The sequence below is a fragment of the Burkholderia cepacia genome, assembly GCF_001039005.1.
GTDB classification, from domain to species: Bacteria; Pseudomonadota; Gammaproteobacteria; order Burkholderiales; family Burkholderiaceae; genus Burkholderia; species Burkholderia theae.
Window position 1 is genome coordinate 1 of sequence record NZ_LDWR01000031.1, and the last position, 109,858, is coordinate 109,858.

Genomic DNA, 109,858 nt, shown 5'->3' on the forward strand with positions numbered 1-109,858 from the left:
TCTGAATCCGGGTATGACATTGCTGTAGGTCCCAAGTTCAGATGTCGCGTTTCCGCTAAATAAAAATGTCGTGTTTTGGCCTGTAGGTTGATCGCCGACACCCCTCAGGGAGCGCTGGCGATGAACGCGACTGGGACGATCACGATGACGATGCATGAAGTGGATCGGCTGAAGGTCATTGAGGCGGTGGCCGAGTGCCGGCTCAAGCCCGGCCAGGCAGCCGAACGGCTGAGTTTGAGCGTGCGGCAGGTTGAGCGCCTCGTGTTGCGCTATCGCGCGGCTGGCGTGGCGGGACTGGTGTCGGGTAAGCGTGGGCGCCCAAGCAATCATCAGTTGCCTGCGGGCAAGGCTCAACGGGCGCTGGCGCTGATCCGCGAGCGTTACGTCGATTTCGGCCCGACGCTGGCGTGCGAGAAGCTGCGCGAATGTCACGGCATCGAACTGGCCGTCGAGACAGTTCGTACACTGATGATGGCCTCCGGCCTGTGGATTCCGCGCAAACAGCGTCCGCCGAAGGTCTACCAGCCACGGAATCGCCGCGCGTGCCTCGGCGAACTGATCCAGATCGACGGCAGCGACCATCGCTGGTTCGAGGAGCGTGCGCCAGCCTGCACGCTGCTGGTGTTCATCGACGATGCAACCGGACGGCTGATGGCGCTGCATTTCACGGCGAACGAGTCGACGTTCAGCTATTTCGAGGCGTTGTCGAAGTATCTGGGTTCGCACGGCAAGCCGGTGGCGTTCTACAGCGACAAGGCGAGCGTCTTTTACGTGAAGAAGCGCTCCGAGACCGCGGGCAAAGGCGTCACGCAGTTTGGCCGGGCTCTGTATGAGCTCAATATCGACGCGTTTTGTGCAAACACGAGTCAAGCCAAGGGGCGTGTGGAGCGGGCCAACCTGACACTGCAGGACCGGCTCGTCAAGGAACTCAGGCTGCGCGGAATCAGCACGCGCGAGGCAGCCAATGCGTATGCGCCCTCCTTCATCGCTGACTTCAACCGGCGCTTCGGCAAGCCGCCCAGGAGCGATCACGATGCGCATCGATCGCTGCGCGCGGACGAAGATCTGAGGCAGATACTGTCCTATCGCGTGCCGCGCAGAGTATCCAATGCGTTGACGGTGCAGTATGACCGCGTGATGTACCTGCTAGCCGATTCGGTGGCCAATCGGAGTCTCGTGCACGAATACATCGAGGTCGTCGAATATCCCGATGGCGTGATCGAGGTGCAGGCCAATGGCGTGGTGCTGCCGTGCCAGCAATACGATCGCATCGCGTGCATCGATCAAGGCGCAGAGGTCGAGAACAAGCGGCTGGCCAGCGCACTGGAAGTCGCCCGGCGCGTCCAGACCATACGTGATGATCGCCGTGCATCCGGTTCACCGTCCCGCACCCATAGCGGTGAAGAAGTTCGAGCGAAGAAGGCGCTCATTGGGCTGAAGAAGCAGCGTGCACTCGAGGTTGCTGACCTGAATCAAGCCATTCTCGGAGTCAGCGTCGAAGGAATCAGAGAACGGGGGGGCGGCTTCGCCGCCCCACCCCAACACCTTAAACAAGGACAAGAGAAAGCCCAAACACCGCGACATTTCAATTTAGCTGGCGCCACGACATCTTGAAATGGCTACGACATTGCTTGCGACGGCTAAGTTGTAATGTCCGCTTCGGGGGTGCGGCGGTTTGGACTGCCGGAGCGCATCGTGGACCATCCTGGACTGATCACCATGAGCATGCGTGAGCTGGATCGTCTCAAGGTCGTGGAAGCCGTGGTCGAGCAGCATCTGATGCCTTGGCGAGCCGCGGATGGCCGGTGCGCTTCAACGGCTATGCCGATCAGATGAAGCGCATAGGTGACGCCGAGTACGCTTTTTCGCACGTGGTATCGACGAATTTGACCGATGCGCGTTCCCTCCATTAGCTGCCTAGCCGCGCGTTCTCAGTCGATCATCTTTGACAGGCGCTGCCTGACAATCTGCTCGGCCTCGCTCATCACTCGACGGATCAGTTCGGCAACGCTAGGAACGTCTTGGATGAGACCCGCGACCATGCCGCAGGACCACGCGCCAGCATCGAGGTCACCGTCTCGCATGACACGCGGGTAGACGCCTGCCACTTCGTCCACAATGTCATCGAAACGGATATCCGCGCCCAGTTGCCGCTCTTTTTCCAGCAGGCGATCGACCCCCGCATTGCGGAGCACACGCTCGGTATTTCGCAGCGGCCGCATGACCAGACGCGTGTCCAATTCACTGGCTTGGACGATCGCTTCCTTCACGCGCGGATGCACTGGCGCTTCCCGGGTCGCCACGAAGCGCGTGCCCATATTGATGCCGGCGGCGCCGAGAGCCAGAGCGGCGACCAGCGAGCGGCCATCTGCCATGCCTCCGGATGCCAAAAACGGGATACGCAGCTCGTCGGCAGCACGCGGCAGTAAGATGAAATTGGGCACGTCGTCTTCGCCGGGATGACCGCCGCATTCGAAACCATCCACGCTGACTGCATCGCAGCCAAGCGCCTCGGCTTTGAGCGCGTGGCGCACTGAAGTGCATTTGTGAATGACCTTGACGCCGGCCTTATGCAACTCCGGTAACCATTTCTGAGGATTGTTCCCCGCCGTCTCCACGACCTTGACGCCGCCATCTACGATCGCTTTCACGTATCCGGCGTAGTCCGGCGGCGTGCGCACTGGAAGAAAGGTAAGGTTCACGCCGAATGGCTTGTTGGTGAGCTCGCGGCAGCGACGGATCTCGTCAGCGAGAGCCTGCGGCGTGGGCTGCGTCAGCGCCGTAAGGATGCCAAGCCCCCCCGCGTTAGAAACCGCGGCGGCCAGTTCGGCCAAGCCAACAAAATGCATGCCGCCCTGGATGATGGGGTGCTCGATGCCGAGGAGCTCGGTGATTTGCGTTTTCATAATTCGCCTAGATCGTGTTTACACTGTTTGCCCGAAGTGATGCTTCGGAGACAGAAATCAGCCACCTTAGTGACTGATATACCAACTATCCGTTGTGGTCGTCGACGGCTTTCCCATCGTCCGCGTGCGCCTCGGCATACACGGATCGGTCAGCAATGTGTGTGGGGCGTGCAACGATGTGCAGCATTCACATGATTTCCGTGGACATGCTGCCTTTGAGAAATCAAGCTTTTTTGCTATACGCACTACACCAACCCTTGGCCGCAACTTGCTTGCCGCCGAATATTGGGCACGGGGCAAACGGATCATTCGGTTTTCCCTGGTATAACGTGCAGTTCCGACAGTCCTCTCCCGCTGCGTATTTCGAATACTTCGCCTTGTTCACCCGGGTCGCGTCGGCCAAGTAGCCGAGTGCGACCGCCGTCGAATCGGCTTCCGACACCTTAGCTGCATCTGCAAACGCAACGCGTGACAGCGCTAGTCCCGAAGCGATGCCTGCGGACGTGATCATAAAATTGCGGCGGGACTTGATCATACAAATACTCCTTTATTGTGAAATAGCGGGTCATCCTGACTCTGGGATACCCAATAAATAGATTGATGAGCTGGTCAGATCGCCAGCATGCCGAAAACCTCGCTGAGCATCGACTTCGCGTCGCCGAACAACATGCGGTTGTTGTCCTTGTAGAACAGCGGATTGTCGACGCCCGCATAGCCCGAAGCCATGCTGCGCTTCATCACGATCGACGTCTTCGCCTTCCACACTTCCAGCACCGGCATGCCGGCGATCGGGCTCGTCGGGTCGTCCTGCGCCGCCGGGTTCACGATGTCGTTCGCGCCGATCACCATCGACACGTCGGCCTCGGGGAAGTCGCCGTTGATCTCGTCCATTTCGAGCACGATGTCGTACGGCACCTTCGCTTCGGCCAGCAGCACGTTCATGTGGCCCGGCATGCGGCCCGCGACCGGGTGAATCGCGAAACGCACGTCGACGCCCTTTTCACGCAGCAGCTTCGTCAGTTCGAACACCGTGTGCTGGGCCTGCGCCACCGCCATCCCATAGCCGGGTACGATGATCACGCGTTTCGCCTCGCGCAGCAGTTCGGCCGTTTCCGCCGCGCTCACCGCGACCGCCTCGCCGGCCGGCTGCGCGCCGCCGCCGGCTGCCGCCGGGGCGCCTGCGCCGCTGCCGAAGCCGCCCGCGATCACACTGATGAAGTTGCGGTTCATCGCGCGGCACATGATGTACGACAGGATCGCACCGGACGAGCCGACCAGCGCGCCGATCACGATCAGCAGGTCGTTGCCGAGCATGAAGCCGGTGGCCGCCGCCGCCCAGCCCGAGTAGCTGTTGAGCATCGACACCACGACCGGCATGTCCGCCCCGCCGATCGCCATCACCATGTGCACGCCGAACAGCAGCGAGATCACCGTCATCACGACGAGCGGCAGCATGCCGTCCTGGATGCTTTCCGCATGCAGGAACGCGCGGCCGAAGTAGATCACGATCAGCAGTGCGGCCAGGTTCATCCAGTGCCGCGCCGGCAGCAGCACCGGCTTGCCGCCGATCTTGCCCGACAGCTTGCCGAACGCAATGATCGAGCCTGCGAAGGTGACCGCGCCAATCAGGATGCCGACGTAGATCTCCACTTCGTGGATGGCCTTCTCGGCGCCAGTGAGCTGCAGCGACGTGTCGATATAGCTCGCGAAGCCGACCAGGCAGGCTGCGAGACCGACCAGGCTGTGCATCAGCGCGACCAGTTCCGGCATTTGTGTCATCTGCACCTTCTTCGCGGCGTACAGGCCGACCGCGCCGCCGACGACGAGTGCGACGACCACGTACGGAATGCCCGCGGCCGACACGCGCGGACCGGCCACGGTGGCCAGCACCGCGATCAGCATGCCGATCATGCCGAGCAGGTTGCCGCGGCGTGCCGTTTCAGGGTTGGCCAGCCCGCCGAGGCTGAGGATGAAGAGGATCGCGGCGCCGATATAGGAGACGGTAGTCAGGTTTGAAGTCATTGTTGTCGTCCCCTTATTTGCGGAACATCGCCAGCATGCGTCGCGTGACCGCGAAGCCGCCGAACATGTTGACGGCCGTGAGCGTCAGCGCGCCCACCGCCAGGCCGAGGATCAGCCCGGACGGGCGATCGCCCGCGTTGGCCAGTTCACCGAGGGGCGGCGCGACCTGCACGAGCGCGCCGATCGCGATGATCGACGAGATCGCGTTGGTCACGCTCATCAGCGGCGTGTGCAGCGACGGCGTGACGTTCCAGATCACCATGTAGCCGACGACGCACGCGAGCACGAACACCGTGAAGTGCGACAGGAAGCTCGCCGGCGCGAATTGGCCGACGAACAGGAACACCAGCGCGCCGACCGCGAACACGATCGCGAGCGACTTGGCCGACATCGGCTCGCCGGCATGGCCGTGGCCCTTGGACTTCGCGGGCGCGGCCGCTGCGGGCGCCGCCTGGGGCTTGGGCGCGACGACCGCCTGCTTGATCGGCGGCGGCGGCCACGTGACGTTGCCTTCCTTGATGACGGTGAGGCCGCGGATCGCGTCGTCGTCGAAGTCGACGTTGATCGTGCCGTCCTTGCCCTTGCACAGCTCCTCGACCACGCGCAGCAGGTTCGTCGCATACAGCGTGGACGACTGCCGCGACAGGCGCGACGCGAGATCCGTGTAGCCGACGATCGTCACGCCGTGGCGCACGACGGCCTCGCCGGGCACCGTGAGTTCGCAGTTGCCGCCCTGTTCGGCGGCCATGTCGACGATCACGCTGCCGGGCTTCATCGACTGCACCATCTCGGCCGTGATCAGCTTCGGCGCGGGCTTGCCGGGGATCAGCGCGGTCGTGATGATGATGTCGGCGTCCTTGGCCTGCTGCGCGTACATCGCGCGCTGCGCCTGCTGGAAACCTTCGCTCATCACCTTCGCATAGCCGCCGCCGCCCGAGCCTTCCTCCTCGTAGTCGACCTTGACGAACTCGCCGCCCAGCGACTTGACCTGATCGGCCACTTCCGCACGCGTGTCGTTCGCACGCACGATCGCGCCGAGGCTGGCGGCCGTGCCGATCGCGGCGAGGCCGGCCACGCCGGCACCGGCGATGAAGACCTTGGCCGGCGGAATCTTGCCGGCCGCCGTGACCTGGCCATTCAGGAAGCGGCCGAATGCGTGCGCGGCCTCGATCACCGCACGGTAGCCGCTGATGCTGGCCATCGACGTGAGCGCGTCCATCTTCTGGGCGCGCGACAGCGTACGCGGCAGCGAATCGATCGCCAGCACGGTGGCCCGCTTGGCCGCCAGTTGCTCCATCAGTTCCGGGTTCTGTGCCGGCCAGACGAAGCCGATCAGCGTGCCGCTCTCGCGCATCAGCGCCACTTCGTCGCTGGTCGGCGGGCGCACCTTGAACACGATGTCGCTGCCGGACCAGAGCTCGGCCGCTGTCGCGGCAACGCTCGCGCCGGCCGCGCGGTAGGCGTCGTCGTCAAAGTTCGCGCCGGCACCGGCACCGCTTTGGACGACTACCGAAAACCCCAGCTTGATCAGCTTCTCGATCACTTCGGGTACGGTCGCTACGCGCCGTTCGCCGGTGGCGGTCTCCAGAGGAATCCCAATCTTTAATGTCATCAGCAGTTCTGTTTCTCAGATGGTATCGTTCATCGCATGGATTGCGGGCCCGATGGCAATAACGAAGTCGGCTAGCCGAGCGACCTGTCAGTCGTCCGCGCGGAAAATCGTCGGCGTGATATTGGTGAAATTTTTCACGTCACTCATCACCTCACGAGTTTCGGCGGAAGAGAGAGTCATGTCGATTCCAACCTGATCACTGAAACGCAGTATCGCAACGCATACGAAGGGTTGCTGGGTAGATGAAGGAAACAAGACTTCGGTAGATTGCAGACCGAATTTGCTCCACGCCGTGCCGACAAGTCGACCGTGCCTCGAGAGGTAATACTCGCGGTCAAAGATCGCTCCTTCCGTGCTTGGGTAGCTCACGATCAGGGTAGACATATTCAATCCTCTATGGAGATGTGTTCGAGCGTTGCATTAGGCGGTCGCGCCAGCACCTTGCACGCGTGCCGGAACTTTTCGTGCACGGCGAAGCAACTGCAAGCCGAACCACAACATCCACAACGGCAGCAGGAGGACGACGACGATCTCGCTCGCACCCGTCACGGCTTCGAACTCCGGAAAGAATCCCGACACAAAAATGACCGCGAAAAACCATGCGGTTATCTTCAGCAGGAACGACCCGTGCCATCCGGCCTTTTTCAGCTGATTGGCGACGATCGGTGCCCAGAAGAACACCAGCGGGCCTTCTGACCACCACAACCCGCTTTGCGTGCCGTTGGCGACTGTCGTCCATGCAGCCGCCGCGGCGGCCCTCGTTGCGTCGTCTCCGCCCGCATACATTTGCGCCAGCGGGTTGAGCACCGACAACTGGAGTGCGGCGCCCGTGATGCCGAGCACTGCGTACGCCCCGATCCCGAACGCGATCATGTAACTCAGCGCGCCAAGTTCATCCTTGAAGGTATGCAGGAAGTATCCGCCGATCACGAGCACCGCGAGATAGAAGCCGAACACGTCGACCAGCATCGATAAGCGAAACAGGTCGCGCGTGTCGGACGGCAAGCTCAGCATGGTCGCGCCGTGCAACAACATGCCGGCATCCGTGCCGGCTACCATCGACACAAGCCCCACGTTCGCGTAGGCCAGCAGGCCACCGATGATCGCGCTCCATGCCGTGAAGCGCATGACCTTGTATGAATCGTTCCTCATTCTCTTTCTCCGTACACCATGTCCGACTCCCGCGCAGGGAACCCCTCGATAACAGTGACCGACCCGATCGGACGACTTCGCAAACCGGGCCGTCCGATTGATAGTTCACATTAACAATGATAGGTCGTCATGACAAACACAAAATCGACGCAACACATGAGGAAATTCCCTCATGACTGCTTCATCCAGGTCGACGCGTAACGCGTCGCGGGTCAGTCACACCACTGCGTTTCCTTGAGCCGCGGCCGTCGCGGCCTCCTCCCTTTCCTGCAGTTCCCGCCACATGATCTTCCCGGATCCGGATTTCGGCAGTGCATCGACGAATTCGACGATGCGCGGAACCTTGTAGGACGCCATATGATCGCGCGCCCATGCAATCACGTCGTCGGGAGTCACCCCGTCGGGGTACGCCGGATCCAGCACAACGAATGCCTTGACGGTCTCGCCTCGATGCGCGCTGCGCGTGCCGATCACGCACACTTCCTTGATCGCCGGATGGCGGTACATCATCGTCTCGACTTCGGCCGGCCACACCTTGTAGCCCGATGCGTTGATCATCCGCTTCAGCCGGTCGGCCATGAAGAAATAGCCGTCCGCATCGACGCGGCCGAGGTCGCCGGTGCGCAGGAAGCGCTTGCCGTCGATCTCGACGAATGCGTCCCTCGTGGCATCCGGATTGCGCCAGTACCCTTGCATCAGTTGCGGCGCATTCATGACGATCTCGCCCACCTCCCCTTGCGGCACCGGCTGGAACGTAATCGGATCGACGATCCGCGCATCGACGTCGAACACCGGAATGCCGAGACACTGCGGCTTGGGGCGTGCCGGCGGATTGATGTGCGTTGCGGCAATCGTTTCCGACATCCCGTAGCCTTCGACGTAATCGAGCCCGACCGCGTCCTTGAGCTTCCGGGCGATCGCGTCCGGCATTGCTGCGCCACCGCCGCGCAACGAGCGCAGGCTCGACAGGTCGTATTCCTGCAAGTTCGGATTCGACAGGAAATCCACCATCATCGTCGAGATCGACTGCCACACCGATACGCGGTTGCGGCCGATCGCGCGGCCCGCGGCATCGCGGTCCCATCGCGGCAGCACGACGACGGTCGACCCGCGGTACAGCGGGCCGTTCAGCCCGCCCTGCATGCCGGTGACATGGAACAGCGGCAGCACCGCCAGGTGGATCGCGTCTTCAGGATCGTCGAACCAGTCGACGAAGCCCGCCGCCGTACACATGACGCTTCGATGCGTATGCACGCAGCCTTTCGGCTTGCCCGTCGTGCCGGACGTGTAGGGCATCAGGCAGATGTCGTCCGGGCCCGCCGTCAGTTCGCCCGGCGCCAGTTCTGCAGCGAGCGCATCGCGCCAGTGGACCACGCCCGGCCCGTCGACGTGGCGCGGCGCGGCCACGAAATCGGGCAACGCGACGGCCGAAGGTTGCGCCACGTAGTCGCCATACGTCGCCACGACGACGTTCGCGAGGCCACTCGCGCCGCCCACGAGCGGCGCGATGCGCGGATACAGGTCCTGCGCGACGAACGCCGTGCTCGCACCGCTGTCCTCGATGTAATGCGCCAGCTCGTCGGTCATGTTCATCGGATTGACCGGAACGACCACTGCGTTCGCACGCAGGATGCCGTAATACGCGATCATCCATTGCGGGCTGTTCTGCATGTACAGCAGCACGCGGTCACCCGCCTTCACGCCGCACCGTTGCTGCAGGAAGCCTGCCACGTGCTCGGCTTCGCCCTGGAAGCGCGCGAACGAGACCGGTGTGTCATAGAAAAGAATGAACGGCTTGTCGGGATGACGCGCCGCCGCGGCCTCCACGTGACGAAACAGGTTGGTCGCGGGCGGCACCTGATGCGCGGCCAGATGCGCGGGCCAGAATGGCGATCGGATGGCAGACATGATTCGGCAACTCTTCGTCAAAACTGCGGGTGATAAATGGCATCGACGGGACCCGTCGTCCCGACGCTGCATGCACGCATTCGCTTGGTCGCGTGAAAGTCCGACGCTGACGACAATCTGACTTTCACCGTGATCGGACTTTCACGCTATCGGCCGGCCTCGATGCCCGACGTCGTGACCCGGCGCGTTTCCGCCGCTTCCGAGCGCGCCGCGGACGCCACCCGGCTGACGCCGAGCATCATGTCGACCGCCTTCTCCGCGATCATGATGGTGGGCGCATTGGTGTTGCCGCCGATCAGTGTCGGCATCACCGATGCATCGACGATGCGCAGCCCGTCGATACCATGCACGCGCAACTGCGGATCGACCACGGCCATCGCGTCCTGCCCCATGCGGCAGGTGCCGACCGGGTGATAGACGGTATCCGTGCGCTTGCGCAGCACTGCCCGGATCTCGTCGTCGCTGTGTACGTCGCGCGTGAACATGTCCCGCGTGATCCACTCCGCGAGCGCGGGCGCGTTCATGAGGCCGCGCGTGATCTTGAATCCCGCCACCATGTCCTCAAGGTCGCGCGGATCGTCAAGGAACGCGGGATCGATCAGCGGCGCGGCGGCCGGGTCGCGGTTGAGCAGCGTGACCGAGCCACGGCTGCGCGGGCGCAGCAGGCACACGTGGCAGGACAGCCCGTGACCCAGGTGCATGCGTCGCGCGTGGTCGTCGACCAGCGCCACCAGGAAATGCAGCTGGATGTCGGGCGCGTCGAGGCCCGGTTGCGTCTTCAGGAACGCGCCGCCTTCGGCGAAATTCGACGTCAGCATGCCGCGCCGTTCACGGCGAAAGCGCATGATCTCGCGCAGCATTCGCGCGCTGCCGCCCAACGAGATGCCCATCGTATCGAGGCTGCGCGTGCGGTAGCTAAAGATGAAGTCGGGGTGATCCTGCAGGTTGCGGCCCACTCCGGGCAGATTGTGCAGCGTCTCGATGCCGACGCGCGCGAGCTCGCCCGCAGGGCCGATACCGGACAGCATCAGCAACTGCGGCGTCTGCAGCGCGCCCGCTGCCAGCACCACCTCACGCCGGGCGCGGAATGTCTTCAGCGTGCCTTTCTGCAGCACTTCCACGCCCACTGCGCGCTTGCCCTCGAACAGGATGCGCCGGACCTGCGTGTGAGTTTCGATGGCCAGATTGGTGCGTTTGCCGAGGTGCGGGAACAGATAGCCGCGCGCCGCGCTCCACCGCTCGCCCTGCTTCTGCGTGACCTGGTAGATGCCGACGCCTTCTTGCTGCCCGCCGTTGAAATCGTCCGTCAACGGCAGGTCGGCCTGGCGCGCCGCCGCCAGGAAGCGCGCCTGGAACGGGTTGTCGGAACGCAGGTCGCTTACCCACAGCGGGCCGTCCTGGCCGTGCCACTCGTCGTTGATGCGCTCGTTGTGCTCGCTCAGACGAAAGTAAGGCAGCACTTCGTCGTACGACCAGCCGGGATTGCCGAGCGCGGCCCACGTGTCGTAGTCGCTGCGGTGGCCGCGAATGTAGACCATCGCATTGATCGCGGACGAACCGCCCAGCGCCTTGCCGCGCGGCTGATATCCGACGCGCCCGCCGAGCCCGCGTTGCGGCACCGTATCGAACGCCCAGTTGTTGAGGCGGGTCGGCAGCATCGCGACCGTGCCCGCCGGGATGTTGATCGCCATGTCGTTACCGCTGCCTCCCGCTTCCAGCAGGCAGACGGTGATGTTCGGGTCTTCGGTCAAGCGCCCTGCTACCACGCTGCCGCCTGAGCCTCCGCCCACGACGATGTAGTCGAACTGATGATTCATGGCATTTCTCTCGATACAGGATTCGGAGGTCACGCAAGACGCGACAGCGTGCGCAGCAGCAAATCGAAGACACGACCGTACGGCGGATGGAACAGCACGGCGCCGTTCAAGCGGGTCTGGTGAAACACCGGCTTCAGTTTGCTGAAGGTGTCGAAGCCCCACTGCCCGTGATAGGCGCCCATGCCGCTCTGCCCGACGCCACCGAACGGCTGGTTTTCTTGCACCAGGTGCCACAGGCAGTCGTTGATCGTGACGCCGCCGGACACCGTCTCGCGCAGCACGCGGTCGCAGCGCGACGCGTCTTCGCCGAACCAGTACAACGCCAGCGGACGCGCGCGGTCCTGGATGTAGGCCAGCGCATCGTCGAGATTCGCGTATTCGACGATCGGCAGAACGGGGCCGAAGATCTCTTCGTTCATCAGCCGTGTATCGGGCGGCGCGCCGACCACGATCGTGGGCGCGAATTTGCGCGACGACGTGCCGAACGATTCGCCGGCCGGGTTGACTTCGAGGATGCGCGCGCCCGCGCGACGTGCTTCATCGACCATGTCGGCGAGGCGTGCGCGGTGGCGTGCGCTGATGATGGCCGTGTAGTCGGGATTGGCGGCGAGCGTCGGATACAGGCGCGCGACGGCCCGCGACAGCTGCGACGCGACACGGTCGGCCATTCCGGTGGGCACGAGCAGGTAATCGGGCGCGACGCAGGTCTGGCCCGCGTTGAGCAGCTTGCCGAACGCGATGCGCTGCGCGGCAATCGCGACGTTGCACGACGCATCGAGGATGGCCGGCGATTTGCCGCCGAGCTCGAGCGTCACGGGCGTCAGGTTGGCCGCGGCCGCCTGTGCGACGACACGCCCCACCTGGGTCGAACCGGTGAAGAACAGGTGATCGAACGGCAGGCCGGCAAACGCCTTGCCCAGTTCGACGTCGCCCACCACGACGTCCAGTTCGTCCGGCGCAAAGGTTTCGCGCGCCATCGATACGAGCAGGTCGGAGAGCGCCGGCGTAAGCTCGGACGGCTTGATCAATACGCGATTGCCGGCGGCGAGCGCCGCGAGTGCCGGCCCGAGCGAAAGCTGCAGCGGGTAGTTCCACGGCGAGATGATGCCCGTCACGCCCAGCGGTTGCGGCACGAGCCGGTTGTAGCCGGGACGGAAATGCAGCGCGGTCGGCACGCGGCGCGCCCGCATCCAGTGCTTCAGGTGCCGGCGCGCGTGCCTGATGCCGGTGCGCACGATGAACACCTCCGCCAGCCGCGTCTCGTGAGCCGAGCGGCCCTGAAAATCGGCGTCGATGGCGCGTACGATGTCGTGCTCGTGCGCATCGAGCCACGCAGCCAGCCGTTCGAGGCGCGCCAGCCGGGTGGCCAGCGCCGGGTTCGGCTCCAGTGCGAAGGCGCGGCGCTGGCGCTCGAAGCGCGCCGCAAGGTCGGTTGGGTAGCCTTGATGCATGGTGTCTCCTCCGGCTTGTCGATCGTGCGATCGCGTCGCGTCACGACGACAAGCGGCTTGCAAAATGTTCCTGGTTCTCACGCGGCGACGGGCCGGTTCGGTGGCCGGCGATGGCGTGAGCGCTGCGTCCCGGCGTCACGCGCGGATCGCCTGCCGCAAGCGAGCCGGCTCACGCAATGTGCCTGCCGGCGCGTACGAGTTCCGCGGTAGCGCGTGTCGCACGGCGCCGGATATGACCATCGATCAGACTCGTCAGCAGCGGCACGACGCCATCGGGAATGTCATGCCCCATGCCGCGCACCGTGACCATGTCGGCACCCGCGATGGCTGCGGCGGTCGCGACGCCGCCGCTGGGCGCGACCAGCAGGTCGCGATCGCCGTGCACGACCAGCGTCGGCGCCTGGATTCGCCGGAGTTCGTCGGTCCGGTCTCCTGAATTGATGATCGCGCCGATCTGGCGGGTCGTGCTCTCGTGGTCGCGCGCCTGCTGGCCGCGATCCCACGCCTGGGCCGCGTACGCGCGTCGTGCGACGTCATCCGCGGGATACGCCTGCGTGCCGATGTGGGCCATGATGCGGCTGTACTGCTCCACCGCCGCTTCGCGCGTGCGCGGCGGCGGCGCGGTCAGCATCAGCATGCTGGACATGGCCGGCTGTCCGACCTCGCGCGCGCCGGTCGTGGAAATGATGGAGGTGAGCGACAGCACGCGTTGCGGATAGCGCGCGGCGAGCACCTGGCCGATCATGCCGCCCATCGACATGCCGACGACATGCGCGCGCGCCACCTGCAGGCTGTCGAGCAAGCCGATCGTGTCCTGCGCCATGTCATTCAGGTCGTAGCCGTCCTTGACGGGCCGGCGCAGGAATTGCTGGAGCACACTCGGCCCCGGCAGCGGGATGCGGGACGAGCGCCCGACATCGCGATTGTCGAACACGATCACGCGATAGCCGCATTGAATCAGCGCGCCGATCAGCGCAGGCGGCCAGAAGGTCAACTGCAGCGTCATGCCCGCGATCAGCAGCAACGGCTCGCCGTCGTCGGGCCCGTAGGTGCGATAGCAGAGGCGCACTCCGCTCGACAGATCGCAGAACGCGTCCTGGATCTCTTCCATGGCGTGGATCGTCATGATCAGGCTCCGACGGCCCGACGGGCCTCGACGCGATCCGTTCCGCCCGCTGCCTGCGCATACCGGAAGCGCAGGCACGGATCTTCGATCGGGCCATGACGCAGAATCTTGACATCGACGTGATAGTCCATCGACATGATCCACGGCGTGCCGGGGCCCTGGCGCGGCAGGCCGCCGATCGCGCGCTGCACGTACCCGGCACCGAAATCGAGCAACGGGCGCGTCGGCATGTCGCTGTCCGGCAATTCAGGCATGCAGACCGCGTAGCCGCCGCGCTCCATATGCGTCAGCAAACGGCAGAAGTGTTCGGCCAGCAGCCCGACCTTCATCGTCCACGACGAATTCGTATAGCCGATCGAGAACCCGAAATTCGGCACGCCGCTGAGCATCATGCCTTTGAAAGCCACCTTGCTGTGGAGATCGACCGGCTCGCCGTCGACCGTCAGCTTGATCCCGCCGAAGAACCTGACGCTGAGCCCGGTCGCCGTGACGATGATATCGGCCGGCAATGTCTGCCCGGATTCAAGCACGATGCCCGTTTCCGTGAAGGTCTTGATGCGGTCCGTCACGACCGACGCACGGCCATCGCGGATCGACTTGAAGAGATCGCCGTCCGGCACCGCGCACAGGCGCTGGTCCCACGGGTTGTACGGCGGGTTGAAGTGGACGTCGACCGGATAATCCTTCGGCAACTGGCGCTTGTTCATGTAGCGGATCAGGCGCCGTGCAGCCTGCGGACGCGACCGGCAGAAGCGCCAGATGAAGCGGGAAATCGCGACATTCTTCCGCCGCACGATCGCGTAGCCCCACTTGTGAGGCATGATCTTGCGCAGCGTATTGGCAATGATGTCTTCCGACGGCAGGCTCACCACGTAGGTCGGCGTGCGCTGCAGCATCGTCACGTGCCCGGCCTTGCCGGCCATCGCCGGCAACAGCGTGACGGCTGTCGCGCCACTGCCGATCACCACCACGCGCTTGCCGCCGTAGTCGAGATCTTCCGGCCAGTGCTGCGGGTGAACCACCGGGCCGCCGAAGTTCTCGATTCCGTCGAGTTTCGGCGTGTAGCCTTCGTCGTGGCGATAGAACCCTGCGGCGCTGAAGAACCACTTGGCCAGGATCGTCTTGCGTTCGCCGGTATCGAGGCGCTCGACTTCGACGCTCCACAGAGCCTGTGCACTCGACCAGCTTGCCTGGATCACCTTGTGATTCATGCGGATGTGACGATCGATCCCGTATTCGGCTGCCGTCTCTCTCAGGTACGAAAGGATCGCATCCGCTCCGGCGATCGCCTTCTTGTCGGCCCACGGCTTGAAACCGTAGCCATAGGTGTGCATGTCCGAGTCGGAGCGGATGCCCGGATAACGGAACAGGTCCCACGTGCCGCCGGTCGCGGCACGCGCTTCCAGAATGAGGTACGTCGTGCCGGGGCGGTCCGTCTCGAGTTGACGCGCAACGCCGATACCGGAAAGGCCGGCGCCTACGATGAGCACATCCACATGCTCGGTGGACGGAAGAGGGTGTACGGTCACGGCTTGTCTCCAGATCGCGTCGAAATGCGCTATGTGGCGTTATTGTTATCAACCGGATTGGACCAAACAAGGTGTCGAACGCACAGTACGCGACTACAATTGGTGCAACTTGCACCTCTTCGTTTGCGTCTTGCCTGCCATGTCCCAGAACCTCCCCCCCGTTACCCCGCCGCCATGGCCGATGCCGTCGCCCCGCATCCGGGAATTGATGCGCCAGGGTGCCGAGATCGCGCTGAATGTGCAGACGGAATGGCTGCAGGAACTGGACAAGGAGAACGTGGCGGCCAGCACGACGATGAGCGACCCCGTGCTCGCGGCGGCCGTACGGCGGATCAACCGCAACGGGCTGATTCACTGGGCAACCTCCAACCTCGAGAACCCTTGCGCGCCGGTCTCCCGCTTTCTGTCCGCCGACATGCTGAGCAGTGCGCAGGAACTGGTGCGGCGCGGCCTGACCGACCTCGTGTTCGTCGCGGCCCGTTCGTCGCAGAGCGTCGTGTGGCAACGCTGGATGGAGCTCGCGTTTGCGTTGACCCAGGACCCGGAAGAACTGCGCGAATTCCTCGCCGTATCGTCACGTTCGATCGCGACTTTCATCGACACCAACATGGTGGGCATGGCGGAGTTCATGCGCGCCGAACGCGAAGCGCGACTGCGCGGCACCCACGCCGACCGTCGCGAACTCGTCACGCAGATCGTCGAAGGCGCAACCATCAGCGCGCAAGAGGCCAGCCGGCGCCTGGGCTATACGCTGGAGCAGCGCCATCACGCCGCGATCGTCTGGAGCGAGGAAGCGGATATCGAGCTGGGGTTGCTGGAACGGGCAGCCGATGCGCTGGCCCAGTGCGCGGGCACGCGCAATGCGCTGGTCGTCGTCGCGAACACGGCGACGTTGTGGGTCTGGACGTATCACGACGGCAAACCGCTCGAGATGCTTTCGCTGCAGCGTGCGATCAAGCTGCTGCCCGGCGTGCACATGGCCGTCGCAACCGCCGGGAGCGGCATGGAAGGATTCCGGCACGGCCACCTGGACGCCCTGGCGACACAGCGGTTGCTCGGCAGGCTCCATGCCGGCGTCGGCGTGGTACACGCCGACAGCATGAGCCTGATCGCACTGATGACGAACCATATGGAATCCGTACAACAGTTCGTCACCAATACGCTGGGCAACCTGGCCACCGCCGACAAATCGCTGCGCGCTGCGCTGCGCGCGTTTCTCGCGGAAGGCTGCAGCGTGACCGACGCAGCCGAGAAAACCCATGTTCACCGCAACACGCTGCTGCGCCGGCTCGAGCGCGCCGAGTCGCTGCTGCCCCGCCCGCTCGCACAGCAGCGTCTGCACGTCGCGGCTGCGCTGGAGGTGCTGTACTGGATCGCCAGCGATCCGGATTGATTGCGGTGAATGCATCGAGACCGCTCTTCACATGCGGACGACGTATGCAAACGGCCGGTGACGCGTAACGGGCAGCTGCCGTCAGCTCAACACGTCTCTGCCGCTATCGCACGGTCCCGGCCCGGTGCACCCGGCACGATATCGCGCAACCGCACCGTGACCGGCGGCGCCTACTCGCCACGCACCGTCACCGCGGGAGGTTGCCTCAAGGTCGCTTTCCGTAGATGAGGCAATGGGCCGTCTCCATGAACATCGCATCGAGCCGCTGCGTAAATCGCGCTGACCCGGATTGCATCGTCAGGCCGTCGGCGGTCGCAATCAACAGCGTGGCAACGTGCAGGCCGTCGGCCGCGTCGAACGCCGGATTGACGGCGCGCAACAGCGCCGCGATCTCGCGCGTCAGTGTGTCGTACCATCCGTCGAACAGCTTGAGACACTCTGGATCGATGGCGGCGAACGACAGGAAATGCCTGAACAGCGCGCCGTATTGCGCATCCTTCGCATCGCTCAGCGAGCGTGCCAGCACGCGTTCGAGCACGTCGTCCGGCGATGCATCGCTATCGAGCACGCGTTTCAGCTCGACCAGGTACGCATCGATGACCGGTTCGATCACGGCCCGCAGCACGGCCAGACGGGTCGGGAAGTAGTACTGCAAATTGCTCACGCTGATTCCGGCACCGGCGGCGACTGCGCGTTGCGAGAAGGTCAGCGGGCCACCTTTCAGCAGGAGTTCCCGCGCGACGCGAACGATCGTGTTACGCGTACGCAGGCCCTGGGCCCGCAAGCCGTCGAGATCGCTGCCTGACGAAGCGGCACGCGTCGGGCGCCGCCTTCTGCCACCGTGGTGTGCTTTGGGTTCGGTCATCGTGTTCGGTCCGTCGTGACGATGTCGCGCGACGCTATCCGCGATCCGCGTGGCGATTCACGCGCTCGTCGAGCAAGTTCGCGACGCCCAGCACTGCCTTGATCGAGCACCAGCGCAGCGGCTCCGGCGGTAGCGCGGGCGTGCGGTGCGTGAGCGTCGTGAGCAGTGGCGACTCCGCACCGCTGATCCGGTCGGCCAGCACCTGCCCGATCAGCGACTGCGTGCCGACGCCGTGCCCCGAGCATCCAGCCGTGTAGAACACGTTGCCGTGCGTGCCGGTCGCGCCGACCACCGGCAGTGCATCGCTGGCAATCGAGATATAGCCGCTCCAGCACGCACGCACCGGCTGGTTGCCCAGTTGCGGAAAACGCGCGTGCAACGTCGCGAGCAGTGCGCGATAGGCCGCTTCATCCGCTACGTTCGGCGTACGCGATCCATAAACGTAATCCAGCCGCTTGGTTGTCACCAACAGCGTATTCCGCGCAGTGAGCCGGTGGCTCTCCATCGTCAGGTGCGGCGTGACGATTCCCTCGCGATTTGGCCAGCCCAGTGCCGCCAGTTGCGCATCGGACAACGGCTCGGTTTCGAGTGCGGACACGCGCAGCGGCATCACCTTGTTGCCAAGCAAGCCGAGTTGCGGCGTATACGCATTGGTCGCGAGCACCATGACAGGTGCGCTTGCGCTGCCGCGCGCCGTCCGGACTCGCACGGTCTCGCCCGCGTCGAAGTCGAGCAGCGCGGTGTTCTCGTAAAGCCTCACACCCGCCGCGAGCGCCGCGCGCCGCAAGCCCGTCACGTACTTGCCGGGGTCGAGCGTGCCGCCGCCGGGGATGTGGCAGCCGAACAGGAACGCGGGTGGAATCCCGCGTGCGCGCATCGCCGTACCATCGAGATACTGAGCGGGCGAACCAAGCGCGATGCCGGCCTCCATGTTCTCGCGCAAGCGCTTCTCCTGCGACGGATGCACGCCGGCGCGGACGATGCCCGACGCGCGGTAGTCACAGTCGATCCCGTATTCGACGAGCTTGCGTTCGACGTAGACCACGCCCTCGTCATAGAATCCGACGATTCGTTTCGCCTGCTCGTGCCCCACGCGTTTCACGAACAGCTCGTATTCAAGCCCCTGCCCGCCCGCGAGATAGCCGGCATTGCGCCCGCTCGCGCCGAAGCCCGCGAACTCGCGCTCGATCACGACGACGCTGGCGCCGCGCGCGGTCAGCTCCAGCGCAGTGGACAGGCCAGCGAAGCCGGCGCCCACGACGACCACGTCCGCGCGAACATCGCCTTCCAGCTGAGGCTGGATGTTGTCCGGCCGCTCGATCCACCCGCCGATGGGCCGGTACATTTGCAACGCACGATCTGCGCGCGATGCATCGAACCGCATGGCATTGCCGGTCGATTCATCCCGAATCCTGTACTGCGAATCGCTCATGTTTGCCTCCATCACTCAGTTTTGCCAATAAAAATTCCGTGCAACTCGAGTTGCAATCAAGGCGAAGTCAACACGCCGTCCTGCGAGAACAGCATTGGCGTGCCGCCCTTGCCGGGCAGCGCGGCAGTCAGCGTCGCACGATCCGGTCGCTGCGCGACCTCGACCGTTGCGGCCCCGGCCCGCTGCTTCAACACCAGGCCATCGAGCCCGACGCCGACCAGGCCGTCGCCTGCCGCCATCAGATCGGTGATCGAACTCCGCGTGCGACTGTCGACGGCCGTCCAGCTCGCGCCGCCGTCGCTGCTCTGGTACAGGCTGCCGAGCAGCCCACCGACCACGATCCGGCCATCGGGCATCGCGACGCCCGACCACAACGTGCCCTTGCCGCCGGTCGGCAGATAGGTCCAGTTCGTGCCCCCATCGGCCGACTTGAGCACCATCCCCTGTTCCGACGCGACGTAAAGCGCGTGTGCGGCGTCGGCAAACACGTGATAGAGATTGCGGTCGGCCTTGCCGCCGCCGGGTGGTTTCGGCAGCGTCGTACGCGCCCACGTCTTGCCGCCGTCATGGGTCTGCAGCATCAGCGACCACAGGCCGACCGCAATGCCGTCCTGCGCATTCGTGAACAGCACCGAGAACAGCGGCTGGTCGACCGACGTATCGAGCCGCTGCGTGACCCACGTATCGCCGCCGTCGTCGGTCGCGAGAATCACGCCCCACTGGCCGACGGCCCAGCCGTGCTTCGCATCCGCGAACGACACGGCCGACAACGTCGCCGACACCGGCACGCGTCGTGCCTGACGCCAGGTCTTGCCGTCGTCATCGGACAGCAGCACGATGCCGTGCTCGCCGACCGCGACGACCCGCGACCCGGCACGCGTCGCGTCCATCAGCATCATGTGTGTCGGGGCGGCCCACGTGTGCGCGGGCTTCGCGGCCCAGGCCGCTACTGTTCCGTCCTGCGGTTGCGCGAAGACCGTCGCGGCGGCGCAGAGCGCGGTACAGCCAACCAGCATCTTGATCATGGTGAATCTCTGTAGTGTGTGCGGGCATCAGTGGTTGAACAGCGACGACCAGCCGGCATTCGCTTCGTGAAGCACAACGACCGGCGGCTGGTCGGCACCCGGTGCGACCGCTGCCTGTCGCTCGGCCTTGCCGTCGTTCGACGACGTCGCGACGCCCGTTTCCCCGGCTGCGGCATGGCGCACACCGGTGCGTGCCGTGTCGGTCGCGAACGCACGAGCCGGCGCGGTCGGGCTTGCGACGGTTTCATGAAATCGCGGGATGGCAACCGCGACGATGCAAAGTGCGGCGCAAGCAGCCAGGGTCTTGACCATGCGGGAATCTCCGTCAGCGTGTTCGCAAGCTTCAGTGGCTGAACAAACCCGGCGCGCGGGCCGGTTTGCGGCGGGGGAACCAGCGTTCGAGCAGCGACGCGAGCGCGGGCAAAGCGGTCATCGCCATCACGAGGTTCACGATGAACATGAATGCGAGCAGCTTGCCCATGTCGGCCTGGAACTTGAGCGCGGAGAAGCTCCACGTCGCCACGCCGATCGCGAGCGTGATCGCCGTGAAGATCGTCGCGACTCCGACTTCGAGCATCGCGTGCTGCACCGCCTTCACGATCGTCTGCCCGCTCGCGAGATGCACCTGCAGCCGGTTGTAGATGTAGAACGCGTAATCGACGCCGATCCCCACGGCCAGCACCATCACCGGCAACGTTGCAACCGTCAGCCCGATCTGCAGTTCCTTCATGAACCAGTAGCCGATGAAGGTCGCGACCGACAGCGGTGCACAGCAGGCGATCATCGCGCGCCAGTCGCGATAAGCGAGGAACACGAGGATCAGGATCGCGCCGTACACGTACAGCATCATCGGCAGCTCGCTGCCCGCGACTTCCTCGTTGGTCGCCGCCAGCACGCCCGCGTTGCCGGCCGCGAGCCGCACGGCGATGCCCGGGAACGGATGCGACGCACGATACTGCTTCACGTCGTCGAGGATGCGGTTGATCGTCGTCGCCTTGTGGTCGGTCAGGAACAGGTGCACGGCCGACATCGTGCAGTCGGCCTTCATGAAACCCTTCACGCGCCCGACGTCGACCGATACCGCCCCATAGTTCTCCGGGTCGATCGGCACCACGTTCATCTTCGGATAGTCTTCGTTGTAGCCTTGGTTGTACGCGCGCAGCATGCCCGAGTACGACTGCACGGACACCACGCCCGGCTCGGTGCGCATGGCCGCCTCGAAATCGTCTTCGTACAGCCCGACCGCCGGGTTGTCGCAGCCCTTGCCGGCCGACTCGATCGCAACCGTCAGCCAGTCGAGGCCCATATCGTAGTTGCCGGCGATGGCCGTCGCGTCGCGATTGAACCGTGCGTCCGCGCGCAATTCCGGCGCGCCCGGCTGCAGCGTGCCGATCACGCGATCGCGGCTTTGCCACGCGGCCATCGCGAACACGACCAGCGTCAGTGCGACTGTCGCCCCCGCATACTTCGGCTGCGCGACGCGCGCCAGCGGGCGCAGCCATGCCGAGCGCCGCTCGCCGCGCTTGAGCGCGCTGTCCGCGTAGCGCTTCGTGAAGTTGAAGCAGGACGCGGCCACCGGCAGCAGGATCAGGTTCGTCACGATCTTGTATGCCACGCCGAGCGACGCGGTGATCGCCAGTTCACGCACCATCGGGATCGGGATCAGCAGCAGCGTGATGAACGACACGAACGCGGTGATCAGCGCCAGCACGCCCGGAATCAGCAACCCGCTGAAGCTGCGGCGCGCCGCCTCGTACGAACTGTGCCCGTGCGAAATCTCGCGCACGATGAAGTTCACCTGCTGCACACCGTGCGAAACACCGATCGCGAACACCAGGAACGGCACCAGCACCGCGAGCGGGTCGAGGCCGAAACCCAGCAGCTTCAGCGTGCCGAACTGCCAGACCAGCGACGTCAGCGAGCACGCGATCAGCAGCACCGTGAAGCGCAGCGAATGGCAATACCAGTACACCGCAAGAGCGGTCAGCAGCAGCGCGATCGCGCAGAAGCCGAGTACGCCCTTCGCGCCGTCCGCGATGTCGCCGATCTGCTTCGCGAAGCCGATGATCTGGACTTCGTAGCCCGCATCCTCGAACGGCTGGCGGATCTTCTGTTCCAGCAAATGATTGAAGGCGACGTAGTCGAGCACCTTGCCCGCACTGTCGCGTTCGTTCAGTTCGGCCGTGATCATCGCGCTATCTTCGCCGTGCGACACGAGCGTGCCGACATAGCCACCCAGCGTCGTCGCTCGACGGATCTTCTCGACGATCTCCGGCGTCAGCTGATCCGGCGTGATCGTGCCGGAAATGATCGGCTCCGCCCGAAACCCTTCATCGGTAATTTCATTGACGAACGCGTTCGACGTCCACAGCGAGCGCACGCCGATCCGGTCGACGTTCGGCAGGTAGGTCACTGCCTGCGTGACCTTGTACAGCCGCGTCAGGCCGTCTGGCGTCCAGATCGAGCCGCGCTTGGCGCGCACGACGACAGTGATCCGGTTCGCGCCGAGCAGGTCGTTCCGGTACTGCTGGAACGTGCGGATGTACTCGTGCCCGATCGGCATCTGCTTCTCGAAGCCGGCGTCCATGCGCAGTTGCATCGCGAACACGGCCATCACGACGGTGAACAGGCCGATCGCCGAGAGCACGATCGCGCGATGACCGAAAAAAAGCCTTTCAAGGCGGCTGACCAGACGATTAAGCACTGCATGACCCCTTCATGTTTTCCGGCGCTGCCCGACACGCGCGCTCGCTTCCGCTTGCACCCGTCAGAAGTTCCGGGTAGCAAACACACCGACGAAATTGCGGTCCGAATACGGGTTCCCCACCGACTGATGGCCGCCGAAGAACGCCGCGAAGTTGATGCCCGCCTGCCACGTCGGCGGATTCTGGTTGAACAGCACGTAGACGTTCACCGACTTCGCGCCCTGCATGTAGTTCGCGGTGAAGGTCGGCGTGTACCCGTAGAGGCCGGTGCTGAACGTCACGCCCGGTGTTACTTGCCAGCCCGGAATCAGCGAGCCGTCGTACGTCCAGTTGAAGTCGATCGTCGCGCCCACCGAACTCGACGTGCCCTGCCCTTGCGCGATCGGATAGCCGAGCCCCGAGTTGTTGTTCAACCACGGGAAATAGCCGGTGGCCGGCACCTGCGTGACCGGCTGCCCGCCCACCGTGCGCGTCACGTCCGAACCGAGGCCCGGGTAGTAGATCCACGTGAGTTCCCAGGTCAACGCGGCGGAATCCGCCGCGATCAGCTTCAGGAACGGGTACTCACTGCGCGTCAGAGCCAGCAGCCCGTTCACATCCAGCTGGAACTTCTTCTTGTCGGCCCACTGCTGGCAGTCGACACCTTGGACGCCGTTCGTAATCAGGTCGGTCGGGCCGCCCGCGCCGTAACAGCTCGACAGCGCGACCGCATCGCGCGGCCGATACGACAGCTCGGTGCCGATCGCCCACGGGCCGACCCCGAAGTTCGCGCTCGCGCCGAACAGTTGCCGGTTCTGCAAATACGACCACTGGGCTGTACCGTTGGCCAGCGTCGACAGCACCGGCGACTTGTCCGTGTAGTTCAGGTAGTAGAACGCGAAGTTCGCATCGAACGAGCGCGGCGCGTAATTGAACTTCACGCCGAACTGCGGCCGGTATTTCGCGGGCAGCTGCGTCGAAACCGGAATACCGATGTCGTTGAACGGCGGCCCGGCGAACGCACCGTTCACCAGCCCGTTCTTGATCGCGGTCAGCGTGTCCTGGTTGCCCGCCGCGGCCCCGCCGCCGATCGCATTGGCGATCGTGCCCACTCCCGGGCCGGCCAAGTTCGGGTTGTTCGCGTTGATCGTGAATGGTTCGGCGCCGCGGCCGATGACGTTCGCCAGCGACCAGTACGACCCGACCGGCGGGATGCGGTTGCCGTTCCACTGGAACTGGTAATACGCTTCGGTGCTGAAGCCGTGGGAAAGATCGGCGGCGAGGCTCAGCATCGGCGCCGGCAGCAGCGCCTGCTTGAGCTGCGAACCCGGGATCAGCAGCTTCTGCACATCGATCGAATTGGTCGCGTTGATGCCGCTCTGCGCGTAGATGCTCTCGCCCCAGTTAATCACCTGGTTGCCGAACCGGACGTGCGCGTTGCGCCCGCCGATCGTGAAATCCTTCTGCGCCCACAGATCGAGTAGCTGCGTGTTGTACACCACCTGCGCGGCAGCCGTGCTCGACAGCGGCGTTCTGGCCGTTCTCCCGGCGAAGAAGTCGTACATGCCCGTGCCGCGCACCATGAACTTGAGCCCTTCGCTCGGCATCTTCAGCAGCAGCTCGCTGGTCGCGCTCACGTAAGTGCTGAACGGCTGCCCCTTGCGGTAGTTCAGATCGCCGTTGTCGCCGTAACCCCACTGGTTCGTATTGGCGGCCGCACCACATCCGTATGCGTTCGGATCGCCGGTCAGCGAGCAGCTCGGACTCTTGGTCCGGATCCCGCCGCCCGCCGTGAGATTGCTCACCCACGACCCCTGGACGACTCCGTCCCCGAGCGTGAACTCGTACCCGTACGCAGTCGACGTTGCCGCGCCCAGCATTGCAATCGACACCGTAGTACTCTTGACGATATTGCTTGCTTTCATCGCACCACCCACCCATCTCCAGACCGGATGCCGACGGCGCGAGCGCGCACGTCGGGCCTGTTTTGTTTTTTTTATTACCGCAATCAGCGTTCGCTGACCGATCTCAGCGATTCCGCCGAGTAGAAATCGGACTTGAAGCGCGGATCGTTGATCTCCTGATACCAGCGGATATCCTTGCTCTGGCCGATCGTCGACGAATCGAATACGTAACGCCCGTTCAGCACGTCGTACTGCGCCATCGGCTCGTTGTCACAGGCACCGCCCAGCTCCCATACCGGAATCGGGTAGCTCTCGCGCACCTTCCACAGCTTGCCCTGCGCGTCGTAGTCCTCGCCGACGAGCGCGAGCCAGCTGTCCTCGTCGAGGTAGAACACCTTCTTCGACGCGACGTGGCGCGCGCTCGGCTTGACCGTCGCCTCGACGACCCATACGCGATGCATCTCGTAGCGGCGGTTCGCCGATGCGATGCCGTCCGGGGTCGCGACGTCGTGCAGCTTGCTCTTGAACTTGTACATGCCGAATGCGTTGTACGGAACGAGCAAGTCTCGCTTGCCGACGAGCTTCCAGTTGAACCGGTCGATCGAGCCGTTGAACATGTTGGCTTCGTCGATCAGGTACTGGTTCTCGAAGCCGATCAGCGGCGCGTCATGCGTATAGGCCGGCATGCGTCTCACGCGGCGCTGGCCCGGAAAGTAGTAGTAGGTTTCCGAGTCCTTGTTGAAATACTGGCGCTGCACGAATGCCTGCCCGGCCAGCGCGGCCGGCGAAGTGGCCGAGAAATAGGCGGCCAGGCTGAGCTGGTCGACATCCTTCGGCCCGCTCTTGCCCGATTTGCCCGACGGGAAATAGAAGACCTGCGGGCCGATCCCGTCGATCCATTCGCCGCCGCCCGGACGCGGAGAGATGGACGTGACGACCAGCGGCCATTCGATACCGATACCCCGATACCGGTTCTCGTAGTTCAGGATCGCTTCGGCGCCGTTTTTCGGCTGGGGGAACAGCACGCCGGGCAAGACGCCCGCTTCGAGCGTTTCTCCATCCGACGCGAGCTTCGCGGCCGTGAGGTTGGCCTTCGTGTTCTGCTCGGCAAATTCCGGCATCTGGCACTCGCGGTGCGACGGATAGACATCCATCCGGTAACCCTTGCGCTGCTTGATCAATGCGATCTGGCCGGGCGACAGATTGCTCGCGTACTTGTCGACGTTCGCGGCATCGATCGAATAAAGCGGCTTCTCGCTCCGGTGTTTCCAGAAATCGCCTCGCGTCTTGCCGTATTCCCAGCCCGACTGCGGCTCCTGCTTGCCGGCGAAGGCCGGAATGGAGCCGTCCTTGCTCGCGCCGCGTTCGGCTCCTGCGGGGGTGAGGTCGTCAGCCACGGCGCTGCTGGCCATCACCAACAATGCAGCCGCGATTGCGGACACGGTTCCGATCGTGTGCTTCTTCATCATGTTCTCCTTCCGAGACTCGGCTTTCATTCACCGGTTGTGCGGTTGACGGGCGACAGGCGTTCAATCCGTTTCGTGCGGCTGGCACGCCGCTTCATGGAAAGCCATCGCGCGACCTCCGCGACCGCGAAACGCTCGACATCACCGGCCGATGCGCTCTACGTTGTAAGTAATACGAAATATTGTCGGTATTCTTCTGCCGGATGTGGCGGCGTCGAACACCCTCTTGCGTCGACGCCGCGCCGGCCGCGCGAACGGCCGGGCGTCCGCGTCAGGCAGCGCCGGAACCGGCCACCGCCACCGCCCGCACTTCGACACACAGCTCGGGCAGCGCGAGCTGCGTCACCCCGACCGCCGTCCACGACGGATACCGATCCGGGAAGTATTCGTCCTTCACGGTGGTGAAGGCTTCTACCTCGGCGCGCAGATCCGTATGAAAAGTCGTCAGTTCCACCACGTCGGCAAGACTCGCGCCCGCCTCGACCAGAATCGCCTTCAGCGATTCGAACGCGATGCGCGCCTGCGCCTGCACGCCGTCGCCCGGCCGCATGTCCGCGCCGATCCCGACCTGGCCGGAAACCCAGATCGTGTCGCCCACACGCGTAGCCGGGGCGAAATGGTAAGTGTCGTACCACGCCTTGAACCCGGGTGGAATGATCTGTTGCCGCTTGCTGGTTGTTGCCATGACTGGAATCCTCCGGATTCAGACGAGTTGACGGAAGCACGGCGCGCGAAACGGGTCGCCCGCCTTCAAGGACGCGAGCTCGTCCACGAACAGCACGCCGGCCGGCGTGAAGCCGGATGCGCTGTAGTCCGGCAGCGGGCTGAACGTGGCGTCGTCGCCGAAGAAGCGCAGCACGAGCGTGTGGCGATCGGGAAACGCCGGATCGACCACGCCGCCGCCGTGCAGCACGCCGGGATGAAGCAGCAGGACGTCGCCCGGCTTCGTGGCCCACGAGATGATGTCGTACTTGCCCGGATCGGCGCGGCGCTCGGCTTCGATGTCCGGCATCCGCGGCCAGACGCCACCGCCATGCAGCGGCTCGGTGGGATCGTCGACGTTCTGGAACGTGGTGCCGTCGTGACGCACGCCGCGATGCGAACCCCGGACGATCTCGAGCGCGTTGCGCTTGGGAACGGCCTCGAAACTGATCCACGCGTTGCCGAAGTGCATCCCTGCCCACGGCAGGTACGAGGTGTCCTGATGCCACAACGAGCGTGCGCCCTTTCCGCCTCGCTTCAGGAACAGCTCCTCGGCGAAGAACCACGCGTGCTCCGATCCCCACAAGTCGGCAAACAGGCGACCGAGCGGCAGCGTGGCGACCAGCTCGTCGAGCCGTTCCTTCGCATACGGATTCGCGTTGTCGACGTGCGACCGGAATTCGGTACCGTCGAGGATGCTCGACGCCATCGGCCCCGGGTTTTCAATACCCCAGTCGAACGCGAGCCGGCATCGGGCCAGCTGTTCCTCGTTCAACACACCTTCGATCAGAACCGCGCCGTCTTCCGCGAAAGCCTTGCGCTTGACATCGTCCATCGGTCACCTCCTGTTGGTTCGCCCGCGCCCCGCTCGAGGGTGCGCTGTACCGTCTTGACTGTAGAACGGAATAACAATGTTAGGTAATGATGATAAATTTAGAACAAAATAAAAAGAGAGGGTATTCCCGGTACGAATTCAATGCGTGGACAAATCTGGATGCCTGCATGGCAGCCGATCCCCCAGCCGGGCATGCGAAGCCGATCACGGCGGCGCGCCTGCCGGCGCGCCGCTTGGCACGTGCGACGAAAGGGCACGCGAAGGGCTAGTGCCCCCTCTTTCCTGCGACGATTGTTCGACGGCCTTCACGTGTCGCGGTCAGCACCGCGCGGACACCCCGCCATCCAGAACAAGCCGGACAACGAGACGCTCGGGTCGTCGACGGATCGATGTCGACACCGCCCGACGAAGGCCGGTGAATATGCGACGGCCGATGCAGGCAAGCCGCGCTCCGGCACACCGTGACTCACGCGCGCGATCGGCCGCGGTGAGTCACAGAGGCGATTCGACCCTGCGCGACACGACAGCCGTCTCCGGCGCGTGTCTTCGATCGACGCGAATGCTCCGATGCGCGTCGCCACGCGCTTACGCGAGGCGACGATCCCCGTTCCGTGGCGAGCGGAACCGGCTGGCGTCATGCGTCTGACCTGCGCGCTCCAGCGCGCAATAGGCGTAATACAGCACGACCGTCATGTACGACCACGTCACCAGCGCGAGTACGAAGAAGTTGAGCACGACGTTGTGCTCGTCTCCCGGTATCGGATAGAAGTCGTAGATGCACGCGATCACCATCGAGGTCACTGCCGCGACGGTCGTCGTCATCGCGTGAAACCGCTCGCCGGCCGCCAGCAGTTTCCGCACGAAACCCGCGAGGTAAATCGTCAGCCATGCCCATGCCGCGACATAGAAATACGGTTGCACTTTCGCGATCAGGCCGGACACCAGCACGACGGTGCCGACGGTGGAAATCCCGAACAGCAAGACATCCTGACGGCCCGACGGCCTGTAGCCGCGCGTCACGGCCATCAGGCCCGCGACGGCGACGAGCGGCATCCCGAAGCCCCGGGAAAACGCATCCAGGACATGCGACACGAGCCCCGAGATCTCGAAGCGAGTCGCGAAGTAGATCAGCGCGTTGGTCGAAGAGACCGTGACGATGAGCCACTCGATTCCGAGCAGGAAATTGCGCCGCTTGAGAAACTTCCAGCCGTACGTGGCCGTCGTGGTTGCCAGCAACGCACTGGCGAAGCAAAGTACGAGCGATCTGCTGTCCATGATCAAACACTCCATTCCGATTGCATACGGTTCATCATTCCTTCTCCGGATTCAAACTCGCCAGGTACTGGGCGACGGCCTCGCGGTCTTTCGGCGACAGCGCGGCGGCGACGCGCTGCATCGTGCCGGTCGCTTCGGTTCGCGTGCCGGCGGCAAACGCCTCCAATTGCTTCAGGAGATAGTCGTGCCCCTGGCCCGCCAGTCGCGGGAACTTCGCCTGGCCCGTCAGGCGGGCGCCGTGACACGCGGCACACGTCCCCTTCTCGACCAGTTGCCTGCCTTGCGCCGCCAGCTGCGGATCGGCTTCGAAGTAGCGGTTGCTGCGGGCCGGCTGCCGCGCGTAGTACTCGGACAGCGACTTGATTTCGGCCTCGCTCAGACTCATCGCCAGCGGCGCCATGTTCGGGTTGGCGCGCTTGCCGCTCGCGAAGTCGTGAAGCTGGGCCGCCACATAGGACGCCGGTTGCCCCGCCAGGCTCGGATAACCCTGGTCGACCGACGTACCCTTGACGCCGTGACAGCCGAGGCACGTGTCGGTCTGGTGCGGCCACGGTCCGCCGTCGGCGCGGTACGCATCTTCCGACGCGGACACGAACTGTTGAAGGCGGTACAGATTCAGCAACGTCGGCCCGAAGACGACGAGCGATACGGCGACGAGCCCCGCAATGGCGAGCAAGATGCGTTTTTTCATGATTGCTCTCCTATGCGCGACGCAGGCCGTTCAGCGCCTGCAATGCACCCTGATGGCCCGAACGCACGGCGCCATCCATGTAGCCGGCCCAGATGTTCGCGGTTTCGGTCCCCGACCAGATCAGATTGCCGCACGGCAAATGCAGTCCCTCGCCGTGCGCACTCCAGAAGCCCGGTGGAATCGCGGACACACACGTGATCGTCCACGGGTCGGCGCGGCTCCAGTCATGGTCGTGATACGACACGGGCGACAGCGCGTCGTCACCCCACGCCTGCGCGTAGATGTCCGTGAGCATGTGTTGCGCGGCCTTCCGGTCCGTCGGCAACAGCGCGTTCCGGACGAACGCATTGATGATCCCGATCTCGCCGCCCGGCGGGGAGTTGTCGTACGCCCAGATGATCGGCCCGCCGACCTGGAAGATATGGCCGTTCAACCCCTTCTCGCGCCAGAACGGACGGCGATAGACCATCGCCGTCTTGCGCGCCGGCGAGTGAGCGGGCCACGCACGCTGCAGCGACGCCCGCTTCTCGGGTAACGCCGGCTCGAACTGCACCTGGTTGCAGAGGGCCGGGTGGATGGCCATGATGACCTTGCGCGCACGCACCGCTCCACGATCGGTATGCAGCGTGACGATGTCGCGATCCCAACCGGAGATCCGGCGCACCGGGGTCGACAGGCGCACCTTGTCACCCAGTTGCCCGGCCATCTTCGTGCAAAGGATCTGCGAGCCGCCGATGAAGCGCGTTTCCTGTGCGCTGTGCTTGATGGAGTCGAGTTGCGTGAAGTCGCTGGACGCCGAATTGATCATCGACAGGAAGTGCAGCAGCCCCATGCTGACCGGCGGAGCGCCGCCGCTCAGCGTGCACGAGCCCTCCCAACCCACCCGGTCCTCGGGCTTGATGTCCTGCGTCACCAGCCAGTCGGCCACCGACAGCTTGTCCAGCTCGCCGGCCCGGGGCGACGTCCACGGCGCGCCCGACGGCACGTCCCGCGACATCTTGCTGAGCTTCGACGATATGGCTTCGTCGGTGCCGAACGTGCCTTTCAGGTCGGCCGTCGCGCGGCCGTCGCCGCCCAGGATGACCGTCTTGCCTTCGTAGTAACTCGGGAACGTGCCGACCTCCAGTTCGCGGGCAAGATCGGCGACGGCGGTCTGGCCCGGTCCGATCCATTGGCCGCCGACCTCGGTGACAAATCCGCCTTCCACGTTGTAGTTGAGTGTCCGGCCGCCGACGCGGTCGCGCGCCTCGAGCACCACGAACGATTCGCAACCGGCCTGTCGCAAGTCGCGCGCGGCCGTCAGTCCGGCCAGCCCCGCGCCGATGATGACCACGTCGAGCACGTCGCCCGGCGTGCCGGACGTGTCGCCTTCGCCGGCGCTCGCCTGCCGCGCGCCGATCGCAAGCGTGCCCACGGCGGCGGCTGACGCGCCCGCATACTTGAGCCACTGCCTCCGATGCAAATCGGCTGCTCCATTGGGGAAAGACTTCTTTGGCATTTTGTCTTGGCTACTGCAATGAAAGTCGCTCGGGAGCCGTCCATCAGGATGACGAACGATAGGCGGCCCGTTCGGCACGTCGTTCCAGACCGATCGGAGTGCGGCCGCTACTCCCGCCCCGCTCGTAGCGCAAGGCAGTCGACGAACCATGCAATCCATTTGTAGGAATATGTGACAAACGTAGGTCATGATACATATAACAAGAATAAAAAAAAGACGGGGGATTACCCTGCCTTCGGAGGACCATCGGACGCGTGCAGACGACGATGCGCGAAGCAGGTCATTCATCGCACGAATGCATGCCGATTCACAAAATAAACTTCAATGCGGCGCACGTGCCCGCTATGCTCGCGGTCGCGAATCCTCGCAAGATATCGCATCGATCCGCCGGCAATGGCATTGCCGCATGGCATTCACACGCTCGATCACGGCAACCCATGCGCGGTAGCGACTCGCGTGCACGTCGCGGTGCGCGTGCCGCTCAATTCGATTCCCCATCCCGTCGACGGGGCATGGCTTCACAGGAACAGGAATGTCAGGCGCCTGCGTGGAAATACCCGTCGATATCTCGTCTCGATTCAACGTCCTCGGCTATCCGAACGGGGGGTACCTCACTAAGCTGGCAGCCGAGACGCTCGCCAACCGAAGCGCGCACCCCGACCTGCTGTCGATCAACGCGAGTTTTCTCGGCCATCCCGTTTCCGGCCCTGCAACGGCCCGCATCGTCGAATTGGGATCGACGAAAAGCCCGTCGCGCGCGACGTTGTCGCTGATGCGGGAAGACGAACTCAAGGCGTTCTGCGTTGCGACGTTCACCGACTTCTCCCGGACAATCGGCGCAACGGCGTCGCACTGCGCGGGACCGCAGCTGCCGGCCACGCCTTGTCGCGCGTGCGTGAGCATCGACACGCTGGCGATCCCCGATCCGATGCGCTCGTTCATCTCGCAGTTCGACCTGCGTCTCGCACCTGGGGCATTGCAGAACAGCGGGCCGCAACACGCCGCGACCATCGAGGGATGGATTTCTCTAGATGACGAATCATCACCGACGCTCGCGTCGCTGGCCCTCTTCGCCGATGCGTTCCCGCCGCCGATCTACAACGTCATTGATCGGGCCGAGTGGGGATCGGTGCCGACGATCGAAATGCGGTACACCTCACGCCCGGCCCCGGGCCGATCCACGCACGCTTTCTGACGAAGGAAGTCCGCAATGGCCTGCTGGTCATCGATGGTGAATTGCGGGATACGGGCGGGCAGCTCGTGGCGGAATCGCGCCAGCTCGCGAAATTCCGCGGAACGCTTGGCAACACGCGTCCGGCAAGCTGAATGCCCACCCCGCGAGTCGCCATCGCCAGACGCGGCGCCCGCCACGCGGTATCACGCGCGGGGGCAAAAGAAAAAAGACAGGGACATGCCCTGTCTTCTCGTGTCACCTGGCCAGGCTGCGGCCGCTATCGGCTCTTGCCGCGGGACGCCTTGCCCTCCACCAGGCTGTACGCCGACGCCAGGAACCTCGCATCGAGCCCCTCCGTCTGCCGCCCCATCGTGTACTGGAGCGCCAGCCCGTCGGCCATCGCGACGAGCAGCATCGCGACGTGTTCGCTGTCGGCCGCCTTGAAGCCCGGATTCACCGCACGGACGAGCGCGGCAATGGCTTGCGTCAAGGACGCATACCATTCGTCGATCAGCCGCGCGCATTCGGGATCGATCGATGCGAACGAAACGAAGTGGGCCCACAGGGCCGTGCCCTTGACGTCCTTCGCATTCTCGAGCGCCATACCGAGCAATGCATCGAGCGTTTCACGCGGCGGCGCGCCGCTTTCGAGCGCGCGCTTCAGCGCGCTCAGGTATGCCTCGATCTCGGGCTCCATGACTGCCCGCAGCACGGCAAGTCGCGTTGGAAAGTAGTACTGGAGGTTGCTGACACTGATGCCGGCACGCTGCGCGACCGCACGCTGGGAAAACTCCAGCGCACCGCCCTCGAGCAAGAGTTTCCTCGCCACGCGCACGATGAGTTTGCGCGTACGGACGCCCTGGGCCCGAAGGCCTTCAGGCTGCGCGCCGGTGGGTGCAGCACTCGATATCCGCCGTTTCCTGGTCGGTTGCTCAATAGGCACTGTCATCGCTTCCGTCGTGATCTGGGCGTTCCCGCCTTCCTGATGTGATAGGACCGGCGTTTCGCCGGTCGCGAACGACTATACCCGATGCCGACACCAATTTCCATCCGGGGCGCCGCCGGCCAGCGGCTCGCGGCCGCTGCCTCCGTTCGTCGCAGCGTGTGTCGCGCGCGACGTGTCGCGGCCGCCCCGTGCCTGCCTGCTCCACGTCGGCGCTGGCGTCCGCCCGCGCCGTCGCCACAAGCAGGCGGGATCGCCTCTCCGGGCGTTACCTCACACCGCCGTCGCGCCGGGAAGACACGTTGGCCAGGTAGTACGCCACGGCACGGATGTCGTCGCCGGACAACCTGGCGACAGCGGCATGCATCGCACCGGCCGGATCGGCACGATTCCCGGTCTTGATGGCCGTGATCTGCTTCACCAGATCCGCCTCGTCGTGATTCGCGAGGCGCGGCGCATGATCCGTCGATGCGGCCGCGGCATGCATCGGTGCGATACCCGCAAGGTAGTGCGCGACGGCCCGGATGTCCTCGTCCGACAATGCGGCGGCCACCCCATTCATCGCGCCCGTCTCGTCGTGCCGCCTGCCTGCCCGGAACCCGACGAGCTGGTCCGCGAGATAGGCCTCGCCCTGCCCCGCGAGGCGAGGCGCGCGCTCGTTGCCCGTCAGGCCCGCGCCATGACACGCGACGCAGCTCCTCGTCTGCACCACCGACATGCCGCGCGCGGCGAGCGCCGCGTCGACGCGGATCTTCTCGTTCTGGACCGGCGCCTGGCGCGCGAAATACTCGGCCAGCAGCTTCATCTGTTTCTCGTCCATGCCGCGCGCAAGCGGCCCCATGTACGGGTCCGGCCGGCGGTCGCGGGCGAACGCGCGCAACTGGGCTTCGATGTAGGCCGCCGGCTGGCCTGACAGCGCCGGATATCCGCCGTTACCGGATTGCCCGCGCGGGCCGTGACAGATAAAACACGTCTCCTGGGGCTGAGGCCACGGGCCGGCATCGACCCTGAGCGTGTCGGCCCCGCCGTCCAGCGCCTTCCCGAAGCGGTAATAGCCGTACAGATCGCGCCCGAACAGTACGCCTGCCGCCGACACGGCGGCGACCACGACAACACCGATGATCCATGCTCGCTTCACTCAAGCCTCCGTCGTCCGATGCGCGAGCGCACCCAATACCTGCAGTGCGGCGCGATGCCCCGAACGCACCGCGCCATCCATTGCACCGGCCCAGATATCCGCCGTCTCCGTTCCTGACCAGATCAGCCGCCCGGCCGGCGGGTGCAGGTACTCGCCCCACTTCGTCCAGAAGCCGGGCGGAATCGGATGGATGCAGGTCAACGACCACGGGTCCACCTTGCCCCAGTCGAAATCGTGGAACTGTGTCGGGCGCAGCGCCTTGTCGCCGAGCGCCTGCGCGTAGATCGTGGAAAGCGTCTGTTCCGCCACCTTCGCGTCGCTCGCGAGCGCGCCCGGTGCGATGAAGCCGTTGATGACGCCGATCGAGGCGTCCGGCGGCGAGTTGTCATAGGCCCACAACAGCGGACCGTTGACCGGGATGACCTGCCCGTTGCACCCGTCGTCGCGCCAGAACGGCCGGTCGTAGACGTGAACCGTCTTGCGCATCGGCGCGTACGCGGGCCACAGGCGCTGCAACTGCGCGCGGCCGTCCGGCAGCGGCGGGTCAAATACGAACTGGTTGCACAGCGCCGGATTCAACGCGACGATCACGCGGCGCGCACGTACGACGCCCTGGTCGGTATGGAGCTCGACGACCTCGCGATCCCAGCCGGAAATCCTGCGCACCGGGCAGGACAGCTTCACCCGTTCGCCCAGTTCGTTCGCCATCCTGATGCTCAGCACCTGCGAACCGCCGACGAAACGCGATTCCTGTGCGCCCCCCTTGATCGACTCGAGCTGGTCATAGTCGCTGTTCGCGCTGTTGATCGTCGCCAGGTAGTGCAGCAAGCCGAGCTGCGCCGGCGCCGTGCCGAGCGACAAACGGGCCGCCAGGCTGAACGAGAATTTCTCCTCGTTGGTCAGGCCTTGCTGCGCGAGCCACGCACCCAGCGACAGTTTGTCGAGCGCCGCCGCATTCGGCGCTTTCCACGGTGCCGCCGAAGGCACGTTCTTCGCCATCGCGTTGAGCCGTGCCGCGATCGTGCCGTTGCCGCCCACCGTGCCCTGGGTGTCCTGGGCCACCCGCGCACCGTCCGCCAGATACACCGTCTTGCCGGCGTAGTACGTATCGAAGGAATCGACGTTCAGCTCGCGCGCGAGATCGACGATCGCCGTCTGGCCGGGGCCGAACCACTGCCCTCCCGCCTCGGAAATTCTCCCGCCGCCGAGGTCGTGGTTGTAGGTTCGCCCGCCGACGCGATCGCGCGCCTCGAGCACGACGAACGATTCACATCCGGCACGCTTCAGGTCGCGCGCAGCGGTCAGCCCTGCGAGCCCGGCGCCGATGATCACGACGTCGAGCACGCCGTCGTTCCCGGTGACTGCGTCGGCTGCATGCGCGAGCGACACATCGCCGGCCGCGAGCGACGCCGCGCCCACCGCTGCGAGGCGCAGTATGTTGCGCCGAGTCTGTGCATCCGGCCTGGGTTTGCGATTCATTTTTATGTTCCTTCCGTCCTCGTCAGTTTGTCCTTCCACCGGTACACCGCAATCGCGCGGTCATTCCATCGACTCGTCGTACGGGCTGATCGCGAACACCCGCGTCACCGCCGCGTCGACCCATGCGTCTGTCAGGTGCCACCGTCCGCTCGCGTCGTCGGGCAACACGTCGTCGCCCAGCCCCGTCAGGCCGAGCGTCAGCAACTCGATCGGCAAAGGCAGCCGCGCATCGGCGCACGCCGAGCCACGATCCCGCTGCTCGTTCAGAAATGCAGAGAATTGAATGCGGAACGGCTGGTCGTGCACGGACAGGAGCGCCGCTTCCATCCACAGGACGCAGGCGTCTGGCTGGCGATAGCGTTGCCTGAAGTACGCGTGCATCGCGCGCTCCGTGACCTCGCGGTCGTTGCGCGCTTCTACGATGCGCATCAGTTCACGCTCGACGTCTTCGTGATCACGCTTTAGCAATTCGAGCAGCACGATCGTCTTGTCGCTGAAATTCGAATAGAATGCGCCGCGCGTATAGCCCGCCGCAACGGCGATGCTCTCGATGCTCGCCGCCGCATACCCCCTTTCGGCGAAGATCGTGCGTGCCGCTTGCAGCAAACGCTCCCGTGACTCACCATCGCGTTTCCTTCCGCGCCGAGGCGTCGGCTTCACCGCCTGTCCCGCCTGATCCGCGCCGGGTGTTGCATACTCTTTAAGATCCTCATTCATTTCAGGATTCCTATTCGAATGAGGTAAATTCACGCCATCGGAGCATGCCTGCAGCCCCGGCCGTTTCGACATGACGCTTCCGTTCCAGCGCGCAGTACGCGTAATAGATCGCGACCGCGAAATATGACCACGTCAGCAGCGCCAGCACGGGAAAACTGAATACGGCGCCGTGCGTATTGCCAGGCATCTTGTATAGGTCGTCGACGTACGCGACGACCAGCGACAGCACGAGCGCCAGCGTCGTCGTCGTCGCATGCAACGCTTCCCCGACGCGCAATAGCCGCACGACGAAATAAACCAGATAGAGCGCCAGCAACACCCACATCGCTACATAGAAATACGGCAGGACGATATCGACGAACTCGAGCGTCATCAGCACCATCGTTCCCACCACGGCCATCCCGAACAACATGACGACCTGCTGGGCCATCGGCCTGTATTCGTGCGTGACGGCCATCATGCCGGCAGCCGCGATCACCGGGATGCCGAACCCCCTCGTGAACATGTCCAGGAAGTGCGCTACGCCGGACGAGCCTGACCAGCCAGTCGCCATGAAAATCAGCGCGTTGATGGCGGACGCCGCAACGACCCACCAGGCGGCCCCGAGCAAAGGGTTACGCTTCCGGACGAACTTCATGCCATAGGTGCCTGTCACCCACGCCAGCAAGGCAACGGACAACGCGATGTTAGGAGATCTGAAATCCATCAAGAAACTCCCTGTACCGATTCGGTTCGACGCTTCATTTGTTCTCCGGATCAACGCTCGCCCGACGCGATTGCGCACACCCATCGGTGTGCTCATGTTTCCCGCTCGCACCGGCAGCGAAACCCCACACTTCCTCGATCCTCGCCTCTTCCATCGAATCCGGCCGGATCAAGCTGGCCGGGACATTCAACAGATAGAAAATTGTGACTAATGTAGGTCATGATACACAATAAATGACCACAAGAAAAAGGCAGGGTATTCCCCTGCCTCGAAAGCGCGTGAATCGCGTGGGATCATCCGGCAGGCATCGAGCCAGACGATGGCTCAACACCCCTGCCGACCCGCGCCGCGCGGCACTGCCAGCGTCGCTCGTAATCCAACGCATGCCGAACCATCGTGTCATCCGGTAGCCAATTTCGTGCGATAACATTGCGATTCGATGGAGTGAATAGCAAAAACAAAAGCGGACACCATGACTGAAGAATCCATACCGTCCCACGCGAGTCGAGCCGTTCGGCCGCTGTCTCTGTCGGTCGGGAGCGATCCCATTGATGCAAGCCCGGCCCTCTCCGGTCCCGGGCACCATGACATCTCCGGCACACCTGCAGCCGGGAGCCTCGGCGCACCGAGGCGCGCCGCCGCCTTCCGCACTGCTGCGGCAGCCCCTGACCGGCACACCGCTCGCCCGCCCCCGTCACGTATCTCCGCTGATGCCACGGCAATCAGACCGCGCAACTTTCCCGTCGTGAATCAACCCAACGCCACGCTTGGGAGCACGAAATGAAGCTCGGAGGGCTGGGCCGCAAGATTGCGGTGTCGATGGCGGAGCTGGCGCTCGGCGTCACGTTGATCGTCGTGCTGATGCTCTATGCGTTCTACTACGTGATGCTCCGGCACTGGAGCGACGTTTGCTACCAGGCGACCTGGTTTCCGTCGAACCCCGAGTGGATCTGGCTGGGCATCACCATCGTGACCGGCCTGGCACTCGCGATTGTCGTGTCGGCGCGACTCGCGCACCGGATTCTGGTGCCGCTCAACTCCGTCGCGGACAGCATTCGCCGCGTCGCCAAGGGCGACCTGACCGCGCGCGCCGTCGCCGGCGATCGATCGATGCGCGAAGCCGCGCTGATTGCGGATGACTTCAATGCACTCGCGGCCCAATTGCAGCGCATGACGGATGAACAGGCATTTTGGAATGCCGCGATCGCTCACGAACTGCGTACGCCGGTCACGGTTCTGCGCGGGCGGTTGCAGGGGCTGGCGGAAGGCGTCTTCCAGCCGGGCGAGGCGCTGTTTCGAAGCCTGTTGACCCAGGCGGAAGGACTGACGCGCCTGATCGAGGATCTCCGCGTGATCAGCCTCGCTGAAAGCGGGCATCTGAGCGTCAGCATCCAGGAGACCGACCTGGCGACGCACATCAACGCGGTCGTCGAGATGTTCGAGGATTCACTGGCCGCGGCCGGTCAACACATGGTGCTCGATCTCGATACGCGGCCCATGCGCTGCGACCCGTTCCGGATGCGCCAGGCGCTGCTCGCGCTGCTGGAGAATGTGCGGCGCTATGCGGTACCCGGCGCGATACGCATTCACACGCGCGTCGAAAACGGTGCGTGTCGCTTGCTGGTCGAAGACGAGGGGCCGGGCATCCCGGCCGATTGTGCGGCCCGGATTTTCGATGCATTCCGGCGCGTGGACGATACGCAATCCAGCCAGAAGGGCGGCAGCGGCCTGGGGCTGGCCGTGGTCGCGGCCATTGCGCAGGCGCACGACGGAGAGGCATCGTGCAGCCCGACAGCATGCGGCGGCACGGCGTTCGAGTTGCGCTGGCCCGACAGCCCCGCATCGCCGCGCATCGCGACACCGGACCGGAAGGACGTGACGTCCGCCACGCAGCGCTCCGTCGATACCGATCCGTGCTGAATCTCCCGGCGAGCCGTCGACGCGCCCCGCGCCGGCCTGCCGCCGCGCCTCGTCGCGCACACCCCCGCCACCGCTGAACGGGAGGTGCGCTCGCCGTCCACGCCGATGCGATCCTCGCGATAACAACACCCGGACCGCTGGGCCGGCGATGCCGATGGCATGCGCGGCCACCGCGATTTCGTCAGATGATTTCGGCATTCCGGGATTCCCGCACTGCCATCTTCGGGCTTGGCCCGCCGCCGCATCGCCCTCCTGTCATTCTTTCGCACCCTCCATCAAACCTCCATTTTTACGCACAAAAAACTCCATCGGGCGCACGCACACTGCGAACCGAAAATGCGGGCCATTGGGTGCCTGCGTCCCAAGGAGTCCACATGAAGAATCAGAAACGAGCCTGCTACGGCGCTGTGTGCGCGCTGGTGGCGGCGATGCTGGCGGGCTGCGGGCCCTCCGAACAGCAGGCCGCCGCGCCGGCCATCCCGGTTGCGGCGATGACGCTGGCGGCCTCGCCCCTCGACCTGACCGAAGACCTGCCCGGCCGCGTCGCGGCCCACCGGATCGCCGAGATCCGGCCGCAGGTCAGCGGCATCGTGCAACGACGGCTGTTCGAACAGGGCTCGGAAGTGCGAGCGGGCGAGCCGCTGTTCCAGATCAACCCGGCGCCGTTCAAGGCCGAAGTGGACACGGCCGCGGCGGCCCTGCAACGTGCGGAAGCCGCGCTCGAACGGGCCAAGGTGCAGACCACGCGTCTCAAGCCGCTGGTCGAGGCCGACGCGATCAGCCGGCAGGTCTACGACGACTCGGTGTCGCAACGCGACCAGGCTGCCGCCGACGTCGCGCAGGCCCGCGCGACGCTCGCACGCCGCCAGCTCGACCTGAAGTTCGCGACCGTCGAGGCGCCGATCACGGGCCGCATCGACCAGGCCCTCGTGACCGAGGGTGCGCTGGTCGCGAGCAGCGACAGCCAGCCGATGGCACGCATCCAGCAGATCGACCAGGTCTATGTGGACGTACGCCAGCCGGCTGCGTCGCTCGATTCGCTGCGCGGCGCGCTCGCGGGACAGCCTGACGCCGCGGGCAACGGGCTGCCGGTCGACGTGCTGCGCGACGACGACTCGCGCTACGACGTGAAGGGCCGCATGCTGTTTTCGGGCGTCAACGTCGACCCGGGTACCGGCGACGTGCTGCTGCGCGTGCTGGTCGACAACCCGAAGCGCGAGCTGCTGCCGGGCATGTACGTGCGTGCCCGGATCCCGCGCGCGCACTACGTCAACGCGCTGACCGTACCGCAACAGGCGATCGTCCGCGCCGGCGGCAAGACGCAGGTCTGGGTGCTCGACGCGAAGGGCACCGCGCATCTCAAGGCCGTCGAAGTGGGCGAGCTGACGCACCGCAGCTACCGCATCAAGTCGGGTCTGCAGGTGGGCCAGAAGGTCGTCGTCGAAGGCATGGAGCGCCTGAGCGACGGCGCGGCCGCGACCGCGACCGCATGGAAGGCGCCTGAAGCGGTCAAGACCGCTTCCACGCACTGATTCACGGAGAGCCTCCAGTCATGTCCCAATTCTTCATCCGGCGCCCGGTCTTCGCGTGGGTGATCGCCCTCTTCATCATCCTGCTGGGCCTGATCGCCATCCCCGAACTGCCGGTTGCGCGCTACCCGTCGGTCGCGCCGCCGACCGTTACCATTACCGCCACCTACCCGGGCGCGACGCCGCAAACGATGAGCGACAGCGTGCTGAGCCTCATCGAGCGTGAACTGTCCGGCGTACGAAACCTGCTGTACTTCGAATCGTCGGCGGATACCTCCGGCCAGGCACAGATCACCGCGACCTTCAAGCCCGGCACCGATTCGGCGATGGCGCAGGTCGAGGTTCAGAACAAGCTCAAGTCGGTCGAACCGCGCCTGCCCCCCGTCGTGCGGCAAAACGGCGTGATCGTGCAGTCGGCCGCAACAGGCTTCCTGCTGTTCGTCGGCCTCAAGTCGGAAAGCGGCCGCTACGACGAAAACGCGCTTGCCGACTACATGGCGCGCAACGTCGTCGAGGACTTGCGACGCGTCGAAGGCGTCGGCCGCGTGCAACTGTTCGGCTCCGAACAGGCGATGCGCATCTGGGTCGATCCGCAGAAGCTGATCACCTACGGCCTGTCGATGAGCGACCTGACGACGGCCGTCAGCCAGCAGAACGTGCAGATCGCCCCGGGCAGCCTCGGTGCGGCGCCCGCGCTGCCGGGCCAGCGCGTGACGGTGCCGCTCACCGCACAAGGCCAGCTCACGTCGCCGGAGCAGTTCGCGAAGATCGTGCTGCGCGCGAATGCGAACGGCTCGAAGGTCGTGCTCGGCGATGTCGCGCGGGTCGAACTCGGCCCGCAGGCGTTCACCTTCGTCAACAGCGAGAACGGCAAACCCGCCACCTTCGCCGGCGTGCAACTGGCGCCGGGCGCCAACGCGGTGAAGACCGCCGAGGCCGTGCGCGCGCAGCTGGACATGATCGCCAAGACCATGCCGGCCGGCATGACCTACTCGATCCCGTTCGATACCGCGCCGTTCGTGAAGATCTCGATCGAGAAGGTGATTCACACGCTGCTCGAAGCGATGGTGCTCGTGTTCCTGGTGATGTACCTGTTCCTGCAGAACGTGCGCTACACGCTGATCCCGGCGATCGTCGCGCCGGTGGCGATGCTCGGCACCTTCACGGTCATGCTGATGACAGGCTTCTCGATCAACGTGCTGACGATGTTCGGCATGGTGCTCGCGATCGGCATCATCGTCGACGATGCGATCGTCGTCGTGGAGAACGTCGAACGCCTGATGGTGGAAGAAGGCCTGTCGCCGAAGGACGCGACGATCAAGGCCATGAAGGAAATCACCGGCGCAATCATCGGCATCACGCTGGTGCTGACGGCCGTGTTCCTCCCGATGGCGATGTCGAGCGGCTCGGTCGGCGTGATCTATCAGCAGTTCACGCTGTCGATGGCCGTGTCGATCATGTTCTCGGCTCTGCTCGCGCTGACGCTGACGCCGGCCCTGTGCGCGACGATGCTCAAGCCCATCGAGCATGGCCATCACGAGAAGCGCGGCTTCTTCGGGTGGTTCAACCGCCGCTTCGACCGCCTCACGGATTGGTACGAAACGCGCGTCGGCGGGCTGGTCGGCCGCACGGGCCGCGTGATGCTGCTGTTCGTCGCGATTTCCGCCGCGCTGGTGTTCGGCTTCCGCATGCTGCCGTCGTCGTTCCTGCCCGAGGAAGATCAAGGCTACTTCATGACCGGCTTCCTGCTCCCGGCAGATTCGACCGTCGAGCGCACGGGTGACGTGGTCAAGACCCTCGAAAAGCATCTCGCGTCGCGCCCGGCAATCCAGTCGAGCATCTCCATCATCGGCTACGGCTTCTCCGGCCTCGGCTCCAACGCGGCACTGAACTACGCGGTGCTCAAGGACTGGGACAAGCGCGAGGGTTCGTCCACGCTGGAAGAAGCGATGCGCGCGCAGGCAGCGATGGGCGCCGTGACGGAAGGCACGGTCATGAGCCTGTTGCCGCCGGCGATCGACGGGCTGGGCACCAGCTCGGGCTTCACGATGCGCTTGCAGGATCGCGCCAACCAGGGCTACGCGGCGCTCAAGGCGGCTGAAACCAAGCTGCTCGAACTGGCCGCGCAAAGCAAGGTGGTGACCGGCGTCTATCCGGACAGCCTGCCGGTCGGCACGAGCGTGCGGCTGGACATCGACCGCGAGAAGGCCGAAGCGCTCGGCGTGTCGTTCACGACCATCAGCGATACGCTGTCGGCCGCGATGGGCTCGACCTATGTGAACGACTTCCCGAACGCAGGCCGCATGCAGCAGGTGATCATCCAGGCCGATGCCCCGGCACGCATGCAGATCGAAAACGTGATGAAGCTCTACGTGCGCAACGCGACCGGCGGCATGGTGCCGCTGTCCGAAGTGGTGCATCCGGTCTGGTCGGAAGCTCCGCTCCAGATGGTGCGCTTCCAGGGTTATCCGTCCGCGCGCATCTCCGGCGGTTCGGCACCCGGCTACTCCAGCGGCGCGGCAATGGCCGAGATGGAGCGTCTGGCGGCGCAGTTGCCGCCGGGCTTCACGGTGGCCTGGACCGGCCAGTCGCTGCAGGAGCGGGAATCGGCATCGCAGGCGCCGATGCTGATGGCGCTGTCGATGATCGTCGTGTTCCTGGTGCTCGCGGCGCTCTACGAGAGCTGGGCGATTCCGTTGTCGGTGATGCTGGTTGTGCCGCTCGGCCTGATCGGCGCACTCGGCGCGGTGATGCTCCGCGGGCTGCCGAACGACGTGTTCTTCAAGGTCGGGATGATCACCGTGATCGGCCTGTCGGCGAAGAACGCGATCCTGATCGTGGAGTTCGCGAAGCAGCTGCGCGAGGAAGGTATGGGGCTGATCGAGGCTGCCGTGCAGTCGTCCAAGCTCCGCCTGCGACCGATCCTGATGACGTCGCTTGCGTTCGGGCTCGGCGTGGTGCCGCTCGTCATCGCCTCCGGCGCCAGCTCCGAGACGCAGCACGCGATCGGTACCGGCGTGCTGGGCGGCATGATTACCGCCACCGTGCTGGCCATTTTCTTCGTTCCGGTCTTCTTCGTGTTCGTGATGAGCATCCAGGAACGCATCTCGGCATGGCGCGCATCCGGCAAGAAGCCCGCCACCGTGACCCACGAACAAGAAGGTTGATGCCATGCGATTGCTCATTCTTTCCGCTGCGGTTTCCGCCGCCCTCGCGCTGTCGGCTTGCTCGATGGCACCCAAGCTGGTCAGGCCCGAGCTGCCGGTGCCGACCGCCTACACGACCGCTGCCGCGGCCGACCAGCACGCGAACGCGGCCGATCTCGGCTGGCGCACGATGTTCGGCGACCGTCGCCTGCAGCGCCTGATCGAGCTCGCGCTCGACAACAACCGCGACCTGCGCCTGGCCGCGCTGAACGTCCAGGCCGCCGAAGCGCAGTACGGCATCCAGCGTTCCGCGCGCCTGCCGTCGATCAGCGCCGGCGCGAGCTTCACGCGCGAGCGCACACCGGCCGACTCGCAATCGAACCCGCCGATATTCGAGACGACGCAGAACCAGTACGGCGTGAACGTCGGTGTCAGCGCGTTCGAGATCGACCTGTTCGGCCGCGTCAAGTCGCTGTCCGATGCGGCGTTCGCGCGCTACCTCGCGACCGATCACGGCCGCCGCGCGGTGCAGATCGCGCTCGTCGGCTCCGTGGCCAATGCGTATTTCGCCGAGCGCCTCGCGCAGGAACAACGCGCGCTGTCCGAACGCACGCTGAACGACTGGCGCCAGTCACTCGACCTCGCGCGCCGGCTCAAGCTCGCGGACCAGGCGAGCGGCGTCGACATCGCACAGGCCGAAGGTCAGGTCGCGAGCGCCAGCGCCGATCTCGAAGCGCGTTCGCGCGCCGTCGAGCAGGCGGGCAACGCGCTGCGGCTGCTGGTCGGCACCGACCTGCCGAAGAACCTGCCCGACCCGCTGTCGCTGGAGCGCCAGCCGGTGATGACGCAACTGCCGGCCGGCCTGCCGTCGGAATTGCTGTACCGTCGGCCGGACATCCAGCAGGCCGAGCAGAACCTCGTCGCCGCCAACGCCGACATCGGCGCGGCGCGCGCGGCGTTCTTCCCCCGCCTGTCGCTGACCTCGTCGATCGGCTTCCTGAGCCCGGGGCTGGGCAGCCTGTTCGCCGGCGGCCAGAACGTGTGGAGTTTTGCGCCGCAAGTCACGTTGCCGATTTTCCAGGGCGGCCGGCTGCGTTCCGAACTGAATCTCGCGGAAGTGCGCAAGTCCAGCGCGGTCGTCGAGTACGAACGATCGATCCAGACCGCGTTCCGCGAAGTGGCCGACGGTCTCGCCGGGCGCGAGACGTTCAGCCGCCAGATCGACGCGCAAACCAGGGTCGTCAAGAGCGCCGAGCGCCGTACCGATCTCGTGAACCTGCGCTATCGCGCCGGCATCGAGGATCGGCTGGAACTGCTCGACTCGCAACGGCAGCTGTATGCCGCGCGTCAGGCCTTGCTGGATCTGCGCAACGCCGAACTGGGCAACGCGGTCGCGCTCTACAAGGCGCTCGGTGGCGGCCTGGTCGACACCGATGTGCCTCCCGCCAACAACGTGGCGAACAACTGAGCAACAAGTCGTCGCCCTTCCGTTCGCGACGACTGAACGCACGGTGAAGTCCGGCGGCGCACGTGCCGCGCCGCCGGCCCGCCTACAGGTCACGCTCATTTCCGGTGAAACCCATGAATCCATTGATACTAATCGCCGACGACGATCCGGAGATCGCCGAGATTCTCGACGCGTATCTCGCTCACGACGGCTTTCGCACCTACCGTGTCGGTCACGGCCAGGCCGTGCTCGACGTGCAGCCCGTGCTGAAGCCCGACCTGATCCTGCTCGACATCATGATGCCGAAGAAGGACGGCTGGGAAGTCCTGGTCGAACTGCGCCGCCGCGGCGACACGCCGATCGTCATCATCACGGCGCTCGACCGCGAAATCGATCGTTTGCAGGGATTGCGTTTCGGCGCGGACGACTACATCACGAAGCCGTTCAATCCAGCCGAGGTGGTCGCGCGTATCCGTGCGATCCTGCGTCGCTATGAAACAGCCACCTCGCGACGCTTCATCAGGGTCGGCAACCTTGAAATCGACATGCAAAGCTATCTGACAACGGTCCGCACGGACACCGGAGAAACCAGCGTCTCGCTGACGCTGACTGAATTCCGGCTACTCGCTCACCTGGCCGGCTCGCCGAACCACGTGTTCACGCGTGGCGAACTGGTCGATGCCTGCCTCGCCGACGTGGATGCCCTCGAGCGTACGGTCGACAGTCATATCAGCCGGCTGCGCAAAAAGCTCGAATGCGCCGGCGCATCCAGAGTGCCCGAAGTGATGCGTGGAGTCGGCTATCGGCTACGCGCCACCCAGTGAACTCGCATCGTAAAACCTGGCGGCCTTTCGCATTGATCTGCGGCCTCCTGATCGCCACTATCGCGCTAACGATCGCGACCAGTTGGTTCGTCGTCTACGGTCTGGTCGTTGTCATTTCGTCTCCTGTGACCAACAACCCGATCGCAGCGTTGATCCGGGAGACGCAGAGCTATCTGCTCCTCGGCACCCTACTTCTTGCCGCGCTAGTGGCGACGGTCATCGACCTCGTCAAACTGGCGCGCACGGCAGGCTCGTAATCCGTTGCGCCACAGTCGTCGCCCGTCCCCTTCCCCACGTGAAAAAACATTTCCTGAATCTGAAGTCCCCGCTCTTGCGTTGCTGCCCATTCGTTTCGACGAAAGGCCGGCGAAAGATAGCACTCCAATCCAACCCTAGTTCGCCATTGTCGTAACAGATTGTGTGGGCCTGGAGAGCCACGCCAGCGGCTGCCAGGCAGCCTGCGATTTTTTATCCCGGCTCCATCATTTCTCCATCAAACCGCACAAAAACATCCATCGAGGCGAAGCACACTGCGACGCAATTCATCGAGTGCACGAGCACGAGCAACACGAACACATGGACACGTTTCCGACCCTGATCGCCTGCGAGCATTGCGACAGCGTCTACCGGCGCCGCGCACTGGCGCCTCACGAGATCGCGCGTTGCGAACGGTGTTCGGCCGTGCTGTTTCGATCGAGCTGGCTCGATATCGACCGGTGGCTCGCGCTGGCGGTTGCGGCAGGCGTGGTCTTTGCCATCGCCAACCTCTGCCCGATCATGCGGATCAGCGTGCAAGGGCTGCATAGCGAGGCCACGCTGTGGCAATCCGCGCTCGCGCTTGCCCGGGGGCTCGCCGCGCCGATCGCGATTCCGACGGCCTTTGCCATCGTGGTGGTGCCGTTCCTGCAGATCGCGACGCTGATCTGGTTGCTGGCCTTTGCCCGCGCGGGCCATCGCGCGCCCGCGTTCGGCCCGCTGATGCGACTGCTCGTCGCGCTGCGACCGTGGAGCATGATCGAGGTCGGATTGCTCGGCATCCTCATCGCCATCATCAAGCTGTCCAGCATCATGCAGATCATTCCCGGCGCCGGCTTGTGGGCCACGGCAGTGCTGATGGTGCTGATCCCGCTGATCGCGGGTCACGATGCGCGCCAGCTATGGGACCGGGTCGTGCCGGTGGAACCCGTCGAAGGTCGCCCGTGAGCCTGCCCGTGCGCGCCAGTCAGCTGGGCATGATCGGGTGCCATGCGTGCGGCCTTGTCTGCCGCACGTCTGCACCCGCCGGGCAGGATGCGGTTCCGCACGTCGCCGAAACGGAACGCTGCCCGCGGTGCGGGTCCGCGCTGCACGCCCGTCGTTCGAACAGCATCGTGCGCGCCTGGGCGCTCCTGATCGCCAGCCTGATCTTCTACATCCCGGCCAACCTGTTGCCGGTGATGCGCACCACGCTGCTCGGCAGCCACAGCGAATCCACGATCCTCAGCGGCGTCGTGGTGTTCTGGAAAGCCGGCTCGTACGGCATTGCGTCCGTCATCTTCATCGCGAGCGTCGTCGTGCCGTGCACGAAGTTCCTCGCGATCGGCATGTTGCTCGTCACGACGGGTCGGCGCAGCGTGTCGGCCATGCGCGAGCGGACCGTGCTGTACCGCGCGGTCGAACTGGTTGGCTACTGGTCGATGCTCGACGTGCTGGTCGTCGCGATCATCTGTGCGCTGGTGAAGTTCGGTCCGCTGTCCGAGATCGAGCCGCGCGCCGGCATTTTGTTTTTCGGCATGGTCGTCATTCTCACGATGCTGTCTGCGATGAGTTTTGACCCACGCCTCATTTGGGACGCCGAGGAAGCATGAATCCTGCATCTGACCCGCAAGGCCTCGAACCCCACGACCCGCCCGTGACACGCAACCGTATGCGGCTATCGCTCGTCTGGCTCGTGCCGCTCGTCGCGGCTCTGATCGGCCTGTCGATGGTGATACACGCGTGGTTGTCCGTCGGACCGGAAATCACGATCACGTTCAGCACCGCGCAAGGCCTCGAGGCCGGCAAGACGCCCGTCAAGTACAAGGACGTCGTGATCGGCACCGTGACCGCCATTTCGCTGAGCGACGACAGTTCACACGTGGTCGCGACGGTTTCGTTCGTGAAGAATGCGCGCAACCTCATTCGCGACGGCACGCGCTTCTGGGTCGTGCGGCCCCGTATCGGCATGAGTGGCGTATCGGGCATCGATACGCTGTTCTCCGGCGCGTATATCGGCATGGACACGGGCCGCTCCGACAAGGCGCGCAAAGCCTACACCGGGCTCGAAACGCCGCCTACCGTCATCAACGGCACGCCGGGGACGAGCTTCGCGTTGCGGGCCACCGATCTCGGCTCGCTCGATATCGGCTCGCCGGTCTACTACCGCCATCTGATGGTAGGCCACGTGGCGTCGTACAAGCTCGACATGCAAAGTCGCGACATGTACCTGCAGGTGTTCATCGATACGCCGTACGATCGCCTGGTGACGACCGATGCGCGCTTCTGGAATGCGAGCGGCATGGATCTTTCGCTCGACGCGAACGGCCTGAAGTTGAAAACCCAGTCGGTCGCGACGATCGTGGGCGGCGGCATCGCGTTCGCGACACCGGAAGACGGCGGCACGACGGCCGCCCCTGCCGGCACCCTGTTTACGCTCGCCGTCGACGAAGCTGCCGCGATGGCCGCTCCGGACGGTCCGTCCCAGCTCATCCGACTGCGTTTCGAACAGCCGTTGCGTGGGCTCGCGGTCGGGGCACCGGTGGAATTTTCCGGCATCGAAATGGGCAAGGTCGTCTCGACCCAGCTCGACTTCGACCGTGCCGCGCAGCGCTTCCAGTCCATCGTCATGGTCAAGGTCTATCCGTATCGGCTCGGCCCCGTCGTCGAGAAACTGCAGAAGACCGAAGGCAACGGCAATCCGCGCGCGGCCCAGTTCCTCGCGGGCCTGGTCGAGCATGGGCTCCGGGCGGAAACGCGTACCGGCAACCTGCTGACGGGTCAGCTCTACATTTCGTTCGATTTCGTGAAGAACGCGCCGAAGGTGCCGTTCGACGCCAATGCCACGCCGCTGACCCTGCCCACCGTCACGAGTACGTTCGACAAGCTGCCGGAGCAGATCGCGGACATCGTCGACAAGATCAACAAGATGCCGCTGGATTCGATCGGCAAGCATGTCGATTCGAGCCTGACGAACCTGGACGCGACGCTCAGGCAGGTCAACGGCCAGCTGCTGCCGTCGACGACGCGCGCACTCGACCAGGCGAACCAGACGTTCGGCGCGTTGCGCCAGGGCATCGCCGAGGACGGCCCGCTACAGGAAAACCTGGCGAACACGCTGACCGAAGTCCAGCGTACCGCGCGATCGTTGCGCACGCTGACCGACATGCTGGGCCGCCGTCCCGAATCGCTGCTCCGGGGAACCGGGGCCGATCGTGCACCGTTCGCGCCTGCCGACACTTCAACCCAGCCTGTCCAGCAGGAGCCACGACAACCATGAGCTTCCCGATTCGCGCCAAGACGATCGCCCTGGGCACCGGTGCCGTCATCGCGCTGACCGCCTGCGCGTCGAACCCGGTGCATTACTACACGCTCGTCTCGCCGGCCACGTCCGCGACGGCGACGACCGCGCGCGGCACCGCGCCGCTGGCGATCAATGTGTTGCCGGTCGGCATACCCGCCCAGCTCGACCAGCAGCAGATGGTCGTTCGCAGAGGCACGGGCACCGCGGTGATACTCGATAACGAACGCTGGGTCGCACCGCTCGGCGACGAACTGCGCGCGGCGCTTTCGTCGGCACTCGTCGAGCAACTGGGCGCGCGCAACGTCACCGGCCTGCCGCGCCCGCCGAACCAGACCGTCATGAGCATCCGCACGCAGGTGCGCCGCTTCGACGCGTGGCCCGGGAGCAGAGCCCAGTTCGAAGCCGACTGGGTCGTCGGCGTGCAGCAGGACACGCCGGGCCCGCGCATTTCGTGCAGCACGCGGCTCAACGAGGCCGCCCCTGGAAGCTATGCCGACATGGTGCGCGTGCAACAGCTCATGATCGAGCTGTTCGCCGCCCGGATCGCGAGCGCCGTGCGCAGCTTCGGCAGCGGGCGCCCTGCCTGTCCCGCCGATTCGTAATTCATTCCGCCCAAGGTTCACAAATTCATAGTGTGAATTGCACGATCGGTGATAGCAGCGCCGACTGTTCGTGCGCCATGTCCACTCCATATCGTTGCCACCTGTTCTCCATCAAAACGCAAACTTCGCCCAGTACGCTTCGTGCAACCGAAAGGTCGACTGAAACCGTCGGACATCTCGGCCCGACGCCCAGGATCCAGATCAGGCGTCGCCGCCGTCGTTCCTGAAGCCGACCCAGCCTATTGCGGCGTCGTGGCTGGATTGAAAGCGCCTGATGCCCCCGATCAACCTCCCACAGTCCCTCGCGGCGCTCGGTCTTTCTCATGGAGTTCTAATGTTCAGCAAACGCTACCTTGCGATGTGGTGCGTGGTCCTTTTCTTCGCTGCCGTTGCCATCCTCGTGGCCCGGCAGGCGATCTCGTGGTTGTGGCTCATTCCTGTCACCGCGCTGATCGTTCTCGGCATGTCCGACATGCGGCAGCACCGGCACGCGATCCTGCGCAATTATCCACTCGCGGGCCACCTGCGTTTCCTGTCCGAGTTCATTCGTCCGGCCGTGCGTCAGTACTTCATCGAGGGCGACACCGATGAGAAGCCGTTCTCGCATGTGCAGCGCAGCCTTGTCTACCAGCGAGCAAAGAACGTCGGGGACAAGCGGCCGTTCGGCACCAAGCTCGATGTGAAGATCGTCGCGCACCAGTGGATCGATCATTCGCTCGTGCCGACACAGCTCGACGGGCACGATTTCCGGATCCGCGTCGGCGCGTCGCGCCGGCAGTCGTACGACATGTCGATCTTCAACATCTCGGCGATGAGCTTTGGCGCGCTGTCGGCGAATGCGATCCGCGCCCTCAATCGCGGCGCGAAGCAAGGCAGCTTCGCGCACGACACGGGTGAAGGGTCCATTTCGCCGTACCATCGCGAACACGGCGGCGACCTCATTTGGGAAATCGGCTCGGGCTACTTTGGTTGCCGGAATTCGGATGGCACATTCAACCCGGATCGGTTCGCGCAGCAAGCGCGCGAGGTGCAGGTGAAGATGATCGAGGTGAAGCTGTCGCAGGGCGCGAAGCCCGGTCACGGTGGCATCCTCTCCGCAGCGAAAGTGACGCGCGAAATCGCCGAGACTCGCGGCATCCCGATGGGGAAGGACTGCATCTCGCCGTCTGCGCACTCGGCGTTCGCGACGCCTCGCGAACTGCTCGCCTTCATTGACCAACTGCGCGATCTTTCGGGTGGCAAACCGACCGGCTTCAAGCTGTGTATCGGACATCCTTGGGAGTTCTTCGGCATTGCAAAAGCCATGTTGGAAACCGGCATCGTGCCTGATTTCATCGTGGTCGACGGTGCGGAAGGTGGCACCGGCGCCGCGCCGCTCGAATTCACCGACCACGTTGGCATGCCGCTTCAGGAAGGCTTGCTGATCGTGCACAACACGTTAGTCGGGATCGGCTTGCGTGATCAGGTGAAGCTCGGTGCAAGTGGCAAGATCATCACCGCATTCGACATCGCACGCACGCTCGCGATCGACGCGGACTGGGTCAACTCGGCACGCGGCTTCATGTTCGCAGTCGGCTGTATCCAGGCGCAGCACTGCGATACGGGCCGCTGCCCGACGGGCGTCGCGACCCAGGATCCCGCTCGCCAGCGCGCGCTCGTGGTGCCCGACAAGGCGGAACGCGTCCACAATTTCCACCGCAATACGCTGCACGCGTTGCAGGAACTGGTGCAAGCGGCGGGCCTTGAACACCCGTCCGAGTTGCGCGCGCATCACATTGTCCAGCGCGTCACGCCGCACCAGATCGATCTTTTGTCGTCGCTGCTCGAGTATCTGAAGCCAGATGTGTTGCTGGGTGACGGGCCCTTTGGGTCCGCGCTGTATGACACGTGGTGGCCAGTAGCGCGCGGCGATTCGTTCTCGCCGGGAAAGGTTGTTTACGAGCGACTCGGGTAATGCGCCGAACTGATGGATGCAACGTCGATGCTGCGCAGAGGGCGCCTTGGAAACCGGGCTGTTGCGCCCCTCACCAGCGATGATCGCAACAGATCGAGGTGGATCGACGTGCAACAAACCCCAGCCGAGAAACTCGATATTCTGTGAGTAGCCCACCTGTACTACGCCTAGAAATATAAGAGAAGCGTAGAACCAAGCGACGCAACACGGTCCCTCAAGTACCAAGATTCATTAATTTGTGTTGTAGCAGCCATATCCTAATGTCGTGTTCTGGCTATTTACAGATGTCGTGTTTTTGACTGCTGGCATGCTGGACGGCTCGTTGAGCAAGCACGGGAGCCGACCATGCAGCCAGCCGGATTGGTGACACTGACGATGCGAGAGCTTGATCGACTCAAGGTAATCCAGGCTATGGTGGACACGGGTTTGAAGCCTGGACGAGCGGCCGAACGGCTGGGCCTGAGCGTGCGCCAGGTGGAACGGCTGGTCATCCGGTATCGAGAGCACGGGCCCAGCGGCGTAGCTTCGGGCCGTCGCGGCCGGCCGGGCAACCGCAAGCTTGACGACGGGCTGGCGTTACGTGCCCTGACCGTTATTCGTGAGCGCTACGCCGATTTTGGGCCGACACTGGCCTGCGAGAAGCTCTGGGAATGTCACGGCATTCGGCTGGCCAAGGAGACGGTCAGGAAGCTCATGACGGAGGCTGGCTATGGATTCCTCGCCGGCAACGACCGCCCAAGGTCTACCAGCCGCGAGCGCGCCGCGCCTGCCTGGACGAACAGATCCAGATCGAAGGCAGCGACCACCGGTGGTTCGAGGACCATGCGCCGGCCTTAACGATTTCGACGGGACCCAACACCTACCTCGTCGATCGCTTTAGCCGCATCGACAACGAAAAGCTGTCCGCACGGTGCACCGTCACGGAAAACTCAAATGCTTCACCGGTAGCATCCAGATAGCGGCGCGAAATCCTCAACACGGCTGCACCACGCTCAAGCCTGAGCCCCTTTCCTACGCGTTCATCCGTCAGGGTCGACGCGCGGACGTCCTGCTCGATCTCCGCGATCTGGCGGCCGTAGCGCGATTCGATCAGGGCGCTGACCAGCTCCGTCGATTTGCGCACCATCTCGCCGACGTCCGTGTATGCCGGATCGATATAAATATCCGTCCAGGCCATCGGGGCGTCGGCCCGGCCCTCCTCCAGACGGATACTGGAGATTCGCAGTAAAGGCGTCCCCTCTGCACAGCCGATCTCTCGCGCCAGATCCCCTTTCACCTTGACCGTTCCCACCGATTGCACGTGGCGCGAATGCTCGACGCCGAACTGGACGAGATCGTCCACCGAGGCAAGCGTCGGCCGGAACCTCGCCTGGGGACTCGATGCTTCCACGCGCGTACCCACGTTCTTGCGGCGCGACACGAGCCCCTGGTCCTGCAATTCCTGCAGCACGGCGCGGATCGTGTACCGGCTCGCATTGAACTGCTCGCACAACTCGAATTCCGTGGGGAGCAGTGTGCCGACCGGGAAGCGCCCGCTGGCGATCCCGTCAAGAAGTTGCCTGGCGATCTCCGCCGCGTTGGTTTTGCTCATCTGATTCGACAACATCACGTTCCATTCGAATTGGGTAAACCCGGATTTGCCAAACATGTTCGAACATATCTAATGCTATTTGTTCGAACATATTAGCCAACCCGACTTCCCATCACAAGGTAGCACCATGCCCGTCAACGCCATCCCCGCCGCCAGCACCGTCGTCGATTCTGCGCTCTTCCGAGATGCCTTTGGCACGAAGAAGATGCGCCAGATCTTCTCCGACGGTGCGCTCGTGCAGCGCTACATCGACGTCGAAATCGCGCTGGCGAAGGCTGAGGCGCGCGTCGGCACGATTCCGAGCGAAGCCGCCGAGGTCATCGCGAGCGAATCGTGCATCGAGCGGATCGACTTCGACCATATGCGCGAGGAAACCGACATCGTCGGCTATCCGATCCTGCCGCTGGTACACCAGCTTGTGACGATGTGTGGCGAAGCAGGCCGCTACGTGCACTGGGGGGCGACCACGCAGGACATCATGGACACCGCCGTCGCCCTCCAGGTGCGCGATGCGCTCGACAGCATCGACGCCGACATTCGCGAACTGCGCGGCATTCTCGCAGATTTGTCGACGAAGCACCGCAATACCCCGATGGCCGGCCGCACTCACCTGCAACAGGCGCTACCGGTGACCTTCGGCTACAAGACCGCGATCTGGCTGGCGATGTTCGACCGGCACCAGCAGCGTATCGCCGAACTGCGCCCCCGCGTGGCGGTGGTGGAATTCGCCGGCGCGGCCGGCACCCTGGCATCGGTTGGCGAGAAGGGTTTTGCGATTCAGCAGGCGCTGGCCGAAGAACTGGGCCTGGGCGTGCCGGCCACCACCTGGCATGTGGCACGTGACGGTTTCGCCGAAGCGGTCAACCTGCTCGCGCTTGTCACCGGCTCGCTCGGCAAGATCGCACTCGACATCATGATCATGGCCTCGACCGAGTTCGCGGAAGTCTACGAGCCCTTCGTGAAAGGGCGTGGCGCCAGCAGCACGATGCCGCAGAAGCGCAACCCCATTTCCAGTGAACTGATGCTGGCAGCCGCCAAGGCCGTGCGCCAGCACGCCGGGTTGATGGTCGATGCGATGGTGCAGGACTTCGAGCGCGCCACCGGCCCATGGCACGCCGAGTGGATCGCCATTCCGGAGAGCTTCATCCTGACCTCGGGCGCGCTGCACCAGGCGAAATTCGCGCTGGGCGGGCTCATCGTCGACACCGCCCGCATGCGACACAACCTCGATATCTCCAACGGCCTGATCGTGGCCGAGGCCGTGATGATGGGCATGGCGCCGCACATCGGCCGCCAGCAAGCGCACGACGTGGTGTACGACGCCTGCCGCACCGTGAACGAAACCGGCGGCACGCTGGCCGACGCGCTCTGCGCCCTGCCGATCGTCACGACGCATCTCGACCGGGCCGCCGTCGAGCGCTTGTGCGACCCGGTCAACTATCTCGGCCTCGCCCCGCAGATGGTGGATCGCGCCATCGAACTCTCGAACAAGGTGGCCTGAACACAGGCCCCGGTGGAGGAAGACATCATGCAAGACCCGACCATCCAGACCGCTGCAGTTCCAACCACCGCGCCGCCGGCCTCCCCACGGCTTCCCTGGTATCGCAAGCTCGGCATGCAGGTGCTCGTCTCGCTGCTGCTCGGCATCGGCGTCGGCTTTGTGTTCCCGGCCTTCGCCGCGAAGCTGAAGTTGCTGGGTGACCTGTTCCTGTCGCTCATCAAGGTCGGCGTGGCGCCCCTCGTCTTCCTGACCATCGTGCACGGCATCGCCTCGGCGGGCGACGTGAAGAGCGCCGGGCGCGTAGGCTGGCGGTCGATCCTCTACTTCGAGGCAATTTCGACCGTCGCGTTGGTGGTCGGCATGCTCGCAGGCAACCTGCTGGAGATCGGCAAGGGGATGGCCCACGTCGCGGGCAGCGCCGTCGCGCCGGCGTCAAAGGCCGTGGCGCCGCAGGGCTTCCCCGAATTCATGATGCACATCGTGCCCGACAACTTCGTCGGCGCATTCTCCAGGGGCGAACTACTGCAGGTCGTGGTGCTGGCGGTCATGGTCGGCATCGGGATCCTGGCCATTCCGGAGACGCGTCGCGCGACGATCAACCATGGCCTCGACACCCTCTCCGAAGTGCTGTTCTCCTTCATCAATCTCGTGATGAAGCTGGCGCCGATCGGCACCTTCGGCGCGGTGGCCTATTCGGTGGGTATCAACGGCGCAGCGGTACTGGTCGCACTGGCGCAATTCGTCCTGAGCTTCTACGCGGTGGTGGCGCTGTTCATTGCCGTCGTGCTCGGCATCGTCGCGAAGGTGGCGGGCTTCAGCCTGTGGCGCTTCCTGCGGTACATCAAGGACGAGATCCTGATCGTGCTCGGCACGGCCTCGTCGGAAAGCGCACTGCCGCGCCTGCTGATCAAGCTCCAGCGGCTGGGCTGCGCCAAGCAGACCGTCGGTCTGGTGCTGCCTACCGGCTACGCGTTCAACCTCGACGGCACGTCCATCTTCATGGCGATGGGCGTGATGTTCATCTCCCATGCGTACGGAGTGCCGCTGACGCCGGACCACCAGCTCGGCATCCTGGTGCTGATGCTGCTGACGTCGAAAGGCGCGGCCACGGTCTCCGGCGGCTCGTTCGTGGTGTTTGCCGCGACGGTGACGTCGACCGGGGTGCTGCCGGTGGAAGGGCTGGCCGTGATCTTCGGCGTCTACCGCTTCCTGTCGATGGCCATCTCGACCTGCAACACGATCGGCAACAGCGTGGCGACGGTGGTCGTCGCGAAGTGGTCAGGCACGTTCGATGCCGAGATGGCCAAGCGCCACCTCTATCCGGAGCGCTATCCCGACATGGCCGCGGCCGACGACGGCGCCCTGCCGGACGGCGCGCCCCAGGCAGCCGATCCGCAGGCGTCCCGCACCCCGCTGCAGCGCACGACGGCTGCCTGAACTGAACAACCTTCGCTGGATTCAACATGACAACGTACCGCACCGAGAATGACGCGTTCGGCCCTGCCGACATACCCGCCGACCGCTATTGGGGTGCCCAGACGCAGCGCGCGCTGGCCGTGTTCGCAGTCGGGGAGGAACGCTTCCCGGACTGCCTCGTCCATGCGTTCGGCCTGCACAAGATGGCCGCCGCCCACGCCAACATGCGTTGCGGTATGCTTGACGCGTCGCTCGGCGAAGCCATCATCGCGGCCGCGGAGGAACTGCGCCGCGGCCGATTCGATGAACACTTCCCCCTTTCCATCTGGCAGACCGGTTCGGGCACGCAGACCAACATGAACGCCAACGAGGTGATCGCGAACCGCGCCAACGAACGGCTGGGGCAGCCGCTGGGCACCAAGTCGCCCGTCCACCCGAACGACCACGTGAACGCGTCGCAATCGTCAAACGACAGTTTTCCGTCGGTCATGCACATCACCGCTGCCATCGAACTGGAAGACCGACTGGTCCCGGCGCTCAGCCGGCTGCGCGACAGCCTGCACGAACGCGCCGGTGCCTTTGCCGACGTGCTGAAGATCGCCCGCACCCACCTGATGGACGCGGTCCCCACCACGCTCGGCCGCGCCTTCGACGGCTTCACCGCGCAGATCGACAATGCGCTGGCGCGTCTGAGCGGCACGATGCCCCGCCTGCTCGTCCTGCCGCAGGGTGGTACGGCGGCGGGAACCGGCCTGAACGCCCCGCCCGGCTTCGACCAGGCGTTCTGTGAGGAAGCGAACCGCCTGAGCGGCCTGGCGTTCCGTCCGAATCCTTGCAAAGTCGAGGGCATGGCCGCACACGACGCATTGCTCGAACTCTCCGGTGTGCTAAACGTGATCGCCGCCTCGTTCACCAAGATCGCCAATGACCTGCGCTGGATGGGTTCCGGCCCGAACTCCGGCCTTGGCGAATTGCTGCTGCCGGACGACGGGCTCACCTCCTCCATCATGCCCGGCAAACGCAATCCGACCATCGCCGAGGTCATGGTGCAGGCAGCCATGCAGGTGGCAGGCAACCATGTGACGGCGACGATGGCCGCAGCGTCCGGCAGCTTTGAGCTGAATGTGGCAAAGCCGGTGCTGATCTATAACGTCCTGCAGTCGATCCGGCTGCTGGCGGACTGTGCCAACGTTGCGGCCACTCGCCTCATTCCCGGCCTCCGGCCGGCCACGGAACGACTCGCGCGCGATCTGCAAAGCCCCTTGCTCGCCGTAACCGCCCTGAATCCGGTGCTGGGATACGACAAGGCAGCCTCCATTACCCGCCATGCCGCCGGCCGCAGGATCGCGCCGCGCGAGGCAGCGATCGAGCTTGGCTTGCTGGACGGAGAGGCATTCGACCGGCTGGTGGATCTCCGGCGCATGGCGGGGAAATGATGCCGAGTCGAGGGCAGGCAGACTTTTTGTCCACACGACACTGGCGCCGAGTCCCGCCGTCAGCAAGCCCTCACCAAGTCCGCGCCGACATTCATGGTTGGCCACCTCACACACTGAACCAATCGCGATCGTGCTCCATAGGCCGCCGGATTCTTATCGACCGGCGCGCAACGCGTCTGCCGGTGCCAGGAAACGCGGAGCGCCAGAGCCCGAGCCCGCGTTGAGCAGGCTCTACGCACCGACATCGCAGGTCGGCCGCTCCGCCGAGTGCGTGTGCTCGTGTAACGCCCCCGGAATCAACCTCTGTTCGAGGCCGCCATCGCCGAGCCACGCGCGGGTCCGCTCGGCCGCGAGTTCGATCAACTCCTTGCACTGCGTATAGTCGTACGGCGAGACGTCGAGCGGACATAGGGGCGGCACGACGCAAATCGTGGCGCGACTTTCGTAGAACGCCAGATCGCGCACGAGCTGGCGCGCGATCACGAGCGTCAGCGCATGCATCGCCTGCGCGATTGCGCTTCCCGGTGGCTTGCGCAACGCGCACGCAAAGCCGGCCGGCAGCACGACGATGCGCGTCGCGCCCCGCGCGACGGCGATCGAGATCGGCGTATTGTTCGCGACGCCGCCATCGACCATCAGTCGATCGTCGATCCGCACCGGCGGAAACACGCCCGGGATCGCCGCGCTGGCGAGCACGGCGTCGACGACGGGGCCCGACGACAGCACGATTTCATTGCCGCTGAGCATGTCGGTCGCGACGACGTGCAGCGGCAGCGACGCGTGCTCCACGTACCGATACCGCAGATGCCTTTCCAGCAGCATTCGCAGCGCGGTCGCCTCGACGAGGTGTGCGCGGTTCTGCAGAACCGTCCTTAACAGGCCGAGCATCGAAAACGGCATGATGTCGCGCCGGCGGATGCTGCACCACAGCGCTTCGAGCTTCGCGACGCCGTCGCCGTCGGGCTGCCCGGCGAAATACGCGGCGTTGATCGCACCAGCGGACGCGCCGACCACGAAGTCGGGCCGTTCACCGTGATTGAGCAGTTCGCGCAGCATGCCCACCTCGATCGCACCGAGGCTGCCCCCGCCTGCAAACACGAAAGCGGTCCGTTCCGGACCCGCGCTTCGATCGAGGGCCATGGTTGTCTCCCGTACCGGGCCAGTAGAGAAGGATGAACGCCGATGTCTGCGATACAGATTCGCACAAATTGGCGGGCCGCTCAATGTCGCTCGTACGACGATCAGCCCCTTCTCCGTTCGCGTCAGATCCTGCGCGAAGTCTTCGAATATGCCGGTCTTGAATATCTTCACGAAGCCATCGGCATCGGGCTCAAAAGCCGCCACTTTCGGATCATTGCCTGCTTCGGTGATTTCGGTGATGACGGCACCGCCATACGCTGCCGCACGGCGGCGGCCCGAACGCCCGGCCACCGCCGAACCGCGGGCCCCACTCGCCCACCCTCACCCGACCACGACCTGCTGCCCGGGACTGATCGCGCCCGGATCGTTCGCCAGATTCCGGTTGAGCTGCAGGATTTCGTTGAGCGCGACGTTGATCCGCTGACCGTCCGACATCTGCTGCTGTTGATCGGCCGGCACGTGTGCCGCGGCAAGCAGCGATCCTTCGTGACGTTCGGCGATCGTCCACAACGAATCGCCCGCGACCACATTCACGGTCAGCTGCGTGGCGCTGGGTGAACTCGACGGCGGCTGCGCCGATTGCGATGGCGTCGCGGACGCGCTCGGTTGAGCCGGCGCCGCCGTCGCCCCTGGCGACGGCGCAAGCGACGCGCCCGGCGTCGGCATCCCGTTGCTCGGGCCCAGATGAATCGTTGAAGAACCGGGCGCCTTGTGCTTGTCGTCCGACGCCGTCACCGACGTAATCAGGCTGATCCCTTGCGTGATGCCGAAAATCGCCACCGGCGCGAGCGCGATGCCGGTCGGCAAGCGCGCCAGCCACGGCGTCGCATTCGGGAAATGCGAATGCAGGCGCCCGGCGCCGAGCAACAAGCCGGACATCGTCGTCAGCGTGCCGGTGTACGGATCGCCCGTCATCGCGGTATGAATGCCACCCGCGATGCTCATCGCCGAGGTCACGTAATCGCCGGTCGCGCTCACGGTACGCGCGAGCTGGCTGCGATTATCGGCATTCATGCCGCGCAGGCTGCCCCGGTAGACGATGCCGGTATACGCGGCGCCGAACATCCCGCCCAGCGCCTGCCCGCCGGCCAGCAAGTCGCCTGTCTTTCTCACCTTGTCCACGTTCAACTTGATCGCGATACCGTAACCGCCGAGCGACAGCACGCGGCCGATCCGGCCGACCGAGTGCCGCGGGCTGCCGTGGTGCAGCAGCTTCAGCGACGTCCCGCCCACCACGCCCTGCATCTGCGAGAGCATGTCGGCGGCGATCGCCTTCGTATGCATCACCGTGTCGTCGAACGACAGCTGGCCGTCCTCGTTGAGCCCGCGCAGCTGCGCAGCCTTGGCCTTGCCTTCGTACGCGATCTGCTCCAGTTGCGCGCCGCGCCCCGCCACGTCGAAGCCGTTCACCTTCAGTTGCGTCTGCAACCCGCGCACGAGCCGGTCGACTACGCGGTCGAACACGCGCGGATCGCCGTTCTTCAGGCTGGCGACCGCACCGTGATGCAGCGCCTGGAACACGCGGCCGACCCGCAGCCCCGCGTAAAAGGAATTCGTCGCGGTACGTACCGGTTCCTTGCCGACCGTAACGAGCACGCCGGCCCCGGCGGCGCCCGTCACGGCCGCCGCTCCGAGGTCGCCGCCAGCCCGCCGCCACCACGATGTTGGCGGCCGGTTGACGCCGATCGGCTCGTTGTGCACACGCAGCGCATGCAGCTCCGCCTGTGCGCGCTGCGCGTCGGGAATATCGACCTTCGCGAGTTGCGCGGCCTCCCGGCGGCTCGTGCCGATCGGCTTTGTGCCGTCGTTGAGCAGCGCGGGATCACGCACGACCGCACGCCAGTAGTCGAACGGGTCCGCCGCGGCAGGCTGCGCAAGCGTGGTCACCCGGTCGGGCACGCTGCTGCCGTATTGCGCCAGCCAGCGCCCGCCGAACGCGCGCGCGCCCTTGTCCGTGGGGAAGCGCGGCTTGTTGCCGTCGGCCTCCCACTGCTTCGTCGCATGCTCGATCGTCGCCTTGCGCGCCTGATTCAGCCACACCGTCGTGTTGCCTTCGTAGATTTTTTGGCGCAACCCGGCGATTTCGGCAGGCGTCATCCCTTGCGCGGCGCCGAGCCGCTCGACTTCCGCGAACAGCAACTGATGTTGATTCGCCAGCGTCTTCCGGTCGACACGTTCGAATACGCGCGTCAACGCATCCGCGCCATGCAGGCGGTTGATCACGTCGGGCCGCTTGCGGTTGTCGACGATCAGCTTCGCGAGTGCGCTGGTGAGCTCCTGGTTGCCGATGAAGTCGGCACCGTGCGTGCCGTACGACAGCCCCATGTGGACCCATTCGAGCCCCTTGCGCTCGAGCACCGCGCGCAGCAGCTTCTCGTGCCCCGCGCCCGGCACCGATTCCGGCACCGTGTCCCAGCCGTGGAACGTGACCATCACGTTCGGCGCGACCGTGTCGGGATGCGCGTTCGACCAGCGTTCGAGCGCCGTGGCGACCCGCACATAGTCGTGATACGTGTCGTTGGTGCCCGACTGGAACCGGTAGTCGACACCGGACACCAGCGCGCGCGACGGCGCCGTCTCGAGCCGGATCGCGAAACCCGTGCGCGCCGCCTCGTCGAGCCAGCGATGCAGATGGTCGAGATCGTCGAGCGCGAGCGCTTTTCCTTTCGAGCCCGGCGCGGGATGAATCATCCCGTTCTCGCCGTCGAACGTCGCGCTCTTCTGGTCGCCGAGTGCCTTCACCGCGCGCAGGAAATCCGGGGCGTGCGCCTTGCCGAGCGCCGCCGCGAGCGAATGCGGGTCGATCACGAGCGTGACGACCGGCGTCACGCCGCCGTACCGTTCGACCTGCGCGCCCATCAGCGCCGGATCGTCGCTCAGCGAGTACGAACGTGCCATCGGCACCATCCGGTCCTGCAACTGCGGGTCCGAGCGCGTGAAGAATTGCCGGACCCGCTTGTCGGCGACGGTCGCCGCGCCGACGCGGCGCGTGTGCGGGCGCAGCTTGCCGTTGACCGGCAGGAATCGCGATGCCGACGTCGACACGTCGCGCGCGACATACAACTTGTTGTTCAGCGTGCGCCACATGCCGACGTCGACCATCACGGCCTGCGGGTCGCCCTTCAGCACGAGATTCACGTTGCCGGGCCGCTGCGCCTGCTTGTTGTACGCCTCGACCTGGTCGTAGGTCGGGAAATAATCGTCGGACTTCGCCGCACCGTTGCGCAGGCTGAACTCGACGACCGTGGCCGACGGCAACCCCGGCTGGTACGGTTCGATCGACAGCGGCTCGGGCGCCGGACCACTGCTCCCCAGGCGCCGCAATTCGCCGAGCACGTCGTTGTAGCCGTGCTGGAGGCGGGCCGCCAGCGCGCGGAAAGCGGCCGACTGCTGGCCGCGCGCCTGCGCGTCGGACACGTGCTCCTTGAGCGCTTTCTCACGCGCCTCGAGCGCCGCGACGCGCGTCGGCCGCGCACTGTTCAGGAAGTCGCGCGGCTGCAACTGCGTGAGCAGGAAATGCACGTCGGCGCCGAAGCGATCGGTACCGATCGGCATTTCGTCGAGCGGAATGCCCGGCTTGTTCTGGTTGCCCGCGTGCTTGATCTCGTCGAACCAGCGCATCTCGCCGTTGCGCACCGCGATCGCGCCGAGCGGACTGTCGAGCGCCTCGGCCACCGCCTGGTCCGTCTTGAACACATAGATCACGTGACGCCCGCCGTCCAGCGAGCCGTTGCGGATCGCGGTCAACAGGTGCGACACGCCGTTGCCGCTGAAGTCGACCGCGTTGAGCGCGGACTTGTCCGACGGCAACAGGTGCGGATCGACCGGCGGCCGCGGCGCCGCATTCGTGCCGCCGCCCTGCTCCGCGGGGGCCAGCGGCTTGCGGACCGGCACGATCGACTGGAACATGTCGCCGGCCGAGCGCAACGGCTTCTTGTCGGTGGCAGCGGCGTCCTTCGCCGGCCGGAACCCGCCGATGCGATCGACGACCTCGGGCCTGACGTCGCTGACCACGAACCGGATACCGCGGCGCGGCGAGCGGCCGACCGGAATGCCGCCGCGGCGCCGCCGCCGGAACACCGTCCGCAGGTTCTGCTCGGGAATCTCGGTATCGCCGAACGGCGCCTTCTCGACGTACTTCCATTCGTGGTTCGTGTTGCGCTGTGCGTAGCCGAGCACCTTGCCCGTCTCGTCCTCGACCACGTGAATCCAGCGGCGCTCACCTTCGACCGCGCGCACGGCCTGGCGCGGCCGCTTGAAGGCCGGCGCGTCCTGCAGCTTCGACACGTCGGCGGCGAGCGTGGAATCGATCGTGCCGCTCGACGCAGTCACGGGCCACGACGTCTTGCCGTCCGGCGTCTCGATCTTCGACGGGCCGCCGAACTGCACCAGCTCGTCGTGCGCGACCGGAGATACGTAGAAATCGTACTGGCGCCGCACGCGACGCCCGTGGCCGGTGGTTTGCTCGAGCGCCTTTTGAAGCGTCTGCTGCACGCGTTTGCCGTTCAGCATCCGCGCCGGGCCGAGCGTGCCGTGCGCATCGGTTTCGAGTACCGCGACGACCGCCGGCACCGTGTATTCGGCGCCGTCGGCGGGCGGCACGGTATGCGTCGTGATCAGCACGTGCGCGTTGGGTCCGAGCTGGCGTGCCAGCCCGTCGAGGGTCGGCGCGTGCCGGCCGTCGACGCGTTTGAGCGTGCGCTGGCCGACGCTGTCGAGCCATGCGGCGGCACGCGCCTGGGATTCGGCCGCTTCAGCCACCGCGGCGCTCTGCGGTGTGGCAGGTGCACCCGCATGACCGGAGACGGTGGCGGGCGTTGCCGCGCCGGACGGGTCGCCGGCGGTGCCCGCGAGGCGGCCGGAAGCCGGGTCCGCTCCGCCGAGCATCGGCCAGACCGGGCGGCCGCCGACCGAGCCGACCGCGCGCAATCCGGCGGCATGCACGGCCGCATACCCTTCCGGCAATCCGGAACGATCGACGCCAGCGAGCCGGTACGACACGTCGCCGGTGGCCGCGTCACGGGTTCGCACGACATACATGTCGACGCCGGCCGGCTTGAACAGCTCGCCGCCGAGCGTCGTGATGCGCAGCGCGCGTGCCGGATCGTGGCCGAGCGCCGACAACAGCACGGCATCGGCCGACGGGGCGGCCTCGACGGCGGCCAGGTTCGCGGCCGCTTGGGCCGCGACGCGTTCCTGCGCCGTCAGGTCGCCCTGCGCGAAGGCGATTGCGTCCGGCAGCACATCGGCAGGCACGTACGCGTGATGGCTCGGCCCGGCATGCGTCGCATCGAGCGCCGGGCCGAGATCGTCGTGCGCGACCACCCGCGTGCCTTCCGGCAACGCGCGCTGCCCATCGGGCGTCGCATGGCCCTGCGCGTGCGATGCCGCCGCCGTCGCGTCGGGCACCGTGCCGCTGAAGCGGAACCAGCCGTCCTCGGGATCGAGCCGGCTGAAATCGGTGCCGCTGCCGAGCACGATACTGCCGTCGTGCGTGACGAATTCGACGCGCAGGTTCGTCAGGCCGGCTTCGTCGAACGCCTGCATCACGCCGTCGATCACGCGGGTCGGCTGCGGTTCGTCGAGGAAATAGCTCGGCCAGCGCTGGCTCACGGTGCCGCCGGCGCGCGTGACGCGCGCGGTGTCGCCGATCACGCCCGGCCGATCGGTCAGCGCGCTGCGGAACGGATGGTCGAGCGTGACCGATTCGAACGTACCATCCGGAATCGCGTTGAAGTCGTAGCCGGGATCGGCAAAGGTCGGATCGGACACGCGCGGCACCGTCGGGCGCACCGGCGCCTCGCGCATCGGCCGGGCCGCCGTGGGAGCGGTGGCCGGCGACGGCTCCGCGCCGGCGGGAAGCACCGGGCGTCCGGCACGCGCCGGGTCGCCGCGGAAGCTCTGCATCGCCAGGCGATCCTTGTCGACCTGGCCGGTCGGTCGCGTCCCGCGCACGGCCGCCGAACCGTCGGGCTGGACGAGCAGGATGTCCGGCGGCGCCCACACCGTCGTCGGCCGGCCCGTGAGCTCGGACAGACGCTGTGCGAGCGCGGCGGCGAACGTCGTGCTCGCGGCCCTCACCTGGCCAGGTGCGACCCGCAACGGATCGTGCCTGGTCGACCCGCCGAAGCACGAGTACAGCGTCACGTCCTGCCCCGGTTCGAGATGCGGCGCGACGCGCGCGGCCACCTCGTCCGGTGTGAGCGGCCGGCCCTCGGGGCCCAGCATCGCGTCGGCCGACATCCCGTGTCCGAACACCACGTGATGGCCGGGCGGCGACATCAGCGCGCGCGCGCCGATCGCATGCAGCGGGTCGCTGGACGGCATCAGCAGCGTGTCGGCCGGACGCAGGAATTCGGGGTGCTGGGTCGCGTCGACGCCGGTCACGTCGTCGAATCCCGTCTGCAGGACCGACTGACCGTGGATCGTCGTCGTGACGACGCCGCCGTCGACGATCTGGCGATCCGTATAGACGCGGCTGTTCTTCGGATAGGTCTTCTGCGGGATGCCGGACAGGCCGTCGTCGGCCTCGTCCGCGACGGCCTGCTCGGTGCGCGCCGCCCATTCGTCCGCCGTGAAGATCTGCCCGGGCCCGACTTCGACGATCGGGGTCGGCACATAAACGGGCGGCTCGCCCGCATCTGGTTCGGACCCGAGACGCGGATGCACGGGCCCGCGCGGCGGCGACACCGGCTGCCCGGCATCGCCTTGCGCACCAGCGTTGCCGCGCCGCCCGCTGTCCGCTTCCGGATCGATCTGCGCTTCGATCGGGTGCACCGGTTCGACCGGCGCGTCGCCATGCGCGGCCGCGTTCGGCACGGGCTCGCCGCGTCGCGCGAACACCATCGGCGGTTCGGTCGCGTCGGGTGCCTCAGGGATATGCAGGTAGAGCCGCGTCGACACGTCGGGATCGTGCGCCGGCACGACGATGTCGTCGCCGTTCGGATACAGGTACAGCGCCCCGGTGCCGCGCACCGAGTTGGACGCGATCGACGCGATCACGGGCACCTGCAGCTCGTATGCCAGCTCCTGCGCGAACGGGTAGCCGCCGGAGCCGAGATAACACCCCGTCAGCAGCACGCCGTTGCCTTCGGTATAGGCGGGATCCTCGAGCAGCTTGCGTGCGAATTCCCTCGGCGACATCGTGGTGCCGTCTTGCGTGACGGCGCTCGAACTGTCCCAGCTCACGTCGCGCGGCTGCGTGCCGTGCGATTCGGCGATGTCGAAACCCGACACCTTCAGGAATTGCCGCGCGGTCGCGTGGCCGAGCAGGTTCACGACGCTCGAGCCCGGTACCGGCCGCAACTCCAGCGGATTGACGCGAACCGGCTGCGCACGGCCCGGCGAGAACTTGCCGTTCACGTCGGGTTCGATCTGGAAACGCGCGAGCCGACGGCCCGGATCGGGGATCGCGCGCCGCCACCCGGCCGCGTCGTCGCCGCCGAGCCGGCCGAATACCGGCGCCTGGATCAGGTCCGCGAATTCCTGCAGCAACTCGGGATCGGCGCCGCTGTGCGGCCCCTCCAGCGCGACCGGCACGCCCGGCGTGTAGCCCTTCCACGCCAGGTCCTCCAGCGCGTACGTCATCTCGAGCGCACTCGCCGAGCGGCCGCTGCGTGGATTGACGATCGCCCCGCGATTCGTCAGTACGCGCCACACGTACACGCCCAGCGGCACGCGTGACTGCCCCGACGCGTCGCGGCCGCCCCAGCGGTTCGAAACCGGGCGCGGCGCCACGGTGCTCCAGTCGACCGCATGCGCGCCTTGATCGATGACCGCCAACGCCGGCGAGAATCGGTAGGTGCGCGGCGCATGCTGCACCGAATGGTCGGGCTTCCCCGCGTAACTGGGGGCGCCGGGTTCCAGCTCGATGCCGGCCGTATAGCCGGAGTCGGGGCCGTCGCTGCGATAGCGCGGCGACCGCCACACGACGAAGCCGCTCGAGCCGTACACGTCCACCCCGAGCACGTTCGCCAGCAGTTGCGCGAACGACGTCACGCGTGTGCCCGAGCCGCAGGCATAAAGGATCACCGGCGATTTGCCGTCCCAGCCGCTCTGGCGCACCATCGCGGCCACGTCGTCGGCGCTCATCGGCTTGCCGGTCGCGCTCGCCAACGCATCGGACCACGCGTGCGCGTACACGGCGAAGTAGCCGGGCGGCACCGGCATCAACGGCCGCTCGCCCGCCGGCAGCCGGTTCTCGGGCTGCGACGGGTGGTTCGAATAGATCGCGAGGTCGGCTTCGCGGCGCGGATACGCGCCCCACTGCGTTTCGTCCATGCCGACCAGCGCGTTGACCACGTCGATGCGCTTGCCGTCCTCGAAGCGGATCAGCGGCTTGGCCGGATCGAATCCGCGCGGATACACGACGCGCAGCGTGCGATCGAAGGTGTCGTTCATCGACAGGGTCAGCGCCTTGCCGGCATTGTCGAACCCGACATGGCCGACCATCGCCTCGGGCGGCACCGTGCCGTCCGCGGCGAGCCCCGTGGTGTCGACCAACGCGACCTGGTAGCGGCCCGCCACCGTCCCGCCGAGCGCGACCATCATCGCGTCGTGGTACGACGCATATCGCGTCACGCCGATCGTGCCGTCCTCGTCGGAGGCCGCAGCCGCGCGTGCCGCCGCATCGTCGCCCGCGGCCGCGCGCCGTTCGTCCGCGTTCGCCGCGCGGATGTCGTCCGTCAGGCTGCCGCGGTCGGTCGCGGGCAGTCCGTCCTTCTCCGGGTTGCGCACGTTGCCTTCGGTGTCCTCCAGCGCGTACACGTAGTATTCGATGTCTTCGAGACGGTTGCCGCCGGTGAGAACCGATCCGACCACGGTGCGCAGCACGTCCGGATCGGCCGCCGCCCGCGCGGGAATCTCCCACGACGCGGGGTGTCCCGTCGTTGCCGGCGTGCCGGCCTCGGCCGGCGGCGCTTCGTCGGCGGCCAGCGCATGCTCGATCGCCGGCGTCGGTTCGCCGTCGATTGCGTCCGCATCAGGCGCCAGCCGCAACGGGATCGCGTCGCCGTCTTCCGGCGTGCCCTGCGTGCGGCGCGCGCGCAGCCACGCGGAGAATCGCGACCGCAGCCCCGCGTCGGCCGGCGACACCGGTTCGCCATCGTTGGCCGATTCGCCGAAACTGTTCGCCTGTTCCTCCGCGTGCTGCCACGGGTTGCCGATCTCGCCGACCGCGAGACGCTGGTTCGCGAGCCCGTTGGCGAGCATCGAGTTCGCGACGTCGACCGCGACCGGCCTCGGTGTCGCCGGCGGCGCGGGCGTCTTCGTGATCGCGCGGATCGGCCGCTCCATCAGCGTGTGCGAGCCGAGGCCCATCTGCGCGACGCCGATCCCGAGGTTCAGCAACTGCTGTGCGCGATCGGAGTCGGACATCGCGTCCCAGTTCTTCACCAGCGACACGCCCTGGTCGAGCATCTGATAACCGCCGATCGCGCCGCCGGTGACGTTGAACACGCCGGCCGTGCGGCCGGTCATCTGCGCGAGCGTCTGGAATGCATCGGCCCCCTGCGTCAAGCGGCCGACACCGGCCGCCTCGGCCGTGACACCCTCGCCGCGCGATGCGAGCGTGATCATGTCGGATACCTGCCCGGTCGTGCGCAGCAGCGACGACGCTTCGGCGAGCGACTTCGCCGCCACACCGAGCCCGCCGCCCGCCATGCCCGTGCCGCTGCCGATCAGGCTGATCCAGTCGCCGCGCGCCTGCGTATTGCCGAAGCCGATCGACTGGCCGTGATCGCTCAGGTTCTTCAGGTCGGCGATCGCGGTCGGCACGCCGACCGCCATCCCCGCGCCGATGGCTGCCATCGAATAACCGATCAGCGGGCCGCCGCCGATCGCGCCGATCCCGCTCGCGACCAGCACGACGCCGCCGGCCGCCGCGAGAATGCCCGTGCCGATCTCGAGATAGTGTTCGACGTGCTGGTACCACTCGGTCTTGTGCGCGTCGATCGACTGGTATTGCGAGAAACCGCCGGTCGCGGAATCGGTCGTCAAGCTCTTCGGCACGTACAGCTGGCCGTCGTCGGACAGCGCATTGTTGTGCTGGTAGTTGTCGACGCTGTCGTATTTCCAGCCGCGATCGTCGATCAGCTGGTACTGGTCCGGATGCCCCGCGACCTGCACCTTGAACAGCGCGCTCGGCGCGGTGCCGGTTCCCTTCGACACGTAGTAGATCGGCACCAGCGACACGACCGCGTGATCGCCGCCGACCTTGCGGATCTGGTCGACGACGGTCTGGATCATCTGCGTTGCGGCCGAATTCTTCGCATACAACGACTGGCTGTTCACGGCCGTACCGTTCTGCAACTGCCCGTTGCTGACGATCATCTGCTCGAGCATCGCCATCGACGGCACGTCGTTCCGGTCGGTCGGCACCGCGCCCGGGTCGTCCGGCTGAATCCCGAGCCCTGCGCCGACGAAGTTCGTGAGCTGGTCGGAACCGACCGTGAACGTACGGGACTGGCCGTCGAAGTTCTTCTGGAAGTCGTTGAAATACGCCTGCAGCTGCTGGTCCGGATTGGACTTGAACAGGTTGTAGCTGGCCGTTGCGGCCTGACTGTTCTGTTTGTTCTGCGCGTTCTGCGTCCCTTGCTGGTAACGGAGCTGGAAGTCGACCGCGAAGTTTCCGCTGAACCGGTCGTTGCCCTGCATCTTCGACAGCAGCGCCTTCGACAGCGACGAATCGACACCGGACGACAGCGCCACGCGCACGCTGTCGAAACCGTAGCCCGGGTCGCTGCCGCGCAGCGTGTAGATCACCGCCTTCGCGTTGCTCTTGTCGTCGAGCAGCCAGTTCGCGACGTCGTCCTCGCGCTGCACGGGCACGCCGTTCGCGGTCGGCTGCTGGTCGGCCAGCCCGACCGCCTTGCTGAGCCCCTTGAAGAACTCGGTGCCCTGTCCGTATGGCTGCGGCGTGCCCGTGTTCGTCTGCATCCACTTGTTGTTGAAATCCTTCTCGACGGTGTCGAGCACGACGCCCGCGAACTCGGGCGGCGCGTTGTTCAGGATGTCCTGCATCCACTTGCCGGCCTTGTCGGCATTCATCGTGTCGTCGTAACGCGCACGCATGCTCGCCGGATCCGTCGCATCCGCATCGGGCTTCTGCATCAGCGGATCGATCTGCGAATGGATGAAGTTCGCGTCGAAATGCGGCTGGCCGGCCTGCGTCCACAGCGTCTGACGCTCGTCCAGCGAGAACGACGCGTCCATGTTGGTCTTCAGCACCTGCAGCGCGGCGCCGGGATTGCTGCCCGGGTTCTGCATCAACTGGCCGACCTGCTGCTTCGTGTACTGCAGCCGCACGTCGGGCGCCGCCGCGAGCAGCGTCTGGATCTTCTGGTACGCGGGCGAATTCTTGTCGACGTGGGCCATCGCATACGCAAACACACCGCCACCCTGGTCGATCTGTGCGTTCAATGCCTTCGCGTCCGCCTCGCTCAGGCCCGCCGGGTTCACCGGCACGCCCGTCAGCTTGACGAACGCCTCCGCGAGCGGATTCTGCTGGGCCAGCGTCTTTTCCTGCGAGGACAGCTTCGGGTCGTTCGGATCGACGGTCTGGCCCGTGTCCTGCAGCAGCGCGAAGCTGACGGGATCCGACTGCGCGAGCTGTTTCATCTGCGGCGTCAGCGACGGATCGTCGGGATTGATTGTCGCGATCGTGCGCGTGAGCTGGCTTTGCTCGCCGAATACGTCGACGAGGCCGGTGTACCACATGCCGTCGTGGTTCTGCTTCACGGACGCGACGGCCTGGTTCTGCTCGTCGGGCGTCACGTAGGTCAACGCGGTGTCGTCGCCGCCCGTCACCACCTTGTCGTACTGGCTCTGCGCCTGCGACATTTCCTGCGTGATGTCGGCCTCGTCGGCGCGACGCAATCCGCCGGGCTCCTTCTGCCACGCCGCATAGTCGGCCTTCGCGTCGTTCAGGCGCAGCGTCGCGGCCGACACGCTGTATTCATGCCGCAATGCGTTCGTCAGCGCCGTGTTGGCGGTGTCGGAGTTGGCATCGGCCGTGCTGGCCGCCTGACGCAACTGCACGCCGGTATCGGGGTCGTCGCGCCGGATCCCGCCCGGCAACGCGTTGTACTGCTGCAAGGCGGCATTCGCGTCCTGGTCCTGCTGCGCGACCTGCACAAGCTGGTACGCCTTTTCGTTGGTCGCGCGCTGCGGCGCCGATTCCGCCGAGACGGCCTTCTGCGCGTCGTCGAGGACTTCGCCGAGCACGGGATCGTTCGGCGTCGCGTTGCGCAGATCCGATGCGACGCCTGCGATCGCCTTGTTCGTGTCGCCGCCGCCGTCGGCGGCCACGCGCATCTGGTTTTCGACGGCCACCTGCACCGCGCCCCACGCGGATTCGGCCTTCTTGACCTGGTTGTCGAGGTCGGCTTGCGACGCGCCCTGATCGTTCAGGCGCTTGAGCGTCGCCATCTCCGCCTGCGCGAGCTGGAGCAGGCGCTGCGTCTCGGCCTGTGCCGCGGCGAGGGCCTTCTGGTCGGGTGTCTGAGCCGGCGGGGCACTGGCGGCGTTGTTGTTCGTCCCGTTGTTGTTCGTCGGGTTGTTGTCGTTCTGCGGCTGCGGCACGTCAACCGGTCCGCCCCCGCCTCCCACTGCCATCAACACCATGTCCGTTCTCCCGCGGCCTGCGTGACGTTCCGGGCAAGCGGCAGGCCGCCACGCGTAATGGTCCATTGTGCCGAACCGATCGCGCGCAAAAAGTCGCGAATTACGTAGTCCGCGGCACGGTTACGCCGGCAGCGGCAAACGCGCGCTACGAACAGCGCGCGCGTAAAACGGGCGTGGCTTGCCGATCGCGGTTCGGTGCCGCCCGAGCGGTAAGTTTTTCCCGTTGCCGCCGGCCGTGCGGTCCATTCATACTGATTGGTCAGGAGAAAACCGGGGCGGCGGCCGTGCACGCCGTTGCGGCGAACCTCCGCACACCACGGCATTCCCGATGCACTACCACCCCGACGACATCAACCGGCTGTTCCTGAGCGTGCCGACCTTGCAGTTGAACCGCCCTGCACCGGCCGAACGGTTTCTCGCTGCCGCCGTCGATACCGGAGCCGAACTCGGGCATGTCCTGCGCGAATACCCGCAGGTCCGCTATCAACCGCTCGACTTCCACTACCTGTGCCAGCAAAGCCTGTCCGTGCTGGACGACGCGCTGCTGGCCGACCTGACGCGCGACATGAATCACGGATGGCGCGGCGCGCACTGGGCCGCGCTGCTGATCGCGTTATCGGGCGACGCACGCTACCTGCCGCATCTCGACGAAGTCAGGCACCATCGCGGTGTCGCGTGGACCGTCGGGCTTGCCGAAGCCGCATCGCATCCGGATGCGTCGGCGTTTCGTGGTTGCCGGTCGATCGTGCGCCTGCGCAATCAGCTTGCCGTGTTGCCGCGCGTCGTCGTTCGACTGAGACCGTGCCCGTCGCCGGAAGCGATCGAAGCCAGGGCGATCGCCGTGCGTGCCGCGTATCGAAGCGGTGGCGTCGGCGCCGCGCTGCCGATTGTGCGCCGTTAACCAACCGTTCGACATTCGATTCCGTGCCGACGGCTCGAACGGCCTGACGTCGCACTGAAACCGAAACGCGCCGCCGACACCTCGACACGCCCCCTCCCGCGCCACACACTCCCCGACGCCTGCGCCGACTCGCCGCGATTCCGCTCGATTTCGCAGAGGACCTTTCCTGTGCAGCGCCTTAATCGACCGTCGCGCGATCTCCAATAATGGCCGCTCGATCCGTCGGCCTGCACGCCGACGCGACCTGCCGGCCACCGGGCCGGGCCAACGATAAAAACTCCTATGCATTCCTACCAAATGAACAAGCATGCCGGCGCGCGCGTCGCGGGGACCGTTTTTGCCGCATGCATCACCGGCTTCGTGCCGGGCGTCGCACACGCACAAAGCAGCGTCACGCTGTACGGCCTGATCGATACGTCGATCACCTACGCAACCAACCAGCGCACGCAAGGCGCCGGCTCGCCCGGCAGCGGCGCCGTCGCGATGACGAGCGGCGCACTGAACGCGGCGCGCTGGGGGCTGCGCGGCCGCGAGGATCTCGGCGGCGGGATGGCCGCGGTCTTCACGCTCGAAAACGGCTTCTCGGGCACCACCGGCAAGCTGTCGCAGAAAGGCGTCGACCTGTTCGGCCGCCAGGCGTGGATCGGCGTGAGCTCGAAGACGGCCGGCACGCTCACGTTCGGTCGCCAGTACGACCTGATTCTCGATTTCGTGACGCCGCTCGGCGCGTCCGGGCCCGGCTGGGGCGGCAACCTCGCGGTCCATCCGTACGACAACGACGATTCGAACCGCAACCTGCGCATCAACAACACGGTGAAGTACACGAGCCCGACGTATCACGGGCTGACGTTCGGCGCGATGTTCGGCTTCTCGAACACCGCCGGCCAGTTCAGCAACAACGCGGCGTGGAGCGCGGGGCTGTCGTATGCGAACGGGCCGCTGAAGCTCGGCGCCGGCTACCTGAAGATCAGCCGCGACCGCAATGCGCCGAACCCGGACGGCGCGCTGAGCACGGTCGACGGTTCCGCGACGATCACGGGCGGCAACCAGCAGATCTGGGCCGCGGCAGGCCGCTATGCGTTCGGCCCGCATTCGGTCGGCGCCGCGTGGTCGCACTCGACCACCGACGGCGTGACGGGCGTGCTCCAGGGCGCCAGCATCGCGCCGCTGAAGGGCGAATCATTGGTGTTCGACAACTTCTCGGTCGACGGGCGCTTCTTCGTCACGCGCGCATTGAGCGTCGCCGCCGCGTACACCTACACGATGGGTCGCTTCGACACGCGCACGGGCCAGACGCGCCCGAAATGGAACCAGGTCGTCGCGCAGGCCGACTATGCGCTGTCGAAGCGCACGGACGCGTATCTCGAAGGCACCTACCAGAGCGTGAGCGGCGGCAACGGCATTCCCGCGTTCAACGCGACCGTCTGGACGCTAACGCCGTCGGCGAACAGCAACCAGATCGTCGTCGCACTGGGTTTGCGTCATAAGTTCTGACGACGCGGCACCCTGCTCGCTTGATCGCCTGCAGAAGCAGGAATGTCTCCCGGACTGTCGCGTCTGCGCAAAAAATGCGGAGAAACTGGTCACGCTGTGACATTTTTCCTAATCTAGTTGCAGCGGCATCGTGTTTCGGTGCTCCGGCCACAACACTCTTTCATATGGCGCCCCGCCGGCTTACGAAACGCATCGCGTGACGGAGCCGGCACTTTCGCGCCGTTGCGGCCGGATACGTACGTGCAGATGTGGCACGCACCACGCTTTCAACGCAGTCAACCGCGGGAGACGAACGATGAGCAAAACGAACCGATTTGCGGTTCTGGCAGCCTTCGCACTACTGGCCGGTTGCCACCATGCGGCGAAAACACCCGAGAATGCCGGCATGGCGCCGACGCCGTCGAGCGAAGCCGTCGCAACGGTGACGGCCGACGATCTCGACAATCCGAACAGCCCGCTCGCGAAGCGCAGCATCTATTTCGATTTCGACCAGTACTCCGTGAAACCCGAATACCAGTCGCTGCTGCAGGCGCACGCCGACTACCTGCGCAGCCATCCGGCGCGGCATGTGCTGATCCAGGGCAATACCGACGAACGCGGCACGTCCGAATACAACCTCGCGCTCGGCGAGCGCCGTTCGCAGGCCGTGATGAGCGTGCTCGAAACGCTCGGCGTGCCGGCCACGCAACTCGAGGCCGTCAGCCTCGGCAAGGAAAAACCGGTCGCGCTGGGGCACGACGAGGATTCGTGGGCGCAGAACCGCCGCGCCGATCTCGTCTATCGTTGAGCGGACGCCGCCGCGACGGCGGCATCGCGTAAAGGAACGCACTGCAGGCCGCGGGCCGCCGGGCCCCGGCCGCATCCGGACACCACCGAACCGCGACAGCGATCGCGCCACGTACTTCCAGCCGAAGTCGTGAACGCCGTGGCGCAAGATCGCGCGACGCACGCGGTCATGCTCAACGCAAGCGTTCGAGCCGCCGATGCAGCCAATGCGACATCACGGCCGACGTCACGAACGAATCGAGTATGGCGATCCCGTCGATGCCACCGATTTCATCCGACTTCAACAGATAGGTCTGCAGCAGCACGTATCCGATCATCGAACCGGTGCCCACGACGATCCCCAGCAGTACGAACCAGCGCCGCCGGATGCGCGTGCCGATCGCGCCCATGATGCCGCCCGCAACCGCCGCGGGCAGAAAATAGCCGAATACGAACGACGCGACAAAAACCATCAGCACCATGCCCGCGCAGAGTTTCAGCGTATCCCACTGCGGACCGTGAATCACGGACCACGCAACCAGCATCACGGACGGCCAGACAATCGCCGCAACGAGCGGGCCGCCGACGGCAAACGACAGGCAGCCGAACACAACGGGACTGGACGCACGCAGCGGTTTGCGCGGTGGACGATCGATGGTGGCACTCATGTTTTTGTCATCGGAATCGGAATGGCGGCGTGCCGGAGTGTACCAAGGCACCGCGCGGTGCGTCCGATCCGGCACCTTCACGCGCGACGATACGCAAAAAGCATGGAATAAACGGCCCGCCCGAAACGTTTCGTCATCGCGCAGTCGCGCGGTTCACGCGAACCGGCCTGTCCCGCGGCCTGCGCGCTGCAAGGAGATTGCAATGAAATCGGCAACGTTGGCCGCGGCGTTGATCGCGGCGCTGGTGCTTGTGCTGTCGGCGGGATGCACGTCTGGCAGCGGCACTTCGCAAGGGCCCGGCATGAGTCGGTATGGCGGCGGGTCGGGAGGCAGCGGAGGTGGAGGCGGTGGCGGCAGCGGCTACTGAAGAGCCACCGCAAAAAGTCGGGCGACGCATCGCGCGCGAGCGCCGGAAACCGGCTGCCTCGCGCGCGACGCCCCGCCCTGCGGCACGACTTAACGCATGGCCTTCACGTCGGCCGGCGTGACGCTCGCGGGCTGGCCGCCCCACGTCGCACGCAGGTAGTTCGCGAGCTGCGCGAGTTCGTCGTCGCTCAGCGTGTGCGCGAAACCCGGCATCGGCTGCAGGTTTTCGAGGCCGGCAAACTTCTGCTCGTCGATGCCGTCGAGCATCGCGACCAGCAGGTTGCGCGGGTCGCCCTGGCGCACCGTCGAATTGCCGTTCATCGGCACAGCGACGTGCGGCTTGCCTTCGCCGTTGAAACCGTGACAGCCCGCGCAGACCGCCAGATACACCGAGCGGCCGGCCGCGAGCTGCGCGGCATCGGCCGACACCGGCTTCACCGGTTGCGGCGCGGGCGGCGTATCGCCGAGCAGGTACACGGACAACGCGCGCAGGTCGTCCTTCGTCATGAATTGCGTGCTCAGGTGCACAACCGGATACATCTCGCCGAACGCCGAACCCTGCGGCGCGATGCCGACGCCGAAGAACGTCTGCAGGTCGGTGCCCGTCCAGCCGCGTGCGGCGAGGCCGGCCGGCGTGATGTCCGGCGCGGCCACGCGGCCGAGCGCGGCGCCCGCGAGCGGCTTCGCACTGTCGAGCTGGCCCGTGAGCGTGCGCGGCGTGTGGCATTCCGCGCAGTGGCCGAGCGCGTTCGCCAGATAACGGCCGCGCTGCCAGTCGGCGGATTGCCCGACCGACGCATCCGGCAGGCTGTCCTTCAGGAAGAACAGATCCCACACGGCCATGCCGAAGCGCAGGTTGTACGGGAACTTCAGGTCGTGCGCGCGGTTTTCCTGCGCGACCGGCTTGACCGTCATCAGGTACGCGTACATCGCGTCGGTGTCGGCGCGCGTGAGTTGCCGGTACGACGTGTACGGCATCGACGGATACAGGCGCTTGGCCGGCGCCTTGCCGTCGTGCAGCGCGGCGTAGAAATCGTCCGCGCTCCAGTTGCCGATCCCGTGATCCTTGTCGGGCGTGATGTTCGAGCCGTAGAACGTGCCGTACGGCGAATCGAGCTTCGCGCCGCCGGCGAACGGCGCGCCGTCCTTCGCGGTGTGGCACGCCGCGCAGTCGGCGGCCTTGACGAGATAACGGCCGCGCGCGACCTGGTCGGCACCGGGTGCGCCGGACGCCGCGTTCGACGCAGGCGCGTCATGGCCGCCGCAGGCAGCAAGCAGCAGCGCGCAGGCCGCCGCGAGCACGGGCAGGCCCGCGGCCCGCGCGACACGATGGGCGAATGTGCGTTTCATGCGGCGTCCTTCACGAGTCCCTGCGTCGTCAGCACCACGTCCTTCACGGCTTCGTAGTAGCGGACATAGCCCGTGCAGCGGCAGATGTGCGCGTCGAGCGCTTCGGTAATCGTGCGTTCGACGTCGGCCTTCGCGACCGGCTCGCGCTTCAGGCGCTCGATCAGCACGGTCGCCGCGTTGACGAAGCCCGGCGTGCAGTAGCCGCACTGGAAGCTGAAGTGCTCGAGAAACTTCTGCTGGATCGGCGACAGTTCGACCACTTCGCCCGCATCGTTACGCTTCGCGTGGCCTTCGATCGTGCGGATCGAACGGCCGTGGAAGAAGTGCGCGCCGGTAATGCAGGTGCGCATTTCCTCGCTCGTGCCGTCCGGCTTGTCGACGATCACGACGCAGGCGTGGCAGATGCCCTGCCCGCAGCCGAGTCGCGAACCGGTGAGGCCTGCGTACTCGTGCAGGAACTCGATCATCATCAGCCCTTCGGGCACCTGCATCGGGCCGACGGACTTGCCGTTGATATTGATCGACAGCGGCTTCTGCTGGAACCGGACGAGCGGACGCTCGACGGCTGCCGGCTCAGCGGCCGGGGCGGATGCCGGTGCGGCCGAAGCCGCCGCCGGCGCGGAAGCGCCGGTCGCAGCCGCGCTGGCGCTCGCGGCCGAAGCCGCGGTTTGGGCGGTCGTCATGCGAGCACCTCCTGAATCTTTTGCGGGGTCACCGGCAGGTCGGTGAAACGATGGCCGATCGCGTGCGCGATGCCGTTCACGATCGCGCCGACGACGGGAATCATCACCACTTCGGCAACACCCTTCGGCGGATCGGTCTCGGACAGCGGCGGCAGGATGTCGCCCGTCTGCGACCACACGGCGACGTCGGACGCGCGCGGCAACTGGTAGCGGTTGAAGTTCCACGTGCCGTTGCCCGGGCCGTCCTCGTAGAGCGGCAGGTATTCATGCAGCGCATGGCCGATGCCCATCGCGAGGCCGCCCTGCAACTGGCCCGACACGAGCTGCGGCGAGATCTGGTTGCCGCACTCCATGATCGAGTGGTGCGTGATCAGTTCGACCTTGCCGGTCGCTTCGTGCACGGCCAGCTCGACGAGCGTGCCGACGGCCGTGTAGTACGTGACGGCCGCGTTGTTGCGGCTCGTCGGCGGGATGAACACGCGCTTGCGGTCCAGTACGCGATAGCCGTTCGCGGTCGGCGCCAGCGTGCCGCGCATCGCGGTCGCGCCGGCCGGCGCGGCGGTGCCCGGCACCGGGCCGTTGTCGTCGCCCGTCTTCGGCGCGCCGACGCGCAGCGACAGCCCGTCGATCGGCAGGCGATCGACCATGCCGCCCACTTCGAACTCGGCGTCGGTCCATTGCCAGCGGTTGAACACGTGCACGACGGCGCCGGTCGGCAGGCCGAGCGCATGCGCCTGCTTCGCGAGCTGTTCGAACGTCAGCGGCTCGAGGCCGTCGGCGGTCAGCTTGCCGTCGACCCAGCGCGCGTCCTCGATACGGATCGTGTACGGCGCGGCCTGGCCGCCGCCGAGGCCACGCGTCCAGATCGACATCGCGGCCGGCCACAGCCCGTAGCGGAACACCGCGCGCGCGGCTTCGCGCGTGCTGTGCGTGAAGTAGTACGCCGAGTTGGTCGCGCTCGACGGCGACGCATAGTTCGGCGACCAGCGCGGGTTCGCGCTCAACCGATCCTGGTCGGCCTGCGACATGAGGTACGGATCGCCGCTCGTCTCGACCGGCAGGTCCGGCCACTCGGTCACGGCGACGCGCACGTCCGTCGCCGGACGGCCGAGCCATTTCACGACCGCGACGGCCTGCGACGTCGACATCCCGGTGCCGATCTCGGCAGCCGTGTGCTGCAGCGACACCTTGCCGTGCTCGTCGAACTCGACCTTCGCGAACGATGCTTCCGCGCCCGTGCCGAAATCCTTCTGCACGCAGGCGAAGCCGACGCCGTAGCGCTTGCCCGGGTTCGCGGCCTCGAATTCGGCCTTGCGCGCGACGCGGTGCGTCCACAGCGGGTGCTGCTTCGCGCGTTCCAGCACTTCGTCGACGCGCAGCGCGCCGGCGGGAATCGCACCCTGCGTGTTCTTCATCCCCGAGCGCAGCGCGTTGCGCAGGCGGAAGTCGATCGGGTCGATGTTCAGCTGCGCGGCGATCTCGTCGACCGCCATCTCGGTCGCGGCCATGCTCTGCAGCGTGCCGTAGCCGCGTGCGGAACCGGCGTCGATCGCGCGTGACGCGATCGCGACCGAGGCCAGGTCGCTCTTCGGGAAGTAGTAGATCGATTGCGCGGCCGTCGCGCCGACCATCGCGACCGACGGCGAGAAGTTCATGCGGCCGCCGCCGTTCGCCTCGAAGTCGCCCTTGAACGACTGCAGCAGCCCCGTGTTGCGGTCGACCGCGATCCGGTAGTGCATCTTGAACGCGTGACGCTTCAGCGACGTCTGGAACTGCTCGTAGCGGTCGTTCGCGAAACGCACCGGGCGGCCGTCCGCGTACAGCGCGCAGACGAGGCCGTAGAACGGCACGTTGAAGTGATCCTTGGAACCGTAGCCGACCGTGTAGCACGGATGCACGAACAGCTTCTTCACCGGGAAGCGGCATTTCGCGACCATCGCGGCCGCGTTTTCCGATACTTCGAGCGGCGACTGGGTCGGCACGACGAGGTGCAGCGACTGCGTCGCGGCGTCGTACCAGCAGTTCGCGTTGTCGGGTTCGAGCGCGGCCGTATCGATCGACTGCGTGTTGTACTCACGGTCGAACACGAGCCAGTCGGCCGACGGATGATCGAGCTCGCCGGCGATCTGCCCCGCGAGGAACATGCCCTGCTCGTCGAGCTTGCCGTGCTCCTTGCCGTCCGGCCACACCGGCAGGTGCTTGCGCATCATGCTCGGGAAGATCGGCGCATCTTTCAGGCTCGAATAGACGTCGTCGTCGTAGGCCGTCTTGCCGCCCACGCGCACGTAGCGGAACGTGCCCCACGGATCGCGCTCGAGCGGGCCCGTGACCGCGCCGTAGCGGATCACGTCGTCGCGGAACTTGAGCGTGTTCTTCGCGAAGCGGAAGCGTGCGAAGTCGTGATAGATGAGGATCGCGACCGCATGGCCGAGATACGCGGGCGTCTTGCCGGCCGGCAACAGCATGTCGTCGCCGTAGAACGCCGGGAACGCGACGCCGTCGCGCGCGAGATCGTCGGCCGTGACCACGCGGTCCGGTTTCAGGTCGTCGCCGAGCAGCGACAGGTCGAAGCCTTCGTACGTGCGGTCGGCCTGCGTGGCGCGCAGGATCAGCGCATGCGACTGCTGCTGCGGCCAGTGCGGCATGTCGGCCGCGCGCACGTCGCGGGCGAACACTTTCGAGCCCGTGACCTTCGCGATGCCGTCGATGCGGAATTGGGGGATGCCGGTGACGCTATCCCATTTGACCGGGGTGAGGAGTTTTTCTTCGAAGAGCGCCGCGAATGCGCGGCTGCCCAGGGGCGCGACATACACTGCGACGCCCGCCAGCACGCTGGCTTTCAGAAAACCCCGCCGTGACAGGCCGTGGTTTTTCATTGGGGGGAACCTCCTGATGCGGCTCGGACGGCGATAGGGTGTCGCGGCGTTCGGAGCGGCGCGCATTCTGGCATTGTTTTTGATATATCGCCTATAGTATTTCTCGCATGAAATACTTATTGAATTTCTTATAACGAGATTCAGCCGGGCTGCGGCGGCCGGTCGCGGCGCGCAACGCGTCGACGATTTGCGCGCGTTTGCCTGCCGACGCGCAAGCGCGCCACCCATGGCGGCTGGTCTCCGGTCAGCCGCCGCACATCGTCTCGCTGTGCAACGATGCTGCCTCCGCGTCGTCGAATGCGCAAGACCTTCGCAGGCGTGGTTTACGACTAGCGGCCGGGGCCCGCCGGCCCGTCCGGTGCCGGTGCCCGGACGCTCCGCGCCGCGCATGTTTCATGGTAATGTCGCGCGTATCCGGCTTGGCCGGTGCTTCCGCCACGTGCCGTGCGGGCATCGCCAGCCATCGCTACATCGTGTCGAGGTCAAAAATCATGGCAGTCAGGGCATCTCTCCTGAACTCCGTTCTCGCCACTCCCCCCTCCGGCAACCACCGTGTGACGGCCGCGCTGCGCCCGTCGATGCTCGTCACGCTGTTCGAGGACGTCCGCCCGATGGCGTTGTCCGGGCTGGCGAGCGGCTTCGTCGCGGCCATCGCGCTGATCCGGCTGCAGCAGCTCTGGTGCCTCGTGTGGCTCATCGCCGACATCAGCCTGCTCGCCGCCCGGCTCGCGATCGCGCGTGCCTATGCGGTGCAACGCAACGCCGGTAACGATCGCGCCGAATACTGGGCGATGCGCTATGCGCCGGTGTCGCTCGTCGCGTGCTTCGTGCTCGGCCTTGGCGTGATGGGCTGCATACAAGCCGTCGACGTCGAGCTCGGCACGCTGTCGGTGATGGTCGCGGGCGGCGTGTTCGGCGGCATCGCGTCGCGCAATTCGGCGCTGCCGCGGCTCGCGATGACGCAGGTCGCGCTCGGCGTGCTGCCGATCGGCGTCGGCGCGCTGCTGGCCCACCGCTCGGGCGCGTGGCTGCTGCTACCGCCGCTCGCGATCTATCTCGCGGCCATGCGCACGGTCGTGCAGCGCCACTACCGCGTGCTCGTCGCGCTGATCGCCGCGCGCCAGCGCAACGCCGAACTCGTCGCGCGCTTCGACGCCGCACTCACCTATATGCCGCACGGCCTGTGCATGATCGACGGCGACAGCCGCGTGATCGTCGCGAACCGGCGCACCGCGCAGCTGTTCGGCTCGCCGCGCGAGATCATGCTCGATACGCCGCTGCCCGACGTCGTCGCGGCGCTCGGCGCGAACGCCGTGACCGATGCGCGCGACGCCGGCCTCGCCGCGCAGTGCGCCGGCTGGCTGAACCGCGACGAGCCCGCGCCGTTCGACATCGTGCTCGGCGACGGCCGCCAGCTCGAACTCACGCGCCATCGCGTACCGGACGGCAACGCGGTGATCATCGTCGAGGACGTCACCGCGCGCCGCCGGACCGAGCAGCACATCCGGCACCTCGCGCGGCACGATGCGCTGACGGGTTTGCCGAACCGCCACGAACTGCATGCGGAGCTCAAGCGGATGCTCGCGCGCCGGCCACGCATGCCGGGCCCCTCGCTCGCCGTCATGTATCTCGATCTCGACGGCTTCAAGGCGATCAACGACCACTTCGGCCACCAGGCCGGCGACGAAGTGCTCACCCAAGTCGCCGAGCGGCTTGGCAAGACGCTGCCGCCCGGCGAGCTTGCGGCGCGCATCGGCGGCGACGAGTTCGTCGTCGCGATCGACGACACGACGATGCACGCGTGCTCGATCCTCGCCGCGCGGATCATCCGGCAGATCTCGGCGCCGTACACGCTATCGATCGGCGAGACCGTCAGCTTCGGGATCAGCATCGGCATCGCGCTCGACGACGGGCACGGCTCGCCCGACGACCTGATCCGGCAAGCCGACAGCGCGCTGTACGACGCGAAGTCGAACGGCAAGGGCATCTACCGCTTCTATTCGAACGGGAGCCGGCGCGTGGCGCCTGCCGCCGCGAGCTGACCCGACACCGCGCGCATCGGCCGCGACTCCGTCTTTCCCCTGCCGTCCGCCTCCTCCCGACGATTCAATTCCGAAACCCTTTGCGTGTTCGCACGTCACGCGGCGCACTCGCGTGTCACGTGACGTGTTCCGTAACATCGTCGGTTTCGACGCGTCACGTTGGCCGCAGAAGCCGGCACGATCGATGCAGGGCAAGGCTTTTCATGGCTGGCACTCTTATTGCTCCCTGTCAGGGAAACAGGTTGTCAGGGAGACCCACCATGAATACCGTCGAAGTCCTCAGCCGCAGCGAAACCATCGACGAACTGGATGTGATCGACGGCGCATCGCTGATCCGGCGGCTCGTCTCCGAGCGCCGCATGCCGGCCGCCCGCGAAGCCGCGTGCGTCGACAATCCGCCGCTGACGCTGTACGGCGCGTTTCGCCAGGGCGTCGCCGATTACGGCACGCGCCGCGCGAATCCGTATCGCGCCGGCAGCCGTTTCTGGGCACTGTGGGAAGAAGGACGTCTCGAAGCTGAAACATCGGGCCGGTAAGCCGGCCGCACGCGCCGGCCCTGTCGCGGCAAGGGATCGGCGCGAAACCGCACACAGGAATGCAGCCGGCCGGCGCGCCGGCATGCGTTCACCGATGCAACATCGCGCACGGTCGCGCGTATCGAAACAACGGCTCGCCCATGCGCATCCGCGCGCATGCCGGTTGACGGCGTTCGGCGTTACCCGCCCCCGGTGCGCCGCGCGGCGGTCGTTTCCCGATAAGATGGCAGATTCCGTTCATCGCACGATGCCGCCATGACCGTCTCTTCCTCACAGCGAAACCCCATCCACTGCGAAATCGATCTCGACGCGCAAGGCAAGCACGCGGGCTACCTGCGGCTGCCGCATTCCGTGCACCGCTCGGCGTACGGCTGGCTGCCGATCCCGATCGCGTCGATCCGCAACGGCGACGGGCCGGTCGCGCTCGTGATGGCCGGCAACCACGGCGACGAATACGAAGGCCAGATCATCGTGTCGCAGCTGATGCGCGAGATCGAGCCCGAGATGGTCCGCGGGCAGTTGATCCTGCTGCCGATGGCGAATTTCCCGGCGGCGGATGCGGGGCTGCGCGTGTCGCCGCTCGACGAGGGCAACCTGAACCGCAGCTTCCCCGGCGATCCGACCGGCACGCCGACGCAGATGATCGCCCACTACATCGAGCATGCGCTGCTGTCGCGCGCGCAGTATCTGGTCGACCTGCACTCGGGCGGCAGCTCGCTGCTCTACCACGGCGGCAACATGCTCGCGATCGATCCGCTCGATGCCGACGAAGCCGCGAAGCTCAACGGGTTGCTGGTCGCATTCGGGTTGCAGAATGCGCTGCTGCACGCGCCGAATCCCGTGCATTCGGCGTCGGCCGCGCGCCGGCAGGGCGCGATCTCGATCGTGACCGAACTCGGCGGCGCGGGCATGGCCGATCCGTCGCTGATCCGGCTCGGCCGCCACGGGCTGCTGCACTACCTCGGCTATATCGGCCTGCTGCACGGCGCGCTCGTGCCCGACGCGCCGCCGACCGTCACGCGCTTCATGCGCGTCGACGGCGACCGCCATTTCGTCTATGCGTACGAGCGCGGGCTGTACGAGCCGCTCGTCGAACTCGGCGACCAGGTGAAGGCCGGGCAGCCGGCCGCCTGGGTGCATTTCCCCGATACGCCGTTGCGCGAACCGGTGCTGCACCGGTTCAAGGGCGACGGCGAAGTGGTGTGCAAGCGCGTGCCCGCGCAGGTGCGGCGCGGCGATTGCCTGTTCCAGCTCGCGGAGTTGTCGGCGGCGCCGAGCATAGGCCAATAGGCCAGTTCCGGATTCATCCCTTTTCCATGCAGTCTGTCGTTCGTGACGGACGGCATACGTGCGTCATTAACCAACTTGACAAATTAACTTACTTGGTTATGATCGCAAATGGAAAAGAGAAGGCCTCATTGCAAGCTGCCCCTCGTCAAGGCGCTGGTCGAATCCGGCAAGGTCCGGTTGACCACGAGTGCGGTATTCGGCGCCCGGCAACTGGGTTTCACGGAAAGGGAGGCGCTCGATGTCGTGATGTCGCTGACCGACCTCGACTTCCACAAGAGCATGACGACGTACGCCGACCACACGATCTGGCAGGACGTCTACCGGCCGTTGACGGTGCGTGGCGACGTGTACCTGAAACTGACGGTGATCGACGATGTGCTGATCGTGTCTTTCAAGGAGCGATGATGATGAAATGCCCCGCATGCGGTGCCGCCAGGCTGGTCCGCGACACGCGAGACATCCCCTATACCTACAAAGGCCGGTCGACTGTCGTTCACGATATCACCGGCGATTTTTGCCCGGCCTGCGGGGAATCGATACTGGATCTCGACAAGGCGACCCGTCTCGGCGAAGCGATCGCCGAGTTCAACAAGCAGGTGAACGCAACCATCGTCGACCCGAAGTACATCGCGAAGGTGCGCAAGAAGCTGAGGCTGGATCAGCGCGAGGCGGCCGAGCTCTTCGGCGGTGGCGTCAACGCGTTCTCCCGTTACGAGACAGGCAAGACGAATCCGCCGCTTGCCCTCGTGAAATTGCTGAAGATCCTGGATCGTCACCCCGATCTACTCGCCGAAGTTCGAGCAGCCTAGGCGCTCGCATGTCGGCATCGCGCATGCGTCGAGCACCGGCTCCGACGCATGCGCACGCGGCCCGTCATCCCCACCCCACGCCCGCTGCAAGCCTTCTGACGCCTCCCGCGAAATCCTTATCGAAATTGCTTCGTTCGTCTTTGCCGGCCGCGCCGCTAACGTGTTCGAAACGGCGGCGGCCCGCCCCGTGCATCGCAGGATGCGCACCGGCTGCCGTCATCACGACAACCGCGTCGCGATAACGGAACAGACCGGACGGGCCGCGTGCCCGAGCCCCGCCAGGAACGTCCGCATCGCGCGCCCTTCGCGATGCCCATGGCCACGACCGACCGCATCATCGATACGACGCCGCTCGACGTCCGCGCGCAACCGCTGATCGACGCGCTGATCGACGAATATTCGACCCGTTACAACGCGTATCGCCCCGACAGCCGCGCATCCGCGCGCGACGAACTCGCGCGCTACCCGGCCGAACTGTTCGCGCCGCCCGAAGGCGCGTTCGTGCTGCTGCTGCGCGACGGCGAAACCATCGGCGGCGGCGCGTTCAAGCGCTTCGACGCGCAGACCGCCGAACTCAAACGCATCTGGACCCGCACGGACCTGCGCCGTCAGGGTCTCGCGCGACGCATCGTCGATGCGCTCGAACTGCGCGCCGCGCAGCAAGGCTATCGCCGCCTCTACCTGACCACCGGTTTCCGCCAGCCCGAAGCGTGGGCGCTGTACGACCGCACCGGCTATACGCGGCTGTTCGATTCGTCGATCGACCCCGAAGCGTATTTCCACCTGCGGTTCGGCAAGGATCTCGCCGATCCGTCGCGCACGTCGACGCTCGTCGACCTGTGGGCGCCCGTGCCCGAACCGGTATTGCAGCGCTGACCGCGCAACCAACGGCTCCGTTTTCCTCCGACTCCGATCTCCGCTTCCGCTTTCCACGACAGGACGTTTTCATGCAACGAGCCGTACCGCTTTCTTCCCGTGCCGTGCGCACGCTGGCCGCCGCGCTGATCGGCCTGACCGCATTCGCCGCGGCCGCCGCGACGTTCGACCTGAGCCCCGAGCAGCGCGGCCGCCCGCGCGGCACGGCCGATGCGGCGGTCGAACGCGCGGTACCCGCGTCGTTCAAGTTCGCCGAGCCCGGCACGCTGACGATCGGCATCGCACCGAGCCTGCCGCCGATCAGCTCGTATGCGACCGACGCGCGCACGGTGATCGGCTTCGACGCGGACGTCGGCCAGCTCGTGTCCGACAGTCTCGGCCGCAAGCTGAAGATCGTCGCGCTCGCGTGGGCCGACTGGCCGCTCGCGCTCGAATCGGGGAAAGTCGACGCGGTGATCTCGAACGTCACCGTCACCGAGGAACGCAAGCAGAAGTTCGATTTCTCGACCTACCGCAAGGACCAGGTCGGCTTCTACGTGCGCAACGACAGCAAGATCCAGGCGATCCGCGAGCCGAAGGATGTCGCGGGGCTGCGCATCGTGACCGACGCCGGCACCAACCAGGAAAAGATCCTGCTCGCATGGGACCGCGAGAACGTCGCGCACGGGCTGAAGCCCGTGCAGATCCAGTACTACGACGACCAGGCAATGCGCATCGTCGCCGTGCAGTCGGGCCGCGCCGATGCCGTGTTCAGCGTGAACTCGGTGCTCGCGTATCAAAGCGCGCAGCAAGGCAAGACGCGGCTCGTCGGCGCGATCAGCGGCGGCTGGCCGCGCACGGCCGATATCGCGATCGCGACGCGTCGCGGCAGCGGGCTCGCCGATCCGCTGACCGTCGCGCTGAACGGGCTGATCAGGAACGGTCGCTACCAGCAGGTGCTCGACCGCTGGAACCTCGCGTCCGAAGCGCTCGACCAGTCGCGCACGAATCCGCCGGGGCTGCCGAAGAGCTGAGCGCCGCGCGCGCCCACCGTCCATTCACGCCACACGCAGGAACGCCGCTCATCATGTCTTATTCGCTTTCGTTGCTGGACAAGAGTCCGATCGCCGACGGCGCGAGCGCCGCCGACGCGCTGCGCTTCACCACGACGCTCGCGCAACGTGCCGAACAGCTCGGCTACGAGCGCTTCTGGGTCGCCGAACATCACGGCACGCCGGGCTTCGCGAGCTCGGCGCCGGAGATCGTCGTCGCGCACCTGCTCGCGCGCACGTCGCGCATTCGCGTCGGCTCGGGCGGCGTGATGCTGCAGCACTACAGCCCGTTCAAGGTCGCCGAGTCGTTCAAGCTACTGGCCGCGCTCGCGCCGGGCCGCGTCGATCTCGGCATCGGCAAGGCGCCCGGCGGGTTGCCGCTGACCACGCGCGCGCTGCAGTGGTTCCACGACAAGGCGCGCAAGCCCGACTTCGCGGGCCAGCTCGCGGAGCTCGACGCGTTTCTCGGCTGGGGCGTCGCCGAAGACCATCCGCTGGCCGGCGCGGTCGCGATGCCGGTGCCGCCGCAGCCGCCCGAACGCATCCTGCTCGGTGGTTCGCCAGACAGCGGCGCACTCGCCGCGCGCAACGGCTGGCGCTTCTGCTACGCGGGACATTTCAACGGCGACGACGCGAATCTCGAACGCTCGCTGGACGCATACCGCAGCGCGGGCGGCACGCGACCGCTCGTCGCGCTGTACGCGGTGGCCGCGCCGACGCGCGACGAAGCCGAGCAACTGATCGGGCCGCTGAAGATCTTCAAGCTGCAATTCGCGGGCGGCCAGAGCTTCAATCTCGGCAGCGCGCAGGCAGCCGCCGAATTCGCGCGGCAAAGCGGCGCGTCCGACTACCGGATCGACGAGCTGCGCCCGACGGTGCTGGCCGATACGCCCGAGCGCATCCACCGCGCGCTCGATACGCTGAGCCGGCGGCTCGACGTCGATGCGTTCGTGATCGATTCGCCGGTGACCGACTACGCGGCGCGGCTCGCGTCGGTCGAATGGCTCGGCGGTGCGCTGTCGGCCACGCCGTTGCATGCGGCCCTCGCGGACGACCGCTCCCTCTCCCCTGACCAGAACGCGTGACGCTCCCATGACGACCCGACGATCGATTCCCTTCGGCCTGATGCTGCAAGGCGCAGGCAGCCACATGAATGCATGGCGGCACCCGAGCAACCCGCCGGACGCGAGCATCAACCTCGACTTCGCGATCGGCATCGCGCGCAAGGCGGAAGCCGCCGGCATCACGTTCGCGTTCGTCGCGGACGGCCTCTACATCAACGAGAAATCGATTCCGCACTTCCTGAACCGTTTCGAGCCGCTGACCGTACTGTCGGCGCTCGCCGTCGCGACGAAGAAGATCGGGCTCGCGGGCACGATCTCGACGTCGTATAGCGAGCCGTTCACGGTCGCGCGCCAGCTCGCGTCGCTCGATGCGATCAGCGGCGGGCGCGCGGGCTGGAACGTCGTGACGACGCCGCTCGAAGGCACCGCGAAGAATTTCGGCAAGGCGCATCCCGATCACGAACTGCGCTACGAGATCGCCGACGAATACCTCGACGTCGTGCAGGGCCTGTGGGACAGCTGGGACGACGACGCATTCGTGCGCGACCGTGCGACAGGCCGCTTCTTCGATCGAGACAAGCTGCACACGCTCGATCATCACGGCCGCTTCTTCCAGGTCGCGGGCCCGCTCAACATCCAGCGCTCGCCGCAGGGGCAGCCGGTGATCTTCCAGGCCGGCTCGTCCGACACCGGCATCGGGCTCGCGGGCAAGTACGCCGATGCGGTGTTCACGCATTCGCCGTCGCTCGACGAAACGGCCGCGTTCACGCGGCGCGTGAAGCAGAGCGCGATCGAGCACGGGCGGCAAGCCGGCGACGTGAAGATCTTCCCCGGCGTCGGGCCGATCGTCGGCCGCACGGCCGCCGAGGCGGAAGACAAATACCAGGTGATCCGCAACCTGCTGACGATCGACGAGGCGCTCGCGTATCTCGGCCGCTATTTCGATCACCACGATTTCACGCAATACGCGCTCGACGCGCCGTTCCCCGAACTCGGCGAGCTCGGCCGCAACAGCTTCCGCTCGACCACCGACCGGATCAAGGCCGACGCGAAACAGAAAGGCCTTTCGCTGCGCGAAACGGCGCTCGCGGTCGCGACGCCGCGCCCGAACTTCATCGGCACGGCCGAGCATGTGGCCGACGAGCTGATCCGCTGGCACGACGCGGGCGCCGGCGACGGCTTCATCCTCGGCTTTCCGGTGCAGGCGCAGGGCGTCGACGATTTCGTCGAGCTCGTGATTCCGGTGCTCGAGGCGCGCGGCCGCTACAGCCGCGACCTGCCCGGCGCCACGCTGCGCGACCACCTCGGCCTGCCGCGCAAGGCGAGTCGCCACGCGGCGCCCGGCGCTTCGCAGGAACCGGCGGCCGAAGCGCACGCCTGACGCCACCGCGCCGCCCGTGCGCGGCGCGCCCGACCGACCGACTCGAGGACTCCCCACGACATGAGCGACACGACCCACCTCGGCGGCGCGCTGCCGCCGCTCTCTTCCCCCGGCACGCGCGACGCCGGCACGCGTTTCCGGATCGTGCCCGCACGCCACCGGGCGCGCACGGCCGGCACCGTGCTCGCCGTCGTGCTGATCGCGATCACGCTGCATTCGATCCTCGGCAACCCGCAATGGGGCTGGCCGGTGTTCGCCGAATGGTTCCTGTCGCCGCCGGTGCTGTCGGGACTCGCACGCACGCTGGTGCTCACGCTGCTCGGCGCGGTGTTCGGCTTCGTGCTCGGCGCGTTCGTCGCGCTGGCCCGGCTGTCGCGTTCGCGCCTGCTGTCCGCGAGCGCGTGGACCTTCGTCTGGCTGTTCCGCTCGATTCCGCTGATCGTGCTGCTGCTGATCCTCAACAACCTCGGCTACCTGTACGAGCATGTGCGGCTCGGCGTGCCGTTCACCGACATCGTGTGGTTCGAAGCGCCGACGACCGACCTGATCAGCCCGTTCCTCGCGGCCGTGCTCGGCCTCACGCTGAACCACGCGGCGTTTTCCGCGGAGGTGATCCGCGGCGGCATTCTCGCGGTCGACCAGGGGCAGCTCGAAGCGGCCGCCGCGCTCGGGTTGCCGCGCGGCCGCCAGACCGCGCGGATCGTGCTGCCGCAGGCGATGCGTGCGATCCTGCCGACCGCGTTCAACGATCTGATCACGCTCGCGAAAGGCACGTCGATGGTGTACGTGCTCGCGATGCCCGAGCTGTTCTACACGGTGCAGGTGATCTATCGCCGCAATCTCGAAGTGATTCCGCTGCTGATGGTCGCGACCGTCTGGTACCTGATCATCCTGACCGTGCTGTCGGCGATCCAGGTGCAGGTCGAGCGGCACTATGCACGCGGGGCGCTGCGCAATCCGCCGCCGTCCGTGCTCACGTTCGCGCTTGCGCGCATCGGCGTGCTGTGGCGGCGTGCAACGGCGCGCAACGCGGCGTCGAATGTGCAGGCCGAAGGCGAACTCGCCACCGCCGCGCCCCGAACGGGCGGCGAAGTGGCCGTGCACGGCGTATCGAAGCAGTTCGGCATGCAGCGCGTGCTCGACAACGTGTCGTTCGTCGCGCCGCGCGGCAGCGTGACCGTGATCGTCGGACCGTCCGGATCGGGCAAGTCGACGCTGCTGCGCACGATCAACCATCTCGAGCGCGTCGACGACGGCTTCATCGACATCGACGGCGAACTGATCGGCTACCGGCGCGACGGCGACGTGCTCTACGAGCTCAAGGAGCGCGATGTGCTGACGCGGCGCACGGCCGTCGGGATGGTGTTCCAGAACTTCAACCTGTTCCCGCACCTGACGGTGCTCGAGAACCTGATCGAGGCACCGGTCGCCGTCGCCGGCGTGACGCGCGACGCCGCCGAGCGCACCGCCCGCACGCTGCTCGCGCGCGTCGGTCTCGCGGACAAGGCCGATGCGTACCCGCGCCAGTTGTCCGGCGGCCAGCAGCAGCGCGTCGCGATCGCGCGGGCGCTCGCGCTGCGTCCGAAGGTGCTGCTGTTCGACGAGCCGACGTCGGCGCTCGATCCCGAACTCGTCAACGAGGTGCTCGACGTGATCAAGGAACTCGCGCGCTCGGGCACGACGCTCGTGATCGTCACGCACGAGATCGGCTTCGCGCGCGAAGTCGCGGACAACGTGCTGTTCATGGAGCGCGGGCGCATCGTCGAGGCCGGGCCGCCGGCCGTCGTGCTCGACGCGCCGGCGCATCCTCGCACGCGCGCATTCCTGTCGCGGGTGCTGTGATGCGCGCCGCTCCCGACCTGCGAGACCTGCGAGGCGCGCCACGATGATCGACCGACGCCAGTTCATGACCGCCGCGCTGGCGGCGGCATCCGGCTTGCCGTGGCGCGCGGCGCACGCGGCGGCCACGACCGCCGACCTCGACCCGCGCCAGGCCGGCCGCCTGCGCGCGGAACGCGACGCCGCCGCGATCCGCGCGGCGACCGGCTACCGCTGGGTGCGCGACGGCGCGTTCACGGTCGCGATTTCGCCGCACGCGCCGCCCGTGTCGACCTACGCGACCGACGCGCGCACCGTGGTCGGCGCCGATCCCGACTATGCGCAACTCGTCGCCGATGCGCTCGGCCGCACGCTCGCGCTGGTGCCGATCGCGTGGGCCGACTGGCCGCTCGGGCTGACGTCCGGCAAGTACGACGCGGTGATCTCGAACGTCGGCGTGACCGAGAAACGCAAGGAGAAATACGATTTCACGACCTACCGGCTCGGGCTTCATGGCTTCTATGTCCGCACCGCCAGCCCGATCGCGAAGATCGCCGAGCCGAAGGACATCGCGGGCTTGCGGATCATCACCGGTGCCGGGACGAGCCAGGAACGCATCCTGCTCGAATGGAGCCGGCGCAACGTCGCGCAAGCGCTGAAGCCGACCGAGCTGCTCTATTTCGACGACGATGCGACCGCGCGCGTCGCGCTGCTGTCGGGCCGCGCCGATGCGGAGCTGAACCCGAACGCGTCGCTCGCGTACGAGGCCGCGCGCAGCGGCAAGATTCGCCGCGTCGGCGTCGTCAATGCGGGCTGGCCGAACAATGCCGATGTTGCGATCGCGACGCGCCGCGGCAGCGGGCTCGCGCCTGCGTTGACGCTCGCGACGAATGCGCTGATCGGCAGCGGCCGCTACGGGCAGGCGCTCGCGCGCTGGGGCCTGCAGAGCGAAGCGATCGCGCACGCGGAGACCAATCCGCCGGGGTTGCCGTCGTTCTGAACGGAATGCCGGAACGACAACGACGCACGCAATGAAATCGCCCCGGCATTCCGCAATGGAAATGCCGGGGCGAATCGACGTGCGGTGTGCCGCCTGACCGGGTCTCGCTTACGCCGTCACCGCCGCTCGATACCGGTCGAGATCCGCGACATGCGCATGAATCGCCGGAATCAGGTCGCGCCCGTAGGCCAGCGCATCGTCGAGCGGATCGAACCCGCGAATCAGGAACGTCGACACGCCGAGCCGGTAATACGCGCCGAGCGCACGCGCGACCTGTTCGGCCGTGCCGACGAGCGCGGTCGAATTCCAGCGCGCGCCGGTCAGGTTCGCGACACCCATCCACAGCCGCTCGTCCAGCACGTCGCCCTGCGCGGCGGCCGCCATCAGCCGCTGCGAGCCCGCATTCTGCGGCGCGTGGCCGGCAATCGGCTGTCCGTTCGCGAGCCGTGCCGCGCGCACGCGCTCGCGGATCGCCTCGGCCTTCTCCCAGGCAGCGGCCTCGGTGTCCGCGACGATCGGCCGGAATGACACGCTGATGCGCGGCGCGCGCCCGAACGGTGCGGCCGCGGCCTGCAGGCGCGCGATCTGCTCACGCACCGACGCAAGCGGCTCGCCCCACGTCATGTAGACATCCGCATGCTGGCCCGCGACCGCGAGCGCAGCCGGCGACGAGCCGCCGAAATAGATCGGCACGTGCGGCCGCTGCGCGCCCTTCACGAGCGGCGACGCGCCGCGCAGCCGGTAGAACTCGCCGTCGTGGTCGACCGGCGCGTCGGCCAGCCAGATCCGTTTCAGCACGTCGAGATATTCGCCGGTGCGGCGGTAGCGCACATCGTGCGCCACGAAATCGCCGTCGCGCTGCAGATCCGTGTCGTCGCCGCCCGACACGACGTTCAGTGCGACCCGGCCGCCGCTGAATACGTCGAGCGTCGAGATCTGCCGCGCGGCGGCCGACGGCATGATCACGCCGGGCCGATGCGCGAGCAGGATGCGGATACGTTCGGTCGCGGCGGCCGCAAACGAGGCGACGATGAAGCCGTCCGCCGCGTTGCTGAAATGGCCGACCAGGATCTGGTCGAAGCCCGCGGCCTCGTGCGCTTGCGCGAAGCGGCGCACGTAGTCGGGCTGGACGGCCGCGCCGCCCGGTACGTCGACCTCCGCGCCGGGCGTCGCGGTGATCATGCCGATGATGTCGACTGGCATGTCGGGATGTCCTTCTGGTTCTCGATCGGGAATCGTGGATAGGGCGGCACGATCACTGCGCGGCGGCCGTCTTTTGCGCGGGCGCCGCGAATGCGCCCGCATACGAGCGGTCGAGCAGCTTCGACGTGTCGTACGCGGCCGGAATCACGCCGGCCTTGTGCAAAAAGTCGGCCGTGTTCTGCGCGTCCTTCGCGGCCGCGTCGTCGACGGGCCCGACGCGCTGCTTCGCGTTATTGAGCCAGCGGTAGGCGACGTCGGGCTCGAGCTTCGCGCGTTTCGCCCACAGGTCCGCGTACTCGCGCGGATGGTTGTCGACCCACTGGCGCGCGGCGACGGCGCGCCGCAGGAAATCGGCGATCTCCGCGCGCTTTCCCGATGCAGCCTGCTCGTTCGCGGCGACGAAGCTCAGCGCGGGCATCAGCCCTTGCGCGGTCGTCACGGGCCGCGCGCCCTGCCGCAACGCGAGCGTGCTGACGAACGGCTCCCACAGCGACACGGCGTCGACCGAGCCGTTCGCGAGCGCATTGGTCGCATCGATCGGCATCAGATACGCGTACTTGACGGAATCCGCGCGCAGGCCCGCATGTTCGAGCGCGCGCAGCACGAGCTGCTGGCTCCATGCACCGCGCCACACGGCGACGGTCTTGCCCTGCAGGTCGGCCACGGTACGCACCGGCGAATTTTTCGGCACGAGGATCGCGACGCCGTCGAGGCTCTGCCGCGACACCGCGACGACCTTGACCGGCGCGCCGCGCGCGGCCAGCGTCAGCAGCGCCGAATCGCCGAGGAAGCCGACATCGATCGCGTTGCCGTTCAGGCTCTCGGCGACGGGCGCGGCGGCCTGGAAGTGCTTCCATTCGATCGTATAAGGCAGGTCCTTCAGCACGCCGGACGCCTCCATCGACGCCTGGATGTTGAAGTAATTCTGTTCACCGACGCGCAGCGTGACGGTGTCTTTCGCGATGCCCGGCTGCGCGGCAAGCGCCAGCACGAGCGCCGTGACGATTCGGCTCAGCAACGTGATCTCCCCGAGGGTTGGCAGGCTGCCGCACGGCGGCGGCGCCTCGTTGTCCGCGTTGCGCAACGGCCGGCGCAGCGGATGGAACCGGTGAAGATACGTCGGTCCGCTTCATGAGACAAATGCAATATTCTGCTATGGAAAGATGCAAATATTTTATGAATCGAGCGTAACCGCCAGATACCGGGTGCCGAGCTCCGGCCCCCGTCGTTCGAATGATTCCTCGATAGATATTTCGTGCACGAAATAAATCCCGGACTATATTTCGCATACGAAATAACTACCGGAACGAGGACGGCCATGACCTCCCAACCCATCGAGTTTTCCGCCATCGACGGTTACCTGCTGCGCGGCACGCTGTGGACGCCCGACGCCGAACCGCGCGCGCTGGTGCTGATCCATCCGGCCACGGCCGTGCCGGAACGGCTGTATGCCGGATTCGCACGCTTTCTGACCGAGCGCGGCTTCGCTGCGCTGACCTACAACTACCGCGGCATCGACACGTCGCGGCCCGTGCGCCTGAAGGCGCTGCAGGCGAGCATGCGCGACTGGATCGAGCTCGATGTGGGCGCCGCGACCGCGTGGGCACGGCAGACGCACGCCGGTCTGCCGCTGCTGGCGGTCGGCCACAGCGTCGGCGGGCATGCGATCGGGCTGTCCGCCGGCACGACGCACCTGCGCGCGGCCGTGCTCGTCGCCGCGCATGCGGGCAGCACGCGCCTGATCAAGCAAGCGACCGAGCGCCTGAAAGTGCGGCTGATCCTGCGTGTGATCGGCCCGCTGATGTCCGCGCTGCTCGGCTACGTGCCCGGCAAGCGGCTCGGGCTCGGCGAGGATTTGCCGGCCGGCGTGTTCCGCGAATGGAGCCGCTGGACCACGCTGCCGCGTTATTTCTTCGACGATCCGACGCTCGGCGCAGCCGAGCGCTTCGCGAAACAGCGGCTGCCGATCCTCGCACTCGGCTTCGACGACGATCCGTGGGCGAACCCGACCGCGATCGACCTGCTGGTAAGCTATCTGACCCGCGCGGCAGTCGAACGCCGCCAGATCGATCCGCGCGCGGCGGGCAGCGGCCCGGTCGGGCACATGGGCTTCTTCCGCAGCCGGCCCGGCGCTGTGCTGTGGCCCGACGTGGCCGACTGGCTCGCGCAGGCGCTCGACACGCCACGCGGCGCGGGCCGCCCCTCCCTCTCCATTGCAGCCGGGAACCCAGCTTGAGCGAAGACCGACGACTGTTTTTCCTGTTGAACCTCGGCCAGCGGCGCGTGCAGCGCTGGATCGACCGCAAGGCCGAGACCGATACGCGCGCGAGTGCCGCGCAGGCCGGCGTGCTGTTCTGTCTCGCGAAGCAGGACGGCGCGCTGATCGGCGAAGTCGGTGCCACGCTGCAACTCGCGCCGTCCGCAATGACCGGGCTCGCCGACCGGATGGCGAAAGCCGGCCTGCTCGCGCGCCACGCCGATTCGGACGACGGCCGCGCGACGCGCCTGTACCTGACCGACGACGGCCATGCGGCGCTCAAGCGTGCGCGCGTGCTGCTGCGCGAACTGAACGGCAAGCTGGGCGACGGGTTTTCCGACGCGGAACTCGATGTCGTCGCGCGCTGGCTGCACACGTTGCAGGAGCGGTTTCCGGCGGAACGCTGAGCAACGTACGTCGAGCGGAAACGATAGCAATTCATCTTTCCGTTTCGATTTCGCATGCTCGCCACGGCAAATTTTGCCCACACGTTTGCTCTCGTTCGGCAACGCTTTCCGGCTACGTGCTGTTACAAAAAATTGCCTGCCTCGCCGCATCCGGATCAACTACATTGCAATCCACTTCTACGCATTCTTCGCCTGCCCGAACCGGCCTCCCCGCCGGGCGGCATCAACGACACATCCGTCACAAGCAATAAAAACAAATAGGAGTCTTGACCGAAGTGCTGGCGGTATCCAGCGCACGCGGATCGCGATGGCTGAAGCGGCATCCTGAACGACACGTTCCGGCGGCACGCATCGTGCGCGTCGCCGCAACACCCCGACCCGGGCGGCCCGTACCGCCGCGCATCGGCTCGCACGGCCTCGTTCCGCCGCACCATCGCGGCCGCACGTCAACGAGGAGCAGTCCATGCGACGCATTATCGTGTCCCACCCGCTATTCACCTGCCTGCCCGCCGCGATGGCACTGGCCTGTGCCCCCGCGTACGCGGATCCCGTGCTCGTGTCCGGCCCCAGTCCATACGCCGCCTGCACCATCGGCGGGCCCGGCACCGTCTACGTGAATGCGGAAGTCGAACCGTGGCTCGCGGTCAATCCGGCCAACCCGCAAAACATGATCGGCGTGTGGCAGCAGGACCGCTGGTCGAACGGCGGCGCGCACGGCCATGTCGCGGGCTACACGTTCGACGGCGGCGCCACCTGGGCACGGACGACGCAGCCGTTCAGTGCATGCGCGCCGGGCGGGCTGTCGTACGAACGCGCGTCGGACCCGTGGGTATCGATCGGGCCTGACGGCACTGCGTACTCGGTCGCGATCACGTTCAACCAGTCGAACAACAGCAACGCGGTCGCCGGCTCGATATCGACCGACGGCGGGCAGACGTGGAGCAGTCCCGCGTTGCTGGTCGCGAACAACGAACCGACGACGCAGTTCTTCAACGACAAGGAATCGGTGACGGCGAATCCGGTGAAGGCCGGCACTGCGTACGCGGTATGGGACCGCCTCGAACTGCCGAACGGCAACCCGTACGCGAACCTGCACACGCAGGCGTTCCGCGGGCCGACGCTGTTCTCGAAAACAACCGACGGCGGCAAGACTTGGAGCAAGGCGAAGGTCATCGTCCACGTGCGGTCGCGCCAGCAGACGATCGGCAACCAGATCGTCGTCGATCCGAAGAGCGGCACGCTCTACGACTTCTTCAACCTGATCCAGCCACCATTCAGCAAGGCCGCCGGCAAGGTCGCGTTCATCAAGTCGACCGACGACGGCGCGACGTGGACGCAGCCGCAGGTGATTGCGGGATTGCAGACGGTCGGCGTGACGGACCCGAACACCGGCGAACCCGTGCGCACCGGCGACATCATTCCCGAGCCCGCGATCGATCCCGCGTCGGGCCAGCTTTACGTCGTGTGGCAGGACAGCCGCTTCAACGGCGGCAAGTACGACGAGATCGCGCTATCGACGTCCAAGGACGGCGGTGCGTCCTGGAGCGCGCCGCTGCAAGTCAACACGCCGACCGGCCGGCCGGCCTTCAATCCGTCGGTGCGCGTCGACAACACGGGCGCCGTGATGGTCACCCACTACGACTTCCGCGACCTGCTGGCCGCGAACACGACGACGCTGCCGACAGGCTTCTGGCGCAAGATCTCGCTCGACGGCGGAACCACGTTCGTCGCCGAACGGCGCGTCGGCGGCCCGTTCGACATGAAGCTCGCGCCGAACGCGGAAGGCTTCTTCATCGGCGACTATCAGGGCCTCGACGTCGGCCCGTCGTCGTCGTTCCATCCGTTCTTCGTCCAGACCAACGCGGGCAACCTGACGAATCGCACCGACGTGTTCTTCGCACCGTGACGCGCACCTGACCGCAACGCCGCCACGCCGCCACGCGACGTCATCCGTCGCGCGGCGGCCCGCCCTGAACAGCGTGTGTCGCGCGTCAAATCACGCGGCACAAGCGTCAGGCGGCCTGCTTCATCGCAGTGGCCGCGGATTCCGCCTTGAGCGCCGCAACCTTGCCGATCGTATCGACGCATGCGTGCGCGAGCTCAGCACCTTTCACGAGGAAGTGTTCGTGGAAGAACTTGACGTGCTCGTCCGATCCATGGAAATGGTGCGGCGTCAGCACCGCCGACAGCACCACCACCTCGGTTTCAAGCTGCACCTGCATGAGGCCCGAAATCACCGTTTGCGCGACGAAGTCATGGCGATAGATGCCGCCATCGACAACCAGCCCGGCGCAGGCGATGGCCGCGTATTTGCCGGTTTTCGCGAGCAATTTGGCATGCAGCGGAATCTCGAAGGCGCCGGCCACTTCGAAGAAATCGCAATCCGATTCGCCCATGTTCGCGTTGCCCAGTGCATCGACAAACGCGATTCGGCACTGGTCGACGATCTCCTTGTGCCAGCACGACTGCACAAAAGCGATACGGGGAGCGGCAGTTGGGGAAACGTGAGAAATCTGGGTCATTGGCTGATCCTGTGTGAGTTGAATGGGCGCACAGGGACAAGCCGCGTACCTTGCGTACGCAACGAACCCCGCTCTCTCTCATCCGGACTTTAACCGTCGGCCCCGGAATCACACCGGGTCTGCTGACCTTGCCGTGACAACCATCCAGGCAAGCGCTCGCGGGCTACGCGCAATCGCGCGATTACCGCCGGTGGGGAATTTCACCCCGCCCTGAGAACGTTCGCGGCAAATTGGCCGCGACGGAAATCTATCACAGTCTCATCGCGCATATTGCCCGAAGCCGGCTGAACCGTTTCATGCGGTAGACGCGCCCGACGCATGCCGGCCGACGCTTTCCGTCGCCGGTTTTCCGCTCTCGCCACCCATTTCACCGATCCGACAGAAACCCGACGAAACCCCGTCAGCCGGCTTGGAATTTGAAATGATATAACATATCATTCTGCGTACTCGTCCGCCTGACGCCGTTCCACTGTGGGTGGCCGAGCCTCGCCGAGCCATGTTCCAACGGGTCACTCCGCGTCACAGACGCAACAATATATCGTATCTAGTCGTGACCCGCATCGCTCGTTATCCGATCCGATTCCAACCGATTCACCGACCATGCGCGACCTCCCTCGTCTACCGCTTCGCCCGCTCTCGCCCCTTTCGCTGATGCTGTTCGCCGCCGCCGCGCACGCGCAGGCCGATGCGCCCGCCGCGTCGGGCACGCCGTCCGCCGCCCCGCTCGCACCGATCTTCGTGACCGCGAACCCGCTCGGCGACACCGAACTGATCGCGCCGACCGCGCAGCTTTCCGGCGATGCGCTGACGCGCCGCCAGGCCGATTCGCTCGGCGAAACGCTCAACGGGCTACCCGGCGTGTCGACCACCACCTACGGGCCGATGGTCGGCCGCCCGATCATCCGCGGGATGGACGGCGACCGGATCCGGCTGCTGCAGAACGGCGTCGCGGCCTACGACGCGTCGTCGCTGTCGTACGACCATGCGGTGCCGCAGGATCCGCTGTCGATCGAGCGCGTCGAGATCGTGCGTGGCCCGGCCGCGCTGCTGTACGGCGGCAACGCGGTGGGCGGCGTCGTCAACACCATCGACAACCGGATTCCGCGCGAAGCGATCCAGGGTGTGACGGGTGCGATCGACGCACGCTACGGCGGCGCGAATTCGGTGCGCGCGGGTGCCGCGCAAGTCGAAGGCGGCAACGGCCGCTTCGCGTTCCACGTCGACGCGTTCGACCGCGAAACGAGCAAGCTGCGGATTCCCGGCTACGCGCGCAGTAGCCAGCAGCGCGCGATCGACGGCCCCGACACGCCGCAGCCGGTCGGCAGCGTGCCGAACAGCGACGGCCGCGTGCACGGCGGCGCGGTGGGCGCGTCGTACACGTGGGCGGACGGTTTCGCGGGCCTGTCGTACAGCGGCTACGAATCGAACTACGGCTCCGTCGCGGAGAGCGACGTGCGGCTGCGGATGCGCCAGGAACGCCTCGCGCTTGCGTCCGAGGTGCGCAACCTGAACGGGCCGTTCACGAAGCTGAAATTCGATTTCGCGTACACCGACTACCGCCACAAGGAAGTCGACAACGGCCAGACCGCAACCACCTTCCGCAACCGCGGCTACGAGGCGCGCATCGAGGCGCAGCACCGCAAGATCGGCCCGTTCGAAGGCGCGATCGGCGTGCAGTTCGGCCAGAACACGTTCTCCGCGCTCGGCGACGAGATGCTCGTGCCGTCCACGCGCACGAACAGCGTCGCGCTGTTCGGCCTCGAGGAATGGCAGGTCGTCCCGGCGCTGAAGCTGAGCCTCGGCGGCCGCTTCGAGCATGTGAAGGTCGATCCCGATCCGGCCGGCGTCGAGAAATTCGCGGGCGCGCAGCCGCGCGACTTCAACGCGGGCAGCCTGTCGGCCGGCGCGCTGTTCTCGCTGACGCCCGTGTGGTCGGTCGCAGCGAACGTCGCATACACCGAACGCGCGCCGACGTTCTACGAGCTGTATTCGAACGGTCCGCACGATGCGACCGGCCAGTTCCTGATCGGCAACCCGAACGCATCGAAGGAAAAGGCCGTATCGACCGACCTGTCGCTGCGCTACACGAGCGGCCCGAACCGCGGCAGCGTCGGCGTGTTCTACAACCGCTTCTCGAACTACCTGACCGAGTACAACACGGGGCGCGTCGTCAACGACGACGGCGAGCCCGTCGCACCCGGTACCGACGGCTCGCTCAACGAGGCGATCTATCGCGGCGTGCGCGCCGAGTTCTACGGTATCGAGCTGGACGGCAAGTGGCGCGCCTTCTCGCGGCGCGGCCATACGGTCGACCTGGAACTGACGGCCGACTACACGCACGCGCGCAACGTCGACACGGGCCAGCCGCTGCCGCGCATCGCACCGCTGCGCGCGACGCTCGCGGCCGACTACGGCTACGGCCCGTTCGGCGCACGCGCGCAGGTCACGCACGCATGGTCGCAGCGCCGCGTGCCGGACAACGACTTCTCGACGGACGGCTACACGTCGCTCGGCGTGATGCTGACCTACAAGTTCCGCGTCGGCCCGACGCACTGGCTCGCGTACCTGCGCGGCGACAACCTGACGAACCAGGAAATCCGCTACTCGACCTCGGTCGTACGCGGCTTCGCGCCGCAAGGCGGCCGCAGCGCGATGGCCGGATTGCGCACCACGTTCTGACCCTCTCAGGGCCTGCGGTGAGCGCCGCAGGCCCGTGGCGCAACCAACGATTCGCCGTCAATTTTCATTATTCGCCATAACCACCTCATTGTGCAGCGCACGCCAATGGCGCATACCGGTTCCCGCCTCCTGATTCATCCGAAAGGAAATTCCGTCATTCACCCATAAATTGAAACAAAATCATCAGACGATTATTAACAAAAAGAGGATTTTTGTTTCACCAATAAAACCGGTTTCAAATTCTGCGTATAAATTTTCGAATCACGGGTGATCCTCCATTTTTTGATCAAAATCAACAGCGCCCCGCCCGACAAGGCTCTCATCGCTAAAAAAACTAATATCAGGGTTTTCGAAGGGTAAAGAATCATCCGGGATACCCGTTAATGCCGGCACCAGCCCGTATCTGGTCGAAGAATAAATTCCATTTGCCAACCACACGCGCAGAGGCACAACGTGAAAATCGCCAGAATGAGCATCAAAACAAAACTCCTGGGTGGCTTCGGCCTGCTCGCCGCAGTCGTCGTGATCGTGTCGGGCATGGCCCTCAAGGCGCTATCCGATACCAACGCCGAGTTTTCCCGCTACATGAACGGCATCAATGCGCGGGCAACCCTGTCCGCGCAAATCCGCACCGCGGTCGACCGGCGTGCGATCGCCGCGCGCAATCTCGTGCTCGTGACCAAACCGTCCGACGTCGAGCTCGAACTGGCCGAAGTGAACCAGGCGCACAAGGACGTGCAGGAACATCTCGCGAAGCTCAAGGACATGATGGCGAACGCGACCGACACCTCCGATCGCGCGCGCGAGCTGGTGGCCGACATCGTGCGCGTCGAAACCAGCTACGGGCCCGTCGCGCTGCGCATCGTCGGGCTCGCGCAGGCCGGCAAGAAGGACGAGGCGACGGCCGACATCGACGACAATTGCCGCCCGCTGCTCGCGCAGCTGGTGCGCGCGACCGACGCGTACGCGACCTATACGCATGACCGCGAACTCGCGATCGCGCAGGAATTCGCGGATCGCTACGCGATGGAGCGCAATCTGCTGGCCGGCATCTGCCTGATCGCCGTCGTGATCGCCGCGTGCGGCGGCCTGTGGCTGACGCGCAAGATCACCGCGCCGATCGGCTCGGCGGTGAACGTCGCGCGCACGGTGGCGAACGGCGATCTCGGCAGCCGCATCCAGGTGAGCGGCAACGACGAGACGCGCGACCTGCTCGACGCGCTGCGGACCATGAACGAACGGCTGATCGGCATCGTCGGCCGCGTGCGCGATTCGTCGAACAGCATCGCGCATGCGGTGGGCGAGATTGCATCGGGCAACCTCGACCTGAGCCAGCGCACCGAGGAACAGGCCGCGTCGCTGCAGGAAACCGCCGCGACGATGGAGGAATTCACGTCGACGGTGCGGCTGAATGCGGAAAACGCGCAACAGGCGAGCACGCTCGCCGCGAATGCGTCCGATGTCGCGCAGCGCGGCAGCTCGGTGGTCGGCCGCGTGGTCGACACGATGACGGAGATCGGCCACAGCTCGTCGAAGATCGCCGACATCACCGGCATCATCGAAGGCATCGCATTCCAGACCAACATCCTCGCGCTGAACGCGGCGGTCGAAGCGGCGCGCGCCGGCGAACAGGGCCGCGGCTTCGCGGTCGTCGCGAGCGAGGTACGCAGTCTCGCGCAACGCTCGTCGACGGCGGCGAAGGAAATCAAGGAACTGATCTCCGCGTCGGTGCAGACGATCCAGAACGGCTCGGCGCTCGCGGGCGAAGCCGGCAAGACGATGTCCGACGTCACGCAGGCGGTTGCGCGCGTGACGGACATCATGGGCGAGATCGCGGCCGCGTCGGCCGAGCAGAGCCGCGGCATCGACCAGGTGAACCTGACGATCACGCAGATGGACGAGACGACGCAGCAGAACGCGGCGCTCGTCGAACAGGCCGCGGCCGCATCGAAGTCGCTCGAGGCGCAGGGCCGCGAGCTGTCCGAAACGGTCTCCGCATTCCGGATGCCGGCCGGCGAACACGTGGCGTCGCCGGGCATGCATGCGCAGGCGGCCGACACGCATCACTGGCAACCGGCCGCCGCATGACGACTGCGGCGAGGAGACGATGAGGCGCACGCTGCGCCGGTGGTCCGTCTGGGTCACGCTTGCGCGCACCACGCGATGCGCGGCCGCACGCGGCACGCGGTGCGGCTGCGCAGCGTCGCGGTCCGGCACGCTTTGCCCCCATGCACGACGTCGCGCGTCGCCGCTCCGCGTCGCGCGTTCACGGCACGCGTGCATGTAGGTCGCGCATCGGCATAGCCACATCGAAAGCCATCGCCGTCGATCCGCGCGGCATCGTGCGCGTGTGCGGACGTGCGCGTGCCTGCCCGCAAGCACGCTGACACGAATCACCGCCTTTTCCCCTTCCCCCGCTGTGCGGGACGCATGCCGCGTTTGCAGTGCCGCGCAAGCTCCGATCCCGCCCACGCATCGCGTCGTGGCGCACCGATGTCATACACGTCGCTCCGCTCGCCGACACGCCACGTCTGCAACGCCGCGCGAGTTCCGATCCCGCCCACGCATCGCGTGCCGCCACGCCGACGTCATGCCCATCGCGCCGCATGCGCACCCGCGCCGCTCGCCGATGCAGACTTTTAAAACGCACGAATGACGAGTATCCTAAAAAGAGCACTCCCCGTTCGGACGGCGAATCGCGTGCCCTGACTCCCGTCCGATTGCATTGCGGCCCCATCACATCGCGCACAGCGCGGCGATGGCGGCGTCCGCTTCGTGCCGTCGGCCGCACGACCCTTTCCCCCAACAATCGTCAGGAGAGCTGGTGAGCCGACTCGTCGTCGTATCCAATCGCATTGCAGATCCCCGTAAAGCCGCGGCAGGCGGCCTTGCCGTTGCCGTGAAGGACAGCCTGCAGGAAACCGGCGGCGTATGGTTCGGCTGGAGCGGCAGGCTGCGCGGCGGCGACGATCAGCCCACGCATGGCGACGAGGTGCAGATCCAGAACGTCGGCGGCATCCAGCTCGCGACGATCGACCTCGACCCGCAGGATTACGACGCGTACTACCTCGGTTATTCGAACAATGTGCTGTGGCCGGTGTTTCACTACCGGCTCGATCTCGCGCAGTTCGACCGCCGCTTCGCCGACGGCTACCGGCGCGTGAACCAGCTGTTCGCGCGCAAGCTGCGCACGCTGCTGCGGCCCGACGACACCATCTGGGTCCACGACTACCAGCTGATTCCGCTCGCCGCCGAACTGCGCGCGATGGGCTGCCCGAATCCGATCGGCTTCTTCCTGCATATCCCGATGCCGCCGCCGCCGATCATGGCCGCGATCCCGGAACACGAATGGCTGATGCGCTCGCTGTTCGCCTACGACCTCGTCGGCTTCCAGACCGAATCGGACCTGCTGCACTTCGAGCATTACGTCGAAGCGGAAGCGGGGGCCGCGCGGCTGCCGGACGGCCGCTTGCGCGCGTTCGGCCGCACGTTGTCGGCCGGCGCGTTCCCGATCGGCATCAACGTCGACGAGTTCGAGTCGCTCGCCCGCGATCGCGACGGCATCGACATGTTCGACCGGATGCGCGATGAATATTCGCGCCGCCAGTTGCTGGTCGGCGTCGACCGGCTCGACTACACGAAGGGGCTGCCTCAGCGCGTGCATGCGTTCCGCGAGTTGCTCGAACAGTATCCGGAGAACCGCGACCGCGCGACGCTGATCCAGATCGCCGCGCCGAGCCGCGAGGATCTCGGCGCCTACGACGACCTGCGGCGCGAGATGGACAGCCTGTGCGGCGCGATCAACGGCGACTACGGCGAACTCGAATGGATGCCGATGCGCTACATTCACCGCACCGTTGCGCGCAAGCGCTTGCCGGGCCTCTACCGCGCGAGCCGCGTCGCGCTCGTCACGCCGCTGCGCGACGGGATGAACCTCGTCGCGAAGGAGTTCCTCGCCGCGCAGGACGCGGCCGATCCGGGCGTACTCGTGCTGTCGCGTTTCGCGGGCGCGGCCGAGCAACTGAAATCGGCGCTGCTCGTCAATCCGTACGACACGCAAGGCACCGCGCAGGCCATCCAGCGCGCGCTCACGATGCCGCTCGAGGAACGCCGCCAGCGTCACGCGGCGCTGATGGCGATCGTGCGCAAAACCGACGTGCACTGGTGGCGCACGCGCTTTCTCGAAGCGCTCGCCGAAGCAGCCGAAGTCGCCGCAGCCACCGAGCACTGACCGCACTCACCCGTCCGTCGCCGCGTATTCCATCACCGTGCCGTTCGCGTCGCACAGGTCGACCGCGATCGGGATGCCCGCGCGCATGCTCTCGGTGACGACGCAATACGCATCGAACCGGTCGAGCACGCGCGTCGCCGCCGCGAGATCCGCCCACGTTTTTCCGATCGACAGCCGCACGGACATCGCGCCCACACGCACCCTGCCTGCTTCGTTCCGCACCATGTCGACGTCGATGTGCGCGGCGACCGGCTGCGGATCCACATGCTGCTTTTCCAGCGCGAACAGCAGGCTTGCCGCGAGACAGCTCGCGACGGCCGCGGCAAGCAACCGGACGGGGTTCGGCCCGTTTCCGGCGCCGAGCGGCGGCGGCTCGTCGATCAACACCGGCGACAGCGTCGTGCCGGCAAACGTGACTTCGAAGCAAAAGCGCGCCTGCTGCGCGACCTTGACCGATACGTGCGGCTCGCTCATGGCGACTCCGTGGCGGGAAAGAGGGAATTGAATCGCGGCGCGGCGCCGCATCGGCGCGCGCCGGTCTCAGGTCGGCAGCGCGTTCAGCGCTCGGGCTCGCGCGGCGGCCCGTACGCGACGAAATCGCGCTCGACCGCGGAGGCCTGCTCCGGCGCGATCGCGTCGCCGCGCGGGCCGGTTTCGTCATCGGGTGCCGCTGCCGCGGCAGATGACGATTCGATGCGCCCGTCGATCAGCGCCTGCAGCGCGTCGCGTTCGAGCACCTCGCATTGCAACAGCCGTCGCGCGATGCGTTCGAGCGCATCGCGGCGTTCGCCGAGCGTCGCCGCGACACGCGTATGCGCGTCGGCCAGCAGCGTGCGCACCTCGTCGTCGATCATCCGCGCGGTATGTTCGCTGCAGCGTCCGTCGGCCGCACGCCATGCGCCGGGGATGCCCTGGCGCGCATCGCCGTCGTCGAACGTCGCCAGCCCGATCTTCTCGCTCATCCCGTACTGCATGACCATGTGGCGCGCCATCGCGGTCGCGCGTTCGAGATCGTTCTGCGCCCCCGTCGACACGTCGCCGAACACGAGCTCTTCCGCGACCCGCCCGCCGAGCAGCGCATCGATCCGGTCGAGCAGCTCGCTTCTGCGCAGCACGTAGCGATCCTCGGTCGGCACCTGCTGCGTATAACCGAGCGCGGCAACGCCGCGCGGAATGATCGACACCTTCTTCACCGGATCGCAATGCGCGCGGCTTTCCGCGACGAGCGCATGGCCGGCCTCGTGATACGCGATGGTCAGCTTCTCCTGTGCGTTCATCACGCGGCTCTTGCGCTCGAGGCCCGTCAGCGCGCGGTCGATCGCCTCGTCGAAGTCGGCCATGCCGATCGCCGGCTTGCCGAGTTCGGCCGCATGCAGCGCGGCCTCGTTGACGACGTTCGCGAGATCGGCGCCGACGAAGCCCGGCGTGCGCGACGCGAGTTCGCCGAGGTCCACGTCGGCCGCGAGCTTCACGCGCTTCACGTGCACGCCGAAGATCTGCCGGCGGCCGTTCACGTCGGGCCGGTCGATCGCGATATGGCGATCGAAGCGGCCCGGCCGCAGCAGCGCGGGATCGAGGATCTCCGGCCGGTTCGTCGCGGCCATGATGATCACGCCGGAGCCGGCCTGAAAGCCGTCCATCTCGACGAGCAACTGGTTGAGCGTCTGCTCGCGCTCGTCGTTGCCCGACATCGGGCCGACGCCGCGCACCTTGCCGAGCGCATCGAGCTCGTCGACGAACACGATGCACGGTGCCTTCTGCTGCGCCTGCTCGAACAGGTCGCGCACGCGCGCCGCACCCACGCCGACGAACATCTCGACGAACGCCGAGCCGCTGATCGAGAAGAACGGCACGGCCGCCTCGCCGGCCACCGCGCGCGCCAGCAGCGTCTTGCCCGTACCCGGCGCGCCGACGACGAGCACACCCTTCGGAATCTTGCCGCCGAGCCGCTGGTAGCGATCGGGGTTGCGCAGGAACGCGACGAGCTGCTGCAGCTCGGCCTTCGCCTCGTCAATGCCCGCGATATCGTCGAACGTGATGCCGGTTTCCTGCTGCACGTACACGCGCGCCCGGCTCTTGCCCATCCCGGTGAAATCCTGCAGCCCGCCGCGTCTGCGCAGCATCATGTTCCACACGAACACGAACAGCACGAGCGGCAGCAGCCACGAAGCCAACGACGCGATCCAGCCCGTGTCGGGCGTGCCGTGATAACGAATGCCGGCGGCGGTCAGCGTGTCGGTGAGATGTTCGTCGGTCACGCGGTTGGTGGTAAAGCGCCACGGCGTGCCGGCCTGCTGCACGACCGCGGCCTCGGATGCCGGCAGCAGCGTCGCGGCCTGCGGCATCTTGAGCGTGCCGGTGATCGATGTGGGGCCGACCTCGAGATCGTCGACGAGCCGCGCGGCGACGAGCCGGTGGAAATCGCTGTAGGCGATCGACGCCGACGTCTGGTGCAGCATCAGCAACTGCGCGGCGAACAGCACGAAGAAGCCCGCCGCGATCAGCAATCCCGGGTAGTCGAATTTCTTGTCCATGGCATCGGGCCGGCCATCCGCGCTGCGCGGCACACGCTCACGCAGGCACGCGCGCGCAGTCGGCGCGCGGCATCGGCAGCCATGCGAAAACGCCCTTCATCCGCGCCATCGTCGCCTCGCTTGATCGCCTCGTTTCGTCGCATCGATGACGCCGCGGCGACGCCGTCGGCCGACGCCGCCGGGCGATCCTCGCCCGGGCGGCACGCCGCGACGTGCCGCCCCTGAATCCAGTCTAGTTCGCGCACGCGCGTCGCGCATCGCCCGCCGCGTGAACCGAATCGTCCGACAAACGCCTTTCATCGGCAGCCCTCGCCGCGTTATAGTCGCGTTCGTGACATTTTTGTGACAGCCGAGTCGCCCCTGCTTGCACGCGACACCGGCCGTTGCTTTCCGACCCGCGTCGCGGCAGCCTGTGCGACGCCGCCGCGCATCGAACCACACCGCCAACCCGCCCATTCGAGGAGCACACGACGTGAACGACACCCCCGATCGCCCCGACGACCTTCCCGCCGATCCCGACCGCCGCCGCATGCTCGGTGGCCTCGCCGCGCTCGGTGCGGGTGTCGCGCTCAGCGGCTGTGAAACCACGCCGGGCGGCGCACCGCGTTCCGCCGCCGACCTGCGCATCGACGAAGCGTTGCGCGAACGCGTGCGCCACATCGTCGTGATCTACGCGGAAAACCGCAGCTTCGCGAACCTGTACGGCGATTTCCCGGGCGTGCGCCATCCGCTGAGCGAAGTGCGGCCCGAGCAGGCGCAGCAGCTCGACCGCGACGGCAAGACGCCGCTGCCCGTGCTGCCGAAGATCTGGGGCGGGCTCGTGCCGCAGGCGCAGGAAGTGGACGGCAAGCGCTACGCGATCGCCGAGCGCGACATCGACAAGCTGCCGAACGCGCCGTTCCGGGTTGCCGATGCGCAGGGCAAGCCGCTGCCGAACGGCGTGATCACGCCGTTCGGCAG

Annotated in this window: 78 protein-coding genes, 1 pseudogene and 1 riboswitch; of the genes and pseudogenes, 39 read left to right on the forward strand and 40 right to left on the reverse strand. The window is 66.2% G+C overall.

Going from position 1 to position 109,858, the window contains the following annotated elements:
* Positions 1 to 120: 120 nt before the first annotated feature.
* Complete coding sequence (locus VL15_RS18590) at positions 121 to 1,614, forward strand: ISNCY family transposase (protein ID WP_155420258.1); 1,494 nt, start codon at positions 121 to 123, stop codon at positions 1,612 to 1,614.
* A gap of 317 nt (positions 1,615 to 1,931) precedes the next feature.
* Here VL15_RS18590 and VL15_RS18600 read toward each other — a convergent pair whose 3' ends face one another.
* From VL15_RS18600 to VL15_RS18645, 11 genes are all read right to left on the reverse strand, one after another.
* Positions 1,932 to 2,906 carry an NAD(P)H-dependent flavin oxidoreductase gene (locus VL15_RS18600; RefSeq protein WP_048247583.1) on the reverse strand — a complete coding sequence of 325 codons (975 nt, stop codon included), beginning with the start codon at positions 2,904 to 2,906 and terminating at the stop codon, positions 1,932 to 1,934.
* Positions 2,907 to 3,129: 223 nt separating this feature from the next.
* Entirely contained in the window at positions 3,130 to 3,441 is a 312-nt protein-coding gene (locus VL15_RS40285; RefSeq protein ID WP_080970874.1) for a high-potential iron-sulfur protein, read from the reverse strand.
* Between the two features lie 74 nt (positions 3,442 to 3,515).
* A complete protein-coding gene (gene pntB / locus VL15_RS18605; RefSeq protein WP_048247585.1) occupies positions 3,516 to 4,928 on the reverse strand; it encodes a Re/Si-specific NAD(P)(+) transhydrogenase subunit beta in 1,413 nt (470 codons plus the stop codon).
* A 13-nt stretch (positions 4,929 to 4,941) separates the two neighbouring features.
* Positions 4,942 to 6,540 carry a Re/Si-specific NAD(P)(+) transhydrogenase subunit alpha gene (locus VL15_RS18610; protein WP_048247588.1) on the reverse strand — a complete coding sequence of 533 codons (1,599 nt, stop codon included), beginning with the start codon at positions 6,538 to 6,540 and terminating at the stop codon, positions 4,942 to 4,944.
* A gap of 87 nt (positions 6,541 to 6,627) precedes the next feature.
* Entirely contained in the window at positions 6,628 to 6,924 is a 297-nt protein-coding gene (locus VL15_RS18615) for an EthD family reductase (RefSeq protein WP_048247590.1), read from the reverse strand.
* Positions 6,925 to 6,960: 36 nt separating this feature from the next.
* Entirely contained in the window at positions 6,961 to 7,668 is a 708-nt protein-coding gene (locus tag VL15_RS18620; protein WP_230684482.1) for a hypothetical protein, read from the reverse strand.
* Positions 7,669 to 7,908: 240 nt separating this feature from the next.
* Positions 7,909 to 9,600, reverse strand: a complete 1,692-nt coding sequence (locus tag VL15_RS18625; RefSeq protein WP_048247594.1) for a long-chain fatty acid--CoA ligase — start codon at positions 9,598 to 9,600, stop codon at positions 7,909 to 7,911.
* A 146-nt stretch (positions 9,601 to 9,746) separates the two neighbouring features.
* Complete coding sequence (locus VL15_RS18630; RefSeq protein WP_048247596.1) at positions 9,747 to 11,417, reverse strand: GMC family oxidoreductase; 1,671 nt, start codon at positions 11,415 to 11,417, stop codon at positions 9,747 to 9,749.
* A 29-nt stretch (positions 11,418 to 11,446) separates the two neighbouring features.
* The gene (locus VL15_RS18635; RefSeq protein ID WP_048247599.1) at positions 11,447 to 12,868 is read right to left on the reverse strand and encodes a coniferyl aldehyde dehydrogenase; all 1,422 of its coding nucleotides are present in this window, start codon (positions 12,866 to 12,868) and stop codon (positions 11,447 to 11,449) included.
* Between the two features lie 169 nt (positions 12,869 to 13,037).
* Positions 13,038 to 13,994, reverse strand: a complete 957-nt coding sequence (locus VL15_RS18640; RefSeq protein WP_080970875.1) for an alpha/beta fold hydrolase — start codon at positions 13,992 to 13,994, stop codon at positions 13,038 to 13,040.
* A gap of 2 nt (positions 13,995 to 13,996) precedes the next feature.
* On the reverse strand, positions 13,997 to 15,523 hold the full coding sequence (locus VL15_RS18645) for a flavin-containing monooxygenase (RefSeq protein WP_048247601.1): 1,527 nt from the start codon (positions 15,521 to 15,523) through the stop codon (positions 13,997 to 13,999).
* Between the two features lie 181 nt (positions 15,524 to 15,704).
* Between VL15_RS18645 and VL15_RS18650 the strand changes: the two genes are divergently transcribed.
* Positions 15,705 to 16,916: a PucR family transcriptional regulator gene (locus VL15_RS18650; RefSeq protein ID WP_230684483.1), complete on the forward strand. Its 1,212-nt coding sequence runs from the start codon at positions 15,705 to 15,707 to the stop codon at positions 16,914 to 16,916.
* 205 nt (positions 16,917 to 17,121) lie between these two features.
* Here the strand turns inward: VL15_RS18650 and VL15_RS18655 are convergent, their stop codons facing one another.
* From VL15_RS18655 to VL15_RS18710, 12 genes are all read right to left on the reverse strand, one after another.
* Positions 17,122 to 17,781 carry a TetR/AcrR family transcriptional regulator gene (locus tag VL15_RS18655; protein WP_048247605.1) on the reverse strand — a complete coding sequence of 220 codons (660 nt, stop codon included), beginning with the start codon at positions 17,779 to 17,781 and terminating at the stop codon, positions 17,122 to 17,124.
* A 34-nt stretch (positions 17,782 to 17,815) separates the two neighbouring features.
* Positions 17,816 to 19,165 carry an NAD(P)/FAD-dependent oxidoreductase gene (locus VL15_RS18660; protein ID WP_048247719.1) on the reverse strand — a complete coding sequence of 450 codons (1,350 nt, stop codon included), beginning with the start codon at positions 19,163 to 19,165 and terminating at the stop codon, positions 17,816 to 17,818.
* A 104-nt stretch (positions 19,166 to 19,269) separates the two neighbouring features.
* Positions 19,270 to 20,238 carry a WD40/YVTN/BNR-like repeat-containing protein gene (locus VL15_RS18665; protein ID WP_048247607.1) on the reverse strand — a complete coding sequence of 323 codons (969 nt, stop codon included), beginning with the start codon at positions 20,236 to 20,238 and terminating at the stop codon, positions 19,270 to 19,272.
* Between the two features lie 27 nt (positions 20,239 to 20,265).
* On the reverse strand, positions 20,266 to 20,550 hold the full coding sequence (locus VL15_RS18670; RefSeq protein WP_048247609.1) for a hypothetical protein: 285 nt from the start codon (positions 20,548 to 20,550) through the stop codon (positions 20,266 to 20,268).
* Positions 20,551 to 20,581: 31 nt separating this feature from the next.
* Positions 20,582 to 22,942, reverse strand: a complete 2,361-nt coding sequence (locus tag VL15_RS18675; protein ID WP_048247611.1) for an efflux RND transporter permease subunit — start codon at positions 22,940 to 22,942, stop codon at positions 20,582 to 20,584.
* A 63-nt stretch (positions 22,943 to 23,005) separates the two neighbouring features.
* Positions 23,006 to 24,847, reverse strand: a complete 1,842-nt coding sequence (locus VL15_RS18680; protein WP_048247613.1) for a DUF1302 domain-containing protein — start codon at positions 24,845 to 24,847, stop codon at positions 23,006 to 23,008.
* Between the two features lie 83 nt (positions 24,848 to 24,930).
* Positions 24,931 to 26,295 (reverse strand): DUF1329 domain-containing protein, encoded by a 1,365-nt coding sequence (locus VL15_RS18685; protein ID WP_048247615.1) that lies wholly within the window; start codon positions 26,293 to 26,295, stop codon positions 24,931 to 24,933.
* 268 nt (positions 26,296 to 26,563) lie between these two features.
* Positions 26,564 to 26,977: a RidA family protein gene (locus tag VL15_RS18690; RefSeq protein WP_048247617.1), complete on the reverse strand. Its 414-nt coding sequence runs from the start codon at positions 26,975 to 26,977 to the stop codon at positions 26,564 to 26,566.
* 18 nt (positions 26,978 to 26,995) lie between these two features.
* Positions 26,996 to 27,829, reverse strand: a complete 834-nt coding sequence (locus VL15_RS18695) for a phytanoyl-CoA dioxygenase family protein (protein WP_048247619.1) — start codon at positions 27,827 to 27,829, stop codon at positions 26,996 to 26,998.
* A 585-nt stretch (positions 27,830 to 28,414) separates the two neighbouring features.
* The gene (locus VL15_RS18700; protein ID WP_048247621.1) at positions 28,415 to 29,104 is read right to left on the reverse strand and encodes a hypothetical protein; all 690 of its coding nucleotides are present in this window, start codon (positions 29,102 to 29,104) and stop codon (positions 28,415 to 28,417) included.
* 34 nt (positions 29,105 to 29,138) lie between these two features.
* Positions 29,139 to 29,795 (reverse strand): c-type cytochrome, encoded by a 657-nt coding sequence (locus VL15_RS18705; RefSeq protein WP_048247622.1) that lies wholly within the window; start codon positions 29,793 to 29,795, stop codon positions 29,139 to 29,141.
* 10 nt (positions 29,796 to 29,805) lie between these two features.
* The gene (locus tag VL15_RS18710) at positions 29,806 to 31,293 is read right to left on the reverse strand and encodes a flavin monoamine oxidase family protein (RefSeq protein WP_048247625.1); all 1,488 of its coding nucleotides are present in this window, start codon (positions 31,291 to 31,293) and stop codon (positions 29,806 to 29,808) included.
* A gap of 532 nt (positions 31,294 to 31,825) precedes the next feature.
* On the opposite strand from VL15_RS18710, the gene VL15_RS18715 reads away from it, so the two are divergent.
* A complete protein-coding gene (locus VL15_RS18715) occupies positions 31,826 to 32,488 on the forward strand; it encodes an acyl-CoA thioesterase domain-containing protein (RefSeq protein ID WP_048247627.1) in 663 nt (220 codons plus the stop codon).
* Between the two features lie 256 nt (positions 32,489 to 32,744).
* On the opposite strand, the gene VL15_RS18720 is transcribed toward VL15_RS18715, so the two are convergent.
* From VL15_RS18720 to VL15_RS18740, 5 genes are all read right to left on the reverse strand, one after another.
* Positions 32,745 to 33,416: a TetR/AcrR family transcriptional regulator gene (locus VL15_RS18720; protein WP_048247629.1), complete on the reverse strand. Its 672-nt coding sequence runs from the start codon at positions 33,414 to 33,416 to the stop codon at positions 32,745 to 32,747.
* A 262-nt stretch (positions 33,417 to 33,678) separates the two neighbouring features.
* The gene (locus VL15_RS18725; RefSeq protein ID WP_048247631.1) at positions 33,679 to 34,548 is read right to left on the reverse strand and encodes a c-type cytochrome; all 870 of its coding nucleotides are present in this window, start codon (positions 34,546 to 34,548) and stop codon (positions 33,679 to 33,681) included.
* Entirely contained in the window at positions 34,549 to 36,027 is a 1,479-nt protein-coding gene (locus tag VL15_RS18730) for a flavin monoamine oxidase family protein (RefSeq protein ID WP_048247633.1), read from the reverse strand.
* Positions 36,028 to 36,087: 60 nt separating this feature from the next.
* Positions 36,088 to 36,744, reverse strand: coding sequence for a TetR/AcrR family transcriptional regulator (locus tag VL15_RS18735; RefSeq protein ID WP_048247635.1), 657 nt, complete (start codon positions 36,742 to 36,744; stop codon positions 36,088 to 36,090).
* A 10-nt stretch (positions 36,745 to 36,754) separates the two neighbouring features.
* Positions 36,755 to 37,450, reverse strand: a complete 696-nt coding sequence (locus VL15_RS18740; RefSeq protein ID WP_048247637.1) for a hypothetical protein — start codon at positions 37,448 to 37,450, stop codon at positions 36,755 to 36,757.
* Between the two features lie 780 nt (positions 37,451 to 38,230).
* On the opposite strand from VL15_RS18740, the gene VL15_RS18745 reads away from it, so the two are divergent.
* The 12 genes and pseudogenes from VL15_RS18745 to VL15_RS18800 all read left to right on the forward strand — a co-directional run.
* The gene (locus VL15_RS18745; RefSeq protein ID WP_048247638.1) at positions 38,231 to 39,370 is read left to right on the forward strand and encodes an ATP-binding protein; all 1,140 of its coding nucleotides are present in this window, start codon (positions 38,231 to 38,233) and stop codon (positions 39,368 to 39,370) included.
* Between the two features lie 374 nt (positions 39,371 to 39,744).
* Positions 39,745 to 40,902 (forward strand): efflux RND transporter periplasmic adaptor subunit, encoded by a 1,158-nt coding sequence (locus VL15_RS18750; protein ID WP_048247640.1) that lies wholly within the window; start codon positions 39,745 to 39,747, stop codon positions 40,900 to 40,902.
* A gap of 20 nt (positions 40,903 to 40,922) precedes the next feature.
* A complete protein-coding gene (locus tag VL15_RS18755) occupies positions 40,923 to 44,066 on the forward strand; it encodes an efflux RND transporter permease subunit (protein ID WP_048247642.1) in 3,144 nt (1,047 codons plus the stop codon).
* Between the two features lie 4 nt (positions 44,067 to 44,070).
* Entirely contained in the window at positions 44,071 to 45,513 is a 1,443-nt protein-coding gene (locus tag VL15_RS18760; RefSeq protein ID WP_048247644.1) for an efflux transporter outer membrane subunit, read from the forward strand.
* A gap of 113 nt (positions 45,514 to 45,626) precedes the next feature.
* Positions 45,627 to 46,316, forward strand: coding sequence for a response regulator (locus tag VL15_RS18765; protein WP_048247647.1), 690 nt, complete (start codon positions 45,627 to 45,629; stop codon positions 46,314 to 46,316).
* A complete protein-coding gene (locus VL15_RS18770; RefSeq protein WP_155420257.1) occupies positions 46,313 to 46,573 on the forward strand; it encodes a hypothetical protein in 261 nt (86 codons plus the stop codon). The genes VL15_RS18765 and VL15_RS18770 overlap by 4 nt, the downstream gene beginning before the upstream one ends.
* Before the next feature lie 163 nt (positions 46,574 to 46,736).
* Positions 46,737 to 47,519 (forward strand): paraquat-inducible protein A, encoded by a 783-nt coding sequence (locus VL15_RS18775; RefSeq protein WP_230684485.1) that lies wholly within the window; start codon positions 46,737 to 46,739, stop codon positions 47,517 to 47,519.
* A gap of 29 nt (positions 47,520 to 47,548) precedes the next feature.
* A complete protein-coding gene (locus tag VL15_RS18780) occupies positions 47,549 to 48,163 on the forward strand; it encodes a paraquat-inducible protein A (RefSeq protein WP_419188678.1) in 615 nt (204 codons plus the stop codon).
* On the forward strand, positions 48,160 to 49,830 hold the full coding sequence (locus VL15_RS18785) for an intermembrane transport protein PqiB (RefSeq protein WP_048247654.1): 1,671 nt from the start codon (positions 48,160 to 48,162) through the stop codon (positions 49,828 to 49,830). Before VL15_RS18780 ends, VL15_RS18785 begins: the two co-directional genes overlap by 4 nt.
* Positions 49,827 to 50,456 (forward strand): PqiC family protein, encoded by a 630-nt coding sequence (locus VL15_RS18790; protein WP_048247656.1) that lies wholly within the window; start codon positions 49,827 to 49,829, stop codon positions 50,454 to 50,456. The genes VL15_RS18785 and VL15_RS18790 overlap by 4 nt, the downstream gene beginning before the upstream one ends.
* A gap of 334 nt (positions 50,457 to 50,790) precedes the next feature.
* Positions 50,791 to 52,410 carry an FMN-binding glutamate synthase family protein gene (locus VL15_RS18795; protein ID WP_048247658.1) on the forward strand — a complete coding sequence of 540 codons (1,620 nt, stop codon included), beginning with the start codon at positions 50,791 to 50,793 and terminating at the stop codon, positions 52,408 to 52,410.
* A 345-nt stretch (positions 52,411 to 52,755) separates the two neighbouring features.
* Positions 52,756 to 53,297: pseudogene (locus VL15_RS18800) on the forward strand (helix-turn-helix domain-containing protein); the annotation flags it as partial.
* Here VL15_RS18800 and VL15_RS18805 read toward each other — a convergent pair.
* A complete protein-coding gene (locus VL15_RS18805) occupies positions 53,270 to 54,001 on the reverse strand; it encodes a GntR family transcriptional regulator (protein WP_048247721.1) in 732 nt (243 codons plus the stop codon). The pseudogene VL15_RS18800 and the gene VL15_RS18805 sit on opposite strands and share 28 nt — an antisense overlap.
* Before the next feature lie 127 nt (positions 54,002 to 54,128).
* Here VL15_RS18805 and pcaB point away from each other — a divergent pair, with 127 nt between their 5' ends.
* From pcaB to VL15_RS18820, 3 genes are read left to right on the forward strand one after another with little or no spacing between them, the layout of a single operon-like run.
* Complete coding sequence (pcaB, locus tag VL15_RS18810; RefSeq protein WP_048247659.1) at positions 54,129 to 55,502, forward strand: 3-carboxy-cis,cis-muconate cycloisomerase; 1,374 nt, start codon at positions 54,129 to 54,131, stop codon at positions 55,500 to 55,502.
* Between the two features lie 27 nt (positions 55,503 to 55,529).
* Complete coding sequence (locus VL15_RS18815; RefSeq protein ID WP_048247723.1) at positions 55,530 to 56,939, forward strand: cation:dicarboxylate symporter family transporter; 1,410 nt, start codon at positions 55,530 to 55,532, stop codon at positions 56,937 to 56,939.
* Between the two features lie 26 nt (positions 56,940 to 56,965).
* On the forward strand, positions 56,966 to 58,354 hold the full coding sequence (locus tag VL15_RS18820) for a class II fumarate hydratase (RefSeq protein WP_048247661.1): 1,389 nt from the start codon (positions 56,966 to 56,968) through the stop codon (positions 58,352 to 58,354).
* A 231-nt stretch (positions 58,355 to 58,585) separates the two neighbouring features.
* Here the strand turns inward: VL15_RS18820 and VL15_RS18825 are convergent, their stop codons facing one another.
* Positions 58,586 to 59,494, reverse strand: coding sequence for a patatin-like phospholipase family protein (locus VL15_RS18825; RefSeq protein WP_048247663.1), 909 nt, complete (start codon positions 59,492 to 59,494; stop codon positions 58,586 to 58,588).
* 321 nt (positions 59,495 to 59,815) lie between these two features.
* A complete protein-coding gene (locus VL15_RS18830; protein WP_048247665.1) occupies positions 59,816 to 72,115 on the reverse strand; it encodes an LWXIA domain-containing protein in 12,300 nt (4,099 codons plus the stop codon).
* A gap of 328 nt (positions 72,116 to 72,443) precedes the next feature.
* On the opposite strand from VL15_RS18830, the gene VL15_RS18835 reads away from it, so the two are divergent.
* The 3 genes from VL15_RS18835 (at position 72,444) to pal (ending at position 75,297) form a co-directional block, all read left to right on the forward strand.
* Positions 72,444 to 73,016, forward strand: coding sequence for a hypothetical protein (locus tag VL15_RS18835; RefSeq protein ID WP_048247666.1), 573 nt, complete (start codon positions 72,444 to 72,446; stop codon positions 73,014 to 73,016).
* A 282-nt stretch (positions 73,017 to 73,298) separates the two neighbouring features.
* Positions 73,299 to 74,510: a porin gene (locus VL15_RS18840; protein ID WP_080970877.1), complete on the forward strand. Its 1,212-nt coding sequence runs from the start codon at positions 73,299 to 73,301 to the stop codon at positions 74,508 to 74,510.
* 295 nt (positions 74,511 to 74,805) lie between these two features.
* Positions 74,806 to 75,297, forward strand: coding sequence for a peptidoglycan-associated lipoprotein Pal (gene pal, locus VL15_RS18845; protein ID WP_048247670.1), 492 nt, complete (start codon positions 74,806 to 74,808; stop codon positions 75,295 to 75,297).
* Between the two features lie 172 nt (positions 75,298 to 75,469).
* Here pal and VL15_RS18850 read toward each other — a convergent pair whose 3' ends face one another.
* The 4 genes from VL15_RS18850 to VL15_RS18865 all read right to left on the reverse strand — a co-directional run bounded on the left by VL15_RS18850 (position 75,470) and on the right by VL15_RS18865 (position 81,218).
* Positions 75,470 to 76,024, reverse strand: a complete 555-nt coding sequence (locus tag VL15_RS18850) for a hypothetical protein (RefSeq protein ID WP_329955952.1) — start codon at positions 76,022 to 76,024, stop codon at positions 75,470 to 75,472.
* Positions 76,025 to 76,399: 375 nt separating this feature from the next.
* Entirely contained in the window at positions 76,400 to 77,659 is a 1,260-nt protein-coding gene (locus VL15_RS18855; protein ID WP_048247673.1) for a cytochrome c, read from the reverse strand.
* Positions 77,656 to 78,342 (reverse strand): (2Fe-2S)-binding protein, encoded by a 687-nt coding sequence (locus tag VL15_RS18860; RefSeq protein ID WP_048247675.1) that lies wholly within the window; start codon positions 78,340 to 78,342, stop codon positions 77,656 to 77,658. Before VL15_RS18860 ends, VL15_RS18855 begins: the two co-directional genes overlap by 4 nt.
* Positions 78,339 to 81,218, reverse strand: a complete 2,880-nt coding sequence (locus VL15_RS18865) for a xanthine dehydrogenase family protein molybdopterin-binding subunit (RefSeq protein ID WP_048247676.1) — start codon at positions 81,216 to 81,218, stop codon at positions 78,339 to 78,341. Before VL15_RS18865 ends, VL15_RS18860 begins: the two co-directional genes overlap by 4 nt.
* A gap of 491 nt (positions 81,219 to 81,709) precedes the next feature.
* Between VL15_RS18865 and VL15_RS18870 the strand changes: the two genes are divergently transcribed.
* The 11 genes from VL15_RS18870 to VL15_RS18925 all read left to right on the forward strand — a co-directional run bounded on the left by VL15_RS18870 (position 81,710) and on the right by VL15_RS18925 (position 93,065).
* Positions 81,710 to 83,260 carry a sensor domain-containing diguanylate cyclase gene (locus VL15_RS18870; protein WP_048247678.1) on the forward strand — a complete coding sequence of 517 codons (1,551 nt, stop codon included), beginning with the start codon at positions 81,710 to 81,712 and terminating at the stop codon, positions 83,258 to 83,260.
* Between the two features lie 260 nt (positions 83,261 to 83,520).
* Complete coding sequence (locus tag VL15_RS18875) at positions 83,521 to 83,796, forward strand: hypothetical protein (RefSeq protein ID WP_048247680.1); 276 nt, start codon at positions 83,521 to 83,523, stop codon at positions 83,794 to 83,796.
* Positions 83,797 to 84,051: 255 nt separating this feature from the next.
* On the forward strand, positions 84,052 to 85,086 hold the full coding sequence (locus VL15_RS18880; RefSeq protein WP_048247682.1) for a succinylglutamate desuccinylase/aspartoacylase family protein: 1,035 nt from the start codon (positions 84,052 to 84,054) through the stop codon (positions 85,084 to 85,086).
* A gap of 108 nt (positions 85,087 to 85,194) precedes the next feature.
* On the forward strand, positions 85,195 to 85,491 hold the full coding sequence (locus VL15_RS18885; protein ID WP_048247685.1) for a type II toxin-antitoxin system MqsR family toxin: 297 nt from the start codon (positions 85,195 to 85,197) through the stop codon (positions 85,489 to 85,491).
* 2 nt (positions 85,492 to 85,493) lie between these two features.
* Entirely contained in the window at positions 85,494 to 85,895 is a 402-nt protein-coding gene (locus VL15_RS18890; RefSeq protein ID WP_048247724.1) for a type II toxin-antitoxin system MqsA family antitoxin, read from the forward strand.
* 315 nt (positions 85,896 to 86,210) lie between these two features.
* Positions 86,211 to 86,771 (forward strand): GNAT family N-acetyltransferase, encoded by a 561-nt coding sequence (locus VL15_RS18895; RefSeq protein ID WP_048247687.1) that lies wholly within the window; start codon positions 86,211 to 86,213, stop codon positions 86,769 to 86,771.
* Between the two features lie 71 nt (positions 86,772 to 86,842).
* The gene (locus VL15_RS18900; protein WP_048247689.1) at positions 86,843 to 87,784 is read left to right on the forward strand and encodes an ABC transporter substrate-binding protein; all 942 of its coding nucleotides are present in this window, start codon (positions 86,843 to 86,845) and stop codon (positions 87,782 to 87,784) included.
* A gap of 53 nt (positions 87,785 to 87,837) precedes the next feature.
* Positions 87,838 to 88,887, forward strand: coding sequence for an LLM class flavin-dependent oxidoreductase (locus VL15_RS18905; RefSeq protein ID WP_048247691.1), 1,050 nt, complete (start codon positions 87,838 to 87,840; stop codon positions 88,885 to 88,887).
* 7 nt (positions 88,888 to 88,894) lie between these two features.
* Complete coding sequence (locus tag VL15_RS18910) at positions 88,895 to 90,247, forward strand: LLM class flavin-dependent oxidoreductase (RefSeq protein WP_048247693.1); 1,353 nt, start codon at positions 88,895 to 88,897, stop codon at positions 90,245 to 90,247.
* Between the two features lie 60 nt (positions 90,248 to 90,307).
* Entirely contained in the window at positions 90,308 to 92,089 is a 1,782-nt protein-coding gene (locus tag VL15_RS40290; protein ID WP_080970878.1) for an amino acid ABC transporter permease/ATP-binding protein, read from the forward strand.
* Positions 92,090 to 92,132: 43 nt separating this feature from the next.
* A complete protein-coding gene (locus VL15_RS18925; protein WP_048247695.1) occupies positions 92,133 to 93,065 on the forward strand; it encodes an ABC transporter substrate-binding protein in 933 nt (310 codons plus the stop codon).
* A 108-nt stretch (positions 93,066 to 93,173) separates the two neighbouring features.
* On the opposite strand, the gene VL15_RS18930 is transcribed toward VL15_RS18925, so the two are convergent.
* A complete protein-coding gene (locus VL15_RS18930; RefSeq protein ID WP_048247697.1) occupies positions 93,174 to 94,268 on the reverse strand; it encodes an LLM class flavin-dependent oxidoreductase in 1,095 nt (364 codons plus the stop codon).
* 52 nt (positions 94,269 to 94,320) lie between these two features.
* Positions 94,321 to 95,286 (reverse strand): ABC transporter substrate-binding protein, encoded by a 966-nt coding sequence (locus tag VL15_RS18935; protein WP_048247730.1) that lies wholly within the window; start codon positions 95,284 to 95,286, stop codon positions 94,321 to 94,323.
* Between the two features lie 300 nt (positions 95,287 to 95,586).
* On the opposite strand from VL15_RS18935, the gene VL15_RS18940 reads away from it, so the two are divergent.
* The 3 genes from VL15_RS18940 to VL15_RS18950 all read left to right on the forward strand — a co-directional run bounded on the left by VL15_RS18940 (position 95,587) and on the right by VL15_RS18950 (position 98,838).
* Complete coding sequence (locus tag VL15_RS18940) at positions 95,587 to 96,504, forward strand: serine aminopeptidase domain-containing protein (RefSeq protein WP_048247699.1); 918 nt, start codon at positions 95,587 to 95,589, stop codon at positions 96,502 to 96,504.
* Positions 96,501 to 96,932 carry a MarR family winged helix-turn-helix transcriptional regulator gene (locus tag VL15_RS18945; protein ID WP_048247700.1) on the forward strand — a complete coding sequence of 144 codons (432 nt, stop codon included), beginning with the start codon at positions 96,501 to 96,503 and terminating at the stop codon, positions 96,930 to 96,932. Before VL15_RS18940 ends, VL15_RS18945 begins: the two co-directional genes overlap by 4 nt.
* Before the next feature lie 463 nt (positions 96,933 to 97,395).
* Positions 97,396 to 98,838: a sialidase family protein gene (locus VL15_RS18950; protein ID WP_048247702.1), complete on the forward strand. Its 1,443-nt coding sequence runs from the start codon at positions 97,396 to 97,398 to the stop codon at positions 98,836 to 98,838.
* Between the two features lie 106 nt (positions 98,839 to 98,944).
* Here VL15_RS18950 and VL15_RS18955 read toward each other — a convergent pair whose 3' ends face one another.
* On the reverse strand, positions 98,945 to 99,454 hold the full coding sequence (locus VL15_RS18955) for a 6,7-dimethyl-8-ribityllumazine synthase (RefSeq protein WP_048247704.1): 510 nt from the start codon (positions 99,452 to 99,454) through the stop codon (positions 98,945 to 98,947).
* 66 nt (positions 99,455 to 99,520) lie between these two features.
* Positions 99,521 to 99,676: riboswitch (FMN riboswitch) on the reverse strand.
* 378 nt (positions 99,677 to 100,054) lie between these two features.
* Here VL15_RS18955 and VL15_RS18960 point away from each other — a divergent pair.
* From VL15_RS18960 to otsA, 3 genes are all read left to right on the forward strand, one after another.
* On the forward strand, positions 100,055 to 102,133 hold the full coding sequence (locus VL15_RS18960) for a TonB-dependent receptor (protein ID WP_230684486.1): 2,079 nt from the start codon (positions 100,055 to 100,057) through the stop codon (positions 102,131 to 102,133).
* 468 nt (positions 102,134 to 102,601) lie between these two features.
* Positions 102,602 to 104,221 carry a methyl-accepting chemotaxis protein gene (locus VL15_RS18965; protein WP_080970880.1) on the forward strand — a complete coding sequence of 540 codons (1,620 nt, stop codon included), beginning with the start codon at positions 102,602 to 102,604 and terminating at the stop codon, positions 104,219 to 104,221.
* 736 nt (positions 104,222 to 104,957) lie between these two features.
* Positions 104,958 to 106,364, forward strand: a complete 1,407-nt coding sequence (gene otsA, locus VL15_RS18975; protein WP_048247712.1) for an alpha,alpha-trehalose-phosphate synthase (UDP-forming) — start codon at positions 104,958 to 104,960, stop codon at positions 106,362 to 106,364.
* A 6-nt stretch (positions 106,365 to 106,370) separates the two neighbouring features.
* Here the strand turns inward: otsA and VL15_RS18980 are convergent, their stop codons facing one another.
* On the reverse strand, positions 106,371 to 106,838 hold the full coding sequence (locus tag VL15_RS18980) for an OsmC family protein (protein ID WP_048247713.1): 468 nt from the start codon (positions 106,836 to 106,838) through the stop codon (positions 106,371 to 106,373).
* Positions 106,839 to 106,921: 83 nt separating this feature from the next.
* A complete protein-coding gene (gene ftsH, locus VL15_RS18985; RefSeq protein ID WP_048247716.1) occupies positions 106,922 to 108,898 on the reverse strand; it encodes an ATP-dependent zinc metalloprotease FtsH in 1,977 nt (658 codons plus the stop codon).
* Positions 108,899 to 109,370: 472 nt separating this feature from the next.
* Here ftsH and VL15_RS40310 point away from each other — a divergent pair.
* Positions 109,371 to 109,858, forward strand: a 488-nt coding sequence (locus tag VL15_RS40310; RefSeq protein ID WP_329955953.1) for an alkaline phosphatase family protein, incomplete at its 3' end; no start/stop codon positions are given.

What these genes read in the sequence shown, in the direction of transcription:
- VL15_RS18590 (WP_155420258.1), top strand. Translation starts at nt 121, where the DNA reads ATGAACGCGACTGGGACGATCACGATGACGATGCATGAAGTGGATCGG.
- VL15_RS18600 (WP_048247583.1), bottom strand. Translation starts at nt 2,906, where the DNA reads ATGAAAACGCAAATCACCGAGCTCCTCGGCATCGAGCACCCCATCATC.
- VL15_RS40285 (WP_080970874.1), bottom strand. Translation starts at nt 3,441, where the DNA reads ATGATCAAGTCCCGCCGCAATTTTATGATCACGTCCGCAGGCATCGCT.
- pntB (WP_048247585.1), bottom strand. Translation starts at nt 4,928, where the DNA reads ATGACTTCAAACCTGACTACCGTCTCCTATATCGGCGCCGCGATCCTC.
- VL15_RS18610 (WP_048247588.1), bottom strand. Translation starts at nt 6,540, where the DNA reads ATGACATTAAAGATTGGGATTCCTCTGGAGACCGCCACCGGCGAACGG.
- VL15_RS18615 (WP_048247590.1), bottom strand. Translation starts at nt 6,924, where the DNA reads ATGTCTACCCTGATCGTGAGCTACCCAAGCACGGAAGGAGCGATCTTT.
- VL15_RS18620 (WP_230684482.1), bottom strand. Translation starts at nt 7,668, where the DNA reads ATGCGCTTCACGGCATGGAGCGCGATCATCGGTGGCCTGCTGGCCTAC.
- VL15_RS18625 (WP_048247594.1), bottom strand. Translation starts at nt 9,600, where the DNA reads ATGTCTGCCATCCGATCGCCATTCTGGCCCGCGCATCTGGCCGCGCAT.
- VL15_RS18630 (WP_048247596.1), bottom strand. Translation starts at nt 11,417, where the DNA reads ATGAATCATCAGTTCGACTACATCGTCGTGGGCGGAGGCTCAGGCGGC.
- VL15_RS18635 (WP_048247599.1), bottom strand. Translation starts at nt 12,868, where the DNA reads ATGCATCAAGGCTACCCAACCGACCTTGCGGCGCGCTTCGAGCGCCAG.
- VL15_RS18640 (WP_080970875.1), bottom strand. Translation starts at nt 13,994, where the DNA reads ATGACGATCCACGCCATGGAAGAGATCCAGGACGCGTTCTGCGATCTG.
- VL15_RS18650 (WP_230684483.1), top strand. Translation starts at nt 15,705, where the DNA reads ATGCCGTCGCCCCGCATCCGGGAATTGATGCGCCAGGGTGCCGAGATC.
- VL15_RS18655 (WP_048247605.1), bottom strand. Translation starts at nt 17,781, where the DNA reads ATGACCGAACCCAAAGCACACCACGGTGGCAGAAGGCGGCGCCCGACG.
- VL15_RS18660 (WP_048247719.1), bottom strand. Translation starts at nt 19,165, where the DNA reads ATGCGGTTCGATGCATCGCGCGCAGATCGTGCGTTGCAAATGTACCGG.
- VL15_RS18665 (WP_048247607.1), bottom strand. Translation starts at nt 20,238, where the DNA reads ATGATCAAGATGCTGGTTGGCTGTACCGCGCTCTGCGCCGCCGCGACG.
- VL15_RS18670 (WP_048247609.1), bottom strand. Translation starts at nt 20,550, where the DNA reads ATGGTCAAGACCCTGGCTGCTTGCGCCGCACTTTGCATCGTCGCGGTT.
- VL15_RS18680 (WP_048247613.1), bottom strand. Translation starts at nt 24,847, where the DNA reads ATGAAAGCAAGCAATATCGTCAAGAGTACTACGGTGTCGATTGCAATG.
- VL15_RS18685 (WP_048247615.1), bottom strand. Translation starts at nt 26,295, where the DNA reads ATGATGAAGAAGCACACGATCGGAACCGTGTCCGCAATCGCGGCTGCA.
- VL15_RS18690 (WP_048247617.1), bottom strand. Translation starts at nt 26,977, where the DNA reads ATGGCAACAACCAGCAAGCGGCAACAGATCATTCCACCCGGGTTCAAG.
- VL15_RS18695 (WP_048247619.1), bottom strand. Translation starts at nt 27,829, where the DNA reads ATGGACGATGTCAAGCGCAAGGCTTTCGCGGAAGACGGCGCGGTTCTG.
- VL15_RS18700 (WP_048247621.1), bottom strand. Translation starts at nt 29,104, where the DNA reads ATGGACAGCAGATCGCTCGTACTTTGCTTCGCCAGTGCGTTGCTGGCA.
- VL15_RS18705 (WP_048247622.1), bottom strand. Translation starts at nt 29,795, where the DNA reads ATGAAAAAACGCATCTTGCTCGCCATTGCGGGGCTCGTCGCCGTATCG.
- VL15_RS18710 (WP_048247625.1), bottom strand. Translation starts at nt 31,293, where the DNA reads ATGCCAAAGAAGTCTTTCCCCAATGGAGCAGCCGATTTGCATCGGAGG.
- VL15_RS18715 (WP_048247627.1), top strand. Translation starts at nt 31,826, where the DNA reads ATGTCAGGCGCCTGCGTGGAAATACCCGTCGATATCTCGTCTCGATTC.
- VL15_RS18720 (WP_048247629.1), bottom strand. Translation starts at nt 33,416, where the DNA reads ATGACAGTGCCTATTGAGCAACCGACCAGGAAACGGCGGATATCGAGT.
- VL15_RS18730 (WP_048247633.1), bottom strand. Translation starts at nt 36,027, where the DNA reads ATGAATCGCAAACCCAGGCCGGATGCACAGACTCGGCGCAACATACTG.
- VL15_RS18735 (WP_048247635.1), bottom strand. Translation starts at nt 36,744, where the DNA reads ATGAATGAGGATCTTAAAGAGTATGCAACACCCGGCGCGGATCAGGCG.
- VL15_RS18740 (WP_048247637.1), bottom strand. Translation starts at nt 37,450, where the DNA reads ATGGATTTCAGATCTCCTAACATCGCGTTGTCCGTTGCCTTGCTGGCG.
- VL15_RS18745 (WP_048247638.1), top strand. Translation starts at nt 38,231, where the DNA reads ATGAAGCTCGGAGGGCTGGGCCGCAAGATTGCGGTGTCGATGGCGGAG.
- VL15_RS18750 (WP_048247640.1), top strand. Translation starts at nt 39,745, where the DNA reads ATGAAGAATCAGAAACGAGCCTGCTACGGCGCTGTGTGCGCGCTGGTG.
- VL15_RS18755 (WP_048247642.1), top strand. Translation starts at nt 40,923, where the DNA reads ATGTCCCAATTCTTCATCCGGCGCCCGGTCTTCGCGTGGGTGATCGCC.
- VL15_RS18760 (WP_048247644.1), top strand. Translation starts at nt 44,071, where the DNA reads ATGCGATTGCTCATTCTTTCCGCTGCGGTTTCCGCCGCCCTCGCGCTG.
- VL15_RS18765 (WP_048247647.1), top strand. Translation starts at nt 45,627, where the DNA reads ATGAATCCATTGATACTAATCGCCGACGACGATCCGGAGATCGCCGAG.
- VL15_RS18780 (WP_419188678.1), top strand. Translation starts at nt 47,549, where the DNA reads ATGATCGGGTGCCATGCGTGCGGCCTTGTCTGCCGCACGTCTGCACCC.
- VL15_RS18785 (WP_048247654.1), top strand. Translation starts at nt 48,160, where the DNA reads ATGAATCCTGCATCTGACCCGCAAGGCCTCGAACCCCACGACCCGCCC.
- VL15_RS18790 (WP_048247656.1), top strand. Translation starts at nt 49,827, where the DNA reads ATGAGCTTCCCGATTCGCGCCAAGACGATCGCCCTGGGCACCGGTGCC.
- VL15_RS18795 (WP_048247658.1), top strand. Translation starts at nt 50,791, where the DNA reads ATGTTCAGCAAACGCTACCTTGCGATGTGGTGCGTGGTCCTTTTCTTC.
- VL15_RS18805 (WP_048247721.1), bottom strand. Translation starts at nt 54,001, where the DNA reads ATGAGCAAAACCAACGCGGCGGAGATCGCCAGGCAACTTCTTGACGGG.
- pcaB (WP_048247659.1), top strand. Translation starts at nt 54,129, where the DNA reads ATGCCCGTCAACGCCATCCCCGCCGCCAGCACCGTCGTCGATTCTGCG.
- VL15_RS18815 (WP_048247723.1), top strand. Translation starts at nt 55,530, where the DNA reads ATGCAAGACCCGACCATCCAGACCGCTGCAGTTCCAACCACCGCGCCG.
- VL15_RS18820 (WP_048247661.1), top strand. Translation starts at nt 56,966, where the DNA reads ATGACAACGTACCGCACCGAGAATGACGCGTTCGGCCCTGCCGACATA.
- VL15_RS18825 (WP_048247663.1), bottom strand. Translation starts at nt 59,494, where the DNA reads ATGGCCCTCGATCGAAGCGCGGGTCCGGAACGGACCGCTTTCGTGTTT.
- VL15_RS18830 (WP_048247665.1), bottom strand. Translation starts at nt 72,115, where the DNA reads ATGGTGTTGATGGCAGTGGGAGGCGGGGGCGGACCGGTTGACGTGCCG.
- VL15_RS18835 (WP_048247666.1), top strand. Translation starts at nt 72,444, where the DNA reads ATGCACTACCACCCCGACGACATCAACCGGCTGTTCCTGAGCGTGCCG.
- VL15_RS18840 (WP_080970877.1), top strand. Translation starts at nt 73,299, where the DNA reads ATGCATTCCTACCAAATGAACAAGCATGCCGGCGCGCGCGTCGCGGGG.
- pal (WP_048247670.1), top strand. Translation starts at nt 74,806, where the DNA reads ATGAGCAAAACGAACCGATTTGCGGTTCTGGCAGCCTTCGCACTACTG.
- VL15_RS18855 (WP_048247673.1), bottom strand. Translation starts at nt 77,659, where the DNA reads ATGAAACGCACATTCGCCCATCGTGTCGCGCGGGCCGCGGGCCTGCCC.
- VL15_RS18860 (WP_048247675.1), bottom strand. Translation starts at nt 78,342, where the DNA reads ATGACGACCGCCCAAACCGCGGCTTCGGCCGCGAGCGCCAGCGCGGCT.
- VL15_RS18865 (WP_048247676.1), bottom strand. Translation starts at nt 81,218, where the DNA reads ATGAAAAACCACGGCCTGTCACGGCGGGGTTTTCTGAAAGCCAGCGTG.
- VL15_RS18870 (WP_048247678.1), top strand. Translation starts at nt 81,710, where the DNA reads ATGGCAGTCAGGGCATCTCTCCTGAACTCCGTTCTCGCCACTCCCCCC.
- VL15_RS18875 (WP_048247680.1), top strand. Translation starts at nt 83,521, where the DNA reads ATGAATACCGTCGAAGTCCTCAGCCGCAGCGAAACCATCGACGAACTG.
- VL15_RS18880 (WP_048247682.1), top strand. Translation starts at nt 84,052, where the DNA reads ATGACCGTCTCTTCCTCACAGCGAAACCCCATCCACTGCGAAATCGAT.
- VL15_RS18885 (WP_048247685.1), top strand. Translation starts at nt 85,195, where the DNA reads ATGGAAAAGAGAAGGCCTCATTGCAAGCTGCCCCTCGTCAAGGCGCTG.
- VL15_RS18890 (WP_048247724.1), top strand. Translation starts at nt 85,494, where the DNA reads ATGAAATGCCCCGCATGCGGTGCCGCCAGGCTGGTCCGCGACACGCGA.
- VL15_RS18895 (WP_048247687.1), top strand. Translation starts at nt 86,211, where the DNA reads ATGGCCACGACCGACCGCATCATCGATACGACGCCGCTCGACGTCCGC.
- VL15_RS18900 (WP_048247689.1), top strand. Translation starts at nt 86,843, where the DNA reads ATGCAACGAGCCGTACCGCTTTCTTCCCGTGCCGTGCGCACGCTGGCC.
- VL15_RS18905 (WP_048247691.1), top strand. Translation starts at nt 87,838, where the DNA reads ATGTCTTATTCGCTTTCGTTGCTGGACAAGAGTCCGATCGCCGACGGC.
- VL15_RS18910 (WP_048247693.1), top strand. Translation starts at nt 88,895, where the DNA reads ATGACGACCCGACGATCGATTCCCTTCGGCCTGATGCTGCAAGGCGCA.
- VL15_RS40290 (WP_080970878.1), top strand. Translation starts at nt 90,308, where the DNA reads ATGAGCGACACGACCCACCTCGGCGGCGCGCTGCCGCCGCTCTCTTCC.
- VL15_RS18925 (WP_048247695.1), top strand. Translation starts at nt 92,133, where the DNA reads ATGATCGACCGACGCCAGTTCATGACCGCCGCGCTGGCGGCGGCATCC.
- VL15_RS18930 (WP_048247697.1), bottom strand. Translation starts at nt 94,268, where the DNA reads ATGCCAGTCGACATCATCGGCATGATCACCGCGACGCCCGGCGCGGAG.
- VL15_RS18940 (WP_048247699.1), top strand. Translation starts at nt 95,587, where the DNA reads ATGACCTCCCAACCCATCGAGTTTTCCGCCATCGACGGTTACCTGCTG.
- VL15_RS18950 (WP_048247702.1), top strand. Translation starts at nt 97,396, where the DNA reads ATGCGACGCATTATCGTGTCCCACCCGCTATTCACCTGCCTGCCCGCC.
- VL15_RS18955 (WP_048247704.1), bottom strand. Translation starts at nt 99,454, where the DNA reads ATGACCCAGATTTCTCACGTTTCCCCAACTGCCGCTCCCCGTATCGCT.
- VL15_RS18960 (WP_230684486.1), top strand. Translation starts at nt 100,055, where the DNA reads ATGCGCGACCTCCCTCGTCTACCGCTTCGCCCGCTCTCGCCCCTTTCG.
- VL15_RS18965 (WP_080970880.1), top strand. Translation starts at nt 102,602, where the DNA reads ATGAGCATCAAAACAAAACTCCTGGGTGGCTTCGGCCTGCTCGCCGCA.
- VL15_RS18980 (WP_048247713.1), bottom strand. Translation starts at nt 106,838, where the DNA reads ATGAGCGAGCCGCACGTATCGGTCAAGGTCGCGCAGCAGGCGCGCTTT.
- ftsH (WP_048247716.1), bottom strand. Translation starts at nt 108,898, where the DNA reads ATGGACAAGAAATTCGACTACCCGGGATTGCTGATCGCGGCGGGCTTC.